Raw genomic sequence first — 84,346 nt, 5'->3', positions numbered from 1 at the left:
GGCAGCTGGTGGTTCAACCTCCGCCCATCCAACACGGAGCCTTTCCTGCGCCTGAACGCAGAAGCCAAGGATCGCCCCACGATGGAAAAGATCCGCGATCGCGTCCTGGCGCTGGTCCGGGCCTAGGTGTCGATATGAGCGAAACGCCCACCAACGACGCCTCAGTCGAATCAAGCCAGGACCGGGAACTCCGCGAGACACTGGGCACAGCCCTCGGAACCGCTCAAGAGCATCTCCAGCAGAACGGCGGGTTCCTTCCGTTCGCCGTCACGCTCTCTGACGACGGCGAGCTCCGGATTGTGCTGGTCACTCCAGGGGAACCTGACGAACATGGTGACATCGATGCCGGCGGGATGCTGGCCGACATCCACGAACTACTGCGTCAAGGCCGTGATGATTTCAAGGCTGTGGCCGTTGTGAGTGACGTCAGCCTGCCGGATCATGGATCTGACGGCATCCATGGCGCAGCCGAACACCGGGACGGGGAAGTCCGCGCAGCGATTATTCCCTACACCCCCACCGTGGACGGTTTCGCCTTCAGCGGCATGGAGCCCGATACCCACGAACCATCCATTTGGGTGGACTAGACGCTACCCGTGAGCTGATCCCATGAAAATCAACGCCTTCGCAGATGTCAGCCTCCGCGCCATCATGGTGTTGGCTGCGGCTCCCGAAGGCACGCTGCTGACCACCCAGGCGGTGGCCGATGCTGTGGGAACGCCCTACAACCACGTCAGCAAGGCAATGGTCCGCTTACGCGCGTTGGGCTACATCGATGTTGAACGGGGACGGCTGGGCGGTTCCCGGCTCAATGAGTCCGGGCGCAGGGCAACGGTTGGGGAAGTCCTTCGGCACTTGGACAGCCGCCAGGATCCAGCGGAGTGCCAGTCCCCCACAAAGAACTGCCCGCTCATCAATGAGTGCGGCCTGCGGCATGCGATGAACCGGGCCCGGGAAGCGTTCTACACCGAACTCGACTCCGTGATTATCGCCGCCCTCCCCCATGCACGCCAGATGAACCCGGTGTTCCAGTCCATTGGGCTGCGGCCGGAGTTCAGGGCACCAGCAACACAGTCGTAGGCCCCCTCAAGCAAAAGCAGCAGGCCTCAGCAGCCAACTCCGTTCCGGTTTGCACAACTCTTCTACGCAGTGTAGAACTTGGGATATAAATATACGCATTCCAAATGCCTATATATTCGGTCGGCACCCCGGCCCCGACAACCAGGAGAACCATGCTCTCGGAAAAGTCCCGCCCCATCATCGAAGCCACCTTGCCGTTGGTAGGTTCACGGATCGGCACGATCACCGTCGACTTCTACAACCGGCTTTTCACCGCGCACCCTGAATTGCTCGACGGACTCTTCAGCCGTTCCAACCAGCGCTCCGGAGACCAGCAGCGGGCCCTGGCCGGGAGTATCGCCGCCTTTGCCAGCCACTTGATCGGCAACCCTGGCACCCTCCCGGAAAAAGTACTTTCCCGCATAGCCCACAAACACGCCTCCCTCGGCATCACCGAGGACATGTACGGAGTTGTCTACGAGCACCTCTTCGCAGCCATCGCCGCTGACTTGGCGGAGGTCATCACGCCGGAAATCGCCGAAGCATGGACGGAGGTTTACTGGCTCATGGCCGATGCCCTGATCAAGCTCGAGAAGGACCTCTACGCTTCACAATCGAACGGCAAGATGTGGATGCCATGGCGGGTCACAGCCAAGGATCCGGCGGGCACGGACGCCATGACCTTCACCCTGGAGCCGGCCGACGAAACCCCTGTCACAGCAGCAAAGCCAGGCCAGTATGTCAGCGTCAAGGTCCAACTCCCGGACGGGCTCCGCCAGGTTCGCCAGTATTCGCTGTCTGGTGACACGGGCACCAGCAGGGTCTTCACCACCAAGCTGAACGACGGCGGTGAGGTATCCACCGCCCTCCATGCGGGCGTCGAACCTGGCGACATCCTCGAGATCTCGAATCCTTACGGCGAAATTTCCCTCAGAGAGGGAGATGGCCCGGTCATCCTGGCATCGGCGGGCATCGGCTGCACTCCTGCGGCATCCATCCTGCGGGCGCTCGCGCAGACAGGTACCGGCCGGCAGGTGATGGTGCTTCATGCTGAGAAAACCATGGAGAACTGGGCACTCAGCGGACAGATGACGGCGGACGCCGCGAAAATCGATGCCGAGCTGCAGCTGTGGCTGGAAAGTCCCCAGCAAGGTTCCAAGGAAGGGTTCATGTCGCTGCGCGAGGTGGACCTGCCCGCCGATGCGTCGCTTTATCTTTGCGGCCCGCTCCCCTTCATGAAGAAGATCCGCGACGAAGCCATTGACGCCGGAATTCCGGCCACCCGCATTCATTACGAGGTGTTCGGCCCTGACGTTTGGCTCGCCAACTAAGTCACGCGATCCAGGAGACAGCACGACGGCGGCCCGCCACCTTTCATGCGAAAGGTGACGGGCCGCCGTCGTTCACTTAAGAACGCCGTTGTTCCTAAGAGGTCTAGCCCAGACGGGTCTTGAGACCGTCCAGCTCCGACTGGAGTGCCGCCGGGAGCGATTCGCCGAAGTTGGCGAACCATTCCTCGATGGATGCCAGCTCGGTTGCCCATTCCTCAGGGTCGACGCGAACAGCGGACTCAACCTCGGCTGGAGTCATGTCCAGGCCTTCGAGGTCGATGGATTCACCGGTCGGAACAAAACCGATCGGAGTCTCCACAGCCTCAGCCTTGCCTTCGAGCCGCTCGATGGCCCACTTGAGCACACGGGCGTTGTCCCCGAAGCCAGGCCAGGCGAAGCCGCCTTCAGCCGTGCGACGGAACCAGTTGACCAGGAAGATCTTGGGCAGACGCTCCGGGTTCGCTTTGGCGGACAGGTTCACCCAGTGGTTCAGGTAATCGCCGGCGTCGTAGCCGATGAACGGAAGCATGGCCATGGGATCGCGGCGGACAACGCCAACGGCGCCAGCGGCAGCAGCCGTGGTTTCCGAGGACAGCGTGGAGCCCATGAAGATGCCGTTGGACCAATTGCGCGCCTCGGTGACCAGCGGGATGGTGGTCTTGCGGCGGCCACCGAACAGGATCGCGGACAGTTCCACGCCTTCGGGGCTGAAGTACTCCTCGGCCAGCATGTCGATCTGGTCGATCGGGGTGCAGAAGCGGGAGTTCGGGTGCGCAGCAGGGGCGTCGGAGTCCGGAGTCCAGGACTCACCGCGCCAGTCGGTCAGGTGCGACGGAGTTTCCTCGGTCATACCTTCCCACCAGACGCCACCGTCATCGGTCAATGCGACGTTGGTGAAGATGCTGTTGCCCTTGGCGATGGCACGCATGGCGTTGGGGTTGGTTCCCCAGCCGGTTCCCGGTGCGACGCCGAAGAGGCCCGCCTCGGGGTTGACGGCGCGGAGTTCGCCTTCCTTACCGAAGCGCATCCACGTAATGTCGTCACCCAGGGTCTCAACCTTCCAGCCCTTGATGGTGGGGTCGAGCAACGCGAGGTTGGTCTTACCGCAGGCGGACGGGAAGGCAGCGGAGACGTAGTAGGTCTTCTGCTCGGGGGAGGTCAGCTTGAGAATGAGCATGTGCTCGGCAAGCCAGCCCTCGTCGCGTGCCATCACCGAAGCGATGCGCAGCGCGTAGCACTTCTTTCCCAGAAGTGCGTTTCCGCCGTAGCCGGAGCCGAAGGACCAGATGGAGCGCTCTTCGGGGAAGTGAACAATCCACTTGTCGGTGTTGCACGGCCACGCGACGTCGGCCTGGCCGGCTTCGAGCGGTGCACCCAGCGAGTGCAATGCCGGAACGAAGAAAGCATCGGTCTGGGTGATGCGGTCCAGGACGTCTGTGCCGATGCGGGCCATGATGCGCATGGAGGCAACAACGTAGGCGGAGTCGGTGATCTCGACGCCAAACTTGGGATCTTCAGCATCCAGGTGGCCCATGACGAACGGGATGACGTACATGGTGCGGCCTCGCATGGAGCCGGCGAACAGTCCGCGAAGCTTCTGCTTCATCTCGGCCGGGGCCATCCAGTTGTTGGTGAAGCCTGCGTCGCGCTCGTTCTCGGAGCAGATGAAGGTTTGCTCTTCCACACGGGCAACGTCAGCGGGGTCCGAGAACGCCGCGAAGGAATTCGGGAACGTTTCCGGGTTCAGCCGCTTCAGCGTGCCGGCCCCAACCAGTTCGTCCGTGAGCTTCTTGTTTTCTGCTTCACTGCCATCAACCCAGTGGATGCGGTCCGGCTGAGTCAGCTCGGCAACTTCCTCAACCCAGGCCAGCAGGCGTGCATGCGTAGTAGGTGCCTTCTCAAGCAGCGGCAGTCGCGCCAGATCGCCCATTGCGGTTCCCTTCCTCGGGTTCAGTGGTGTGTCCTAAACGATAGGGGCCGCGGACCAGACCAATCCGCTGTCAGACATCGGACATCTTTGGGGGCGAGAGAGGAAAACCGCTAGAAATAAGGGTTTGCTGATCACAGAAGCGGATTTTAAGTGACGAAGGTCACGTAGACCGGTCTAGTTGCCTAGATTACAGCTTTTCGATTTGGAACTTCACATGAACTTCTGTAAAGTTTATTGAGGTTCGAGGGGGTCAGAGAAACAGACCGCCGAGAATCACGCGAAATGCGCCCATAGCTCAGCTGGATAGAGCGTCTGTCTACGGAACAGAAGGTCAGGGGTTCGAATCCCTTTGGGCGCACAGATGAAGACCCGCACCGGTTCGCCGGTGCGGGTCTTTTTTATGCTCAGCTGCAGGTGACCCGCACGCAGAACTGAAAGGGCCGCCGTCGTACTTTCGGAAAGTACGACGGCGGCCCTTGTGTTAGGCGCGGAGGCTCAGTCCTCCACGGCCTCAGTGATGCGTCGACGAATACCGTCGAAGTGGCGGTTCAGCAATTCGGACGCTGAAACTTTATCCCCGGCCGCAACCGCAGCGTAGATGCTGCGGTGCATGGCTGCCGTCTTGACCAGATCCTCGTTGCCGGGACCGATCTCCACATGGATTTTCCGGTAGACCTTCCAGAAGACGCCCATGAGATTGATCAAGAGCTCGTTATTAAGGGGCTCGAAAAGACGGCGGTGGAACTCGGCGTCCGCGGCAACGAAGTTCTCCCCCGCTGAGGCCAAGTCCTCCATCTGCTTCACGGCCTCTTCAATCGAAGCCAACTGCTCTTTGGACATGACGTCCATGGAGGAACCGATCAGGCCCGACTCCAATGCCTGGCGGACATCAACCAACTGCAGGGCCTCCAACCCCTGATGGCGCAGGGACAGCCGGCCCCGGAAAGTCAGGCCGTCCGCAAGGGCATCAAAGTTGCTCGGCGCCACGAACATGCCGAAGCCGTGCCGGATCTCAATCACGCCCAGGGCCTGGAGAACTTTGAGGGATTCGCGGAGCGTATTGCGCCCCACTCCGAGTGCGCCGGAAAGCTCGCTCTCCGTGGGCAATGGATCGCCGGCCTCGAGTTCGCGTTCGAGGATCAATTCCATAATGTCCGACTGCAAAGCACGCAGCCGGGCCTGTGCACTGAACCGCGCCTGCGGAACCACACCGGAAGTTGTCATGGCGCTCTCCTAGCCAATGCGCCACCCTGCAAGAAGGCGGTGCGGTGTTAATATTGAGGCGAGCTTAGTGCCCACCGCAGAATGAGTTACTCGCAGCATACAATATCGGATGTCCCACCTCCCTGATAGCTGTGCCGCCGAATTCCTTTGAGAATTCCCTTCCGCACCGGCCGCAGCCGGCAATCACTCACTTGACGTTCTCTTGTGACCGCCCTTACAGTTTCCATACGAGCATCGGACGTCCTACATCCGATAACCCACGAAACGCGAATGGTGAGGCACCCTATGAGCAAGACGATCCACAGCCTGCCGCTGGTCAACGACGCCAGCCGCCGGAACTTCCTGAAGCTAAGCGGCGCAGTTGGTGCAGCAGCCGCCTTCACGGCAACCCTTTCTGCGTGCGGCGGCGCTGCCAGCACCACCACGGGCACCACCACCAACACGGCTGCGGTCAACAAGGACCTCATCATTGAGGCCGGCATCTCCTATGCGCTGTCCACCGGTTTTGACCCGCTGAGCTCTTCCGGCGCTACCCCGATGGCAGCCAACCTGCACATCTTCGAAGGCCTCATCGAACTGCACCCCGCCACGCGTCAGCCGTACAACGCCTTGGCAGCCACGGACCCCAAGAAGGTCAACGACACCACCTACCAGGTGACCATCCGCGAAGGCGCCAAGTTCCACGACGGTTCCCCCGTCACCACCGAAGACGTCGCCTTCTCCTTCACCCGTGTGATGGACCCGGCCAACAAGTCCCTGTTCTCCCAGTTCATCCCCTTCATCCAGGACGTCAAGCCGCTGGATGCGAAGACGGTGGAGTTCACCCTGAAGTACGCCTTCCCCGGCTTCGGTCCACGCATCTCGGTGGTCAAGATCGTCCCCAAGGCACTCGCCACGGACCTGAAGGCCTTCGACGCGAAGCCCGTGGGCTCCGGTCCGTACAAGCTCATCTCGGCAGTCAAGGACGACAAGATCGTCTTCGAAGCTTTCGCCGATTACAACGGCCCCAAGCCGGCACTGGCCAAGGGCATGACCTGGCTGCTGCTTTCCGACGCCGCTGCCCGCGTCACCGCGGTCCAGTCCGGCCGCGTTCAGGCGATCGAAGACGTTCCTTACCTGGACGTCGACGGCCTGAAGTCCAAGGTCAAGGTTGAATCCGTCCAGTCCTTCGGCCTGTTGTTCCTTATGTTCAACTGCGCCAAGGCACCGTTCGACAACAAACTGGTCCGTCAGGCCCTGCACTACGGCATGGACAAAGAATCCATCATCAAGAAGGCCCTGTTCGGCAACGCCAAGGCCGCCACGTCCTACTTCCAGGAAGGCCACCCGGACTACGTCAAGGCCAAGAACGTCTATGGCTTTGACACCTCCAAGGCCGAGGAGCTCCTGAAGCAGGCTGGCGTGACCAACCTCGAGTTCGAACTCCTCACCACGGACACCGCCTGGGTCAAGGACGTTGCTCCACTGATCCTCGAATCCTGGAACAAGATCCCCGGCGTCAAGGTCACTGTGAAGAGCCTGCAGTCCGGCGCCCTGTACAGCGACCGCGTGGGCAAGGGCGACTTCTCCGTAGTTGCAGCCCCGGGCGATCCGTCCGTCTTCGGCAACGATGCAGACCTGCTGCTGAGCTGGTTCTACTCGGGCGCAACGTGGATGGACAAGCGTGCCTTCTGGACCACCCCGGAACGTACCAAACTGCAGGAACTCATGAACAAGGGCTCCCAGGCATCCGGTGACGACGCCAAGAAGATCGTGGGCGAAATCGTGGACATGGTTTCGGACGAAGTTCCCTTGTACCCGGTCTTCCACCGCCAACTGCCCAGCGCATGGGATGAGAAGAAGCTCAACGGCTTCCAGCCCCTGCCCACCACCGGCTTGTCCTTCATCGACGTCGGACGAACCGCCTAAAGCACCCCTCGAGTTGTGGGGCCCGCTCTGCGGCCTTAACCCCCCAAATAACCCGCAGAGCGGGCCCGCAACCAGCAGCATCCAACCAACCGGAGAACACATTGGTCACCATATTGCGTTTGCTAGGCCGCAGACTTGCAGCATTGCCATTGATGATCCTGGGCATTACGTTGCTCGTCTTCCTCGTCCTGCAGGCCGCTCCCGGCGATCAGGCAAGCTCCGCCCTCGGCGATGGCGCCAGTGAAGAAGCCAAGCAGCAGTACCGCCAGGACAATGGCCTGAATGACCCCCTGGTCCTGCAGTACTTCCGATTCCTCGGCAAGCTCCTGCAATTCGACCTCGGCACCACCACACCACCGGCCAAGTCGGTGGCATCCATGATCGGCTCGGCGTTCCCCCTGACGCTCCAGCTCACCTTCCTTGGCGTCCTCATCGCGATCGTCCTCTCCCTGGCGTTCGGCATCATGGGCGCCCTGTACCGCGACAAATGGCAGGACCAGCTGGTCCGCGTCTTCTCCATCGCCGCGATCGCCACGCCGTCGTTCTGGCTCGGCATCCTGCTCATCCAGTGGTTCGCCCTCGGTGAGAACCCGATGTTCCCCTCGGGCGGAATTGCGACGCCGGAATCCGGCTTTGGCGGTTGGCTCAACTCGATGGCCCTCCCGGCACTCGCCCTCGGCATCCCCGTGTCAGCGTCGCTGATCCGCGTGGTCCGCACCTCGATGGTGGAGGAACTGGACCGCGACTACGTCCGCACCGCCATCGGCAACGGTGTCCCCTACCGCGAGGTGGTCTCCAAGAACGTCCTCCGCAACGCGCTCGTCACCCCGGTGACCGTGCTGGGACTTCGCGTCGGCTACCTGCTGGGCGGCGCCGTCGTGATTGAAATGATTTTTGCCCTGCCCGGCATGGGCCAACTGATCCTCAACGGCATCACCAACCTGGACGTCAACCTGGTCCAGGGCGTGGTGCTCACCATCTCGGTCACCTTTGTTCTGGTGAACATCGTGGTGGACCTCCTCTACCTGCTCATCAACCCCCGAATCAGGACGGTATAGCTCATGCGCAGCAAGCTCGCAGAACGGCTAAGTGCCCCGGGCATTCGTTTCAAGGCCCTGCCCTGGGGCTCCCGTATCGCCCTGCTCTTCCTCATCGTGATTGTGCTGGCAGCGATCTCCGCGCCGGTCATCGCTCCACACGATCCCCTGGAGACGTTCATTCCCGCCACGCCGCCCGGCGCCGAGCACTTCTTCGGCACCGACCGCCTGGGCCGCGACATTTTCTCCCGGCTCCTGTTTGGTGCACAGTCCTCGCTGATGATCGGCCTCGGCGCGGTTGCCCTGGCCATTCTTGCCGGCGCGCTTCTCGGTTCCTTCGCGGCCACCTCCAGCAAGTCCGTGAACGAGATCATCATGCGGCTCATGGACATCCTCATGGCATTCCCCGGCATCGCCCTGGCCGCCGTGCTGTTGGCGGCATTCGGCAACTCGGTGCCCACCATCATCATCGCGATCGCCATTATTTACACCCCGCAGCTGGCCCGTGTGGTCCGCGCCAACGTGCTGGCCCAGTACGGCGAAGACTACGTCCGTGCCGAGCGTGTGATCGGTGCAGGCCGTTTCTACATCCTGGTCAAGCACATCGTCCGGAACACCGCCGCTCCCGTGCTGGTGTTCGCCACGGTCATGGTGGCCGACGCCATCATCCTCGAAGCCTCGCTGTCCTTCCTGGGCGCCGGCGTACAGGACCCCGCTCCTTCCTGGGGCAACGTGATCTCCTACGGCCGCAACCTGGTCCTGTCCGGCGGCTGGTGGGCCACTACCTTCGCCGGCCTCACCATCCTGCTGACCGTGCTGTCACTGAACATCCTGGCCGAGGGCCTCACAGACGCCATGGTGAACCCGAAGCTGCGCCGCGCACCTGTAGTAAAGGACGACGACGGATCCTCCGCAGCCGTTGCTGTCGATGCCGAGGTTGCCACCTCCGTTGCCCAGCCTTCCGTGGTTGAGGCACACGAGCTCGACGGCGTCATCCCGGCTTCCGCTGACGGCGTCGCTTCAGAGGCGGGAACCTCAGCCGTGCTCACCGACGTGAAGCTCGCCGCAGCCAACCCGCACCTCCTGCTGGATCGCGAACTGGAACTCTTGGCAGCCATCGAAGCGAAGCGCACCGACCGCCTCCCGCAGGTTTCTCCCGAGGCCCGCAACGTGCTGGAAGTGAAGAACCTGTCCATCCGCTTCCCGGGCCGCTTTGGCGACATCGCGATCGTGGATAACGTCTCCTTCACCGTCCGCGAAGGCGAAACCATGGGCCTGGTGGGCGAATCCGGTTGTGGCAAGTCCATCACTTCCCTGGCCGTGATGGGGCTGCTGCCCAAGACTGCCCAGGTCACCGGCTCCATCACGTTCGACGGCAAGGAACTCCTGGACGCCGCCACCAAGCACAGCAACGTCAAGGCCTATGAGGGCCTCCGCGGCGAGCAGATCGCCATGGTGTACCAGGATGCGTTGAGCTCCCTGAATCCGTCCATGAAGATCAAGGACCAGCTGGAACAACTCACCAAACGCGGTGGGCGCAAAACTCCTGCCGAGCTCCTGGAAATGGTGAAACTGGATCCCGTCCGGACCCTCGCCAGCTACCCGCATGAGCTCTCCGGCGGCCAGCGCCAACGCGTGCTGATCGCCATGGCCCTCTCCCGTTCACCGAAGATCGTTGTTGCCGACGAGCCCACCACCGCCCTGGACGTCACGGTCCAGAAGCAGGTTGTTGACCTGCTCAACGAACTGCGTGAACAACTCGGCTTCGCCATGGTGTTCGTCAGCCACGACCTCGCGTTGGTCGCCTCGCTGGCCCACCGCATCACGGTGATGTACGCCGGCCAAGTGGTGGAATCCGCACAGGCTTCCGAGCTTCTGCAGAATCCCAAGCACGAGTACACCCGTGGACTCCTCGGCGCGGTGCTGTCCATCGAAGCCGACGCTGTCCGCCTCCACCAGATCCCCGGCACGGTTCCGTCCCCGCGGGACTTCGCCACGGGCGACCGCTTCGCGGCCCGCTCACTGCGACCCGACGCCGATCCCCACCAGAAACTGGTCCTCACCGCTGTTTCTTCCGTTGGCTCCGTCAACGGCGGCGATGCCGACCACTACTGGGCGAGCCACCTGAAGGAGGATGCGAAATGAGTGAATCCACCGGGAAGCCGGTCATCGAGCTCAAGGACGTCAAGGTCTACCACCACGCACGGACCGGCGGCCTGTTCCGTCCAAATATCGTCAAAGCTGTTGACGGCGTGGACTTCACCATCAGCCGCGGCGAAACCGTCGGCATCGTGGGCGAGTCCGGCTGCGGCAAGTCCACCCTCGCTTCGGTGCTCGTGGGACTTCAGCCGCCGACGTCGGGCAAGGTTTTGTTCCACGGAAAGCCGGCCATCAAGCGGAACGCGGCCATGCGCAAACAGTTTGGGCGCTCCGTCTCCGTGGTCTTCCAGGACCCGGCGACCGCCTTGAACCCGCGCATGACCATCCAGGACATCCTCACTGATCCCCTTCAGATCCATGGGATCGGCAACGCTGCTTCCCGTGCCGCCAAGGTCAAGGAACTCTTGGCGCTGGTGGGCTTGCCACACTCGGCAGCCGAAGTGACGCCGTCGCAGGTTTCCGGCGGCCAGCGCCAGCGCGTGGCGATCGCCCGCGCGTTGGCTTTGGACCCGGACATCATCGTGGCGGACGAGCCGACGTCGGCGCTGGACGTTTCCGTCCGTGCGCAGGTCCTGAACCTGCTCTCCGACCTGAAAACGCAGCTGAACCTCGGCATGGTGTTCATCTCGCACGATATCCAGACCGTCCGCTACGTCTCGGACCGTATCTGCGTCATGTACTTCGGCAAGATCGTCGAACAAGGCTCAGCCGCGCAGGTCTTCGACAACCCGAGCAACGACTACACCAAGAAGCTGCTGGGCGCCGCGCCCAGCCTGCTCCACATCTAGTTTCCCCTTCACAAGCTACAAACAACGGAGAATTCTGTGTCCACTCAGTTCCAGGGCGTCATCCCCCCGGTCATCACCCCCCGCCACGCAGACGGCAGCATCGACACCGCGTCGCTGAAAAACGTCACCAAGCACCTGATCGACGGCGGTGTGTCCGGCCTGTTCGTCCTGGGCTCCTCCGGCGAAGTCCCCTACCTGACCAACGATGAGCGTGAGTTGGTGGTCTCCACCATCGCCGACGCCAACGCTGGAGCAGTTCCGCTGATCGTGGGCGCCAACGAGCAGACCACCACCCGCGTCATCGAAGAAGCGCGCAAGGTGGTAGACCTCGGCGCCGACGCGATCGTGGTTACCTCCATGTACTACGCCATTGGCAACGCCGCGGAGACCGAAACCCACTTCCGCAGCATCCACGCCGCCATCGAGAAGCCGATCTTCGCCTACGACGTCCCGGTCCGCACACACTTCAAGCTGCCCACGGACCTCTTGGTCCGCCTCGGCCGCGACGGCGTCATTGCCGGCGTCAAGGACTCCTCCGGCGACGACGTCTCCTTCCGCCAACTGCTCCTCGCGGCCAAGGACATCCCCAACTTCGACATCTTCACCGGTCACGAAGTTGTGGTGGACGGCGCCCTCCTGGGCGGCGCGCAGGGCGTTGTTCCAGGCCTCGGCAACGTCGACCCGGCCGGCTACCGCCGCCTGTTCGACGCCGCGCAGGCCGGCGACTGGGCTCTCGCGGCCCGCGAGCAGGATCGCCTGGCCGACGTCTTCGAGATCGTCTACACCCCCAACGGCCGCGTCTCCGGAGGCGCTGCTGGCCTGGGTGCGTTCAAGACCGCGCTGCAGGTGATGGGCGTGATCGAGTCCAACACCATGAGCTCGCCGATGCTGTCCTTGAACGACTCCGAGACTGCCGCGATCCGCGAAATTCTGGAGCGGAACGGGCTGGTCTAGGTTTTTATGACTTCCATGACCCACGTGATCGGCGTTGACCTCGGCGGCACCAAAACCGCCGCCGGGGTTGTTGCCCGCTCTGGTGAAGTGCTCATGTCGGAGACCATTCCGACGTTGAACCGGGCCGGTGGCGAAGCGATCCTCGACGCCACCGCTGCGCTGATCACGGGCTTGGTGGAGCGCGCTGCCGACGCCGGAATGTCAGTTTCCGGCGTCGGCATCGGCTCCGCCGGGGTCATTGATGCTGTTGCCGGGACCGTCGTCTCTGCGACCGACGCGATCCGTGGCTGGGCCGGGACTTCGCTTGTTGCTGGGCTGTCTGCCCGACTTTCACTCGCTGCCCCGTCCGTACAGACCGTGCGCGCCGTCAATGATGTCCACGCCCATGCCCTCGGCGAGGCCTGGCTGGGTGCGGCCGCTGGATCCTCAAGTTCGCTCATGGTGGCGTTCGGAACCGGCGTGGGCGGGAGCTTCGTGCTGGACGGATCGCCTGTACTGGGGCACCGCTTCGTGGGCGGGCACGTTGGGCACTTCGCATCGCCATTGGCGGTTTCCGACGGTGTTCCGCTGCCGTGTGTGTGCGGTTCGGTCGGGCACGTCGAGGCGATCGCTTCCGGGCCGGCCCTCTACGAGGCGTTCCTGCGGTTCGGCGGTTCTGCCTTGGAGGCTTCGGACACGCGTGGCGTGTTTGCGCTGGCCTCTGCTGCTGAAACGCCCGACGGCGGTGCTGCCGCAGGATCGGCGGACGGCCGCGCCGCTGCTTTGTGTGCCATAGACGTCGGCGCAGCCGCCGCCGGGCAAGCCGTAGGCGGACTCATCAACATTCTTGACCCCGAAACCGTGGTGATTTCCGGTGGTTTGGCCGACGCCGGCGAGCTCTGGTGGAAGCCCATGGAGTTCGCCTTGCGTCAGGAACTGCTGGCTCCCTTGGCCTCCGTGCCCGTTGTGAGGGCACGCCTCGGCAACACCGCTGCCATTGTTGGCGCGGCAAAACTCGCTCTTAAGTAGTCCGTAAGTAAGGGAGACATCATGATCCTCACCCCCACAGGCCTCGAGGCCCTCCGTTCCCAACTGATCGTCTCCTGTCAGGCATACCCCGGAGAGCCCATGCGCGATCCCCGGACCACGGGGCAAGTGGCGGCATCGGCGGTCATCGGGGGCGCCGCGGCGATCCGTGTCCAAGGGTTGGCCGACGTGCAGTTCACGCGCACCGCCGTCGAGGTTCCTGTCATTGGCCTCTGGAAGGACGGGCACCACGGCGTCTTCATTACACCCACACTCCGGCACGCCCTGGCCGTGGCGAATGCGGGCGCGCATGTTGTGGCGATTGATGGAACGCGCCGTTCACGGCCCGATGGGCTTTGCCTTGCTGACACTGTTGCCGGTATCCACTCGGAGTCCCATGCACTGGTCATGGCAGATTGCGGCTCGTTTGAGGATGCCGTTGCTGCTGTGGAAGCGGGGGCAGACCTGATCGGCACCACGTTGTCCGGTTACACTGGCGAGCGCCCTAAGACCGACGGTCCGGACCTGGAGCTGTTGGAGCAGATCGCCTCCGCTGACCTGGGCAAACCACTCATCGCAGAGGGCCGCATCCACACCCCCGCCCACGCCCGTCAGGCCCTGGACGCCGGCGCCTTTGCCGTGGTTGTTGGCACCGCGATCACCCATCCGGCGTCGATTACGGGCTGGTTCAAGGGCGCGATGCACGCGTAGGCCCTGCGTTGCGGGGCCCGCTCTGCGCCCCAAAACCCCCATGAACCCCGCAGAGCAGGCCTCACAAGACACCACTCTCGCGTTGCGGGGCCCACTCTGCGCCCCAAAACCCCCACGAACCCCGAAGAGTGGGCCTCACAACGCGGGGGCAGCGGTTGTAGGCTTTCCCCATGACTGCCGAGAGCTCCCGTGAATTTGACGTCATTGTGATCGGCGCAGGTGCCGTAGGTGAAAACGTGGCGGACCGGGTGGTTCGCGGCGGCCTGACGGCGGTGATTATCGAGAGCGAATTGGTGGGCGGCGAGTGCTCGTACTGGGCCTGCATTCCTTCCAAAGCACTCCTCCGTCCGGGGAGCGCGCTCCACGCCGCCCAAGTGGTGCCGGGAGCCATGGAAGCGATCACGGGAACCATAGACGCCGAGGCTGCGCTAAAACACCGGGACTGGTTCACCAATAATTGGCAGGACGGCAGCCAGGTTGAATGGCTGGACAGTGCCGGCATTGAGTTGATCCGTGGCCGGGGTCGCATCACCGGACCCCGGGAAGTCCACGTGGACGGGGTCGATGGCAACAGTTACGCGCTCAAAGCCCACCATGCCGTGGTGGTTGCGACAGGCTCCACTCCCACCATTCCGGACATTGACGGCCTCAGCGACGTCCCTTTCTGGACAACCCGCGGCGCCACGGCCGCCAAGGAAATCCCGAAGCGTTTTGTGGTGCTCGGCGGTGGCGTAGCCGGTGTGGAAATGGCGCAGGCTTTCGCCCGCCTCGGCTCGGATGTCACGCTCATTGCCCGCGGCCGTTTGCTGAGCAGCTACCCGGAGGAAGCCGCCAACCTGGTGCTGGCCGGGCTTCGCGCCGATGGCGTTGCCGTCCACCTCCACACTGATGTCCAGAGGGTGGGGAAGAACGACGACGGTTCGGTCACGGTGATGCTCGACGGCACCACACTGGATGCCGACCAGCTCTTGGTGAGCTCCGGAAGGCACCCCGCTTTGGCCAATCTAGGCCTGGAAAATGTGGGCGTGGAAGCGCAGGAGGGCAAACCCCTGCGACTCACTACCGAAGCCAGCGGCCTGGTGGAAGGCCCCGCTAGTGATGGCACCAGCGGATTCTGGCTTTACGCCGCCGGGGATGCGGCCGGCAAGGTACTCCTGACCCATCAGGGTAAATACGAGGCCCGGGCTACCGGCGACGCCATTGTGGCAAGGGCCAACGGCAAGCTCAGTGGCCCCCCGCAACCGTGGAGCCCTTATGCCCACACGGCCAATGATCACGCCGTCCCCAGCGTGGTATTCACGGATCCGGAGGTGGCCTCGGTTGGCCCAAGCCTGGAGCAGGCACTGCTGCAGGGCAAGAACGTCACCGGCGTGGAACTCCCCATCAACGTCTCCGGCTCCCAACTGCACTCCCCTGATTACAAGGGCTGGGCGCAGATGGTGGTTGATGAGGATCGGAAAGTCATTCTGGGCGCCACGTTCGTGGGCCCTGGAGTGGCAGAACTCCTCCATTCCGCAACGATCGCGATAGTGGGCGAGGTGCCCCTGGACCGCCTTTGGCATGCGGTTCCGTCGTACCCCACCATCAGCGAAGTGTGGCTGCGGCTTCTAGAAAAGTACGGACTCTAAACTCCTATTTGAACTGACTGGTCAGTTTAGTTAGACTTTCAGCAGACACCATTTCTGCGAAAGGCTTCATCGTGCTGTCCGTACAGCAACTTCAGATCAACGGCCGCCGGGGCGATCTCCTTCCGGCAACGTCACTTCACGTCCGCCGCGGCGAACTCCTGCTCATCACTGGAGAGGGCCAAGACCAACGGACAGCTTTGGCGTTGGCTTTGAGCGGCCGCATGAAGCCCAGCAACGGCGTCCTCAGCTGGGACACCACCACCAAAACCAAGAGGATCCGCCTCGCCAGCGCCTTGGTGGACTCTCCCGGCGTCAACGAACCCGAGCAGCACCTCAGCGTCCGCGACCTCGTCACCGAGGACCTCTCCCTCATCCCCCGCCGTTACCGCGGCGCGCTGCTGAGCAAACCGTGGCTGAAGGTCAACAGCTTTGAAGACATCGCCGGACTCTGGATAGAACAAATTCCCGCCGCTCGCCGACTGGAACTCCTCACCGCGCTCGCCTTGGCAGATCCGGCCACGGACCTCCTCGTGGTGGACTCCCCGGACCGCCACAGCGCCGATCCCTCGGCCTGGTTGCCCCGGCTTCAGGCATTGGCGTCCGACGCCGGGCGGCCGCTTGCCGTCGTCGCCGTCGTCGGTGCCCTCCCGGACAACTGGACCGGAGCCGCTGCGGTGATCGGAAACTCAGTGACGCATCCTCCTGAACCGGAGACGGAAGGCGCGCCGACCCAGCCCAAGCCAGCGGCCGTCGTCGAACCCAAAACCGAGCCCGAAACTGAGCCCAAAGCCAAGCATGCCGCCCAACCGGCGCCTGAAACCACATCGGCTGCCCACGCTGAATCCGAAAACCTTCAAAGGACTGCAAAGTGACTGTTCTGCGGCTGGCCCGCTCCGAACTCAAGCGCATGACCGGCGGGCTCCTGCCCAAGCTGACCATCCTCGCCCTCACCATGGTTCCGCTGCTATACGGCGCGGTGTACCTTTACGCGAACTGGGATCCGTACGGCAACCTGAACCAGATCGACGCCGCCTTGGTGGTTGAAGACACGGGCGCCACCTCAAAAGACGGCACGGAACTGCAGGCCGGCAAGAAGGTGGCAGACAGCCTGGTGGACGGTCACGTCTTCAACTGGAAACAGGTCTCCAGCGCTGAGGATGCGGATGCCGGTGTCCGCACGGGTGAGTACGCCTTCGCCCTGCGCATTCCCAAGGATTTCTCGGCCAACCTGGTCTCCCCCGGCAGTTTCGACGCCGCCAACCAGGCCATGCTGCACGTCACCACCAACGACGCCAACAACTATCTCCTGAGCACCATCGTGGACAAGCTCACCACGGCAGTGCACTCCACTGTCGCCAAGGAAGTGGGAGAGGAAACCGCCAACCAGCTCCTCACCGGTTTTGGCACCATCCATGCGTCCATCGTGAAAGCCGCCGATGGTGCCTCGGAGTTGGCCACGGGTGTGGGGAAACTCAGTGATGGCGCCGCCACACTGCACACCGGCACCACCCAGCTGGTCACCGGCGCGGACCAACTCGTGGCCGGGCAAACCCAATTGCGCGATGGTGCTGTGCAGTTGAACACCGGCGCGGGCCAGTTGAGCTCCGGCCTGAACGAACTGAAGAACAAGACGGCCACCCTGCCTGCGGACTCCCAAAAGCTCGCTGATGGCGCCGCCCAAGTAGCCGCCGGAAACGCCGAGCTGAACACGAAAGTCCAGGACGTCGTCGGGCAGCTGGAAGCGGCAGACAAGGGCCTCCGTACCCGCGTGCTCGAATCTAATGCGCGACTGGTCGCTGCCGGTGTGCTGACACAGGAGCAGGCCGACAAGGTCCTGGCAGACTTTGATGCTGCCGCAGCGTCGAGCCCCGTCACCGATGCGAAGGCAAAAATTGCCGGTGACGCTGCCAAAATCCAGCAGCTCTCCGACGGTTCAGCCGCTGTGAGCGCCGGAGCCTCCAAGCTGGCCGCCGCCACGCCAGCGCTGACCGACGCGATCTCCAAGGCAGCCTCCGGAGCGGGCCAGCTCAACGCGGGCGCATCAACGCTGGCCGCCGGGCAGCAGACCGCCTTGGACGGCGCAGCCAAACTCGACGACGGCGCCCACCAGTTGGACGACGGTGCAGGCCAGCTCGCCAGCGGCGCAGTGACCGCGTCCGATGGCTCACACACGCTGGCCACCGAGCTCGCCAAGGGCGCGGGAGACATCCCCAACCCGAACGATGAGCAGAAAAACAGTGTGTCCAAGGTGATCGCGGATCCGGTGGCCGTGGACAATGTGTCCCAGGCCAAGGCTGGATCCTATGGCGCCGGGCTGGCACCGTTCTTCCTCACACTGGCCCTCTGGATCGGCGTATTCATGCTGGTCCAGGCCATGCGACCCATCACCCAGCGGGCCTTGGCGTCGAACGCCCCCGCTTGGAAAATCGCCGTCGGAGGCTGGCTGCCGTTCTTCGTGGTCTCGGTCCTGCAGGCCACCATCCTCACCCTGGTAGTGAACCTTGGCCTCGGCTTGAACCCCGCACACCCCATCGGAATGTGGCTGTTCATGTTGGCCGCGGTGATGGCCTTCAGCGCGATCATCCAAGGCATCGTGGCACTCATGGGGACGCCCGGAAAGTTTGTGGTGCTGATCCTGTTGGTCCTGCAACTCGTTTCCTCGGGCGGTACGTTCCCGTGGCAGACCACGCCCATGCCGCTCCATGTGGTGCACGAAGTCCTGCCCATGGGATACGTGGTGACCGGCATGCGTCACCTGATCTACGGCGGTGAGCTCAGCATGATCTGGCCCACGGTCCTTGGCCTGCTTGGATACACTTTGCTGGGAATGGCGCTGTCCACGCTCGCCGTCCGCAAACACAAAGTGTGGACCCTCAAGACCCTGAAGCCGGAGATCGCAGTATGAGCACCACCGAGCCGCTCCCTTCCGCAACCGACGCCGGCCTGTCGGAGAAGAAACTCCGCCCGGGCCGCACCAACGCCACCAAGCAGCGCCTGTTTGAAGCTTCCATGGAGTTGATCGGCGAACGCGGTGCTGCTGGGGTGACCGTGGATGAGATTGCGGCCGCCGCCGGGGTGTCCAAGGGGACTGTCTACTACAACTTCGGCAGCAAATCCGATCTGATCGCGCAGTTGCTGCGGCATGGTGTGGACATCATGCTGGCCAGGCTGCAAGACGTCCGCGGACAGAGCACCGACCCCCTGGAGTCCATGAACAACATGGTGGGACAGGCCATGGAGTTCATGGACGATTACCCCTCCTTCGCCCGCCTCTGGGTGAGCGAAAACTGGCGGACACCCGGTGAGTGGAGCGCCGTATTTGCCGAGCTTCGGGCTGAACTCCTGGCCGTGATCGGCTCGGCCGTCGAGAGCGTCGCGGCGGGTTACAAGGTTGATGAATCGATTGCCCGCGGTTCTTTGGAGGCAGCGATCTTCGGAGCCATCTTCGTGGTGGGCCTGGACCGGCAAACGTACAACCCCGAGCGCACCCGCGAGCAAAGCGTCGCAGCCGTGATGACCATCATGCACGGGTATGTGATCAGGTAAGCCTTCCCGTTGCAGCGCCCGATCTGCGCGCTATGTTTGGCTATTGAGGCGCAAAGCAGGCCTCACAAACAAACGGACGCCCGTTGCGTGGCCCGATCTGCGCCCTATCTTTGGCTATTGAGGCGCAAAGCAGGCCTCACAAACAAACGGACGCCCGTTGCGTGGCCCGATCTGCGCCCTATCTTTGGCTATTGAGGCGCAAAGCAGGCCCCGCAACGGTATCCAACTGCAATGTACGACGGCGTGGCGTAGCCACTTGGTCGGCGATGATTAACCTCATGCGTCACATGGGGAACAGTGGGAAGCTTGCGGTGGTGGCCGCCTTCGTATCGCTGGGGCTGTTGGTGCTGGCCGCCGTGGTGCTCGAGGAACTGGTCCTGTACTTGTTCCTTGGCGCTGTTCTGGTCTGCTATTTGGCCTCCCTCGTGCAGATCTTCAACCGGCGGCGTTACCTCGTGGTACTTCTGGGTGCAGCCGGAACCAGCCTGTTCATAGGCTGCAGCATCGCGTTCCTGCGGATGTGGGGCATCGCGTTCAACCAGGATGCCAACGCCCTGGGCGGTGCTCCGCTGGGCAGTGCTGCCAGCACCCGCGATTCGGACATCTACTTTTACTTGGCCGTCATGGCGGGTGCGGGCACCCTGGCAGTGATGTTCCTCGGCGCGGTGGTGCCGTCGTTCGGTTCACGGGCTGTGTCCCCTGTTCGAAAGCCTGCGAGCCCGGCCAAACGTCGATCGGCTGCACGCAAACCTGTTTCCCGCACACCTGTACCGGGCAAACGTCCCGCAGCATCGCCGCGTGCCTCGACCGCAGCCAAGGCAAGCGAAGCAGCGAAGACCACCCTCGTGAAGCGTCCCGCACCCCGCACGCCAGCAGCGCCAGCCAAGCGTCCGACGTCGAGCGCTTCCCCTCAACGCAAGCCGGCCCCGAAGCGCTAACACCACCTTTCGTTGCGAGGCCCACTCTGCGCCCCAACACGGGACCCAAACACGCACAACAGGCCCCACAACAACACCACCTTTCGTTGCGAGGCCCACTCTGCGCCCCAACACGGGACCCAAAGGCGCAAAGCAGGCCCCACAACGAGACCACAACAGGGGTAGGGGGCGGGGTCAGGAGTCGAAGCCCAGTCCCACGGCGTCGAGGGCTTTGAGGATGAGGTTCCGCTTCCCTTGGTTGTGATCTGCCCGGTCCATGGACCACCGCGTCAGGTTGATGCCCAGGGACGCCAGCGGCTCAGGCGGGAAGGGCAGCGGCCGTTTCCGGACCATGTCCAGCCGGGTGCGCTCGGTGTCCAGACCATCCAAGAGGTCCAGGAGGACGTCGGCGGCGAAGGCGGTGGCTCCCACTCCGAGTCCCGTGAAACCTGCCGCGTACGCTACCCGTCCCTTCCGCGCCGTTCCGAAGAAGGCACAGAATTGCGTGCTCGAATCAATGGGTCCGGCCCACTTATGGGTGAACTTCAGCCCTTCGAGCTGCGGGAAGGTGGTGAAGAAGTGCGAGGCGATCTTCTCCCATGTCGCCGGCTGGTGCTCGTGCTTTTGGTCCACACGGCGCCCCCAGAAGTAGAGGGCATCGTAGCCTCCGAACAGGATCCGATGGTCCTTGGTGATCCGGTAATAGTGGAACTGGTTGGCGACGTCCCCAATGCCCTGCCGTTTGCCCCAGCCGATGGAGTCCAACTGCTCTGCGGTGAGGGGCTCGGTCATGAGCGCGTAGTCGTACACCGGCACTGTCATGAGCTGGTTCCGCTTCAGAAGTGACGGAAACACGTTGGTGCCGAGGACCACGTGCGCCGCTTCCACATTCCCGCGCTCCGTGACCACGGTGACGCCGTGCTCGTGGTCCTTCAGCTCCCGCACACGGGTTCCCTCATGGATGACCACGCCGAGCTCATGAGCCACCCGCGCCAACTCAAGTCCCAATTTGTACGGGTGGACCATGGCCACAGAGTCCTTATGCCAGCGGCCCGCCAGATAGGTGGGGGAATTAACCTCCGCCCGAACCGCCTCCTGGTCCAGGAAAACGCTGCCGGGGGTGTCGTCCTGCTGGAGCCAGGCCACCTGGTGCGGTTCCACTGCGACGTTGAGCTCACCTGTGCGTTCCCACTCGCAGTCCATGCCGTACTTCTCCACGGCTTCCTGCATGCGGTCCAGGTTGTCCATGCCCAGCCGGTCCAGCACTTCCAACTCGGAGGGCCAACGGTTTTTGCCGTTCTCGTGGCCGTGGGTGAGGCTCGCCTCGCAGAAGCCGCCGTTGCGGCCCGACGCTGCCCATGCCACCCGTTCCCCTTCCAGCAGGATCACGGTCCGGCCAGGCTCGCGTTCCTTGGCGCGCAGCGCTGTCCACAAGCCGGTGTAGCCGCCGCCGACGATCACCAGATCGGCGGCAGCATCGCCGTCGAGCTGTGGGTAGCGGGTTGCTGAGTCCTTGAGGTGGTCGATCCAGAAGGGCCGGTGGGCCGCACCTTCCAAGGCACGGGCCACGACGGTGGCTTGGGGGACATTCCGTTCGAAAACGGTGGTATTCACGGGAAATTCTCCTGCTTCTAGGCGCACTGATGGGGCGCCGGGACTGTTGTTGGTGGCCAGGGCCGTTGCTTCTTAGGCGGTGACCGGTTCGGCGTCCCACAAGGGCCGGGGACGCGAGGCGATGAGGTTCCTCGTGTAGTGGTCTCCGGGGTCCTCAAGGATTCGGGCAGTGGGCCCTTGCTCCACGATCCGTCCTTGATGCATCACCACTACTTCCGAGCACAAGCGCGAGACCACAGCCAGGTCATGGGTGACGAACAGGATGGTCAGTCCCAGCTGGTCCCGCAGTTCCTCCACCAGCTCCAGCACCTGGGCCTGAACAGAGACGTCCAAGGCGCTGGTGGCTTCGTCCAGAACCAGGAGTCGTGGGCGGGCAGCGAGTGCTTTTGCCAACGCGACACGTTGCCGCTGTCCACCCGAGAGTGCTCGGGGCAGGGCATCGAAGCGTTCAGGCCCGATTCCCACCCGGCCCAGCAGGCTGCGGGAACTTTCCTTGGCTTCCTTGCGCCCCTGTTTCTGATGCAGGCGGAAGACGTCGGCCACGGCGTTACCTACCGGGATGCGCGGGTCCAAGGACAGGTAGGGATCCTGGAACACTATCTGGACCTCCTTAGCCAAGGCTTTCCGTTCGGAGGCTCTCAGTGGGCGCTGCGGACGGGGGATGTCCCGCAGGGTGAGTTCACCGGACGTGGGGGTTTCCAGTGCCACCACCAGCCGGGCGAGGGTGGACTTTCCGGAACCGGACTCACCCACGATGCCCAGGGATCCGCCCTCAGGCAGGCTGAAATCGGCCCCCTCCAGGGCGGTGACAGTCCCGCCGCGGGGAAGTTGGTACGTCTTGGACAGCCCTGAGACTTTCAGCAGAGGGGTTGGGTCCAGCCCGGGAACCGCCGCCACAGAAGAGCCAGCGCCGGTCTCAATGACGGGTGTCGCCTCCACCAACTGCCGTGTGTAGTCCTGCTCAGGGGTCAGGAACACAGTCCGGGTTGGTCCGTGTTCCACCACTTCGCCGCGGCGAAGGACGTAGACGCGTTCGCACAAGCTGGCGGCAAGGTTGAGGTCGTGGGTGATGAAGAGCATGCCCATCCCCCGCGACTGCTGTTCTTCACGCAGGAGCTTCACAATCCCCGCCTGTGTGGTGACGTCCTGGGCGGTGGTGGGCTCGTCACACAGCAACAGATCCGGTGAGTTCAGGAGTGCCGCGGCGATCATGACGCGTTGGAGCATCCCGCCGGAGAGCTGGTGCGGGTGCTGATCCATGAGCCCACCCGCCCGCCGAAGACCCACCTGCTCCAGTTGCGCCACGGCCCGTTCAGTGGCCTCGGCCCGGGACAACCCATCAAGCCTCACCAAGGTTTCTGTGAGGAAATCCCCTACGGTCCGGACGGGATTGATCCCGGCTCTGGGGTCCTGGAAGATCATGGACGCGTGTCTCCGGCGCAGTTCCATGAGGCGTTGTTTGCTGGCCGTCAGAGTATCCAGGCCCTGAACCGATACCAGGCCGGAGGACTCCGAACCGCCGGGAAGCAACCCCAGCGCGGCACGGGTGGTCAGCGACTTACCTGAGCCGGACTCCCCCACCAAGGCGACAGCTTCGCCGTCGTTCACGTGCAGGGAGACACTGTCCAGCAGCGGCGGCCTGCCCGGAAAGCCGAGCGTAAAGTTTTCGATCTGCAAGAGCTGGCTCATGAAAGTTTTCCTCCGATGCGGTCTGAGAGTTCCTCGCCGATGACGTTGACGGCAACCACCACCAGGACCACCACCAACGCGGGCCAGAAGGCGGGGAGGATGTGGCCGCCCAGCAGGGCGCCCCGGGATTCCTCGATCATGGCGCCCCAGTCGCTGGTGGGCGGTTGCACGCCGAGCCCAATGAAGGAGAGCGCCGCAAGGTCGGCCAGCACATAGCCGAAGTTCAGTGTTGACTGTGCGCCAACAGTGGGGATCAGGTTGGGGAGAACCCGTCCCAGCACCACCCAGGGCGTCCGGAATCCGAGCACCCGGTACGCCTGAACGTACGGCCTGCTGCGCTCAGCCACCACCAAGGACTGCGCCAGCCTGGCAACGTAAGGAACGTACGCGATGGTCATGGCCAGGATGGGTGCAAAGAGCCCTTTACCGAACAAGGCGATGGCAAGCATGGCCATGAGCAGCGCGGGAAAAGCAAAGAGAAGATCGAAAAGACGGCCCAAAACCTTGCCCAGCCAGCCCTCGGACCAGCCGGCCACCAGTCCTAGCAGCAGGCCCAGAACGGTGGATCCGATCACCACGATGGTGGGCCCCAACAGCGAGGTCCGCCCGCCGTGCATCAGCCGGCTGAGGAGATCACGGCCCAGAGCGTCGGTCCCCAGCAGGTGCTGTCCACCGGGACCGGCGAGAACGTTGTTGAGGTCCACGTAGTCGGGGTCGTACGGCGCCAGGACCGGGGCGAAAAGTGAAAGAAGTACGACGACGGCGGCAACGGCGAGCGCGCCCCACGCCATGGGTGACAAGAGGCTGCCGTAACGGCGAAGCCCCGCCTGTGGCAGGTGGATGGCTAACGTCATCGGGACTCCGTTCCGGCCGCGATCCGCGGATCAATGAGGGGTTGGACAAGGTCCACCACGGTGTTGACCAGGACGAAGGCTGCAACCACCACCATGACGATCGCTTGGACAACACCGAAGTCCAGCCTGTCGATGGACTGCACCAGGAGTTGCCCGATGCCGGAGAGGCCAAAGGTCCGCTCGATGATGGCGCTGGAGACCAGAAGTCCGGCCACCAGGACGCCGCTCACGGTCAGGATGGGTCCCATGGCATTGCGCAGGACGTGGCGTGCCACCACGGATCCACGGGTGAGGCCGCGGCTGGTGGCTACCTCAACGTGTTCGCGGAGCAGTTGCTCGTTCATGGAGGAACGGGTCACTCTGGCCACCATGGCGATGTAGGTGATGCCCAAGGCGAGTGCCGGGAGGGTGAGATGCCAGATCCGGTCCCATCCGCCGTCGCCGCTTCCAAAAGAGGGGAACCAGCCCAAGCCCACGGAGAAGAGCGCTACCAAGGCGATGGCTGCCACAAACGGCGGAACGGCACCGGCGGCGGTGAGGGTGATGAGGATGAAGCGGTCACCGAAGCCTTTGTTCAGGCTGGCCACGATGCCGGCAAACAGGCCCAGGACAGTGATGAAAACTGCGGCGAGCGCCACGAGCTGCAGTGTGGTGGGCAGCCGTCCGAGCAGGACGTCCGAGACGTCCTGGCGGTAGGTCAGCGAGCGGCCCCAATCCCCGTGGAGAATGCCCCCGAGCCAGTTCAGGTACTGTTCCCAGGCCGGTTTATCCAGGCCGAACTGCCGGGTGATCTCTTCGAGCGCCTCAGGCTTGGGGCTGCGTCCCCTCAGCAGGAACCGTGCGGGATCGCCGGGAACCAGGAAGCGTGAGAAGAACACGGCCAATGAGGCAACGAAGAGGGTGGCCACTAAGGACAGAACCTTCTTGGCGATGAAGAGAACGGGACGAACCCTGTCTCTGGCACGTTTGCGGGTGGGGGCAGCCGGGGCCGGCGCTTGTACGTGATCGGTGGCGGTCATGTCAGCGACCTCCTATCTGGGCTGCCCACGGGAAGTACATGTAGTTGATGGACGGGTCCGCCCCGGTGATGCGCTTACCCAGCCACATGGACGTGACGGTCTCATAGAGGGGGCCCCACACCACGTCATCGGCGGCCAGCTTGGCGGCCTGGCCCGTGAGCTTGCCCCGCGCGTCCGGGTCCTGCACGGTGTACGCGGTGTTGACCAGGTCATCGAATTCCGGGTTGCTCCAGCCGCCGTAGTTGCTGAAATCGCCGGTGCGCAGCACGCTGTACATTTCCAGGGGCTCGGTGCTGGAGAGGTACCAGGACGTCACCAGAAGGTCCACGTTCCTGCGGGCCTCGGGGTCGGAGAAGAGGGTGGTGTATTTGTCGTTGGACATGGTCTGGATTTCAGGGTCCAGGCCGATCTCCTTGGCCGCGGAGGCAATGGCCCGGGCCGTGATGTCGAATGCTGCGTTCAGTGAGGCGGTGGCGAACACGAACTTGCTGCCCTCGGCCCCTGCTTCCTTGATGAGTTTCTTCGCTTCTTCCAGGTCATAGGGCGTTGAGAGGAGTCCGCCGAAAGCCTCGTCCGCAGTCTGGGACGGTACGTCCTTCCACACGCTTCGAGTGGTCAACGCGTCCGTTTTCTTCGCATAGCCCTGCTCGGCCGCCTTGATCAAGGCTTCACGATTGATGGCCAGCATCAACGCCTTGCGGACCCGGACGTCCTTGAACGTGCCGGCGAGGTTGGTGAAGACCATGCTTTGCACCGACGTATCCTCGCCGAAGTACAGCGACCCGGCGTCTTTGTTGGCCTTCAGGATGTCCATGGCATTGGACGGGATCGCGAAGCCACCGTCTATTTCGCCGGTCTGGAACGCGTTGATCCGGGACGTGGCATCGGGCAGCATCTTGAACGTGACCTGGGCTGATCTGGCTTTGAGTTCCGGGTCCCAGTAGTCCTCGAACCGTTTGAGGGTGATGCTTTCCCCGGCTTCCCATTGCCCGAACGCGAAGGGGCCGGTGCAGTTCACCCCGGTGCTTGAGTTGCCGTAATCCTTGCCCGCCGCTGCCAGCGTTTTGGCGGACTCCACCACGCCAGTGGCACCCACCAAGGACGCGTTGAACACGTAATCCGGCTTGGTGGTGGTCACCGTGACCTGGTAGTCGCCGGTCTTCTCGATGGACTCCACGTTCTGGTAGGCAGAGGCCCAGAAGGAGCCCACTTCGGGGTCCACGTGGCGGCTCAGGGAGGCCACAACATCGTCCGCCGTCATCTCGCTGCCGTCGTGAAACTTCACGCCCTGCCGGATGGTGTAAACCCACGTCAACGGATCCGGATTCTCCACGCGGGTGGCCAGGCCCGGCGACGTGGAGAGGTCCGCGTTCCAACGGAACAGCGACTCACACACATTGGACAGGACAGTGTTGTCCGGGTAGTCGAAGGCGTACGCGTAATCCAGGGAGAACGGCTCCGCGTACATGGCCCAGTTGAAGTTATCGATCTCTTTGCTTGGGGCCGGAGTGGAGTCGGACATGGTGAACTTGGCTCCGTCCGCGGCGTCCGTCACGCTGGCGGGCCGGACGCCACAGCCGCCCAGGACCAAGCCGGCCACGACGGCGGCGACACCCACCGCGGTGATGCGCGACGGCGTCGTCCGCTGTTTGGAGCGCACGGCACCTTTCGCAGGCAGGGGCGCTGTTGGCGGTTTCATGGCATCACCGGCGCGGGCTGGACGTGCTGGTCCCGGGCTGTTGCGCGGTCGTAAACGCATTCGCCCCCAATCCACGTCTGCGTCACCACCGCACGGTGTAGTTCCTCGGCCGGGAGGTCAAAGACGTTCAGGTCCAGCACGGCAAGGTCTGCGAGTTTTCCCGGCTCCAACGTGCCCGTTTCAGCGTCCAGATGGTTGATCCAGGCGGAGCCATGAGTGTAGGCATCCAGGATCTGCTTGAGGCTGAGCTTTTGTGATTCAGGACCGAGCGGGGGCAGGTCCTCCTCCGGTGCTGCGCGGTTGACTGCGACGTGGATGGCCGCGATGGGGTCTGCCGTGGAGACCGGCCAGTCGCTTCCTGCCACCAAGCGGGCGCCGGCCGCCGCCAGTTCGCCGAAGGGGTAGTGCCTTTCCTCGACGCCGGGCTCAAGGAACGGCAGGGTCAGGGTATCCATCTGTTCTTCGTGGCAGGCCCAGAGAGCCTGCATGTTGGCCGCAGCATTCAATCCGGCAAAACGGGGAACGTCCTCGCTGCGGACCATCTGCAGGTGGGCCAGGTGGTGTCGGTGATCGTTGGGCCCGTTGCTGTTCCGCGCTGCCTCGAGCGCGTCCAAGGCGTCAGTCACGGCGCGGTCTCCCAGTGCGTGAAAGTGAACCTGCATGCCGGATGCGTCAATGGCAGTGACGAATTCCTTCAGCTCATCCGGTTCGAAGAACTCGATGCCCCGGTTGTCCGTGTGGTGTCCATGGTGATCGAGGTAGACGTGGTGCATGGCGGCTGTGTAGTTCTCGGCCACACCATCCACCATGACTTTGACGGTGTTGGCGTTGAGCTGAAGGTGATCGAAAGTGCTGGCGGTCCTATCCCGGCGTTCCACGATCGCGTCCAGCTGGCCCATCCCGGCCGTGCGGTCCCACCACTGACATGCGGTGACCCGGGCTTTGAGGTCTCCTGCTTTGGCCGCGTTCATGTAGACGTCCAAGTGATCGGCATGTTCGCCCTCCGGGATGGGAACCCAGGCGTCCTGCCAGGCAGTAATGCCCTGCGCCAGGAGCAGTTTCTGGGACGCGAGCAGGCCCTGGTACGCCAACTCGTAAGGCACTGCCGGTTTGGCCGCAGTGAAGAGGTCCATGGCACCCTCATGAACTGTGCCCGCCGGTGTCCCGTCCTCTTCGCGTTCCAGCCGTCCACCCTCCGGGTCAGGCGTTTCCGCACTGATCCCCGCGGCCGCAAAAGCTGCGGTGTTGGCCCATGCCCCGTGGTGGTCCCGGTTGATGAGGTAAACGGGCCGGTCCGGCACCACGGCGTCCAGCAGGTCACGCGTGGGAGTGCCTCCGGTGAAGAAGTCCATGGACCATCCGGCGCCCAGGATCCAGGGTTCGTCAGGGTTTTCCGCCGCGTAGCGGGCAACACGTGCCACCGCTTCCTCTGCGCTGGTGGTCTCCGTCAGGTCACACTGCAGCAACTCGATCCCGGCGAAGATGGGGTGGATGTGGGCGTCCTGGAAGCCGGGTACCACCAGTTGACCCTGCAGATCCACTCTGCGGGTCTCCGGGGTGACAGTTCCGTTGACGTTCTCGGGTGTTCCGACGGCGATAATCCGGCCTTCGGCTAGTGCCAGGTTTGCGCGGAGGGGTCCGGCGTCGTTGCCGGTGTATACCCACCCGTTCTCAAACAAAATCTCTGCGTGCACGGTGGAGTCCTTTCGAGGGAAATTCAACTCTGCGAGACACACTATGAGCCGGATCACATTAAAGTCAACAGTGTTGACATCAATGCTGACAAAGACTTTGACTGGACCTGGAAAGTTGACGTGAACGTGAAAGGAGGAGGCCATGAATCATGTAGGTTGATATTCAACCGGGGATCGCATGGAAGGCGGACAACTGATGGTGCAGCCAGCACAGTCGACGGACCGCCGTACGCGCCTGGACCCTGTCACCATCATTGACGCCGTCCTGCGGATTTCGAGCCTGGAACTCGGGGAACGGCTAACAGTCCGCCGGCTGGGACAGGAACTCGAGGTGGACGCCACCGCCGTCTACCGTCACTTCCGGAACCGGGACGCGATTGTCAGGGCAGCACTGGACCAACTGTTCATGATGTCCGTGGAGCGCACACTGGCCACCGCACGGGATCACCACTGGCGTGCCCGGCTGGAGGCGTACCTCGACCAACTCCTCAAAGCCTTCATGCAGCATCCATCGTTGGGGAGCGAATCGTTCGCCACGGACACCTACGGCCCCGGCGAGTTGAAGGCGATCGAGTTCGTTCTGCAATGCCTCACCGACGCCGGGCTGGCAGAGGATCGCGTGGTGCACTACTACGCGGCCTTGGAAAGCTACACCCTTGCACTCGGCGCCGGAATAGCAGTGGAAATCCAGCGGCTCCCGGATTCCGAGGGCCACGACCCCTGGCTCAACCCCAGGGTTTTCACACGCATCACCGGGCACCCGCTGCTTGAAAAGCACCACGCAGCACTGCAAAACCTCGACTCCCTCAAAGCATTCCAGGCCGGTCTTGCTGCCATCCTGGACAGCGCCGAACGGGAAAGCAGCAAGCAGGCCTGACCGGCCGCTTGACCAGCAACGCCCCCCACCCCCGCACGAACGCCACCACCCGGCGTCGTTCATTCAGCACTGCCCGGACAGCGACGCCCGGCAGGGAAAGCACGGTACCCTCATGCACCAGTTCATTAACGGAAAACTGCTCTCCGGCACCTCCGGAAACAGCCTCAACGTCATCAACCCGGCCACCTCGGAGGTGGTGGAAACAGTGGGACTCGCTTCACTGGAGGACCTGGAGTCGGCGGTGGCAGCCGCTCGCAGCGCCTACCCTGGCTGGTCCCGGACAGCCCCGGGAGAACGCGCCGGCATCCTGCAAAAATTCGCCCGCATCATGGAAGACCGCGCCGACGAATTCGCCCGGGTTGAGAGTTCGCAGACGGGCAAACCCCTTCGCCTGGCCAGGGAGTTCGACGTCCCCGGGACCATCGACAACATCGACTTCTTCGCAGGAGCTTCACGACACCTCGAAGGCAAGGCCACCGCGGAGTATTCGCCTCAGCACACCTCCTCCATCCGCCGGGAATCCATAGGTGTGGTGGGGTCCATCGCCCCCTGGAACTACCCGCTGCAAATGGCGGCGTGGAAGGTCCTTCCAGCCATCGCGGCCGGCAACACCATAGTTCTCAAGCCCGCCGAGATCACCCCGCTCACGTCCTTGATGTTCGCGCAGGCGCTCAGTGATGCGGGACTGCCCGACGGCGTGGTGAACGTGGTGGTGGGCGACGGCGCCACCGTGGGGGCAGCACTTATGCGGCACCCGGACGTGGACATGGTCTCCTTCACGGGCTCCACTGCCGTTGGACGCACCGTGCTGGAAGCTGCTGCCGTCAACGCCAAGCGGGTGCACCTTGAGTTGGGCGGCAAGGCACCCTTCGTGGTGTTCGACGACGCCAATCTGGACGCTGCCGTGCATGGCGCGGTGGCCGGCTCACTGATCAACACCGGCCAGGATTGCACCGCTGCCACACGGGCCATTGTGCACCGCAGCGTGTACGAGGAATTCGTCGCGAAAGTGGCCTCCCGCTTTGAGGGAATTGTCCTTGGCGCCCCCGCGGACACCCACGCGGACCTCGGCCCCTTGGTTTCCTTCAAGCAGCGGGACCATGTGGCGGCAATGGTGGAGCGCGCCCGCGGATACAGCAAGATCGTGGCGGGCGGTTACGCTCCAACGGAAGGTGGTTTGGAAAACGGCGCCTTCTACCGGCCCACACTGGTGATTAATGCGGCTCCGGACTCGGAAATCGTCAAGGACGAAGTCTTTGGCCCCGTTCTAGTAGTCCTTCCCTTCGACACCGACGACGAAGCCATCCATCTGGCCAACGACACCGTCTACGGGCTGGCCGCCTCCGCCTGGACCACCAACCTCCAGCGGGCTCTGCGGGCTACCCGCGAGATCAAGGCCGGCTGCGTCTGGGTCAACGACCACATTCCGATCATTTCCGAGATGCCCCACGGAGGCTTCAAGCAATCCGGCTTCGGTAAGGACATGTCTGCCTACTCGTTTGAGGAGTACACGCAGGTCAAGCACGTGATGTTCGAGGTGGAGGACGTCACCGAAAAGGACTGGCACAGGACCATCTTCTCGCTGCGCTGACTCTCTTGGCCTTGCCGGATCCGCGTTGTGGGGCCTGCTCTGCGTGCTTTTGGGGGATTTAGAGGCGCAGAGCGGGCCTCACAACGGGAGTTTGGGGACGGACTGTGCGTCCGGCCCCGAGCACTGCGGTGGCAACTCCCAAGAGCAGGATCAGTCCGCCAAGAATTTCAGTCAGCGTGGGAATCTCGTTAAGGACCAGCCAGGCCGCCGTCATCCCCACCACCGGGACCAGGAGCGTGAAGGGCACGACGTCGGAACTCGGGTACAGCGACAACAGCCGGTTCCAGATGCCGTAGCCAATCAGGGACGCGAACACGGCCGTGTAGATGGCGCTCAGGATGGTGGCCGGCTGCAGGTCGCTGAGGGTGGCCCACACGGTGTCCGGCCCGTCCACCATCAGCGACAAACCTGCCAACGGGACCGGAACCACCGCACCGGACCACACCACCAGGCCCAGGCCGGAGGCGGCTTTGGAGTGCCGGGCCACCACATTGCCTACCGCCCAGGACAACGCTGCGGCCAGGACGATCATGAGCGGAAGAACAGGGGCCACGGCACTGCGACCCAACGCCACCACTGCCAGGCCGGCAACGCCCAGCACCACCCCGGCCATTTGGCGGCGGCTCGGCCGTTCACCGAGGACTCTCGCTGCAATCACAATGGTGAACAGAACCTGCGCCTGCAGGACCAACGATGCCAATCCCGCAGGCATCCCGAGGGCCATGCCCAAATACAGGAGACCGAATTGGCCGGCACTCATGAAGAGCCCGACGCCGATAATCGCCTTCCAGCCCACCTCGGGTTTGCGGATGAACAGGATGAAGGGAAACACCACCAGCAGGAAGCGCATGGCGACGAAGAGCAGCGGCGGGACTTCCCTGCCGTTGGTGTGCAGGCCGAGGTCAATGGCGACGAAGTTGATGCCCCACAGGACAGCGACTGCAAGAGCAAGGGCGGAGTGGCGAAGGTTCACAAGTACACTCTGGCCCGGATTTGGTTGAAGCACCAGCGTTGAATTCAACATGGAACAGCGTAGATTTGCTTCATGATCGATATCTCGGCATTACGGGCCCTCGTGGCCGTTGAGCAGCACGGCTCGGTCGTTGCGGCCTCGGACGTCATGGGTTTCAGCCCATCCGCGGTGTCGCAGCAGATCAAGAAACTCGAGAAGCAAACCGGCGTGACCGTCCTGGAACGCAACGGCCGGGGCGTGCTCCTCACGGAGCGCGGCCTGGCGTTGGCGGGCTACGGCAGGCGGATCATGGGCGAGCTCGAAGAACTCCAGGCCACGTTGCTGGCCGATCCCGCGAAACCTTCCGGACTGCTGAGGCTCGTTGCTTTTTCCACAGCCTGCCGAGGTCTGGTGGGGCCGATGCTGGGGCGCATGGCGGCCGCTCACTCCACTCTGGATATCACCGTACTGGCCGAGGATCCCCGCGAGGCAGTGCAAAGAGTTGCCTCCGGCGAAGCGGAGCTCGCGGTAGTCCATAACTGGAACTCGGTACCCCTGGTGATCCCGGAGAACCTGGTCCTTGAGGACCTTTGCATCGACCAAGCCGATGTCCTCGTCAACAGCACCCACGCGCTGTCCGGAAGCGCCGCCGTCGAGCGTGAAGATTTACTCCACGAGACCTGGATCAGCACCCCGGCGGGTGCCATCTGCAACGAGGCTTTGCTGCAGATCTTTGCAGGGCTTGGCAAAGTCCCCGACATCCGCATTTACGATCCCGACTTCTCCACCCATGTGGCCATGGTGGAGCAAGGCGTGGCGGTGGCACTGGTTCCACGACTCGGCAGGCCCCCACTTCCCGATGGAGTGGTTGCCATTCCGGTGATCAACCCCGCCCAGCAACGCTCCGTAGGCGTGGTGTATCGGAAGACCATGACCGCCAGCCCCAATATCCGGATCGCCGTTCGAATGCTGCGCGAGGTGGCAGGAGAGTTGCCCCTGCCCCAGGGATAACCAAGGGCGATCAACGTCACACGGTGGAACATTCGACGGCCGGCCATCTGTTAGCTTAGGCTAACCTTACCTAGCCGCCGCGCCAGCCCGGAGCGCGGCCGTCGACTCCTCGAAGGGGCCCGCACTGTGGAAGCAATCCTCTTTCCCACGGACATGAACCACCATCACACCTATGGTCTGGTGAGCTACGTCATGATCGACGACGGACTCTATCCGAGCGCCCATAACCGGCGGGACCCCTACGCACTTCCGGCGTTCGACATCCGTGGCCAGTGGGTTTATCCCAGCCGCTACAACGAATACCTGGCACCACAATTGCCGGTGTACATGTTCGACGGCGAATACCTCATCGCCACCGGGCACGGCGAAGAAGCCGCAGGCCTGCCGGTGTTCGAGATCCGCTGCATGTGCATGCCGCAGCTGGCCTACGGAGACCCTGAAACCTCGCACTAGCGAGCTGCCTTCGCGGGAGCTGCGTTCGCGGCCGGGCGCAGAACCTAGGTGCGGGGAACCGTGAAGTGCGTCAGCCGGGCGTCCTGCCCGTCCAGCTCAGCCCACGACTTTTCCGTTTCCAGGACCGTCAACGCACTCGTTGGGTACCTGGTTGCGGCATCCATGTAGGCATCGTGGTCAGAGTCGCGGGAGGCCAGGTGCATGGCAAGATCCTGGACGCCCGGCATATGCGAAATAACCATCAGCGTGGTCACGGTGTCCGGAACATGGTTGATGACGGTCAACATGCGGTTGGCAGAAGCAGAGTACAGGCCGCCCTCAAGTTTGGGGGTGGGGGCTTTGTCGCCCAACTCGTCGCACACCCACGTGCAGGTCTGGCGGGTTCTCAATGCTGACGAGCACAGAATGAAGTCAGGCACCACACCATTCTGGAGCAACCATTTACCGGCCAGGGGAGCCTCCCGGTGCCCGCGCTCCTCCAAGGGACGCTCATGATCAGGCACACCCGTGGGCCAATCAGCCTTGGCATGCCGCATGATCACCAGGCGCTTAATGTGATGGTCACTCATAACCCAACCCTATCCGCCGCGGGCTGCCGGGGCTTCCCCACGCCCCGCCGGGCCGCCACCACCAACTTTGAACGCCCACCACCCGTGGACACGCCGTGCAGCGGGCGCGTTGAGGGCATTTCGCGGCCAAAGTGGGTGGCGGGGGCACGCAAACCCCTGGCGCGCAGACGCAAAGGAGTCGTCCCGCGAGAGTTACAGCAACACTGGATCACCCCCGCGACAGCGAAAGCGCCCGCCCTTACCGGACAGGCGCTTTCAGCTGCGTGATGCTTAGATCGAGTATTCCGGAGCGGCCCAAACGATAACTTCGGGGTGCTCGTAGAAACGGTAGCCTTGGCCGCGGACCGTGCGGACGGTGTTGGCGAGGCGGCCGAGCTTGGAGCGGAGGCGGCGGATGTGGACGTCAATGGTGCGCTCGTTGGGTACCTCTTCGGCGTTGCGCCACAGGCCTTCAAGCAGTTCATCGCGGCCCACGGTGCGGGTGCCGTTTTCCACGAGGTAGTTGAGGAGTTCGAATTCCTTGAACGTCAGGTTCAGGGATTCGCCGTCCAGGTGCACTTCGCGGCGTGCGAGGTCAATCAGCACACCGGAGGGGCGGGATTCCTGCTGGGGCGCGGGGCGGGCAGCTTCGGTGCGCTGGCGTGCGGCGACGGTGGGGTCGCCGAAGGTGGAACGCACGACGTCGAGTGCTGAGCCGGGTGCCCCGGCGGGGGCAACTGCGACGGCGGCGTAGCTCTCCGCGCCGGTCACGAGGGACTGAGCGTAGGCCCGGATTTCCTGGGCGAGCTTGGCGATGGACGTTCCTGCGGCGGCTGCGGTGTCTTCGTCAATACCCATGTAGAGGACGAATCCGCGGGCCACGTTGTCGTTGGCAACGGGGCGGAGTTTATCCGACTGCGCAATCACGGGAGTGGGCGCGGTCATGGGTGCCGGCTCTGCCGTGGGGACAGCGCGCAACTGGCCATAGGAGTTGGGGTTGTAGCCCTGCGGTACGTAACCGGGAGCCTGCTGACCGGCCCCTTGCGGCGCCGGAGAGTATCCGGGGCGGTTACCGAAGCCGGGGCGAAGCCCTGCGTTCGATGCGGCCTTATTGGCGTTACGGACGGAGATGTGGACGTATCCAGATGCAACTGACATGGAGTGCTTACCTCAAAAGTGAATAGCCGTCATCGCGGCTTCGAATGCTGGTTGTCCCCGCAATGAGTTTGGGGAGGGGCGCCCAACGCTGGGCTAGGGGGCGAATGCCTGAAACTTCTTGGGGTGGAAAGTTAGGCTTGCATTCGACAACAGCGGTCATCATGGCCAGCGGGTGTGCTGGGCCAGGTTGCTGCGGCTGCAGGTGCTGTTGAGTTCTTGTTCACATTGGAAGTGTGCAACGTAACAATGGCAACACGCAAGTAACAAAGCGCCGAACCGTCCACATTTTGAGACACAGAGGTCTATTGTGCCGCAAATCACAATTCAGCCGTGGGTATAAATGAATGGCATTTCATTCGGTCGCAACGAGAAATATTCGCCTTCAAGTGAATATTATTCGGCAGATCGGGCATGATGTGCACCGTCCTTCCCGGGAAGCGCCGCGCAGCGGAATCTCACGATCTGAAACATTTGCTGTCCAATCGCGGAAAGCCTCCGCCAACAAATTTTCCTGAAAAATCTGCTACAAGCTGTAGAAACTGACGCCGAGGCGCCTCAGGTTCAGCCCCGGAAGGGGTGTCCTGTTTCTCCCTCCTCGCTAGTGTTGACTTCACAGCGTCCTCACAGGACCGGCAAAGCGCTGGCTAACCAGCAGAACGGAGAGTTGTCCCATGGCCTCCTCGCACTCCATGACCAACAACCTCCCCCAGCTGTCCCACCCGGACGGCTCCCCGATCCGCGCCCTGGTGGTGGACGACGAACCAAGCCTCGCCGAGCTCATGAGCATGGGCCTGCGGATGGCGGGGTGGTCCGTGGCCGTGGCTGGCGACGGACCCGAGGCGGTGAAGCTTGCAAAGGACTTCCGCCCTGACGTGCTGGTCCTGGACGTCATGCTCCCGGGCTTCGACGGCGTGGAGGTCCTCAACCGCATCCGCACCTTCGCCCCGGAAGTTCCGGCACTGTTCCTCACGGCCAAGGATGCCGTGCAGGACCGGATCGTTGGACTCGCCGCCGGTGGTGACGATTACGTCACCAAACCGTTCAGCATGGAAGAAGTCCTCCTTCGCCTCCATCGCCTGGTCCAGCGTTCCGGGGTGGCCGCCATGGACACTGCCGAGCTGGTGGTGGGTGATCTCACCTTGAACGTGGACACCCGCGAAGTCACCCGGGCCGGCGAGGACATCCCGCTCACTGCCACGCAGTTTGAGCTTTTGCGCTACCTCATGGAGAACCCCAAACGGGTGGTCAGCAAAGCCCAGATCCTTGACCGCGTGTGGGACTACGACTTCGGTGGCCAGGCCAACATTGTGGAGCTCTACATCTCCTACCTGCGCAAGAAGATCGAAGCCAACCATCCGCCCATGATCCACACCATTCGTGGCGCCGGATACGTCATCAAGCCAGCGGACTAGGCGTTGAGCACGCTTTCAGGAGTGGCCAGAAGCTCAGGAATCCCGCAGCGCAGCTGGCTCAACCCGTCCACCTGGCATTTGCGCACCCGGCTGGTCCTGGTGGCAATGGCCCTGTTGGTAGCTATTTGTGGAGCTGTCGGCATAGTCAGCTACGCATCCATGGACATGGTTTTTAACAAGCAGCTCGACAGGCAATTGGAGCAGGCGTCCAGCCGCGCGAATGACTTCGGCAGGCCGCCGTCGAACTTTCCTACGAACCCCTCCGGAAGGCCTGACCCGCTGGAGGCGCGCGGCCAGGCGGCGGGAACGCTCAATGCGAGGATCGATGGATCCACCGTGAGAAGTTCTGGGCTGATCGACGCCCAAGGCAACCGCGTTTCACTCTCCGCAGCGGACGAGCAAGTCCTGTTGTCGCTCCCCAAGGACAGCCTTCCCGTGGATCGGTCCCTGTCCAACGGCGATTACAGGCTGGTGGCAGTGGACACCAACGGCGACGTGATCGTGACAGGTTTGCCTCTGGCGGACAAGCAAAGCGCCGAGGCTTCGCTGGTGTGGACCATGGTGCTGGTTTCGTTGGGCGGATTGGTGCTGATCGGACTCGCGGGCACAGTGATTATCCGGCGGACCATGCGCCCGCTGGAGCAGCTCTCCGAAGTAGCCACCAAGGTTTCACGCTTACCCCTCGACGCCGGTGAGGTGGCACTTGCGGTGCGCGTACCGGCGTCGGCCGCTCATCCCGGAACGGAAGTGGGCAGCGTTGGCCATGCTTTGAACCTGATGCTGAACAACGTCTCCAACGCACTGGAGGCACGGCAGGAAAGCGAAACCAAGGTGCGCCAGTTCGTCGCTGATGCATCGCACGAGCTCCGCACACCGCTCACCGCAATCCGTGGCTATACCGAGTTGCTGAGGATGACCGAGACTTTCACCGATGACGGCCGTAAATCACTGGCAAGGGTCCAAAGCCAATCCGAACGCATGACCACCTTGGTGGAGGATCTTCTGTTGTTGGCCAGGCTGGACGAGGGCCAGCCCGTGAAGGTCGAGGACGTGGACCTTACCCAGCTGGTGATCGAAACCGTCAGTGACGAAAAAGTCATGGCACCGGACCACATCTGGCAACTCCAGCTCCCCGATGAACCTGTGACGGTCCGCGGCGATGCAACACAACTGCACCAGGTGCTGGCCAATCTCCTGTCCAATGCGCGCAAACACACCGACCGCGGCACCACGGTGGTCACGGGCGTCATGCTCTCCGCCGACGGCAGCGCCGTGGTCACCGTGACGGACAACGGACCGGGCATTCCGGACGATTTTCAGGGCCGGATTTTCTCCCGGTTTGCCCGCGCTGACGCTGCAAGATCGGGCTCCGAAGGCACCTCCGGGCTGGGCCTTTCGATTGTGGATTCGATTGTTGCCGCCCATGGTGGCACCGTGGAAGTGACCTCCCGGCCGGGGCGTACCGAGTTCGCCCTGAGACTTCCCACGGTGAGCACAGGAGAAGTTCAGTCAAGCCTGCAAGGCGACTCACCGACGTCGTGATCTCTGTTACCTAAATGTGACTTCTCGGGAAACCTCCTGTACCGTCGAAAGGGTGGGTCGCCCCAAGCAGGCCCACATCCGGGATGCGCCGAGCTCTGCCACTTCCCGGAGTCCGTTCTTTCTCCGAGGCAGAGACGGGGGACCCAGAGTCTCCGGACCCAGGCATTTTGCCGGTCCTTGGGGTGAAGCCGCAGCGTGATGCGCGGCCGGATGACCTCATCCGAACCCGACAGCTAACTCCGCAGGCGCTGAGAGGTAATCACATGTCTGAATTTAACGATCAGACGCGCCCTTCCGCGCGTCACCGCGACGAACACAACGCCCCGTTGACCAAGTCGCAGGCTGTCCTCAAGAACGCTGCCCGCCAGGGCAAGTCCGGCCACCGCATGTCAGTTGTAGCCGGTGTTGTAGCGGCCGCACTGGGCGTTGCATCGCTCGGAACCGCCGCAAACGCCGCACTGACCCTCCCTGAGGCGAGCCGCGTCGCCGGCACCCAGGCCGCCGCGCAGGTCAGCACCAACAAGTCAGCCGAAATCTCCGCTTCCCTCGATGCTGCCGCCGCCAAGGGCGCAGCCGACCGGGCTGCCGCGGACAAGGCAGCTGCTGAGAAGGCCGCCGCCGAGAAGGCTGCCGCTGACCAGGCAGCAGCCGCGCAGGCCGCCGCCGAGAAGGCCGCCGCGGACCAAGCCGCAGCTGAAAAGGCCGCCGCTGACGCTGCTGCCAAGCAAGCCGCCGACGCCGCTGCTGCCGCCGCCGCCGCGGAAGCTGCCGCTGCTGCTGCCGCCCCGAAAGCTGTTGACGACCCCGCTGCTGCCAAGGCCTACGCCGCGAGCATCCTGGGCAACTACGGCTGGAGCGCTGCCGAGATGACCGCCCTGAACACCCTGTGGGAGAAGGAATCCAATTGGAGGACCACTGCCACGAACGCTTCGAGTGGCGCCTACGGAATCGTCCAGTCCCTGCCGGCCGGAAAGATGGCCTCAGCTGGTGCTGACTGGCAGACCAACTACCAGACCCAGATCAAGTGGGGCCTGAACTACATCAAGGAGCGCTACGGATCCCCGTCCGCCGCTCTGGGCTTCCACTTGGCCAACAACTGGTACTAAGCCAGACTGCTTCATTGCCGCGCCCGTTGCCGCCGTTCGCACCAGTACCCACTGGAGCGGATGGCGGGAACGGGCGCGGCTTTTGCCGTTTCACAGGCGCGGCCCATGGTTCACAGGTGCTCCCCCGTTTCACAGGCGCGGCCCATGGTTCACAGTGGGGTCACAGCTTCCGCCTAAAGCCCGCATATTCGGCGGCGCCATTCTGGAAGCATGACGCTTACAGATCCCCGGCCGGCACTCCACCAGCAGCTGCAGCGCTCCCCCGTGGACACACGCTCGCTGGCTCCCGTCCTGGACATCGCCATCCCCGTGTCCAATCAGGAAACCCGACTGGAAGGGCAGCTGCGCGGGCTCCACGGGCACCTCATGGACACGTTTCCGCACACTTTCCGGATCACCGTGGCGGACAACGCCAGCACGGACAGCACCCTGAGGATCGCCGAACGCCTGGCGAGGGAGCTCCCGGAGATCAAGGTGGTCCATCTTGATCACAAGGGCCGCGGAAACTCGCTCCGCCGGGTGTGGCTTTCCTCTCCTTCTCCCCTGCTTGCTTACGTGGACCTGGACTTGCCCCTGGACCTTTCGGCCGTGGCACCTCTTGTGGCCCCGCTGATCTCCGGCCACTCGGACCTCGCCGTGGGCACACGGCTGGCAAGAGGTGCGCAGGGCAGGTTCAGCCACCGCCGCGGCCTCGTTGCGCGCGCCTACAATGTTCTGCTGCGCGTGCTCACCGGGGCACGCTTCTCCGATGCGGAATGCGGCTTCAAAGCCATACGTGCCGATGTCGCCCATAAGTTGCTCCCCCACACCGGCGATGACGCATGGTTCTTTGATACCGAACTGCTGATCATCGCCGAACGCTGTGCTCTGCGCATTCATGAGGTCCCCCTCGACTGGACCGACGATCCCGACTCGGGCGTCGACGTCGTACGCACCTTCCTGACCGACCTCAAAAGGCTGGCGAAACTGACCAGGAAGCTGCACCGCGGGACAATCCCCATCGACGGGCTACGCGCCGAGCTGGGCCGCGGAGCTCAGCGGCGCTGACCTCCGCCTGACCTCCCGCTGGTCTCTGCCTGGAACGCTACGCCTCCGGTTCGGCCTTCACCGCACCACGGACCGCTGCAATGGACGCGGCGACATCGCCGGCATCAGTGGTCCAGTTGCTCACCGAGATCCGCAGGATTTCCCGGCCGCGCCACGACGAACCGGACATCCACACAGCCCCCTCCGCCATGAGGCGCTGGGTGACACGGTGCGTGCGATCGTCGCTGCCGAAGCTCACCGAAACCTGCGTGAACACGACGTCGTTGAGCACCTCCACGCCAGGGATCGCGGACAGCCCTTCAGCCAAGGCCCGGGCGTTTGCCGCCAGGCGGTCCACCATGGAGATCACGCCGTCCCGGCCCAGTTGCCTGAGTGCGGCCCACACTGGAATGCCACGGGCACGGCGCGACATTTCCGGGACCTTCTCGAAAGGATCCCCCGGTCCGGCATCCGTGGCAATGAGATAACTCGTGTGCACGCTGAAGGCGCGCCGCAAGGCTTCCGGGCGCGCGACGATCGCCAGGCCACAGTCGTAGGGGACGTTGAGGGTTTTATGCGCGTCCGTTGCCCACGAATCGGCATCCTCCACACCGGCCAACCGGGCACGCAGCGTCGGGCTCACAGCAGCCCACAAACCAAAGGCGCCGTCCACATGGACCCACGCTCCACGATCATGGGCCACAGCTATGGCTTCCGCCATGGGGTCAAAGGCCCCCGAGTGGAGGTTGCCCGCTTGCAGGCAAACCAACGATGGGCCGGGTTGCTCATCCATCGCCTGGGCCAGGGCATCGGGGAAGATCCGGCCTTCGTCGTCGGCATCTACCGGAACGCATGCGCCCAAGCCGAGGTATCGCAACGCCAGATCCACTGCGGCGTGCCGTTCCCGGCCCGCGAAGGTTGTGATGCGCGGCGCGCCACTGAGGCCGAGGGCCTGGAGGTCCCAGCCTGCCTCGTCCATCAGGTACTGGCGCCCCGCCGCGAGCCCCACGAAATTAGCTGTGGTGGCGCCCGTGGTAAATCCGACGTCGGCTGTTGAGGGCAGGTGGAGAAGGTCCAGGAGCCAGGCAGCGGCAGATTCCTCGATGGCTGCCGCCGCAGGAGTGGCAAACCTGAGCCCCGTGTTCTGGTCCCACGCGGAGACCAGCCAATCGGCGGCCATGGCAGCGGGCAGAGTTCCGCCCATGACCCACCCAAAGAATCGCCCGGACTGGATCGCCATGAGTCCGGGTTCAGCAAGTGCGGCGAGCTCATCAACTACTTCTGCCGCATCAGTGGCCCCGTCGGGGAGACGCGCCAGGATGCTCCCGGCTACCTGGTCGGCGTCAGTGGAAGGGCGGACGGAACGTGTGGGAACAGACGCCAGCCAATCACCGGCGTGGACCATGGCCCGCTCCAATGCAGCACCGTACGCCTCCGGCATCGCAGACATGCGCACAGCCTACGCCCGGTTCAGCGCTTGGAACAGCCTGAAATGGGTTGGGAAGAAAGTGGGCGACGCGTTGCCTCAGCAGCCCAGCGCAACTAGAGGGTGAGCGTCAGGAGGTGCCCGCCGTCGTCGTCCTTCACTGCGGTGACCGTCACTGCCGAGTAATCCGGGATCTGCCACATCCCCGGCTCCAGTTCCGCATTGTGCGTGGCAGCGGCCTTGCCCACCACAACGGTCCGCATCCCCGCGGCACGGGCTGCAGCAATGCCTGCGGGTGCGTCTTCGAAAACCACGACGTCGGCAGGGTCGGCTCCCAGGAGCGCCGCCGCCTTCAGATAGCCCTCCGGGTGCGGCTTTCCCCGGGTGACCGACTCGGCGGTGACCGCGGTGGATGGCATGGCGAGCCCCGCCGCCTGCATGCGGATCTCGGCAAGAATCCGGTCCGCGGAGGTGACCAAGGCGATGGCCTCATCAGGAAGTGCCGCCAGCAGGGCCTCTGCCCCGGGGAGGGCGATCACCCCATCGGTCCGGGAACGCTCCATCTGGCCGAGCTCAGCGGTGAGGGCTTCAAAGTCTGAACCGGCAGGGGCGTACCGGCGAACAGTATCCCCCGCCTGGACGCCGTGGGACGTACGCAGGATCTCGTCGAAATCCAGGCCGTACCGCTGGCTGAACTCGAGCCACACTTGCTCAACGATCGCCGTCGAATCCACCAGAGTGCCGTCCATGTCGAAGAGAACGGCACGGACGGTCAGCACTGTGGATTGGGAGGCGGGTTCAGTGTGGGCGGCAGGATCGGCAGGATGGCTCATGGTTCCATCCTGCCGCACGCTCCTGGGGTGGCGCCGAAGTGTGACTTAGCCGTTGGGCCGCTGCGGCAGGTACTGCACCGCCCATTTATTGCCGTCAGGGTCCGCGAAATAGACGAAGTGACCCCAATCCTGGACGTCGATCTCGCTGACGTCCACGCCGTTGAACTTGAGGTGCTCGTGCGCCTTGTTGATGTCCGCCACCACCACTTGGAGGTTGGGAGCCGACCCCGGAGGGGCGTCAGTGAGACCCTCACCTATAGCGATGGAACACGCCGAGCCCGGAGGTGTCAGCTGCACGAAGCGGATGCCGTCCATGGGACGCTCATCGAAATCGGCGTTGAAACCAACCTTGTTGACGTAGAAATCCTTCGCACGGTCGACGTCGGAGACAGGGACAAACACCAGTTCAAGTTTCCAGTCCATGCGCCACAGGCTAACGAAGCCCGATGAAAACCGGTAGGGGGCTTTCTTAACCCGCTACGCCGTAGAGGCGGTCTCCGGCGTCGCCCAGGCCAGGCACGATGTACGACTTCTCGTTGAGCTTCTCGTCAATCGAGGCCAGGACGATCTTCACGTTGGCGTCGGAAAGCTCTTCCTCCAGCTTGGACAATCCCTCCGGAGCGGCCAGCAGGCAGATGCACGTCACGTCCGAGGCGCCACGCTTGAAGAGGAACTTGATGGCCTCGCGCAGGGTGCCACCAGTAGCGAGCATGGGGTCAAGGACGAAGATCTGGCGGCCGGTGAGGTCCTCGGGGAGGCGCTCGGCGTAGGTGATGATGTCCAGCGTTTCTTCGTCGCGGGCCATGCCCAGGAAGCCGACCTCGGCAGTGGGGACCAGCTTGGTCATGCCCTCCAGCATGCCAAGGCCCGCGCGCAGGATGGGGACCACCAGCGGAGTGGGCTTGGTGAAGGCCGTGCCAATGGTGGTGGTGACGGGGGTTTCGATCTCTACTGGCTGCGTCTTGACCTCGCGGGTGGCTTCATAGGCCAGGAGGGTGACGAGTTCTTCAGTGAGTTGCCGGAAGACCGGTGAAGGGGTGTTCTTATCCCGCAGAACGGTGAGCTTGTGAGCGACCAGCGGGTGGTCCACGACGAGTGTGCGCATCCCCCAAAACTATCATTGAGACATGAGCGCCACCGAGCCGTATCACGCAGACCACATGGCCTGGATGGGCCTTGCCCTGAACGAAGCCCGGTTGGCGTTGAAAACTGACGACGTCCCCATTGGTGCCGTGGTGTTGGGGCCCGACGGCGGCGTGCTGGGTTCCGGACGCAACGAACGGGAAGCGCACGGGGACCCGACCGCCCACGCCGAGGTTGTGGCGATTCGCCAGGCCGCTGCTTCGTTGCGTCAGCGCGCTCAGGATTCCGGTGCCTGCAATGACGGCTGGCGGCTTCAGGACTGCACCCTGGTGGTCACCCTTGAGCCCTGCGCCATGTGCGCCGGGGCCATTGTCCTGGCCCGGATTCCCCGCGTTGTTTTTGGTGCGTGGGATGAGAAGGCAGGTGCGGTGGGCTCAGTGTTCGATATCCTCCGCGAGCGCCGCCTCAACCACTGGGTGGAGGTGTACGCCGGGGTTCGCGAGGAAGAATGCGCAGCCTTGCTGAAGGACTTTTTCGCAACGCACCGGGTGCCTGGAGGAGAGCAGCGCCCGGCCTGACCCATTCTTACAGGGAGCAATCCATGTCAGTCTCGTTCAACCACACCATCGTTACCCCACGGACAAACACGTTCCGCCGAATTCCTGGCCCGCATCTTGGGGTTTCCGAAGCCGCAAGCCATGTGGGCGTTCGTCACCGTGCCGTTGGACAACGGGGGCACCCTGGACTTCCTGGAGTCGGCAGGGGCGATCGCGCCACAGCATTACACCTGCCCGTTCCCGCGCGCGGCAGTTCAAGCACAATGACGGCGGCCGTGGAATGTACTTCTGTGATCCTGACGGGCATTTTCTCGAGGCCATCACGCGGCCGGACGGTTCGGGCTGGTTCCGACCGTTTTGCCCACGCGGCCGGCGGCTGAGCTTAGACTGGCCCATGCTCGAAAAATCGTGGGGGGCACTTTGTCTTGCTGGCGTGGTGGTCGCCGGCACGTTGACGGGATGCGGACAGCAAGCTTGTGACTCGATGCTTCGCCGCACTGACGTGAGTATGGATTTTTCCCGGCTCGGCACGTCGTGGGAAAACCTGGAGTACACCGTCAACTGTCCGGGTCAGGAATCGTGCGTGTACACCCCGGACACTGACACCAAGCGCCACGCCGCGGTGGCCGACAACCCCCTATGGATTGCCCACGGCACAAAAACCATGGAAGTAACGGTCTACCTCACGGGCTCCTCCACGCCCCTGGCTAAGACAACGGACGAGCTGGAGTGGGATCCTCCGTTCGATCCTTCTGCCTGCTCGACTACTGCTACAGCAAACTTTGTGGTTTAGCCTGCGTCCGGTGTGGCCAGGGCCTTCAGGACAGTGGCGGCCGTGGTGTCCCAGCCGCTGAGGTGTTCGCGGGCTCGGAGGGCGTTGCTGCGCCAGGCGTCCTGGAGGGCTGGATCGGTGAGCCAGGTCCTTAGCGTGGTGGTCAGGGTGCCTTCCTGCGTGAGGTCCAGCGCGGCGCCGGCCTCTGTGTGGCCGAGGGCTTCCACAGCACCGGTCCCCTGCCGCACGAGCACCGGGACGCAATGAGCCAACGACTCCGTGACCACCATGCCGAAACTCTCGGAGCGCGAGAGAAGGACGCTGAGGTCCGCTTTATGCCATTCCCCGTGGAGCGCCTCGCCGGTCAGTTCTCCCGTTACCTTGATGCGGTTCTCCAGTCCGTAATGCTCGACGGCGGCCCTCACCTCGGCTGCATACCTCGCGTCAGCGTTCTCCGAACCGATGAGTGCTGCGGACCATTCCACGTCCTGCAGGGTGGCCAGGCACTCCACGAGTTCGAGTTGGCTCTTGTTGGGAAGCAACGCCGCGACGGCGACTATATGCGGTGGTTGCGATCCCTCGGCGACGTCTGCCTTGTCGGCCCCGGGCGCGGCGATGACCATCCTCTGCGTCCCATGCCTCGTCTCGAGCTCAGCCGCTGCATGGGCGCTGGGGCAGATGATTCCCGTGGCGGCAGCCAACGCCTTGGCCTCAAGATCGGGGTGGTCCGCCAACGCCATGTGGGACAGTATCCACACCTGGGTTCCGGCGTTGATCGCACCGGAGATCTCGTCCGGAGCCCCACTCGCTACCAGCCCATCGGCAATCACTGGTGTGCCGCCGTCGAGCATGTCAGCGAAGCGCTGCCGGTCCGCGAGGCTGCCAACCGGCCAGTCGCCGTCGACCGTTACTGTTTCAACGTCGACGCCCAAAGCGGACAGGTGCCCGGCGAGCTTGGCGTTGTACTTGTTGCCGCCGGAGCCGTGCCGGACGTTCCCCGGGACCAGGAAGCGGATGCGCACTTACTTACCGGGTTACTTGACCGGGAGCTCCAGCGAATAGCCTGCCCAAGCGTCAGGGTTTTCGCGGAGGACCACGTCAATGCCGGTGAGGGCCGGACCATCCGCGGTGTCCTGGATGTGGGCAGCCATGGCGTCGGCAATGTGCTTCGCGAGCGCCTCCGTGGTGGAGAGTTTGCCCTTGAAGGCGGGGTGCTCGTCCAGGTTCTTGTAGTTCAGGTCGGCGAGCACCTCCTCAAGAATGCCGCCGGCGGCGCCGATGTCCAGGACGATCGCGTCGTCGTTAACATTGGGCCGGCGGAAGGTGACCTCGGCCACGAACGTGGCGCCGTGCAGGCCCTGTGCCGGGCCGAAAGCTTCGCGGGGAAGGCTGTGGGCGATCATGAAGTGGCGTCGGACGGTCAGGCTGAACATGTATTAATCCTCCGGCTGGGGGTAGGCGACCACGTGGCAGAAACCGCCAGGCCGCTCGAACAATTTTGTCAGTGTTGTGGGCAGGTTCCGGAACAAGCATTCACTGGTGAGGAAGGTGTCGAAGAGCGGATCCTTCAGCTCGATGGCCGCCTGCTCAAGGCGCTGGGCGTTCGTTCGCCGGTGCCTGCGTGGGAGGGCGACAGCGCCCACTTGGCTAGAGCGGATGTTGAGCCGTCTGGCGTGGAAATCCTCCCCGAGCGGCAGGGTGACTTCCTTGTCCGCGAACCAGGAAAGTTCGATCACGTCGGAATCGTCGCCGGCCAGTTGCAGGCTCAGCTTGAGACCCTCGTTGGAGGCAGAGCAATGGAAGACGATGTCGTTGTCGCTTTTTGCATTCTCTGGTTCGACGAAGTCGACGTTGATGGTTTCTGCCAGCTTCCGCTTCTCCGGATCCGCATCCACCAACTGCAGGCGGCCCAACGGATACTTCCGCAGGAGCGTCGCCAAGACGCCACCCACCAAACCACCACCGACGACGGCGACACGATCTCCCAGCCTCGGTCCGGCTTCCCACAGCGCATTAATGGCCACCTCAACGATGCCCGTGAGAACGGCACGTTTCGCAGGGACTTCATCGGGGATGGCTGTCAGTTGGTCTGTAGGGATGACGTAGAGGTCCTGGTGTGGGTGCAAGGTGAAGACCGTTTTCCCCCGCCATTCCTCCGGTCCTTCTTCCACAATCCCGACGTTCAGGTAGCCGTACTTCACCGGGCCCGGGAAGTCGCCTTCCTGGTGCGGGGCCTGCATCAGGTCAGCTACCCGCTCCGGGACGCGGCCTTCGTGGACCACGCGCTCCGTGCCCCGGCTGACGCCTGAGTACAGGGTCCTGACGAGGGCTTCGCCTTCTTGGGGTTTGGCGATGGTCTCGGAGCGCAGTTCACCGTCGCCCGTCTCGGTTACCCAGTAGGCGTGGGCTTCGTGTTCTTGTTCGTGTTCCTGCGAAATCGTCATGATGCTTACGAATCTATCGGTGCGGACCTGTGGACGGAAGTTGGCGTAGATTGATGGGTCCGCCGCCCGCTTTTTGGGTTGGTGCAGAGGGGCTCGTTTTTGGGAACCGGGCCAATCTCGGGTAGCCTATTTCAGTTGGTGACGTGTCCGAGCGGCCGAAGGTGCAACACTCGAAATGTTGTTTGGTGTAAAAGCCAACGTGGGTTCAAATCCCACCGTCACCGCGTAGAGTAACCCCGTAGATCGCAGTATCTACGGGGTTTTTCTCTATCCAGAATCGGGCGTGTTGGCCCAAACCCCGAATTTGTTAGCCGAGACGTTAGGGGCAGAAGTGGCCAGCATCAGAACGAAACAGCTTGCGAAGGGCCGAGTTTCGTACACGGTCACTTGGAGGGACCCCGAAACGGGTATCGAGTCAAGGGTTTTTTACGACTTCGACAAGGCCAAAGACCTAAAGGCGTTTCTTGATGCGAACAGCAACAGCTTCAGCCTGGCGAACCAAGCCAAGGGGAAAACCAAATCTGAGGCGCCGACAGTCGCCCAGGCCATCGCCTCCCACATCGACCAGCTCGGCGGAGACGTTGAACCAGGCACCAAGGGCACATATCGGGGCATGATCCCCATCTACTTCCCGGCGTCTGGGATCGGCTCTCTACCCATTGACCAGCTGACAGTTAGCCATGTCCGAAACTGGTTTGACGGCATCGACCGAGCCCCCAAGACGAAGAAGAACGTTCATGCTCTGCTGTCCGCCACGTTGCGCACGGAACTAAAAGCAGCGGCACCATTCGTAACATCCAACGTCGCAGAGGGCATCCGGACCCCCAAGTCCACGAAGCGGACAAAGGATCCTGTATTCATGACCAGGGCTGAGATCGAGGCTCTCATAGAAGCGATGCCCTCGGAGTCCTACAAACGCATGGTTGACCTCGTTGCCTATACCGGACTGCGTTTCGGTGAAGTGACAGCGCTCCACGGCCGTCACGTTCGGCGTTACAGGGGTCGCGTGCAAATCAATGTCCGCGAAGCCTGGAAGAGGCATGCCGGCCGCGGCGCCGGCCAGCCCCTCGGGGCGCCGAAGACCCAAAAGGGCACCCGGACCATTACGTTGGGCGCGAAGGCCGCAGAACGCTTCGAGCCGTGGCTCCAAAATATCGCAGACGACGAACTCATTTTCACCGTGCCCTCAACCGGGACGCACATCACAAGCTCGTACTTTGGACGCAAGGTGTGGAACCCTGCCGTTGAAATGCTGATGGATGAGTCCAGTGGCCAGAAACGGCGTCTGCACGCCCGACCAACCCCGCACGACCTCCGGCACACTCATGCATCAATGCTGATCGAGCAAGGCGTTGATCTGGTCGTCATACAGGAGAGGTTAGGCCACGAGTCCATCACGACTACCGTGGGCACCTATGGGCACCTCAGGATTGATGCCGACGCCAACGCGGCCGACTCGCTGGACTGATGTCAATGGACACTTGAGTGCCCAATGGAGCGCACAATAGGCCCCCTCCCACCTGTGCATGCCCAAATCAACCCACGCATGCGTAGAAATACCCACAATTCGGACATTTCGCGCACGTATACATATACTTAACCCACAGCCTGTGGATAACCCAGCGAGTCCACACTATGGGAGGGGCTGCACAAATGATTGATGTCTTTGACGTATCCGGTTCTCTGCTTAGCCATGCCCGGAACGAGTCCATGAGTCCGCTAAAGCTACAGAAGCTGGCTTTCTACTCATTCGGCTGGTACGCGCATCTCACAGGCGAGAAGCTGTTCCACGACCGGTTCTACGCTATGCAGTACGGGCCCGTAGTTTCCCCGCTGCTTACCGCGCACAGCTCCACGAACAGCGTCAGCAAGGCTGAACTCGAGTCCTACCAAGGATGCTCCTTGGACATCGCTGACGACTACGCTGCTGCCGTCGTGGACGCAGTGTGGGCAGCATACGGGGAATTTAACCACAGCCAATTGATTGAGATGACGCACTGCGAAACGCCATGGGATCTGGCGTGGAACAAGCGGCGCCCTGCGGGTGCGCGCAGAAGTGACTTGAGCTCCGACGAAATCGTGGACTACTTCCAAGCTAAGACAGAAGCTTCTTACGCCTTTTCAGGCCGAGTGTTCGATGTTCCAGTGCTGGCACTGCTTCCCAGTCGGCGTGAAACGAGCGTCTCTGAAATATGGCTCCACGCCATGGATACATCAGAGTCCGCAATCCCGGTTGAGCATGCGCAACGGGCGGCAGAACTCCGCCGCAAGTTCCTGATCAGCGCATAGTACCCCCGGTGGCACTAGAGGAAATAGGGCCCATGCGCCTTGTCCCGCTGGACGAAGCGCACGATCTCGACGCATTCGATTGTCGTCACGATGAGGGCATGAACGCCTGGCTCAAGACTCAGGCTATGGGTAACCAGAAACGAGACTTGTCACGGGTCTTCGTTCTGGTCTGCGCTAATGGCGTCGTCAGAGCGTTCTTCGCGATTTCTAGCCACTTCATCCAAAAGCACCAGGTCACAGCGAAGGATCGACGGTCCTTCAACGAGGATCTTCGGCCTGCCCAGCTATTGGGTCGTTTTGCGACCGACAACAGCGTCAAAGGTGGAGACGTGGGCGTCATGCTGATGGACTTGGTGTTCGAGAAGTACCTGGAGATCATCGAGCGTACGACCTGCGGATACCTGTGTCTCGACGCAAAAAACCCTTGGCTTGTGCAGTACTACGCTGAGAACTTTGGATTCAAAGCACCAGGAGGCGTTCCATCCGAGAGCGGCTCAACGTTCATGTATCTCAAGACGAGCGCCATACAGCAACGTTTTCTGCAGCCTGCGGAAGAACGAGAAGAGTCCGCTTAGTCAGTGGCCCCACTCCGAAAGGAGTGGGGCCACTTTGCTTTAAGCCACCCGCGCTGCAGCTACTCTCCGCAGTTCGTCCAGCTGCGTTCTGGTCATCATCTTCATGTACACCTCAAGGACGCTCGGGAGAACGCTGAGCGCTGCAGCTACCTCGCCGGTGCGTCGCTGCGTGCCGGCCGCTGAAAGTAGGTCCTCGTAGCGCAGCAGGCGATGAGCGGCCCAGCGATTGGCCAGGAGCTCTTGTTTTCCCGTCACGCCGACGTGCCCATAGTGGGCGTGACCAAGTTCATGCATCAAGGTGCAGCAGTATTGGATGTGCCCCAAACCCGGCCTGAGCGTCACTAGCCTGTGCTTGTGGTCGTAAACGCCCCACCATCCAGCCGGCACCGGTGCCGTCCGGATCCTTACCCCCATTTGCGCCGCAAGAACCCTAGGGTTCATGCGGTAGTTCGTCATGTCCAATATTGTCCTCACCCTTACTCGCAGCCAGATCATAGGCATCACGCTCTGACATTGTTGAATAGTCAGGATCAGACTGCGGCAGGAGGGCTGGTTCAATGAACAGGCTCATCTGCCCCTCAACCGGATCGTGCTGGTGGAGCTTCTCTGAAAGCTTGCCGAGCTGCACCTGTATTCGCTCGATGATGTCATCCGGAGTCGACTGCCTCAGGTGTTCTGATTCAGAGAGTTCCTCGGCGTAATCGATGACATCATCAGCTGTCACATAGCCTGCCTCAACGAGACCCTCAACCGGATTCAATCCATAGGCCAGGCATACTGCCACCACAGTCTCAGCAGTAGCGATGTTTCGGTTGAACGTACTTGGCGACTGATTCAAAGTCAGGGCCATCTGCCTCTTGGTCTCACCCGTAGCGTGTTCCAGCCATCGTGCTATTGATTCGCTCATGTTGTACATCATGTTTCATTTCTGACACACAAGCAAGCCGCATCACCAACATACTCGGATCATCGTGTTCCAAAACTGGAACAACTGCGTTTCAAAAACGAATCACAGTGTTGTAGTTATGAATCATGCGTGCCATCATTGAAACATCGCATTTCAGATACGAGTCATCAGGGGGTGACATGAAACAGAAGCTCAAAGTGCGCGATGGACTGATCCCGAGGCTGCGGGAGATGCACCGCCTCCCGTCCGAAGAGTCCCAAGCCCGACTCATGGGCGTAAGCCGCTCGACACTCCGGCGCATGGAATCGGGTGAACAGCCATCCGCCGATTTCATAGTCGCGATGTGCACCACTTACGACCTGGGTATCGGCGAAGCGTTCCAGATCGTCAGCACAGCAACTCACGAGAAGACCCTCAGCTACGCCAATAGCTGAGGGCCGGAGAATCCAATCGCCAGATAAGGAATCTAATGAACACCCTACAGAAGTTCAACTTCAACAGCCAGCAAGTTCGCACGTTGGTCATCGAGAGCGAACCCTGGTTCGTCCTTGCAGATCTTTGCGCCGTGCTTGAAATCCGCAATGTCGGCAACGTGGCTGCGCGCATCGACGAAGCTGCTGTCCGCCAGACGGATATCAGCTCTGGCGGCCAGCGCCGCAACGTCACAATCGTGAACGAATCCGGTATGTACGAAGTCGTCATCCGCTCAGACAAGGCCGAAGCCGTGAACTTCAGGCGCTGGATCACCGGTGAAGTTCTGCCAGCAATTCGCAAGACTGGCGCATACGGAACGGCACTTCCCCAAACCTACGCCGAAGCTCTCCGCGAGCTTGCAAGCTCAGTGGAGGCTACGGCAGCACTCGAAGCCAAGGTTGCCGCTGACGCCCCAAAGGTCTTGTTTGCGGACTCGGTTGCTACTTCGGAAACAACCATCCTCGTAGGTGACCTTGCCAAGATACTCCGCGGCAACGGTGTTGAGGTTGGAGCGAACCGGCTGTTTGCGCTGCTCCGAGAGGATGGCTACTTGATCCGCCGTCAAGGTACTGACTGGAACATGCCGACGCAGCGCTCCATGGAACTCGGACTATTCAAGGTCAAGGAAACTGCTGTCACCCACTCGGACGGTCATGTGACTGTATCCAAGACGCCCAAGGTCAGCGGAAAAGGTCAGACGTACTTCATCAACCGCTACTCGACTAGCAAGGATCTGGTGACGCAGTAATGACCGATACATCCGCGCCTGTTTTCCGAACACCAGAGGATGTCGCCCCAACACTTGGGATGACGAAGACAGAATTACGGCGCTACTGCCGAGAGTCTGGACATTGCACCAGGCTCAGCAAGAACCGCATAGTTCTCGACCAAGACAACATCGCTGCACTAGTGGCCTGGGTCAAAGCCCGTAAAGCTGCGCCTGTAACAACCGCCACTGGCGAAATCGACCATTTCGCCTAACGGCCCGCCATTTCTGGCACCCTTCGCCCGACCATCTGGGCACCCCTCACGCACTTCCCATCTTTGACCTCACCCGGTGTTTTTTTGCCGGAGAAAGGGCGATGACGCATGCCCAAATTACTCCCCATCGTCATGAAGAAAAACAACAACGACCACCTCGGACTCACGTTCTCGCAGATGAAAAAAGCCGCACGCCGCTTCGAAAAGCGATGCGAGGACTGGTTGCAAGAGGACGCCGAAGCATACGTCCTCCAACACCAAGACCCGACCGGTGAGGAAGCAGTGAAGAACGTACTGCACGAACAGAACCAGGCAGCAGCGGCACGGAGGTTGGCGGCATGAACGACGGACTAGTGAAGCGCGCTGTCAGGCAGGGCGCCAAGTCAAGACCGGTCGAGCACGGACACGGAGGCCAGCGCACACGTAAGAACGCATTCCAGTTCACGCCCGCACTCATGGATGACGCACTGGAACGGGCCCGACAGAAGCGCATCAAGGACGACATCAAAGCGTACGCGGCAAGGAAGAGGTCCTCATGAGGGCGATGGCGTTTGAGCAGGACAAAGACGAATGGCACGAGGACGCCGTCGCCACGATCGTCGGCCTCGCAAACGCTCACGAAGTGTTCAGCGCTGACGACCTCCGCCGCGAAATGCGGGAACCGGACGAACCCAGCTGGCCCGGTCGCGCGATCATCGCTGCCAAAAAGGCTGGCCATATCGAGCCTGTCGGCTACCAAACATCACACGCCGCAGCACGTAAGTACGGCGCCACCCGCGTATGGAGGAAGAAAACATCATGATCACCGGAATCTATTTCCTACTGTTCGCGGCCACGATCTTCGCCGCGCCGCTGACCATCGCCCGGGCACGCCAGCATGACCGTCGCCTGCAGCCTGCCGAGGACATCGACCTTGACGCGCTGTCCGAAGAAGCAGACACGCGCTTCGAGGATGACGCCGACAGCTACAGGAAAGGTGAGCGATGAGCGCCGAGCACGACAAACTGACCACGATTATCCACGATGCTCAGTGGACCGATGGCAAGAAGTTCCACCGCACGGACTGGCAGCTTGCTGACGCGATACTGGCCGATGGTTATAGGAAGCCCAGAACGATCACGACTGCCGAGGAACTGGACGCACTTGCTGTTGGCAGTAGCGTCCTGTGCATTGACAGCAAGGGAGACGGCCATCCAGCCCAAAAGGGTGAGCATGGTTGGCGCCTGGCGTTTGTGGATGCACTTTGGGGCGCCGAGAAACTTCTGAGCGGTTCCTGCACCATCCAGGTCATCAATGAGTGGCCCGCATGATCCGGAATCCTCGCCGCGCCCCTCATGTGCAGCAGCGTCCGTCTGCGGGTATGCCGGTTGGTGGCTGGGCGCCGGGTGATTTGGACTTGCCTGTTGGTTGGTACGAGGTCTTATCGAGAACCGCGACCGGCTGCGAATATCCCATTAGCGGCGACCGACAAGCAAACAAGGACGTGACGAAATGAGCAAGCCGCTGGAACTTCACGTGTACAAGATCTGGGAGAACAGCCTAAACGGCGCAGCTTACTGTTCAGCCTTCACATCGGATCAGGACCCGGGCTATCCAGTCAACGTTGACCTCGCAGTGCTTCAGAAGCGACTCTCTGAGCACGAGCTGGCTGCTGAGGTATGGCACTCAATCGTAAAGTTCTACTCCAAGGAACCCAGCACGGACGCTGTTGAAGAAGCATGCCGAAACGCCGTCATCGAACGTTTCGCCACCTTCCCGCATTACGACGAGACCACGCCATGACCGAGGAGGAGCTAGCCGCACTCGCAGTGACGTGCCCGCACCTCGCCGCCAAAGCCCGCAACCCCTTGCAAGTTGAACTTGCAACAATCCTCACCAACGCAGAGAAGGAAGAACCTAAATGAGCGAGCAGCCAAAGCGTGACCCGAACCTTCCCGAGTTCTTCAAGATCGAGGACATCAAACGCGACATTGAAGAGATGGAGAACGGCAACGCAGCCTGGACTCCCGAATGGATGAACGCAGCGCTGATGTCCGCATGGCGTGAAGGAAACCTCGAAGGCGACGCCAGTGCCTACCACGGCGGCCTGTACAAGGAACGCAACCCATTCATGACCGACCGCGAGCAGAAGGCCTACTACGGATGAGCCTCAAAGCAACCGTTCGGCCAGTAGGCCGGAAGTTCCTGGCATGGTGCGATTTCCATCAGGAAGGCGAACGGCACCGCTCGAGCATCAAGGCGCTCAAGTGGGTTGATGCTCACAACAACGAGCACCATCGGATCTGCGACGTCTGCGAAGTCGACCATTCCACCACCATGGCCGATCTATCCCACGGCATCATCCGGCTAATGCAGCACGCGCAAGAGCGCATGACCTGGATGGAGTACCCAGTCAACGGAGACATGATCGCCCGGCAACGCGCTGGCATTGTTGGCAAGTCGCTCCTGTACTCCACCACGGACCCGGAAGACATCGACTGGCAGGCTGTAGCGCTGCTCTACCCGACGAGTGGCTAGGCCTGCGCCGGCTGGCATGGACCATGACCGGGCCAAAGAGAACTGGTCCCGCGGCCACAACAAACAACCCGGCTGCGACTGCCCACCATGGCGGTACTCGCCAAGCAACCCTCGACCCATAAACCCTGACTGCAAAATTCACGGCCCCGCACAGGGGCCTTTTTCATGCCCAAACCAAGGAGAAGAATGACGTACTCCCCCGGCATCTACGCCAACCTAACCAGCGAGGAATACCACGCCGATCCAGCGCTCGGCTCAACGTCGTTGAAGACTCTCGCCAGCCGTACTCCCGCGCACTGGCAGTACGAGAAGGCCAACCCGGTCCACAAAGACATCTACGACCTCGGCACCGTGACCCACAGCCTTATCCTCGAAGGCGACGAATCCGGCGTAGAAGTCATCGACGTGCCAGACAAGCGCGGCGCCAAGTGGACGGTACCGGCCGCCGCAGCTGTGAAAGCTGGAAAGATCCCGCTCAAGCAAGCCGAATGGGACCTAGTCCGGGCAATGCGGGACAGCGTCATGGAACACCCCGTCGCGAAGACCGCCTTCACCGGCCACCGCGCCGAAGAGTCCGTCTTCTGGGAAGAGGACGGACTCATGCTGAAGTGCCGGCCGGACGCGTGGTTGCGTGACCGGCTTGTCGATCTGAAAACAACCGTGAACGCGGACCCTCGCGAGTTCCCCAAGTCCGGGTTCAAGCTCGGCTACTACCAGTCAGCCGCCCACTACCAAGACGGCGTCCTGGCAATGACCGGTGAGCGGCTCCCGTTCTGGTTCATCAACGTAGAGAAGTCCGCTCCGTACCTCGTGTCCATCGTGGAGTACGACGACTACTCAATGGAACTCGGCCGAATGATGAATGCGCGAGCCAAGGACATCTACCGTCGCTGCCTCGAAACGGGTGAATACCCCGGCTACCCGACAGTGGAGCCGATCGGGCTACCGATCTGGGCGATCTACCAAGCCGAAGACATCCTCGGCCTCAACATCGAAACGGAGATCGTGGTCAAGTAATGGACATTTCGAAGGCTCTAGTTGCCAAGTCGGACTGCCTCAACGCCTCCGACCTGACCGGAGCGCCCATCGTCGCCACCATCCAGAACGTCCGCAAAGGTGATGCGACCAAGCCAATTGTCATCGACCTTGTCGGTATGGACGGCCGTCCGTGGAAGCCATCAAAAGGGATGCTCCGGATCATCGCCCACGGATGGGGCACGGAGTCAGACGTATGGCTTGGACGATCCGTGAAGCTCGTCAACAACCCGGAAGTGATCTACGCCGGCGAGAAGGTCGGCGGCGTCGAGGTCATCGCCATGTCGCACATCCCCGCTGACTTCACCATCCCCGTCCGCATCAGCCAAAAGAAGGTCAAGCAACACTCCGTATCCGTCCTAGCCGAACCTGCCACTGAACCATGGCGGGCGCAATGGCAAGCAATCACAAACGCACTCACCGAAGCCGGATACGAAGGCGACGGGAAGACCATGCTAGCCACGGCCGGGCAGGTCATAGGCGCCACATGGGATCACCCCAACAAGATCAGCGCCGAGGACGCACAGAAAGTCCTTGCCGCTGTCCGAGAAGACAACCACCAGGAGTCAGCAGAATGAGCCGAATCATCAGCCTTCAAACCACCAACTACAAGCGCCTCAAAGCCGTCCGAATCCAACCAGACCAGAACGGCAACCTCGTCGTCATCGGCGGCAACAACGGACAGGGCAAGTCCTCCATCCTGGACAGCATCACCGCGGCCCTCGGAGGTGTAAATGCCAAGACCACACCGAAGCCGATCCGGGATGGCGAAGAACGGGCAGAGATCATCCTCGAAACAGAGGACCTTGTTGTTGTCCGCCGATTCACCGCCGGCGGCTCAACGCTGACGGTCAAGTCCCCTGACGGCGCCGTGTACCCGAAAGGCCAGGCCAAGCTCGATGACCTTCTGGGCAAACTCTCCCTCGACCCGCTGGCCTTCACGCAGCTGACGGACAAGGAACAGTTGCGAACGCTCCTCGAATTGGTTGAATTGCCATTCGATCCAGAGGCCTTGGACGCTGAACGCAAATCAGTCTTTGACCAGCGCACCGAAGTAAACCGACAGGCCAAAGTGCTTCAGGCAAACGCCGCGTCCATCGAGGTCCAACCTGAATGGGCGGACCTGAAGCCGGTCAACGTGAATGATCTCTTCACCAAGATCGAAACGGCCCAAGCTTTCCGACGTGAATACGAAGCTGATGTACGCGAGCATGCCGAGAATGCCGCCGAGGTTGAACGCTTGCGTGCGGAACTCGCGGCCGCCGAAGCCGAACTGGCCACGACTCAGGAAGCTGTTGAGTCGTGGCAGAACGTGACTATTCCCGACGTCGATGCCCTACGCCAGCAGATCCAGAATGCCGAGCAGATCAATGCCAGCGTTCGAGCATGGGAAGCATGGACAGAGGCCGGCGACGCCTGGGGGCTGGCCGAACGCAAAGCGGAAGACTTGACGGCCAAGCTCGAAGCGATCGACCAGAAGAAGCGCGAAGGACTCGCGTCTGCGGTCTTCCCAGTCGATGAGCTCGGCTTCGATGAGTCTGGCGTGACATTCAAGGGCGTCCCGTTCAAGCAGGCATCCAGTGCCGAACAGCTGCGAGTCTCACTCGCCATGGCCATCGCGCTCAACCCGAAGCTGCGAGTCATCCGCATTGCTGATGGGTCCTTGCTCGACAAAGACAACCTGGCCCTCGTTGAATCCATCGCCCGCGAACACGACTTCCAAGTTTGGATCGAGGTTGTCGGAGACGGTGACGGGCGCGGGATTGTTATCGAGGACGGAGAGGTCAAGGCCTAATGGCAGACGTTACCTTCACCGGCAACCTTGGCGGCGAGCCAGTCCTAGACTTCAAGCCCAGCGGAAACGCCTGCCTTGCCTTCAGGGTTGCTGACACCAAAGGCAAGAAGGACGCACAGGGCAACTGGGACAAGGACAAAGAACAGACTCAGTGGTTCCGCTGCACCCTGTGGGGCCCGGACGCTGAATACTACGTCGAACGGCTCCGCAAGGGCGCCCGCGTGACTGTATTCGGCGAACTCATGTCCCGCGAGTACGTGGACAACCAAGGCGTCAACCGCACCTCACTCGACGTCACTGTCAAGGGCATCTCCATCGTCAACAAGCGCAACACCCAGACCACCGAACCGCTGGCCGCGCAGTCGGACCCATGGGCAACACCACCAGCCCAGAACACCGGCGGCTGGCCTTCCTCCGAACCGTCCTTCTAAACCACGTCAGGAAACCCTCATGCTCTTCTGGATCGTCATCATTCTCATAGTCGCTGCGGTCGCCTACTCCATCCTGTGCGAAAACGACTGGCTCATGGGCATACCAATACTGCTACTCGGCACCGTGTTCGGCGGACTCGCCCTCCTCCTGTGCGCCACATTCATCCCATCCAACATGGATCTCGTCAGTAAGCAGACAATCAGCCTGAAGGCGCTCGGCACATCCTCCTCGCAGCATGGGCGCTTCTTCCTCGGAAGTGGCTACATCGACGGCAAGCGCGTCTTGAACTTCATCCAGCAAGGCGATGACGGTTCTATCCGAGTTGGCCAGGCAAACGCTAAAGACTCAGTCATTTTCGAGGATGCGGCCAAAGCCACTGTCACCACCGAGCACTTCGATTACAACAACGGCTGGATCCTTCCTTGGCCTATCGGAAGCACGGACAAGTACGAGTTCCACATTCCTGAGGGCTCCGTTACCGAGTCGTACACCATTGACAACGAATAGCCCTCAGCTAGCCGAACATCCCAAGCCGCCAGTGAGCGGCTTTTTTCATGCCCGCGGCGCCCGGTCACCCGGCCGGGCGCCGCGCCGCGAAAGGACCCCATGACCACCGAAGTAATTGACCTGACCCAGCAGATCCAGGCCCGCGATGGCGTGGCCGTGGTGATCTATACCAAGAACGACTGCCGCCAATGCGACTGGAGCAAGAAGTTGCTCGACAAGGCCAGCATCCACTACACCGCCGTCAACGTCGAAGAAGACGCCACGGCCTACCACTACGTCACCGAAGTGCTAGGACTCAGGCAGATGCCAGTCCTCATCGCATCCACGCCCAAGGGTGATGAGACGTGGTCCGGATTCCAACCAGCCAAGATCAAGGAACTCATCACCGAGCGGACCGATGCCGCATGAAGCCTCTGACCGTCCACAGCGACTACCACCCCGAAGCGTTGCGCCGCTTCAACAGCGACACCGCCGACCACGAGATGGAGATACTCCTTGACCAAGGCCTTTACCGGCACATCAGGTTCAAGAAGCCCGGAACGGGTTTCTACTACTTCGACCTGATCACATGGCCTGGCAACCTGACCATCCGGGCAGACATGGGCACCTATACCTTCGCCCGCACTGAGGACATGTTCGAGTTCTTCACGAACGGTCACGGATACATCAATGCCGGGTACTGGGGCGAAAAACTCCAAGCTGCCGGAACCCACGCTGGCTACCGCGACCACAACGAAGACCTCTTCAAAAAGTACGTTATCGAGCACTTCTGGAAGCGCCGCGAAGGCTACAGCGCCGAGGATGCGAAAGAAATCTGGGAGACGATCCGCAGCGAAGTCCTCAACGACTACGAATACATGGGAAGCCGTGAGGCTTGCATGGGCCTAGTGCAGAACTTCCGTATCAACGGCTACGAGTTCATCGACCCGTGGGACTGCAGCTGGGAGGACTACACCTTCCACTACCTCTGGTGCTGCCACGCGATCCTCTCCGGGATCAGGCACTACTACGAAGCGAAGGCGGCCGCCGATGGCGAAGCTGCTGGATGACCCCTGCTGCTTCCTCTGCAAAGGCGCGCACGGCATATGCGCCACTCGAGGATCCTGCGAGCACCACGTAGACGCCCGGCGCAGACAAGACGCCAACGACAGGGCAGGGCAAACCCACCGCGACCCCACCGGAAATCAAGCCGTCAACAACGTAATGCGCGCCATGCGCAGCAAAGCCTAGGCCCCCACGAAAGGGGCCTTTTTCGTACCCGAACCAAAGGAGAAAGCCATGAGTGACACCCAAACAATCACCGCACCCGCCAAGGAATGGATCGCCGCGCTCACCCGGTTGACGCCAGCGATGGCTGGCCGGAAGCCCACGCCGATCCTTTCTAGCATCATTGTCAACCCGTCAGAACAGACCATCTTTGGCTTTGACTACGCAACATCGGCCTCCACAGCCATCCAGGATGCTTCCGGAATCGGCGATCCATTCCTGGTTCACTGGCGTTGGCTGCTGGATGCCATCCGGTCCACCACCGGCCGTGCACGCAACATGCCCGTCACCGTGAAGATGGTGGGCAACAAGGTCACGGTGTCCGCAGCCGGCTACGAACTGCACACAGAATCAGCCGACATCGGCGAGTACCCCTCAGCGCCGGAATCCCTGAACGAGGTAGAAGCAACCTTCCCGGCTGCCGAGTTCCGCACCGCGCTTCGGCGTGTAAAGGTTGCCGCCTGCACGGATGACACGCTACCGATCCTGTCTGCAGTTCAATTCAACATTCGAGGCGGCAACGTCGAGATGTTCGCGACCGACCGCTATCGGCTCACGACCGATCATGTGGCCGGGGCGGGCGAGGGTGAAACGTCCTTCGTCCTGAACGCCCGCACGCTCAAGTCCATCGATCGGTTCCTTGTGGGGGAACGCGTTGTACTGGGATTCAATTCGGACACCCGCTGGATCGAGGTCGTGACGGATAACGTCACCTACCGGACAATCGCCACAGATGGGGACTACCCGAAGATCCGCAGCCTCTTCCCTGAGCAAGTGACCGCATCCTTCGAAGTCGACCAGGCTGTCCTGAAGGAAAGCGTGAAGGTCGCACAGTTCATGAGCGAGCGTTTCGCGCCTTGCTACATCAGCCTTCGCGAGTCCGGCGCTGATGTGGAGTTCGCTGACGGGATCTTTGGCCCTTCCAAGAGCCCGGTTGCAGCCGCGTCGCTGATTGCCGGAGACAGCGAACCGATCAAGTTCGCAATGAACCCTCAGTACGTGCTGGACGCGCTGCAGCAGATCGGCGGCGAACGAGTTCGGATCTCCTACACGGAGGTCAACAAGCCGTTCATGTTCACTGCTGCTGGCGTGGATTCGGCTGAGGTAAACGTGCACAAGCACCTGATCATGTCCGTTCGGATGCCCTCGTGAGTCACACGGAGACTGCACCGGCCGAACCCACTCACACCTTCCGCGCCGTATGGCCGGTCATTGAGGGCGAGGGAACAGCCACGACAGTGGCTCAACTGATTCGCCAAGCGATCGACGACTTACCCAACGTCGCCAACCGTCACGGCGCCAAGATCATCGGCACAGCACGCGGTGGGGTCCGTGACGGCCGCCGCGTTCCCGGCTCGGGAGGCGCCCGGCATGTCGTCGTCGTTGAAGCCCCCGCTGTTACCGCGCCCCTACGCAACTACCACCACACGCCCGGAAGGAATCTCACATGAGCACCGCTCTACTCGAACGCCGCACCATCCTGGACGACCTCGTCCAACTCATGCAGCAAGCCAACAACGAGCTGACCGCCACGGACATGTTTTGTGGCGCTGGCGGATCGTCCACGGGCGCGCTGGAGGTCCCCGGAGTAACGATCAAGACGGCCATGAACCACTGGGCCCGCGCCATCGAAACGCACAACGCCAACCACCCGGAGACCGAGCATGTGTGCGCGGACATCCAGATCACGGATCCGCGCTACATCGCGACGTCGGACATTCTCTGGGCTTCGCCAGAGTGCACCAACCACTCCGTGGCGAAGGGCAAGAAGCGCATCACCAACCAGGCGGATCTCTTCGGGGATTCCCTCGCCGACGAGGCCGCCGACCGGTCCCGCGCCACTATGTGGGATGTGCCTCGGTTCGCGGAATGGCACAAGTACAAGCTCATCATTACCGAGAACGTCGTGGACGCGGCCAAGTGGGTCATGTTCGACGCCTGGCTGATGGCCATGGATGCACTCGGCTACAACCACCACACCGTCTACATGAACAGCATGCACGCGCAGCTCGGCGGACTGCCGGCCCCGCAGTCTCGGGACCGGATGTACGTGATGTTCTGGCTCAAGGGCAACCCGAAACCGAACTTCGATCTCCTAATGCCACTGGCGCACTGCAAAACCTGCGACGAGACGATCCGGTGCATCCAGTCGTGGAAGAACCCGAACTACCGCTGGGGCAGGTACAAAGCCCAGTACGTCTACCGGTGCCCCAACACGCGCTGCAAGAACTCCATCGTTGAACCCGGCTGGCTGCCCGCAGCCTCCGCGATCGATTGGGGCCTCCGTGGCCAGCGCATCGGCGACCGCGCCAAGCCCCTCGTGCCGAAGACCATGGCCAGGATCGCCGCAGGGCTCAAGCGTTACCACGGCAAGGCGGTCAGCATTGACGCTGTTCGTGGCGCCGAGATCATCAGCCCGGTCCACGCTGAACCGTTCCAGACCCAGACGACCAGCTACACGCGTTCACTACTGGTCCCGGTGGAAGGTCGCGAAGGTAAGCAGGCCGCTCCAGTGGGAGCCGTTATGCGCACGCAGACCACCCGCAACGAAACAGGAGTACTTGTGCCACCGATGCTCATGCGCAACAACTCAGCTCCGGCTGGACAAGAATCGTACCTCTCGAAGCCAGTCACGGAGGTCATGGGCACTCTGACCACTGCGGGCCACCAGTCTCTGATCACCGCGCCTGGCAGCCACATGCTGATGGAGTACTACGGCAACGGCCAGATGCACCCAGTAGCCAAGGCGATCCCGACGATCAGCACCACGGACCGGTTCGCCATGGTCACCACCATGCGCGGCACCTCGCCCGAGCATCTGGCCGCATCGAACGCACCCACAACGGACCCGTTCGGAACCTTCAGCGCCGGCGGCCAGCACCACGCCATCACCGAATGGACTGTGCCCGAGATTGAGGACTGCGAGTTCCGGATGCTCGAGCCCTACGAGATCAGTGCTGGTATGGCCTTCCCCAAGTCGTACATCATGACCGGGAACAAGAGGGAGCAGGTCAAACAAGCCGGGAACGCGGTCACTCCCCCGGCCGCCCGTGACCTGTTCATCGTCGCAGCACTCTCACTTTCCGGCGCAGGTGCGGAGCTCGCAGCATGACCCCGGACGAGGCGCCACCGAAAGTAGCGGCGCCTCACCGATGCCAAGGGGCCGAATGTGACTTCTGTGAATGGTCAAACCCAATGCTCGACCTGCCCGAAATACCACCAAGAAAGGAGTAAACCGTGGCGAAGGACAGACGCCCCTACTTCACGATGACGAATGAGTACCCAAGGCATCGGAAGATTCGTGGGTTGTCAGATGCCGCGTTCAGACTCCATGTCACCTTGATTGCTCTCGCGAATGAGGAGACGCGTGATGGGCTGGTTAGTGACAGCGACCTGCTGGCCAAGGGTTCGAAGGCAAAAAAGGAGCTCATCACAGCCGGGCTGGTCGTTGGGCTGCCTGATGGAACATTCGCCCTGCATGACTACCTGAAGCATCAGAACTCCGCTGAGGAAATAGCACGCTATAAAGCCGAACAGAAGGAACGCGGCCAGCGTGGCGGTCTCAAGTCCGCGCACACAAGGCATCACGTGAACAAGGGCCGGATTGACCCGAATTGTGCTCTCTGCCCTGGCGCCGAACCGCCTGAGTATGAACCCAAGGAGCTAAGCGAAATCTAAGCGGCGGCTTAAGCGGGCGCTTACGTTTTGCTTACCAAAAATCTAAGCGGAATCTAAGCACCATTTAACCATTAGTAACTCACCTTCTTTTTTGGGTTGGCTCTTAAAGAAGGGGGTGAAAGTTCTCAATCAATCGTCCAGTAAGTTACGCGAGCCACCGGGACATTTGATTGAAGGAAGGAAGCAGCCTTGATCACCCATAGCCAGGCCACGGCGCTGGCAAACATACTCCATGAGCTCAGGCCTAAGTGGAGCGTCCCATCCATGATGAAAGTCCTTGAACGCAACGCTCAACACCCGGGCACATTCCGGGACCTCGCGTTGGCCGCAGTAAACGCAGCACGCGACCCCAAAGTCGATACTCCCGGGGGCATCTTCACTGACCACAGGTTCTGGCCCGAAACAGTCCGAGCCTCCTTGCCGAAACCACCGCCCTGCGAAGACCACATCGGCAAAGACGCACACAACTGCGCATCCTGCTGGGCCGACGTCAAGGCAGGCATCCGGCCACGGGACCTTATCGGCAGACACTACGAACCAGAAAGCGAGGAAGACCATGACGCTGCGGCTAGTCCATAGCCGACACGACCTACCGCCGTTCTGGGACGGGGAACCAGTCACATGGGACGCATGGCAAGACATCCGCTCCAGCCTCGCCCTCCACGTACCAGCCCACGAACTAGCCTGCGACAAATGCGGGGCAGTGGACGAAAACCTCATCGCATGGGGAATCCGGCCACCAAACGAACCGACCTACACCACAACGGAAACGAGGACCACCCCCACAGGCCGAAAATACGAAGCCCAGGTTGAGGTCAAGGCATACCCAGTCCGGGACATCTACGCATCCAGATGCCGGCACTGCGGACACGACGTCGTAACCGACACCAGAACCGACGAACGCTGGGACCTCGACGAAACCGATTACGGCCCCGAAGGATCCACCAGCGACACCCTGTTCTAACCCAAGGAGAAGAACCATGACCGAAGCAGAACTGCGCGCCGAAAACGAGCGCCTGAAAGCGTCAAATAACAAACTCGCCCAGATGCTCAAACGCATGACGGACAAGCTCGATGAAGGCCGCCGTGAACTCATGGCCACCGGATGGGACACCGCTGTCAACGAAGCCGACAGCCGATGGAGCATCGGCGCTGCATCAGCATCCAAGCTCAAAGCCGACAACCCCTACCGCAAACCGGTCATTGACCTTTCAGGCGCCATGATCTGCAAGGTGGACGAAGGATGACCGGGCCAGCGGGGGAAATGATCGACCGTGTCGCAGGGGCCATGCAGATCGTCGTCCCGTCGCCGGAGCTCATCGATGCGGATCTTGCCCGAAGGTTCCAAGCACGAGCCGCCATCGCGGAACTCCTGGCACCCGTCGCTGACCTCATCGCCCACGCCGAAAGCCGACCCGGCAGGCTCTACTGCCACGTCACCACTTTCGAACTCAGACAGGCCCTCGGGTTATCCGTAGACCCATGGCCACCAGCGCCAACCAGCACCCATGAAGCCGCCCCGCACGAGGCGGCTTCTGACGTTTCAGGAGAAAAACCATGAGCACAAGCAAAACGGCGATCTATCACATGACCGAGGGCGAAGTCCTTGTCCGCGGAACCACGGACCCTACCGAAGCGATCCGGATCATCGTGGAATCCAACTACGAGGACAACTGGCGCTGGGAAGAGATCATCGATGGCGCATCTCGGGACGGCGTGAAGGACTCAACGCTCACCGACGAAGACCGCGCCGCCATGGTTACGGAAGCCGCCGAGTTCTTCGCACGCCGCCTAGAGCCTCAAAACCACTCCACTGGATGGTTCCGCAAGAACGTACAAGCCCCAGGCGGCGACTACACATGGATGCTCGGACATATGGACGGCCCGGGCCGCGGCAACTTCCGCGGCGTCCTCTTCGACTAACAAAACCGCGAACCCGCGAAACCTCGAAGCCGTCCCAACCGGGGCGGCTTCAGTCATTCAAGGAGAACAATCATGACCGCATACAGCTCACATCGCATCACCTCAACTGCCTCCATGAACGTGCCTGGCAGCCTTACCGCCGGCGCACTCCGTGACTTCGCCGGATCCGTCCCGCCCGAAGCCAGCATCAGCATCAAGGAACACCAAGGCGACCAGCGCGACCCCGGATACGTCACCCTCACCGCAACATGGGATGGCAGCCCAAGCAGGCCAGCAACGCACCGAAGCTCAAACCTCACCTCCCAGCGTGACGGGCAGTAACGCAATGAAATTCCGCACCGGTGACACGGTCCGCGTCACCAACCAGACCTCCAAATACTTCGACCAGGTAGCGACCATCCAAGAAGTCATGGCAGGCCAGCAACTCCCATTTGGACTATCCGGCCTCGAAATCGTTCCCGTATGGTTCGCGCCCTACGAACTCATCCTCGCCGAGAAGGAACCGTTCCCCAAGCGCGAGCCAGTACGCGTGCTTTCCGACCCCAATGCGAGACGGCCGGTATGCCGGACGCGTGGGCAAGATCGCCTCCAACGTCCTCGGCGGGACCGTATGGGTCCACCTCGGCCCCAATTACGCCAACTTCCACACATCCGACCTCGAACCAACGGAGAAGCCATGATCCGCAAAGAAGGCAAAGCGCGCTGGGTATACGAATGCAGGCCCTGCGACGTACAAGCGCAAGCGCATGACCAATTTCGAGCATTGGAGTACGGGCAGCATCACGAGGGAACCATGGAGCATGCTACGAAGCCAATGGCTGACGCTCTCGGAATCTTCGCGGAGTCGCTCACCGAAATGGCCAACACCTTCGTGAACACGGTCGCATCCGCCTTCAAACCACTCGCTGATGTACTGGCCACCCCGCCCAACATCCCGCACGATCCCAGCCTTCGACGCGACCGCCGGAAATGGGGCGGGCGATGATACACACGTTCGTCCCGGGCAAAGCAATCCCGCAAGGATCCGTGGACGTCTACCGCGGCCGCATCGTCGGGGTGAAGGCGCCACTCAAGAAGTGGCGCACAGACATCCGGGCAGCAACCCTCGCCCGCCACAGTGGGGAGCCGATCGACGGGCCCATAGCCATCAACCTCGTCTTCCAAATCGCCCCACCGCAGCGCCCGCGGTGGTGGGCGCCCGCTGTCAAACCGGACTTGGACAAGCTCATCCGCGCAGTCCTCGACTCGCTCTCCACCACCAAGAACCGCAAGACAAAAGCCACCGTCAAGGGTGTCATCACCGACGACGCCCGAATCATCTCAATCACCGCCACCAAGACCTACCACGGCGCCCCTGGCGTCATGATCACCATCACGCCCGCCCATAACCCAAAGGAGACGCCATGAGCAGCCCAAGGCCTAGCACCTACGACGCCATGCAGATCATCACCAAAGCTGTCGAGAGCGGATCCCTGCAAAGTGGCACGGACGTGAGGTGGAGCGGTGCGCACATCACTGTGAGCATCGAAACCCTGAATTACTACCACCCCGAGTTCAGGGACATTCGACTGATGGCAGAGCTCTTCGCAGTCAGTTTCCCGGATGGCCAGACCCGGCGTCTCTACTGCGTTGGCAAGCCGAACAAGCGCTACAAGGTTCCCGCGAAAGACCGGATCGAGTACAGGGCGAGGCTGGCAAACGGAACGATCATCCTGAACTACGTGGCCGAGCATGAATGCCGGGAGTACCGGGGCGTCGCAAGTAACTCGGAGCAGCCGATCTGGGAGTGCAGTGGATGCCGCCGACAACTGACAATCACCGAATGCCGAAAGCTCGGCTTCCTCCCTCCCCTCGTGAAAGGCCGCCGACCATGAAGTACTTCTACGACACCGAGTTCCACGAGAACGGCCACACGATCGACCTGATCAGCATCGGCATCATCGCGGAGGACGGCCGCGAGTACTACGCCATCAACGCCAACGCCCAATGGCGAATCATCAACCAACACCCATGGCTGTCGGAGAACGTCGTCCCCCACCTGCCCGAGCCGTCATCCCCTGAATGGAAGATGAAATGGCAGATCCGGGATGAGGTCGCGGCTTTCTTCGCGGGTGATGACAGCGCCCAGCTATGGGCTTGGTATGGAGCCTATGACCACGTCGCGCTGGCCCAACTGTTCGGAACCATGATGGACCTCCCAAAGGGCATCCCCATGTACACGAACGACGTCCGCTCACTCGTGGACTTCACCGGCATCGACAAACTGCCCAAACAGAGCGGCACCGAGCACCATGCGCTGGCCGACGCCCGGCACGTCAAGCGAATGCACGACCACATCGTCCTCGAGCTAGTCGCCCGTGAACACATCGGCGTCGTGCCGATCCGCGCCATCCAAGGAGTTGAGCTGCGAAATGGCTGAGAAACAGTTCAGCGCAGGCGGTTACATTGCGCCAGGCATCGCCAAAGTCGTCAACAACACCGGCCGCCCAGAGATCATCGTCGGCAAGCAGATCATCGCAATGTTCGACAACGGAACCATCCTCGGCCCGAACATCATCGAATCAGTGTCCTTCACAACCACAGACACCGAGTGGGGCGCTGAAATCATCACCATCCCAGCCGCCCGCAGCCTCACCATGCCCGTGAAATTCATCCCGCCCAAAACGCGCCGCGAAAAACGCCAACGAAAAGCGTTCGACCGTTTGTTCTTCGGGCCCCGGCCACCGAAGCCACTCAAAAGGCGCCAACTCATCCACAAAGGAGGCAAACCATGAACCAGTACACAAGGGACGAACTGCTGGCCATCTGCGAGGCATCCTTCGTCCCGCAACAGCATTGGTCAAACCGCGACTCGGCATCCGCCCAACGCCAACTAGGCGAGGCATACGCGCTTCTGAAAGCAGGGTGCGAGTTCTGGGTCGGCCGCGACACTGACAGCAGAACCATATGGCTGACCATCGAGTTCGAAGGGTTCGCCCACAAGGACTACGACGGCGGCCTCGACACCGAACACTTCTACCTCCCGACACGGGAGCGGTTAGCCGGCGCGCAAGGAACGGACTGGTACTGATGCGCAAACCCGGCGGCCACCCCGCCAAACAAGACCCCGACATTGCTGAGACCTTCCGGGCTATGCGATCCGCCGTCGAACTCGTCCGTGACCTCGAAACCAAACTCACACCAGAAGCCCACCTGCACCTCAAAGCCGCAGCACTCGGCCTCATGCACGTCTACGCCGAACAAACCGGCATGCCCGCACCCACCGAAGTCATAGGAGGCAACACGTGAGCAGAAACCTTCGGGAGCTTGCAGCGAAGCTGGGGATCGAGCTCACCCCATGGCAGGAAGAAGCACTCGAACGGATATACGCCGGCGACACCATTCTCTGGCCGAGGCGCGGAGGGAGGTCAAGCATTCATGCTCATCCTGTCCCTCCGCCTCAACCCATCAGGCAAGCCACTCATCCACAAAGGAGGCAAACCATGACCTTCCACGGAAAGGACCCAGAACCCGATCAACCCGAAAAGGTTCGGACCTTCCACTTCAAAGAAAGCAAACACGCAGACGAACGAACCATCCAAGCCAACGACGTGTACTTCTACCACGGCCGCAGAGTCGGCTTCTGGAACAACGACGGCGACGACCGAACCCTCGTACTCGCCACCGAAGCATACGAAGTCCGCGAAGAACCGGAGGCCACATGAGCAACGAATGCACCACAGAGGACTGCCCGAACCACAGCGAAAAGTACCTCTGCAAGCAGTGCATCCGAGACCTGCAAGCATGGCTGGACAAAGTCCCAGTGCTCATCCAGGCGCTCGGCATCACCATCGCCAAACGTGACCAAGTCAGGCCCGCCAACGCAGGATGGAACGCTGGCGGGAAACCCGGAAGCGCAGCGCCCATCAACCTTGATGCCCTCCAGCTGCAAGAGAACCTCAAAGGCGTCGGACGAAGTGCCGAGGCTTACGCGCATGACCCGCACGCGGCCGGAGTCGCATGGCTCATCCAAGACTGGGTAACCAAGGCTGAGTTGCTCGTCAGCGGCCCAGAGGAACCGCCCGTCAACCATGCAGCGAACCGGGAACGCATCAAAGACATCGCGCCACCAATGCCGACCCGCAAACTCGTGCCATGGCTACGCCTCAACGCTCAAATCACCCTCACCGGAAAGGACATTCGAAACTGGGTATCCCGAGGCAAGATCAAGGCCGCCGAATCCAAACCCACGCCCACCTACCACCCACACGAAGTCTTGGACGCTTGGTACGAAACACGCCGCGAAGAAAGCCGCGCATGACACCGCAAGGTTGTGTTAAAGTGACTCACTGAGGGGTACTCGTCGTACCCAACCAGCGTTCAACACCAAGTGTTGGGCGCATTTTTTATGCCCAAAAGCGCCTGCCGAAACCCCCATGCTCGGCAGGCGCTTTTGCATACCCAAATCAAAAGCTCCCGCGATGCGTCAACATCCGGGAGCGTGACCGACTTTCAAGGAGTCGATGTGGAACAAACTACACGCACCTCGCCATACGGCGCAAAGACCATCCAGCGGTTCTGGGACAAAGTAGATCGCTCCAGCGACTGCTGGACGTGGACCGGAACGCAGGGCACGCACGGCCATGGATCGATGAAGATCAACGGCAAGAACGTCGGTGCCCACAGGGTTTCCTACGAGCTCCACGTCGGATCAATCCCGCCGGGCCTCGTGATCGACCACATCTGCCACAACCCCTCATGCGTGAAGCCCCTTCACCTACGAGCGGTCAAGCAAAAGCAGAACATGGAACACCGGGTGGCTGCCCATGCCAACAGCAAGTCCGGCGTTCGAGGCGTCTCATGGCACACCGCCCGCCAAAAGTGGTACGTGACCGTCAAGCACAACGGAAAATCAGTGCACGGCGGAAGCTTTCACACCATGGATGAAGCCGAAGCCGCAGCCATAGAGCTGCGCAACCGACTCTTCACCCACAACGACGCCGACAGGCTCGCAAAGACCAGATAGGTAAACCAACCCCCAGGAGGCCCTATCTCCCGCGCAGGGTCAAGCGCAACGCCGCATGTCGAGAGACGCCGGCACCCCACATCATCACCAATCATCAGGAGCCAACATGACACTCACAGTCCAGCACGGCAAAGACGAAGTCACCATCCACGAAGACGCCACCAAATGGGTCATCGACGAAGCCGAACGACTTCACATCGTAGGAACCGACGGCAACATCGCCTCCTACAACCGCGGATACTGGGCAAACGTCCAGCAAACCGCCACCAAGACTTCATAACTAAATAGCGTCCCGAAGTGTACATGAGCACCAAGGGAGCAAGGGGAATTAGCTCAATTGGAAGAGCAACGGTCCTGCAAACCGTCTGTTGCGAGTTCGAGTCTCGCATTCTCCACTCTCCTGCATGGAGACCGTAGGCCGGTACTGGGCAAGTCACCCAAATGTGCGGCCAAGGATCAACCCGGGCGCCTCCAAGGCATCGTGGTGGGATCACTGATCTACGGCCTAAGAACGAGGCGACGCTACGCGCCTACTCCATGCAGGAACCAACTTCCCGCCCCTGATCAACAAACATGCGCGAGCAGGGCGAGCGGGAAATACCATTCCGGTGTCGCAGTCAAAGCCACCAACCACGCCAAAGGCTGTCACAGCGTGCAAGGAACCAAGGAAGCGCAGGACGCAACGACGTCCAAGGATGTCCTTTCTTCCATCCCAAGCGCCCCTGCTACGACACCGGATAACACTTAGGGAGGCCCGAAATATGGCTTCCCACAACCCACGCAGAGCAAACAGCGCAATGCGCAACAAGCTCAGGGCAAGGGTCCTCAGGGAAGAAACCCACTGCTGGCTCTGCGGCCTCTTGGTGGACAAGACGCTCCCTCACGGCCTGCCAGGCTCACCCGAGATAGACGAGATCATCCCGGTGTCCAAAGGCGGCTCACCCTTCGAACGTTCCAACTGCCGCCTTGCCCACCGACTCTGCAATGCCAAGCGTGGCAATAAACCACCAGGTCATGCGAAGGTCCTCGCACTCCAACCACCAAAGCCACTCAAGACCAGCCGAAGGTGGTGAAGCTCCTTGCCCGCGAACACATGCTCAGTAGATCAATGCTCGCGTGCAGGGAAGATCCGCTTGACCTACTGCGAGAACCACTACCGCAAGTTCAAGCGCTATGGAACACCAACACCGCCGCCCAAGGTCACACATGGCACGGCAAGCAAGTACCGGTACGGATGCCGATGCGCACCATGTACCGCTGCCCATGCTGAACGCTATGCCAAGTGGGCACGCTCGTACTTCGAGAAGACAGGCGAATGGAACAGAGGACGATGGATATCAGATCGCGATCGACACTCCATCTATGAACGTGATGCATGGACATGCAAGATATGTCAGCATCCGATAGATCGAGATGCGCATACGAACAGTCCGCTTGCTCCATCGCTCGATCACATCAAGCCCAAGTCATCGACATCAAAGCCCGACCACACGCCAAACAACCTGCGAACCGCCCACCGATGGTGCAACGCAGTCCGAGGCGATGAACGACTCACGGACGACGCAATAAAAGCCCAAATGGACCTTGTCCTAGGCGACTGAAACCCCAAACCGGGGGTGGCGGGTATCCCCTCCCACCCCCGGGCCGCGCCCTCCCTCTGGCATAGGGCAAAAATATCCCCCCGAGCTCCCCGCTGGGAGCCGCAGCATGTTTTTCGTCTGCTTCACCAGCATTTCGACTGCCGCGCTGTTCGCTTGTAGAGCCTCATGCTCTCGTGGGCGGCGCGGCTCAAACTTTGAAGGAGTTCCCCGTGATCATGTCGAAGTCTTTGGCTGCTGATGCGTTGCTGACTGCTGTTGACGGCGGCCACGTGGCGGTCTTCGGGGAGTCCATGGATGAAGCGAAGAAGGTTTTTGCGCAACTCCTTTGGGATTATCCCGAGATGAGCGTCGTCGCCGAGCGCATCGATGCGATTGGTCGTATCAGCCTTACGTTCCCGGGCGGCGGAACACTGACGTTCCTTTCTTTGAAGTCGAACCCGGACCGCCTGCGTGGTTGGTCGCTTGACCGCTGCTACGTGCCGATCGGCACATCCCCGGAATTCGTTTCTATGCACCTCCGCCCCTGCCTTGCAACGAGCAAGGACGGAACGATGGCGGGCTACTGAGGGGGAAGTGCATGCCAGCACATCTTGATGTCCGCGGCGGGCTCTGTGGAGCCTCCGATGGAGAGATTGCATGCCTGGCGCCTATTGCGTTCGGTCAGTGCCCTCGACACGGCCGACGACATGGTCTTGGGCAGAGGATCGCAGTTGAGCCGAAGCGTCCCATGAGCACCGTCACCCATCCTCCGGGATGGATCGATGGGAGAACGAAGGCGGGCCGCGCCGCGAAAGCCGCCAGATTGGTGGATGTCCGTGACTGAACCTGCCGGACTTGGTGAGCGCGGCTTGGCCCTTTGGGAAGAGATGTCCAGCAAGGATGTCGCCCGGAATGCGCTGGTGCTTGAAGCTGCGCGCATCGCTGATCGCTTGGATGAGTTGGACAACATCATTCAGGGCAAAGGTGTTCTGAACCTGATGCAGTTCCGGTTGCACCTGAACGAAATTGACGAAGATGGCGACCGGAATATCAACGTCGAGGTCAAGTTCGCAGCGCCTCTTGCAGAGGCAAGGCAACAGGCTACGGCTTTCGCGGCGATCCTTTCCAAACTTGTCCCGCCTTCCGTCGCAACTGCCGCGAAGCCCGCGGACAAGCCCGTGCCTGCTGGCGTCACCCCGCTTGACCGGATAAGGGCGCGCAATTTGAAAAAGGCTTGATCGGTGGTGGTGTCTGGTGAAGGGTTCACAGGACGCCCGCTTCTACATCGCTCCTAAGCCGCGTGGTTATTCGTGCGAGCACGCCGAAGCTGCGATCGACTTGGCCGCTGGTTATGGGCTGGTCCTTGATGAGTGGCAGGAGAAGGTAGTCCGCGCCTGGCTGCGGACAACCACGACCGGCAAATGGTGCGCCGGCACTTGGGGCGTCTCGGTGCCGCGGCAGAACGGTAAGAACGGCGGCCTTGAAGCTGTCGAGCTTTACATGCTTGTGGAGTTGGGCCTGAAAATCCTCCACACCTCGCATTTGCTGACGTCGGCGCGGAAAGCGTTCAAGCGTCTGCTGCAGTTCTTCGGTCAGAAGGTCAACGATCCGAACGCGCCATTCCCGGAACTGAACGCCATGGTCGTTGAGATCCGTAAAACCAATGGCCAGGAAGCGATCGTGCTGAGTAACGGCGGCATGATTGAGCTTGGCGCCCGTACCGGTGGCGCCGGCCGTGGTAGCTCCTTTGACGTCCTTGTCATTGATGAGGCGCAGGAGTACGAAGAGGACGAGCAGGAAGCTCTCAAGCCTACGATCTCAGCTGCTCCTGGCGGCGATCCTGTGACGATCTTTATGGGCACCCCGCCGAAGGATCTGTCCGAACGCGGCGAACCGTTTGTGCGCGTGCGGAATAACGCTGTGACTGGCAAGAACAAGCGTGCAGCTTGGGTGGAGCACTCTGCCCGCGGTGACGTCGACAAAATGGACGAAGCCGAGCTCGCCGCCTTTGTTCGAGACCTCCATAACGCTGCTGATGCGAACCCTGCCCTCGGCATCCGCATTTCGATGGAGACGATCGAGGACGAGCTCAACGAGTTCTCTCCGCGATCCTATGCGCGTGAACGCCTGAACATGTGGCCTACCCCGACAGAGGCTGGCAAAAAGGCATTCACAAAGTGGGATGACCTGGCGATTGACGATCCGGATCCTGACTGGCAGATAGCTTCGTATGGCGTGGATATGAATCCGGAGCGTACGAAGGTTTCCATCGGTGTTTCGCAGTTCACGGATGACGAGGATATTTACCTCGAGCTGGCCGCTGACGCGCCTTTTGATGAGCGCGGGACAACAGCTTTGGTGGAGTGGTTGTGGGAGCGAGCCAAGCGCCGTATTCCAATTGTCATCGATGCTCTATCACCGTGCCGGGATCTGCTGGAGCCGTTGCTGAAGGCCAAGAAGATGAAGGTCTTCATTCTGAGCTCCAGCGAGTACACGCAAGCGTGCGCGGGAGTGTACGAAGCCGTTGAGAAGCATCCAGCCATAAGGCACTTCGGGCAGGAACACCTCGACAATTCTGCCAAGCACGTCGTCAAGGACCCGATCAAGAACCGTCCTGGCTCGTTCAAGTGGAACAAGGACACCCTGGACGCTGACCTCGCTCCCACAGTTGCAGTTACGTGCGCCCATTTCGGCGCTAAAAAGTTTGCCCGCCGTATCGTCAAGTCTTCTCCGAAGAAGCGCGGCGCGATCGTTTTCTAGGAGGTGGCCTGCTTGGCTGAACTCGACGTGGTCCGCCACCTCACCGAACCCGAAGCTGCGGCGTTCAATCGCATGCTGTCCGTTATCCGTCGGAAGACTCAGCGGAACAAGCTGCGTACCTCATACTTCGACTCCAAAAAGCGGCTAGACAAGATCGGATTCTCGATCCCTCCGCACATGAAGGACTTCGAGGTCGCAATCGGCTGGGCATCCAAGGCTGTGAAGGTGCCGGCGCGGCGTATCCGCCCTGATGGTTTCACGCTGGGCCGGAAATCTTCCATGTTGGCCGAAGTTGAAGAGGTCTTTGAGGACAACTACTTCGCAGCTATCGAACGCATGGCCATCGAAGCGTCCCTGCAGCACTCCGTGGCGTTTGTCTTCGTCACTCCGGGTGACGTTGACCGAGGCGAGCCCGAGATTGTGGTGGCGGCCCGCACCGCGCTTGAGGCTACGGCCGAGGTTGATTCCCGCACTAACCGCGTGACGATGGCCCTTGAGGTTGTCGGCCGCTGGGAAGTCCTGTTGTACCTGCCGGGCGAGACGTTCCGGGTCGAGTACCTCAAGGACGGGTGGATGGTCACCAAGCGCTATGTTGGCATCGACAAGCGCGTGACCTGCACGCCCTACGTGTGGGGCCGGTCGCTGGAGCGCCCGTTCGGATACTCCCGCATCACGAGGCCCTTGATGGGATACATCGACAACGGCTGCCGGACGATGCTGCGCCAGGAGACCAACGCAGAGTTTTACGGAGCTCCACAGCGGGCCCTGCTTGGCGCTGAGGAAGAACACTTTACTGACGCCGATGGGAAGCGAATTTCCCCACTTGACGCCCTTATTGGCGGCGTGTGGGCCCTGCCCAACACTCGTGACGAGGAAACGGGCGATCTGGTCAAGCCCACGCTGCAGCAGCTCCAACAGGCTACTTTCCAGCCGCACGGCGAGATGCTCAAGGGCATTGGCCTGATGGTTTCGAGCGAAACGTCGATTCCCGTTGGATATCTCGGCATCGTTCAGGACAACCCGTCTTCTGCTGATGCGATCCGTGCCAATGAAGCCGACCTGATTTCAGTAGTCGAAGCTGAGCTTCCGAGTATCGGCATGTCTCGAGTGGACCTCGTCCGCAATGTTCTCGCGGTCAAGTACGGACTATGGACGCCGTCGATGGAAGCGGAGCTTCGCGGGTTGACTGCCCATTTCCGGGATCCTGGCACGACGTCCAAAGCGGCTCAGGCTGATGCAGGGCTCAAGTTCACGCAGACGTTCCCTGACGCCGACCCTGAGGTGGCTATGGAGGTCTACGGCTTGGAGAAGCGGCAGATCGAACGCATGAACGCATACCGGGCGAAAAAGGAAGCTGGTAATAAGCTGAGCGCCCTTGTGGCCGCGGCTAAGTCTTCTCCTGCTCCCGTGTTCAGCCAGCCTGGCGTAACGCAGGAAGTCTAGTCGTGGTTGCGCGCGAGTCCATCGAAGAGTTCCGTGCGGCCAGTTCCGGGCTGTCGAATCTGGCAACCAATGAGTTGTCCGCATTCTTCGCGACGCTGAACATGTCCAACCCGGAAGCTGCTCGTGACGCTCTGTTGGAGTTCCTCCCGATCCTTGTAGCTGAGTACGGGCAGATCGCCGCAGCGCTCGCTATGGAGTGGTACGACGATCTACTGGCAGAGGCCGGTGAGGCTGGCAAGTTCGCAGCTGCCATGCCTCCTACGCCAGCGGTTGTTGCTGAGCAGGTTGAGGAAACGGTCCGGTTTTTCGCCGGGAAGCTGTGGACCCCGAACCCCGAATTGGTTCTCTCCAACCTGTCTTTGGCCAGCGACAAGTACGTCAAGCAGTTTGGGCGAAACACAGTCGCTTGGAATGCCGACCGGGAGGGTGTCGCGTGGGCGCGGGTGCCAACTGGTGACACCACATGCTCATGGTGTCTGATCCTCGCCTCGCGGGACGCCGTCTACTTCTCAGAGTCATCGGCGACCATCCGCGAAGATGGCGAGGAATACCACGGCGACTGCGACTGCCAGGCTGTTCCTCTGCGCGCCGGTGACGACTACCCGCCGGGCTACCTGCCGGATGACTTCTACGACATGTATCAAGTAGCGCGCGACTCGGCTGGCTCACCGGATATGAAGGCCATCGCCGCTGCTATGCGCCGCGAGTTCCCGGATTTCGTCACTGACGGAGTCCACTCCCACTAAGTTCCCTTCCGCGCGACGCGGGCAGGGTTATTCGCCGTGCGATGCGGCATTCACGAAGGAGCATTTCCCTTGAACAAACCATTCCCTCACGGCATTGACATCACCGCGCCTGGCGGACTCACTGCGCTCATGGCCTTCCACCGGAAGACCTTCGGCGACGCTGTGATGGAAATTGACCCGTCCGCCCCGCCGGCGCCCGCACCGGCTGCGCCTCCTGCTCCCGCTCCTGCATCCGCTGACGCGGACAAGGACGGGAAACTTGGCGAACCTGGACTGAAAGCATTGCAGGCTGAGCGCGATGCTCGGGCAAAGGCTGAGAAAGATGCCGCCGAAGCGAAAGCCGAGCTCCAGAAGATCAAGGACAGCGAACTGTCCGACATCCAGCGGGCCCAGAAAGAACGCGACGACCAGGCTGCCGAGAACGCGACGCTCAAGGCAACCAACGCTCGCCTCGCCGCACTGGCCGAACACCCCGTACCCAAGGAATACCAAGACTTGGTGACCGGCACTGATGAGGCCAGTTACCTCGCGTCGGCCAAGAAGATCTCAGATCTTTACGCACGGGCTGAGGGAAAAGCTCCAAAGAATGACCCGGTTCCCGGATCTGGCAAGCGTGGCAGCGGCGACGCCGCCGCAAAAGGATCAATCCGCGAACTCCGACAGCAGATAGCTGACCGCAAGAACAAATAGGAAGGGGCACGCACATGCCCATGCTTCGCCGTAAAAACTATGGAGGCGGTAACCACAAGTGGCTCGCCTCCACCCATGGCACAAACAACGCACCGACCGGCACCCTGAACGTTGCCGGTTTCACCGCGGGCACCCACTACCCTGACGGCTACATTCCGTCCGGCACCCCGGTGAATGCCGCTGATCTGACTGCGATCGTCCCGTACGTCGCTCCCGCAGCCGGCCAGCCCGCCCTCAACCTCGGATTCCTCTTGGATGACGTTGAGGTGGAAGGCGGCGAGGCAATGCCCGCCGCCGTCCTCCGCCACGGCTCCATCGTGGCTGAAGAGGTCCCTGGCAACTTCACCGCCCCCGCGTTCGCGCCGGGCTTCACCTTCGAATAAAGAGAGGGGACTAAGACATGGCTTTTTGGGATGATCTGATTGACCCTGTAGAGCTGACCGCTGAAGCGCGGGAAGCTGCCGATGATGCCGAGGCCCGCAAGGGTTCCCTCGCCCGCTACCTTCCCAGCGTGGAAGTGGACGACATTGTCATTGAAGTTTTCGAGAGCGAAAACGGCTTGATCGAGGAAGCGCAGTACCGCGCATTCAACGCCGAGCCTGAACTCGCCGGCGCTGAGGGTGGCTCCAGCTTCACCATCAAGCTGCCCGCTCTCGGACAGAAGCGGTTCATCACGGAGTACATGCAGCTCCGTAACCGCAACGCCGGGGACGACTCCATGCGTGCCTCCATCGTGAAGCACGCACGAGCGGTCGCCGTAGCGATTGTCTCGCGCATGGAACGCCAGCGGGCCGTTGCCCTTGTCACCGGCAAGTCCACGATCACCGGCCGTCGTTTCAACTCTGACGACGACTTCGGTCGCGATCCGAGCCACAACGTAACCGCGGCCGCATTGTGGAGCACGTCCACAGTCTCGCGCCTGGCTGATCTTGAGGCATGGGTTGATTCCTACGTCGCCACCAACGGCGTCGAGCCGGGTTCCTTGCTGATGTCCAAGCGTGTTCTGCGCGCTCTGGCATCCGGCGAAGAGTTCGCAACGACGCTGGCGAACGGTTCTAGCCGTCGAGCCACTGAGGATGAGGTCCGCAGCGTTGTCGCGGGTGCTGGCCTCCCTGAGATCGACGTCTACGACCGGCGCACTGCAGCTGGCCTGCTGATCCCTGATGACCGAGTGATTCTCCTTCCGGAGCCGGGCGAGACCCGCGCCGAAGAGGCGAACGAGCTTGGCGCATCTTTCTGGGGCCGAACGCTGACGTCGATGGCACCCGAGTATGGGATTGCTGAGGTCGAACAGCCCGGCATCGTTGTTGGCGCCCACCGCAACGACAGCGTCCCGCACAACGCCTACGTGGATTCGGACGCCATCGGCCTCCCCGTGCTGGCAAACGCAAACCTCTCGTTCGTCGCGAAGGTTCTCTAGCCTCGGACTCGCGCATGGGGCGCGTCTTATGGGACGCGCCCCATGGCACTCTTGAAAGGAATTCGCAATGGCGAAGTTTGCTGTATACACGGTGGTCCACGAGGGATTCACCGCTCATAATTTCAAGCCCGGCGATGACGTTCCCGAATGGGCCATCGATCTGGTTGGAGACCATGTCCTCGAACCTGAGGCGCACGATTCGTCTGCTTCCGAGACCGACTTCACTGGCGCGCCTGAGGCGCCTGCCGATGATGAGGGAAAGTCCGATGGTGACTCGGCGGACGCCGACGCTGACGCCAGCGGCGACGACTCGGACGCGGCTGATGAAGCGCAAGATGCGCCCGATGAAGCACCCGACTTCACTGCACCGGCCCCCGCACGTCGCGGCCGTCCCCGGAAGCAGTAATCGTGGCCGCCGACTACTCGTCCCTCGCGGACCTGAAAGAGCACTGGTCGGCGCTCCCTGTTGAGGACGAAGCGGAAGCCCAGCAGAAGCTGCACGAGGCTTCCGTTGAGGTTCGCGGCCTCTACCCGGATTTGGATGCGCGAATCGCTGGAGGCTCGCTCGACAGCGATGTTCCGAAGCTCGTTGTGTGCCGCATGGTCAAGCGTGCTTTGGAACCTCGCGACGAGAACGCGCCGCCGGCTGGTACGGAGTCGTTCCAAGTAGGGGCCGGCCCGTTCACCATGGGCGGCAAGATAGCGAACCCTGACGACGCCTTGTACCTGACGGCTGCTGATAAGCGGCTGCTGGGCAGGTCCCGGCCAAAGGCCAAGGCTTGGACGATTCACCCGGGAGGCTGACATGGGCATCGTGAAGAGGTTCCCGAAGTCCTGGCGGGTGGACGTCGTTGTTCTTCGCAATGGCGGCCGTGACCCTAAAGGGAACCCGCGGCCGGATGAAGAGATCCCGCTCAAGGATTGCTTGATCGGTCCGCGGCTGATGAATGACCCCGTTGACCATTCGGATGTCTCTGCTTCCGAGGTGTACCTCTATCGGGATCCTGATCCTGACTTCCGTTTCCGAACGACTGACCGCATCCGGGTTCCGGATGGCGCTCGCATGGCGGGTGATTGGTCCGTGGACGGCCGACCAAAGGAATGGCCGATTGGTGTCGAGGTTGGGTTGGAGGCTGGATGAGCGTCAAGTACAAAGCTGACGACTTCGGTCTCCGCAAGCTCGCGCAGTCTCCGGAGATGGGCGCGGCCACCTTGGAGGTTGCGAAGCGCATGGCCGGCAACGCTAACGCCGTCGGTGATTCCACCTATGAGGCGGAGAGTACGACGGTGACGGCGGGTTGGGCCAACGAGAAGCGCGCAGGTGCTGTGGTTCGTGAGTCCGAGGCTCACTGGCGTGACTGGCGCGACGGCGTTCTTCTACGCGTCGCGGCGGCCATGAAGGTGAGGCACAAATGAGCGATGCCCTCGTTTTCCCTGATTCAAAGGCCGGCCTCTTCGACCTGATTGATGGGACTGTCCACGACGGCGCAACCGTCTTGGCTTTCTACCACCTGCAGGCGGATGAGCGTGGATCTCTGCAGGGCCCGTTCCCTATCGCTCACATCTACGGAAGTGGCGGCACTCAGGGATACATCGACAGGGTCGAGCGTCGAACGGTTGAGGTCTACGCGCCTGGCGAGCAAGCCGTGAACGTCCTCGAGTCGATCGTGGCCTTTATCTGTGGCGAGGACATCGAAACGCCCTCCGGATACTTCGACAGCATCACCTGCGATGGCACCCCCGATGATGTGCCGTACCAGTCGGACACCCTGAATCGGGCCTTGGCGACCCTGCTGATTACCTCAAGGCCCATCAACTAGACCCCCGATGGGGATTCACCAAAAACCTGAGCCCTTGAAAGGGGTTATTTGCCATGCCAACTTTTGACACCATCCGTCAGGATGCTGACGAGCGCGCTCTTATCCGGAAGATTCAGAAGGCTGTTGCTTTCCTGGCTCCGACGACCGTGGATCTTCCCGAGTCCCTGTTTACCGGCGCGGGCACCCTCATGGACCTGAAGGTGGCCGGCTGGCTGCCCGTCGGAATGGTCACGCCTGACGGCTACCAATTCGGCCGTGACGTGTCCAAGGAGGACGTGAGCGCGTTCGGCTACGCCGGACCTGCCCGCTCGGACACTACCGAGGTCGCCCGTTCCATCACGTTCACTCCGTTGGAGACGGGGCGCCGGCACATGCTGGAACTCACTTACGGCACGGACCTGACCGCGACCACGCAGGACGCTACGACGGGCGAGGTTGTCTTTGACGAGCCTGAGCTTCCCGTTGGCCAGGACTACCGTCTGCTGATCATCGGCTCTGACGGTCCGGCCGCTGAGAACTGGATCCTTGGCCGCGGCTACGGGCTGGTGAAGCTCGCTTCCACTGATTCGCAGACATGGGGTTCCAGTGACCCGGTTACGGCTCCGGTCACCCTCGATGTCTTCACTGATACCGAGATCGGCACTCCGGTCCGGCACTACATGGGCGGTACGGGTGCTGTGAAGCACAAGACCGTCACGGGTTTCACTCCGGAAACCCCGTAATGACCGCGGGCCGCGCCATCTTTCCGGGTGGTGATGGTGCGGCCCGCTTCAAACCTTCCTCACCCGTGACCTTTTAGGAGCGAGACATGCCCCGATTTACCAACAAAGAGGGTCTGGCCGTCGAGACGTCCGTGCCAGGCGAAGCCGCCCGGTTGCGCGCCGAGGGCTTCACCGAGCAGAAGGCGCGCACTGCCGCCGTCCGCGAAACGGATGCCGCCCGCGCCACTGAAGCGCCGACGCAGGTCGAAGCGCCCGCACCCTCCCCCAAGCCTGCCAAGTAAACCAACCACCACCACCCGGAGGTAACAAGAAATGACTGATTCACCGAACATCCAGTTTTCAATTGCCGGCGTCCGTAAGGAAATAGTCAAGGCCGAGGTCCTCAAGGTAGGACTGTCGAACTCGAAGGTCATCACCTTCCCCGACCTTTACGCGATGGAGTCCTCGGAAGCGGAGAGCATCTTCGGCCGCCTGAACCAGAACGCCACCAACTGGAAGGTCATCCGGACGTGGCTGTCCATGGAGGACGCCGATGCGCTGAAGGCTGAGAAGCTCTCGGTGATCGAGCTCTCGACCGTGATGCGCCGAGCGATCCGGTACTACGAGGACATTTACGGCACCGCGGGGGAAGGCAACGCCTCCGAGGGCTGATAGAGCGTTTCCGCCCGCAGGTCCGCGCCGACCTTATGTCGGTGTACGGCGTGGACCTTGCGGAGTGGTACGCCAACGGGCGCTGGGTGGCCTTGCTCGACTTCATCGACGGGCTGCCCAGTGCTTGCAGGCTCAACGAGGCAATAGTCAACGACAAAGAGTACGCAGCGCACATAGCCTCGCAGCCGAAGCCTAAGGGTGAGTGGGCGCCTCGCGTCTCCGAGTTTGACCTGAACGCACATCTTCTCCGGGAAATCCTTCACGCGGTCAAGAGCCTGCGCCAGACATCCATCGCGGTGGCTGGCGGCAAGCCTTCCGATGAGGCGCCGTTCCCCGGACCACGAACAGAGATTGACCGGGCCCTAGCGGACCTTGACAGGCAATGGACTGAGGACTTTATAGGCCAGTTCGGCTTTGACGCCACAGACATCTGAATAGAGATTCGAGGTATCCCATGTCCGTAATCGGTATCGCGGAAGTGCTTGTGAAGCCGATTTTCACAGGGGTGCAGCGGGAAGTCGCTAAGCGCGTGGGCCCGTTGTTCACGAAGGCTGGCCGCGCTGCTGGCAAGGACATGGGCGCCGGGATGGCTGCCGGGTTCTCGGCGGAGACTGCAGGGCTTGAAGCTGAGGTGTCCCGCCTGACCAAGGCGGCCACCCAGGCTGAAACCAATCTCTCAGCCTCAAAGGCGAAATTGGCGGCAGCCTCAGCGACAGAGTCCAAGGCGCTCGGTGACTTGCGTGTCGCTGAGCTCAAGCTTCAGGAAGTCCGCGACAACGGCAACGCCAAAGCATCCCAGATCGCAGCGGCCGAAGAGAAGCTGAGCGTCATCCGGCATCGCGCCGCTGACGCCACGGACCGCCGCGAAGTCGCTGAACATGCTCTGGCCAAAGCAACACTGAACCTCGGCGATGCACAGAGCAAGTCCTCCGCAGCGGCGGTCGAACTCGAAACACATCTCAAGCGCGTCTCGGAGGAATCCGAGCGCACAGGCCGCAGCGCCAACACGCTGGCCGCCCGGCTTACCAGCGCTTTCAGGGGAAGCCCTCTCGGCGGTCTAGTCACTGCCATGCGCCGCGACTCGGACCGGATCCGCGTGGACCTCTCCAAGATGGCCCAGGACGTCGCCCGTGAAGGCACTCGTGGCGGCCGAGCATTCACGCAGGCATTTATCGGCGTCGTTGGAGGTCTCTCTGCCATCACTCCGGCCGCGGGGGCTGTCGGTGCCGCCGTGCTGGGTGCATCCGGCAATGTCATCACCTTCGCTGCATCCTTGAGTTCCCTCGCTGGAGTGGCAGCACTCGTACCTGCCGGGCTCATGTCCATTGGTGCTGGCGCTGGAGTGCTTGTCTCGGCGTTCGCCGGCGTGGGTGATGCTCTCAAAACCGCACTCGAAGGCGCGAGCAGCATCGCAGGTTCCAACCCTCGACTGGCAGCCATGGCAGTCGAAGACGCGATGATGGCCATTACTGTCGCCGAGGAAAACGCCGCCGATGCACAGGTAGACGCGGCCCGCAGGGTTGCCGACGCCAAGCGCGGGCTGCAAGACACGATCCTCGCTGTTGCGCAGGC

General features: G+C 61.9%; 105 protein-coding genes, 3 tRNA genes and 1 riboswitch (1 of these 109 running past the window's edge). Of the genes, 88 read left to right on the top strand and 20 right to left on the bottom strand.

Annotation, left to right across the window (positions count from 1 at the left end; all coding sequences use genetic code 11):
• The 4 genes from AR689_RS23655 to AR689_RS11770 all read left to right on the top strand — a co-directional run.
• Positions 1-126: hypothetical protein (locus tag AR689_RS23655; RefSeq protein WP_156424675.1), on the top strand; the 126-nt coding region annotated here is incomplete at its 5' end.
• Positions 127-134: 8 nt separating this feature from the next.
• Positions 135-587 (top strand): hypothetical protein, encoded by a 453-nt coding sequence (locus tag AR689_RS11780; protein ID WP_062070364.1) that lies wholly within the window; start codon positions 135-137, stop codon positions 585-587.
• Positions 588-609: 22 nt separating this feature from the next.
• Positions 610-1,080, top strand: a complete 471-nt coding sequence (locus AR689_RS11775; RefSeq protein WP_062070362.1) for an RrF2 family transcriptional regulator — start codon at positions 610-612, stop codon at positions 1,078-1,080.
• Between the two features lie 152 nt (positions 1,081-1,232).
• Complete coding sequence (locus AR689_RS11770) at positions 1,233-2,390, top strand: globin domain-containing protein (protein WP_062070360.1); 1,158 nt, start codon at positions 1,233-1,235, stop codon at positions 2,388-2,390.
• 103 nt (positions 2,391-2,493) lie between these two features.
• Here AR689_RS11770 and AR689_RS11765 read toward each other — a convergent pair whose 3' ends face one another.
• Positions 2,494-4,320: a phosphoenolpyruvate carboxykinase (GTP) gene (locus AR689_RS11765; protein ID WP_062070358.1), complete on the bottom strand. Its 1,827-nt coding sequence runs from the start codon at positions 4,318-4,320 to the stop codon at positions 2,494-2,496.
• A gap of 284 nt (positions 4,321-4,604) precedes the next feature.
• Here AR689_RS11765 and AR689_RS11760 point away from each other — a divergent pair.
• Positions 4,605-4,678, top strand: a tRNA-Arg gene (locus AR689_RS11760).
• A gap of 137 nt (positions 4,679-4,815) precedes the next feature.
• Here the strand turns inward: AR689_RS11760 and AR689_RS11755 are convergent.
• Positions 4,816-5,544 (bottom strand): FadR/GntR family transcriptional regulator, encoded by a 729-nt coding sequence (locus AR689_RS11755; protein ID WP_062070356.1) that lies wholly within the window; start codon positions 5,542-5,544, stop codon positions 4,816-4,818.
• A gap of 270 nt (positions 5,545-5,814) precedes the next feature.
• Here AR689_RS11755 and AR689_RS11750 point away from each other — a divergent pair, with 270 nt between their 5' ends.
• The 12 genes from AR689_RS11750 to AR689_RS11695 all read left to right on the top strand — a co-directional run bounded on the left by AR689_RS11750 (position 5,815) and on the right by AR689_RS11695 (position 20,219).
• Positions 5,815-7,452 (top strand): ABC transporter substrate-binding protein, encoded by a 1,638-nt coding sequence (locus tag AR689_RS11750; RefSeq protein WP_062070354.1) that lies wholly within the window; start codon positions 5,815-5,817, stop codon positions 7,450-7,452.
• A gap of 101 nt (positions 7,453-7,553) precedes the next feature.
• Positions 7,554-8,510, top strand: a complete 957-nt coding sequence (locus tag AR689_RS11745) for an ABC transporter permease (RefSeq protein ID WP_286158880.1) — start codon at positions 7,554-7,556, stop codon at positions 8,508-8,510.
• Positions 8,511-8,513: 3 nt separating this feature from the next.
• Positions 8,514-10,634 (top strand): dipeptide/oligopeptide/nickel ABC transporter permease/ATP-binding protein, encoded by a 2,121-nt coding sequence (locus AR689_RS11740; protein ID WP_062070351.1) that lies wholly within the window; start codon positions 8,514-8,516, stop codon positions 10,632-10,634.
• Positions 10,631-11,437, top strand: coding sequence for an ABC transporter ATP-binding protein (locus AR689_RS11735; protein ID WP_062070349.1), 807 nt, complete (start codon positions 10,631-10,633; stop codon positions 11,435-11,437). Before AR689_RS11740 ends, AR689_RS11735 begins: the two co-directional genes overlap by 4 nt.
• A 36-nt stretch (positions 11,438-11,473) precedes the next feature.
• The gene (locus AR689_RS11730) at positions 11,474-12,391 is read left to right on the top strand and encodes a dihydrodipicolinate synthase family protein (RefSeq protein ID WP_062070347.1); all 918 of its coding nucleotides are present in this window, start codon (positions 11,474-11,476) and stop codon (positions 12,389-12,391) included.
• A gap of 15 nt (positions 12,392-12,406) precedes the next feature.
• Positions 12,407-13,399 (top strand): ROK family protein, encoded by a 993-nt coding sequence (locus AR689_RS11725; RefSeq protein WP_062073759.1) that lies wholly within the window; start codon positions 12,407-12,409, stop codon positions 13,397-13,399.
• Positions 13,400-13,420: 21 nt separating this feature from the next.
• On the top strand, positions 13,421-14,107 hold the full coding sequence (locus AR689_RS11720; protein WP_062070345.1) for an N-acetylmannosamine-6-phosphate 2-epimerase: 687 nt from the start codon (positions 13,421-13,423) through the stop codon (positions 14,105-14,107).
• A gap of 170 nt (positions 14,108-14,277) precedes the next feature.
• Positions 14,278-15,735 (top strand): dihydrolipoyl dehydrogenase family protein, encoded by a 1,458-nt coding sequence (locus AR689_RS11715; protein WP_062070343.1) that lies wholly within the window; start codon positions 14,278-14,280, stop codon positions 15,733-15,735.
• 71 nt (positions 15,736-15,806) lie between these two features.
• The gene (locus AR689_RS11710) at positions 15,807-16,607 is read left to right on the top strand and encodes a hypothetical protein (protein ID WP_062070341.1); all 801 of its coding nucleotides are present in this window, start codon (positions 15,807-15,809) and stop codon (positions 16,605-16,607) included.
• Entirely contained in the window at positions 16,604-18,640 is a 2,037-nt protein-coding gene (locus AR689_RS11705; RefSeq protein WP_062070339.1) for a YhgE/Pip domain-containing protein, read from the top strand. Before AR689_RS11710 ends, AR689_RS11705 begins: the two co-directional genes overlap by 4 nt.
• Positions 18,637-19,281 (top strand): TetR/AcrR family transcriptional regulator, encoded by a 645-nt coding sequence (locus AR689_RS11700; RefSeq protein WP_062070337.1) that lies wholly within the window; start codon positions 18,637-18,639, stop codon positions 19,279-19,281. The genes AR689_RS11705 and AR689_RS11700 overlap by 4 nt, the downstream gene beginning before the upstream one ends.
• Before the next feature lie 278 nt (positions 19,282-19,559).
• Positions 19,560-20,219 (top strand): hypothetical protein, encoded by a 660-nt coding sequence (locus AR689_RS11695; protein ID WP_231745501.1) that lies wholly within the window; start codon positions 19,560-19,562, stop codon positions 20,217-20,219.
• Between the two features lie 174 nt (positions 20,220-20,393).
• On the opposite strand, the gene AR689_RS11690 is transcribed toward AR689_RS11695, so the two are convergent.
• The 6 genes from AR689_RS11690 to AR689_RS11665 all read right to left on the bottom strand — a co-directional run bounded on the left by AR689_RS11690 (position 20,394) and on the right by AR689_RS11665 (position 28,767).
• Entirely contained in the window at positions 20,394-21,812 is a 1,419-nt protein-coding gene (locus AR689_RS11690; protein ID WP_062070333.1) for an NAD(P)/FAD-dependent oxidoreductase, read from the bottom strand.
• 72 nt (positions 21,813-21,884) lie between these two features.
• Positions 21,885-23,501, bottom strand: a complete 1,617-nt coding sequence (locus AR689_RS11685; protein ID WP_062070331.1) for an ABC transporter ATP-binding protein — start codon at positions 23,499-23,501, stop codon at positions 21,885-21,887.
• Positions 23,498-24,355, bottom strand: a complete 858-nt coding sequence (locus tag AR689_RS11680) for an ABC transporter permease (protein WP_062070329.1) — start codon at positions 24,353-24,355, stop codon at positions 23,498-23,500. Before AR689_RS11680 ends, AR689_RS11685 begins: the two co-directional genes overlap by 4 nt.
• Positions 24,352-25,374 carry an ABC transporter permease gene (locus AR689_RS11675; protein WP_062070326.1) on the bottom strand — a complete coding sequence of 341 codons (1,023 nt, stop codon included), beginning with the start codon at positions 25,372-25,374 and terminating at the stop codon, positions 24,352-24,354. Before AR689_RS11675 ends, AR689_RS11680 begins: the two co-directional genes overlap by 4 nt.
• A 1-nt stretch (position 25,375) precedes the next feature.
• Complete coding sequence (locus AR689_RS11670) at positions 25,376-27,073, bottom strand: ABC transporter substrate-binding protein (RefSeq protein WP_062070325.1); 1,698 nt, start codon at positions 27,071-27,073, stop codon at positions 25,376-25,378.
• On the bottom strand, positions 27,070-28,767 hold the full coding sequence (locus AR689_RS11665; protein WP_062073758.1) for an amidohydrolase: 1,698 nt from the start codon (positions 28,765-28,767) through the stop codon (positions 27,070-27,072). Before AR689_RS11665 ends, AR689_RS11670 begins: the two co-directional genes overlap by 4 nt.
• 196 nt (positions 28,768-28,963) lie before the next feature.
• Between AR689_RS11665 and AR689_RS11660 the strand changes: the two genes are divergently transcribed.
• A complete protein-coding gene (locus AR689_RS11660) occupies positions 28,964-29,644 on the top strand; it encodes a TetR/AcrR family transcriptional regulator (protein WP_231745499.1) in 681 nt (226 codons plus the stop codon).
• A 112-nt stretch (positions 29,645-29,756) separates the two neighbouring features.
• Positions 29,757-31,235: a gamma-aminobutyraldehyde dehydrogenase gene (locus tag AR689_RS11655; RefSeq protein ID WP_062070321.1), complete on the top strand. Its 1,479-nt coding sequence runs from the start codon at positions 29,757-29,759 to the stop codon at positions 31,233-31,235.
• 58 nt (positions 31,236-31,293) lie between these two features.
• Here AR689_RS11655 and AR689_RS11650 read toward each other — a convergent pair whose 3' ends face one another.
• Positions 31,294-32,208, bottom strand: a complete 915-nt coding sequence (locus AR689_RS11650; protein WP_502686017.1) for an EamA family transporter — start codon at positions 32,206-32,208, stop codon at positions 31,294-31,296.
• Between the two features lie 72 nt (positions 32,209-32,280).
• Here AR689_RS11650 and AR689_RS11645 point away from each other — a divergent pair, with 72 nt between their 5' ends.
• Together AR689_RS11645 and AR689_RS11640 are read left to right on the top strand one after the other, a co-directional pair.
• Positions 32,281-33,198, top strand: coding sequence for a LysR family transcriptional regulator (locus AR689_RS11645; protein WP_062070317.1), 918 nt, complete (start codon positions 32,281-32,283; stop codon positions 33,196-33,198).
• A gap of 126 nt (positions 33,199-33,324) precedes the next feature.
• Positions 33,325-33,651: a hypothetical protein gene (locus AR689_RS11640; RefSeq protein ID WP_231745498.1), complete on the top strand. Its 327-nt coding sequence runs from the start codon at positions 33,325-33,327 to the stop codon at positions 33,649-33,651.
• Between the two features lie 44 nt (positions 33,652-33,695).
• Here AR689_RS11640 and AR689_RS11635 read toward each other — a convergent pair whose 3' ends face one another.
• Together AR689_RS11635 and AR689_RS11630 are read right to left on the bottom strand one after the other, a co-directional pair.
• Positions 33,696-34,220, bottom strand: coding sequence for a SixA phosphatase family protein (locus AR689_RS11635; protein ID WP_062070315.1), 525 nt, complete (start codon positions 34,218-34,220; stop codon positions 33,696-33,698).
• A gap of 270 nt (positions 34,221-34,490) precedes the next feature.
• Complete coding sequence (locus AR689_RS11630; protein WP_024819583.1) at positions 34,491-35,357, bottom strand: winged helix-turn-helix domain-containing protein; 867 nt, start codon at positions 35,355-35,357, stop codon at positions 34,491-34,493.
• A gap of 671 nt (positions 35,358-36,028) precedes the next feature.
• On the opposite strand from AR689_RS11630, the gene AR689_RS11625 reads away from it, so the two are divergent.
• The 4 genes from AR689_RS11625 to AR689_RS11610 all read left to right on the top strand — a co-directional run bounded on the left by AR689_RS11625 (position 36,029) and on the right by AR689_RS11610 (position 40,464).
• Positions 36,029-36,769 (top strand): response regulator transcription factor, encoded by a 741-nt coding sequence (locus AR689_RS11625; RefSeq protein WP_024819582.1) that lies wholly within the window; start codon positions 36,029-36,031, stop codon positions 36,767-36,769.
• Between the two features lie 3 nt (positions 36,770-36,772).
• Positions 36,773-38,311, top strand: coding sequence for a sensor histidine kinase (locus AR689_RS11620; protein WP_197412862.1), 1,539 nt, complete (start codon positions 36,773-36,775; stop codon positions 38,309-38,311).
• Positions 38,312-38,411: 100 nt separating this feature from the next.
• Positions 38,412-38,571: riboswitch (cyclic di-AMP (ydaO/yuaA leader) on the top strand.
• 3 nt (positions 38,572-38,574) lie between these two features.
• Positions 38,575-39,417, top strand: coding sequence for an aggregation-promoting factor C-terminal-like domain-containing protein (locus tag AR689_RS11615; RefSeq protein WP_062070310.1), 843 nt, complete (start codon positions 38,575-38,577; stop codon positions 39,415-39,417).
• A gap of 210 nt (positions 39,418-39,627) precedes the next feature.
• On the top strand, positions 39,628-40,464 hold the full coding sequence (locus AR689_RS11610; RefSeq protein WP_062070308.1) for a glycosyltransferase: 837 nt from the start codon (positions 39,628-39,630) through the stop codon (positions 40,462-40,464).
• Between the two features lie 37 nt (positions 40,465-40,501).
• On the opposite strand, the gene AR689_RS11605 is transcribed toward AR689_RS11610, so the two are convergent.
• The 4 genes from AR689_RS11605 to upp all read right to left on the bottom strand — a co-directional run bounded on the left by AR689_RS11605 (position 40,502) and on the right by upp (position 43,807).
• On the bottom strand, positions 40,502-41,893 hold the full coding sequence (locus tag AR689_RS11605; protein ID WP_062070306.1) for a pyridoxal phosphate-dependent decarboxylase family protein: 1,392 nt from the start codon (positions 41,891-41,893) through the stop codon (positions 40,502-40,504).
• Between the two features lie 92 nt (positions 41,894-41,985).
• Complete coding sequence (locus AR689_RS11600) at positions 41,986-42,702, bottom strand: HAD-IA family hydrolase (protein ID WP_062070304.1); 717 nt, start codon at positions 42,700-42,702, stop codon at positions 41,986-41,988.
• Positions 42,703-42,747: 45 nt separating this feature from the next.
• Positions 42,748-43,125 (bottom strand): VOC family protein, encoded by a 378-nt coding sequence (locus tag AR689_RS11595; protein ID WP_062070302.1) that lies wholly within the window; start codon positions 43,123-43,125, stop codon positions 42,748-42,750.
• 46 nt (positions 43,126-43,171) lie between these two features.
• On the bottom strand, positions 43,172-43,807 hold the full coding sequence (upp, locus tag AR689_RS11590) for a uracil phosphoribosyltransferase (RefSeq protein ID WP_017198151.1): 636 nt from the start codon (positions 43,805-43,807) through the stop codon (positions 43,172-43,174).
• A gap of 22 nt (positions 43,808-43,829) precedes the next feature.
• On the opposite strand from upp, the gene AR689_RS11585 reads away from it, so the two are divergent.
• Together AR689_RS11585 and AR689_RS23065 are read left to right on the top strand one after the other, a co-directional pair.
• Positions 43,830-44,363: a nucleoside deaminase gene (locus AR689_RS11585; RefSeq protein WP_062070301.1), complete on the top strand. Its 534-nt coding sequence runs from the start codon at positions 43,830-43,832 to the stop codon at positions 44,361-44,363.
• A 562-nt stretch (positions 44,364-44,925) separates the two neighbouring features.
• Complete coding sequence (locus AR689_RS23065) at positions 44,926-45,135, top strand: hypothetical protein (protein ID WP_231745497.1); 210 nt, start codon at positions 44,926-44,928, stop codon at positions 45,133-45,135.
• Here AR689_RS23065 and AR689_RS11575 read toward each other — a convergent pair.
• The 3 genes from AR689_RS11575 to AR689_RS11565 are packed head-to-tail and all read right to left on the bottom strand — an operon-like array spanning position 45,132 to position 47,558.
• Positions 45,132-46,136, bottom strand: a complete 1,005-nt coding sequence (locus tag AR689_RS11575) for a glycosyltransferase family 4 protein (protein WP_231745496.1) — start codon at positions 46,134-46,136, stop codon at positions 45,132-45,134. The two genes, AR689_RS23065 and AR689_RS11575, sit on opposite strands and share 4 nt — an antisense overlap.
• Before the next feature lie 12 nt (positions 46,137-46,148).
• Positions 46,149-46,547: a 6-pyruvoyl trahydropterin synthase family protein gene (locus AR689_RS11570; RefSeq protein WP_062070297.1), complete on the bottom strand. Its 399-nt coding sequence runs from the start codon at positions 46,545-46,547 to the stop codon at positions 46,149-46,151.
• 3 nt (positions 46,548-46,550) lie between these two features.
• Complete coding sequence (locus tag AR689_RS11565) at positions 46,551-47,558, bottom strand: zinc-dependent alcohol dehydrogenase (protein ID WP_062070295.1); 1,008 nt, start codon at positions 47,556-47,558, stop codon at positions 46,551-46,553.
• A gap of 137 nt (positions 47,559-47,695) precedes the next feature.
• On the opposite strand from AR689_RS11565, the gene AR689_RS11560 reads away from it, so the two are divergent.
• From AR689_RS11560 to AR689_RS11545, 4 genes are all read left to right on the top strand, one after another.
• Positions 47,696-47,782, top strand: a tRNA-Ser gene (locus AR689_RS11560).
• A 107-nt stretch (positions 47,783-47,889) separates the two neighbouring features.
• Positions 47,890-49,026: a tyrosine-type recombinase/integrase gene (locus tag AR689_RS11555; protein ID WP_156424588.1), complete on the top strand. Its 1,137-nt coding sequence runs from the start codon at positions 47,890-47,892 to the stop codon at positions 49,024-49,026.
• Between the two features lie 185 nt (positions 49,027-49,211).
• On the top strand, positions 49,212-49,847 hold the full coding sequence (locus tag AR689_RS11550; RefSeq protein WP_062070292.1) for a Panacea domain-containing protein: 636 nt from the start codon (positions 49,212-49,214) through the stop codon (positions 49,845-49,847).
• A gap of 32 nt (positions 49,848-49,879) precedes the next feature.
• A complete protein-coding gene (locus AR689_RS11545; protein ID WP_062070290.1) occupies positions 49,880-50,422 on the top strand; it encodes a hypothetical protein in 543 nt (180 codons plus the stop codon).
• 39 nt (positions 50,423-50,461) lie between these two features.
• On the opposite strand, the gene AR689_RS11540 is transcribed toward AR689_RS11545, so the two are convergent.
• Both AR689_RS11540 and AR689_RS11535 read right to left on the bottom strand, forming a co-directional pair.
• Complete coding sequence (locus AR689_RS11540) at positions 50,462-50,836, bottom strand: ImmA/IrrE family metallo-endopeptidase (protein ID WP_062070288.1); 375 nt, start codon at positions 50,834-50,836, stop codon at positions 50,462-50,464.
• A gap of 16 nt (positions 50,837-50,852) precedes the next feature.
• Positions 50,853-51,341: a hypothetical protein gene (locus AR689_RS11535; RefSeq protein WP_156424586.1), complete on the bottom strand. Its 489-nt coding sequence runs from the start codon at positions 51,339-51,341 to the stop codon at positions 50,853-50,855.
• 167 nt (positions 51,342-51,508) lie between these two features.
• On the opposite strand from AR689_RS11535, the gene AR689_RS11530 reads away from it, so the two are divergent.
• From AR689_RS11530 to AR689_RS11260, 57 genes are all read left to right on the top strand, one after another.
• Entirely contained in the window at positions 51,509-51,763 is a 255-nt protein-coding gene (locus AR689_RS11530) for a helix-turn-helix transcriptional regulator (protein WP_197412860.1), read from the top strand.
• Between the two features lie 35 nt (positions 51,764-51,798).
• Positions 51,799-52,551, top strand: a complete 753-nt coding sequence (locus AR689_RS11525) for a phage antirepressor (RefSeq protein ID WP_062070282.1) — start codon at positions 51,799-51,801, stop codon at positions 52,549-52,551.
• Between the two features lie 341 nt (positions 52,552-52,892).
• Complete coding sequence (locus AR689_RS11520; protein WP_062070280.1) at positions 52,893-53,126, top strand: hypothetical protein; 234 nt, start codon at positions 52,893-52,895, stop codon at positions 53,124-53,126.
• A complete protein-coding gene (locus tag AR689_RS11515) occupies positions 53,123-53,323 on the top strand; it encodes a hypothetical protein (protein ID WP_062070278.1) in 201 nt (66 codons plus the stop codon). The genes AR689_RS11520 and AR689_RS11515 overlap by 4 nt, the downstream gene beginning before the upstream one ends.
• Entirely contained in the window at positions 53,320-53,586 is a 267-nt protein-coding gene (locus tag AR689_RS11510; protein ID WP_062070276.1) for a hypothetical protein, read from the top strand. Before AR689_RS11515 ends, AR689_RS11510 begins: the two co-directional genes overlap by 4 nt.
• Positions 53,583-53,771, top strand: coding sequence for a hypothetical protein (locus AR689_RS11505; protein WP_062070274.1), 189 nt, complete (start codon positions 53,583-53,585; stop codon positions 53,769-53,771). The genes AR689_RS11510 and AR689_RS11505 overlap by 4 nt, the downstream gene beginning before the upstream one ends.
• A complete protein-coding gene (locus tag AR689_RS11500; RefSeq protein WP_062070272.1) occupies positions 53,768-54,094 on the top strand; it encodes a hypothetical protein in 327 nt (108 codons plus the stop codon). The genes AR689_RS11505 and AR689_RS11500 overlap by 4 nt, the downstream gene beginning before the upstream one ends.
• Before the next feature lie 181 nt (positions 54,095-54,275).
• A complete protein-coding gene (locus AR689_RS11495; RefSeq protein ID WP_062070271.1) occupies positions 54,276-54,566 on the top strand; it encodes a hypothetical protein in 291 nt (96 codons plus the stop codon).
• A 118-nt stretch (positions 54,567-54,684) separates the two neighbouring features.
• On the top strand, positions 54,685-54,930 hold the full coding sequence (locus AR689_RS11490) for a hypothetical protein (RefSeq protein WP_062070269.1): 246 nt from the start codon (positions 54,685-54,687) through the stop codon (positions 54,928-54,930).
• Complete coding sequence (locus AR689_RS11485; RefSeq protein WP_062070267.1) at positions 54,927-55,301, top strand: hypothetical protein; 375 nt, start codon at positions 54,927-54,929, stop codon at positions 55,299-55,301. The genes AR689_RS11490 and AR689_RS11485 overlap by 4 nt, the downstream gene beginning before the upstream one ends.
• Before the next feature lie 186 nt (positions 55,302-55,487).
• Positions 55,488-56,318, top strand: coding sequence for a PD-(D/E)XK nuclease-like domain-containing protein (locus AR689_RS11480; RefSeq protein ID WP_062070265.1), 831 nt, complete (start codon positions 55,488-55,490; stop codon positions 56,316-56,318).
• The gene (locus tag AR689_RS23320; protein ID WP_062070263.1) at positions 56,318-56,914 is read left to right on the top strand and encodes a hypothetical protein; all 597 of its coding nucleotides are present in this window, start codon (positions 56,318-56,320) and stop codon (positions 56,912-56,914) included. The genes AR689_RS11480 and AR689_RS23320 overlap by 1 nt, the downstream gene beginning before the upstream one ends.
• Complete coding sequence (locus AR689_RS11470) at positions 56,911-58,131, top strand: ATP-binding protein (RefSeq protein WP_062070261.1); 1,221 nt, start codon at positions 56,911-56,913, stop codon at positions 58,129-58,131. The genes AR689_RS23320 and AR689_RS11470 overlap by 4 nt, the downstream gene beginning before the upstream one ends.
• A complete protein-coding gene (locus AR689_RS11465) occupies positions 58,131-58,562 on the top strand; it encodes a single-stranded DNA-binding protein (RefSeq protein WP_062070258.1) in 432 nt (143 codons plus the stop codon). Before AR689_RS11470 ends, AR689_RS11465 begins: the two co-directional genes overlap by 1 nt.
• Before the next feature lie 19 nt (positions 58,563-58,581).
• Positions 58,582-59,070: a hypothetical protein gene (locus AR689_RS11460; RefSeq protein ID WP_062070256.1), complete on the top strand. Its 489-nt coding sequence runs from the start codon at positions 58,582-58,584 to the stop codon at positions 59,068-59,070.
• Positions 59,071-59,169: 99 nt separating this feature from the next.
• Entirely contained in the window at positions 59,170-59,478 is a 309-nt protein-coding gene (locus AR689_RS11455; RefSeq protein WP_062070254.1) for a glutaredoxin domain-containing protein, read from the top strand.
• On the top strand, positions 59,475-60,119 hold the full coding sequence (locus tag AR689_RS11450) for a hypothetical protein (RefSeq protein ID WP_062070252.1): 645 nt from the start codon (positions 59,475-59,477) through the stop codon (positions 60,117-60,119). Before AR689_RS11455 ends, AR689_RS11450 begins: the two co-directional genes overlap by 4 nt.
• Positions 60,120-60,348: 229 nt before the next feature.
• Entirely contained in the window at positions 60,349-61,488 is a 1,140-nt protein-coding gene (locus tag AR689_RS11445; RefSeq protein WP_062070250.1) for a DNA polymerase III subunit beta, read from the top strand.
• Positions 61,485-61,787, top strand: coding sequence for a hypothetical protein (locus AR689_RS11440; RefSeq protein WP_062070248.1), 303 nt, complete (start codon positions 61,485-61,487; stop codon positions 61,785-61,787). The genes AR689_RS11445 and AR689_RS11440 overlap by 4 nt, the downstream gene beginning before the upstream one ends.
• Positions 61,784-63,448, top strand: coding sequence for a DNA cytosine methyltransferase (locus AR689_RS11435; protein ID WP_231745495.1), 1,665 nt, complete (start codon positions 61,784-61,786; stop codon positions 63,446-63,448). Before AR689_RS11440 ends, AR689_RS11435 begins: the two co-directional genes overlap by 4 nt.
• Positions 63,449-63,573: 125 nt before the next feature.
• On the top strand, positions 63,574-64,014 hold the full coding sequence (locus tag AR689_RS11430) for a hypothetical protein (RefSeq protein ID WP_062070246.1): 441 nt from the start codon (positions 63,574-63,576) through the stop codon (positions 64,012-64,014).
• Between the two features lie 189 nt (positions 64,015-64,203).
• Positions 64,204-64,593, top strand: coding sequence for a hypothetical protein (locus tag AR689_RS11425; protein ID WP_062070245.1), 390 nt, complete (start codon positions 64,204-64,206; stop codon positions 64,591-64,593).
• The gene (locus tag AR689_RS23055) at positions 64,571-64,978 is read left to right on the top strand and encodes a hypothetical protein (RefSeq protein WP_156424584.1); all 408 of its coding nucleotides are present in this window, start codon (positions 64,571-64,573) and stop codon (positions 64,976-64,978) included. Before AR689_RS11425 ends, AR689_RS23055 begins: the two co-directional genes overlap by 23 nt.
• Before the next feature lie 16 nt (positions 64,979-64,994).
• Positions 64,995-65,261, top strand: a complete 267-nt coding sequence (locus AR689_RS11415; protein ID WP_062070241.1) for a hypothetical protein — start codon at positions 64,995-64,997, stop codon at positions 65,259-65,261.
• Positions 65,258-65,575 (top strand): hypothetical protein, encoded by a 318-nt coding sequence (locus AR689_RS11410; RefSeq protein WP_156424583.1) that lies wholly within the window; start codon positions 65,258-65,260, stop codon positions 65,573-65,575. Before AR689_RS11415 ends, AR689_RS11410 begins: the two co-directional genes overlap by 4 nt.
• Positions 65,572-65,937 (top strand): hypothetical protein, encoded by a 366-nt coding sequence (locus AR689_RS11405; RefSeq protein ID WP_062070237.1) that lies wholly within the window; start codon positions 65,572-65,574, stop codon positions 65,935-65,937. The genes AR689_RS11410 and AR689_RS11405 overlap by 4 nt, the downstream gene beginning before the upstream one ends.
• A 72-nt stretch (positions 65,938-66,009) precedes the next feature.
• Positions 66,010-66,258: a hypothetical protein gene (locus AR689_RS11400; protein ID WP_062070234.1), complete on the top strand. Its 249-nt coding sequence runs from the start codon at positions 66,010-66,012 to the stop codon at positions 66,256-66,258.
• A 493-nt stretch (positions 66,259-66,751) separates the two neighbouring features.
• Positions 66,752-66,922 (top strand): hypothetical protein, encoded by a 171-nt coding sequence (locus AR689_RS23050; protein ID WP_156424582.1) that lies wholly within the window; start codon positions 66,752-66,754, stop codon positions 66,920-66,922.
• Positions 66,919-67,344, top strand: coding sequence for a RusA family crossover junction endodeoxyribonuclease (locus tag AR689_RS11395; RefSeq protein ID WP_062070232.1), 426 nt, complete (start codon positions 66,919-66,921; stop codon positions 67,342-67,344). The genes AR689_RS23050 and AR689_RS11395 overlap by 4 nt, the downstream gene beginning before the upstream one ends.
• Positions 67,341-67,811 carry a hypothetical protein gene (locus tag AR689_RS11390; protein ID WP_062070230.1) on the top strand — a complete coding sequence of 157 codons (471 nt, stop codon included), beginning with the start codon at positions 67,341-67,343 and terminating at the stop codon, positions 67,809-67,811. The genes AR689_RS11395 and AR689_RS11390 overlap by 4 nt, the downstream gene beginning before the upstream one ends.
• The gene (locus AR689_RS11385; RefSeq protein WP_082697922.1) at positions 67,808-68,356 is read left to right on the top strand and encodes a 3'-5' exoribonuclease domain-containing protein; all 549 of its coding nucleotides are present in this window, start codon (positions 67,808-67,810) and stop codon (positions 68,354-68,356) included. Before AR689_RS11390 ends, AR689_RS11385 begins: the two co-directional genes overlap by 4 nt.
• Positions 68,349-68,711, top strand: a complete 363-nt coding sequence (locus tag AR689_RS11380; protein ID WP_062070228.1) for a hypothetical protein — start codon at positions 68,349-68,351, stop codon at positions 68,709-68,711. The genes AR689_RS11385 and AR689_RS11380 overlap by 8 nt, the downstream gene beginning before the upstream one ends.
• Positions 68,708-69,007, top strand: a complete 300-nt coding sequence (locus AR689_RS11375) for a hypothetical protein (RefSeq protein WP_062070226.1) — start codon at positions 68,708-68,710, stop codon at positions 69,005-69,007. Before AR689_RS11380 ends, AR689_RS11375 begins: the two co-directional genes overlap by 4 nt.
• Positions 69,007-69,225, top strand: a complete 219-nt coding sequence (locus tag AR689_RS11370; protein ID WP_062070224.1) for a hypothetical protein — start codon at positions 69,007-69,009, stop codon at positions 69,223-69,225. Before AR689_RS11375 ends, AR689_RS11370 begins: the two co-directional genes overlap by 1 nt.
• Before the next feature lie 194 nt (positions 69,226-69,419).
• On the top strand, positions 69,420-69,641 hold the full coding sequence (locus AR689_RS11365; RefSeq protein ID WP_062070222.1) for a hypothetical protein: 222 nt from the start codon (positions 69,420-69,422) through the stop codon (positions 69,639-69,641).
• Positions 69,638-70,237 (top strand): hypothetical protein, encoded by a 600-nt coding sequence (locus AR689_RS11360; protein ID WP_062070221.1) that lies wholly within the window; start codon positions 69,638-69,640, stop codon positions 70,235-70,237. The genes AR689_RS11365 and AR689_RS11360 overlap by 4 nt, the downstream gene beginning before the upstream one ends.
• 204 nt (positions 70,238-70,441) lie before the next feature.
• A complete protein-coding gene (locus AR689_RS11355) occupies positions 70,442-70,942 on the top strand; it encodes an HNH endonuclease (protein WP_062070219.1) in 501 nt (166 codons plus the stop codon).
• A 106-nt stretch (positions 70,943-71,048) separates the two neighbouring features.
• Positions 71,049-71,222, top strand: coding sequence for a hypothetical protein (locus AR689_RS23045; RefSeq protein WP_156424581.1), 174 nt, complete (start codon positions 71,049-71,051; stop codon positions 71,220-71,222).
• Positions 71,223-71,264: 42 nt separating this feature from the next.
• Positions 71,265-71,337 (top strand) — tRNA-Ala (locus AR689_RS11350).
• 1,415 nt (positions 71,338-72,752) lie between these two features.
• Entirely contained in the window at positions 72,753-73,109 is a 357-nt protein-coding gene (locus tag AR689_RS11345) for a hypothetical protein (RefSeq protein WP_062070217.1), read from the top strand.
• A 249-nt stretch (positions 73,110-73,358) separates the two neighbouring features.
• Positions 73,359-73,760, top strand: coding sequence for a hypothetical protein (locus tag AR689_RS11340; protein WP_156424580.1), 402 nt, complete (start codon positions 73,359-73,361; stop codon positions 73,758-73,760).
• A gap of 16 nt (positions 73,761-73,776) precedes the next feature.
• On the top strand, positions 73,777-75,282 hold the full coding sequence (locus AR689_RS11335; RefSeq protein WP_062070214.1) for a hypothetical protein: 1,506 nt from the start codon (positions 73,777-73,779) through the stop codon (positions 75,280-75,282).
• A gap of 12 nt (positions 75,283-75,294) precedes the next feature.
• The gene (locus AR689_RS11330) at positions 75,295-76,725 is read left to right on the top strand and encodes a phage portal protein (RefSeq protein ID WP_062070212.1); all 1,431 of its coding nucleotides are present in this window, start codon (positions 75,295-75,297) and stop codon (positions 76,723-76,725) included.
• 2 nt (positions 76,726-76,727) lie between these two features.
• On the top strand, positions 76,728-77,471 hold the full coding sequence (locus AR689_RS11325; RefSeq protein ID WP_062070210.1) for a VG15 protein: 744 nt from the start codon (positions 76,728-76,730) through the stop codon (positions 77,469-77,471).
• A gap of 69 nt (positions 77,472-77,540) precedes the next feature.
• Complete coding sequence (locus tag AR689_RS11320) at positions 77,541-78,161, top strand: FtsB/FtsL family cell division protein (RefSeq protein WP_062070207.1); 621 nt, start codon at positions 77,541-77,543, stop codon at positions 78,159-78,161.
• A gap of 14 nt (positions 78,162-78,175) precedes the next feature.
• Positions 78,176-78,544 (top strand): hypothetical protein, encoded by a 369-nt coding sequence (locus AR689_RS11315; protein WP_062070205.1) that lies wholly within the window; start codon positions 78,176-78,178, stop codon positions 78,542-78,544.
• A 17-nt stretch (positions 78,545-78,561) separates the two neighbouring features.
• A complete protein-coding gene (locus tag AR689_RS11310; protein ID WP_062070203.1) occupies positions 78,562-79,581 on the top strand; it encodes a major capsid protein in 1,020 nt (339 codons plus the stop codon).
• A 67-nt stretch (positions 79,582-79,648) separates the two neighbouring features.
• Positions 79,649-79,987, top strand: a complete 339-nt coding sequence (locus tag AR689_RS11305; RefSeq protein WP_062070201.1) for a hypothetical protein — start codon at positions 79,649-79,651, stop codon at positions 79,985-79,987.
• 2 nt (positions 79,988-79,989) lie between these two features.
• Positions 79,990-80,385, top strand: a complete 396-nt coding sequence (locus AR689_RS11300; RefSeq protein WP_062070199.1) for a hypothetical protein — start codon at positions 79,990-79,992, stop codon at positions 80,383-80,385.
• A gap of 1 nt (position 80,386) precedes the next feature.
• Entirely contained in the window at positions 80,387-80,722 is a 336-nt protein-coding gene (locus tag AR689_RS11295) for a hypothetical protein (protein WP_062070197.1), read from the top strand.
• Positions 80,719-80,997, top strand: a complete 279-nt coding sequence (locus AR689_RS11290; RefSeq protein ID WP_062070195.1) for a hypothetical protein — start codon at positions 80,719-80,721, stop codon at positions 80,995-80,997. Before AR689_RS11295 ends, AR689_RS11290 begins: the two co-directional genes overlap by 4 nt.
• Positions 80,994-81,401 (top strand): hypothetical protein, encoded by a 408-nt coding sequence (locus AR689_RS11285; protein ID WP_062070193.1) that lies wholly within the window; start codon positions 80,994-80,996, stop codon positions 81,399-81,401. The genes AR689_RS11290 and AR689_RS11285 overlap by 4 nt, the downstream gene beginning before the upstream one ends.
• Positions 81,402-81,454: 53 nt before the next feature.
• Positions 81,455-82,123: a hypothetical protein gene (locus tag AR689_RS11280; protein ID WP_062070191.1), complete on the top strand. Its 669-nt coding sequence runs from the start codon at positions 81,455-81,457 to the stop codon at positions 82,121-82,123.
• An 86-nt stretch (positions 82,124-82,209) separates the two neighbouring features.
• Positions 82,210-82,404 (top strand): hypothetical protein, encoded by a 195-nt coding sequence (locus tag AR689_RS11275; RefSeq protein ID WP_062070189.1) that lies wholly within the window; start codon positions 82,210-82,212, stop codon positions 82,402-82,404.
• A gap of 31 nt (positions 82,405-82,435) precedes the next feature.
• On the top strand, positions 82,436-82,774 hold the full coding sequence (locus tag AR689_RS11270) for a hypothetical protein (RefSeq protein WP_062070187.1): 339 nt from the start codon (positions 82,436-82,438) through the stop codon (positions 82,772-82,774).
• A gap of 50 nt (positions 82,775-82,824) precedes the next feature.
• Positions 82,825-83,208, top strand: a complete 384-nt coding sequence (locus tag AR689_RS11265; protein ID WP_156424579.1) for a hypothetical protein — start codon at positions 82,825-82,827, stop codon at positions 83,206-83,208.
• 20 nt (positions 83,209-83,228) lie between these two features.
• A protein-coding gene (locus tag AR689_RS11260) for a peptidoglycan DD-metalloendopeptidase family protein (RefSeq protein WP_062070183.1) crosses the window boundary here: on the top strand, positions 83,229-84,346 show its start. It continues 3,418 nt past the right edge of the window; the window shows 1,118 of its 4,536 coding nt (coding positions 1-1,118); its start codon is at positions 83,229-83,231; its stop codon lies off the right edge, out of view.

The sequence above is a fragment of the Arthrobacter sp. EpRS71 genome, from assembly GCF_001512285.1.
GTDB lineage: Bacteria > Actinomycetota > Actinomycetes > Actinomycetales > Micrococcaceae > Arthrobacter.
The sequence above is the reverse complement of the archived record's forward strand: the minus strand, read 5'-3'. Positions and strand labels throughout refer to the sequence as shown.

Bases quoted from the DNA above. Each gene is read 5' to 3' on its own strand.
- AR689_RS11570 (WP_062070297.1), bottom strand. From the start codon at position 46,547: ATGTTCAGCCTGACCGTCCGACGCCACTTCATGATCGCCCACAGCCTT.
- AR689_RS11625 (WP_024819582.1), top strand. From the start codon at position 36,029: ATGGCCTCCTCGCACTCCATGACCAACAACCTCCCCCAGCTGTCCCAC.
- AR689_RS11635 (WP_062070315.1), bottom strand. From the start codon at position 34,220: ATGAGTGACCATCACATTAAGCGCCTGGTGATCATGCGGCATGCCAAG.
- AR689_RS11285 (WP_062070193.1), top strand. From the start codon at position 80,994: ATGAGCGATGCCCTCGTTTTCCCTGATTCAAAGGCCGGCCTCTTCGAC.
- AR689_RS11565 (WP_062070295.1), bottom strand. From the start codon at position 47,558: ATGACGATTTCGCAGGAACACGAACAAGAACACGAAGCCCACGCCTAC.
- AR689_RS11725 (WP_062073759.1), top strand. From the start codon at position 12,407: ATGACCCACGTGATCGGCGTTGACCTCGGCGGCACCAAAACCGCCGCC.
- AR689_RS11375 (WP_062070226.1), top strand. From the start codon at position 68,708: ATGAACCAGTACACAAGGGACGAACTGCTGGCCATCTGCGAGGCATCC.
- AR689_RS11540 (WP_062070288.1), bottom strand. From the start codon at position 50,836: ATGGGGGTAAGGATCCGGACGGCACCGGTGCCGGCTGGATGGTGGGGC.
- AR689_RS23320 (WP_062070263.1), top strand. From the start codon at position 56,318: ATGGACATTTCGAAGGCTCTAGTTGCCAAGTCGGACTGCCTCAACGCC.
- AR689_RS11370 (WP_062070224.1), top strand. From the start codon at position 69,007: ATGCGCAAACCCGGCGGCCACCCCGCCAAACAAGACCCCGACATTGCT.
- AR689_RS11670 (WP_062070325.1), bottom strand. From the start codon at position 27,073: ATGAAACCGCCAACAGCGCCCCTGCCTGCGAAAGGTGCCGTGCGCTCC.
- AR689_RS11655 (WP_062070321.1), top strand. From the start codon at position 29,757: ATGCACCAGTTCATTAACGGAAAACTGCTCTCCGGCACCTCCGGAAAC.
- AR689_RS11280 (WP_062070191.1), top strand. From the start codon at position 81,455: ATGCCAACTTTTGACACCATCCGTCAGGATGCTGACGAGCGCGCTCTT.
- AR689_RS11310 (WP_062070203.1), top strand. From the start codon at position 78,562: ATGGCTTTTTGGGATGATCTGATTGACCCTGTAGAGCTGACCGCTGAA.
- AR689_RS11525 (WP_062070282.1), top strand. From the start codon at position 51,799: ATGAACACCCTACAGAAGTTCAACTTCAACAGCCAGCAAGTTCGCACG.
- AR689_RS11295 (WP_062070197.1), top strand. From the start codon at position 80,387: ATGGGCATCGTGAAGAGGTTCCCGAAGTCCTGGCGGGTGGACGTCGTT.
- AR689_RS11485 (WP_062070267.1), top strand. From the start codon at position 54,927: ATGAGCCTCAAAGCAACCGTTCGGCCAGTAGGCCGGAAGTTCCTGGCA.
- AR689_RS11550 (WP_062070292.1), top strand. From the start codon at position 49,212: ATGATTGATGTCTTTGACGTATCCGGTTCTCTGCTTAGCCATGCCCGG.
- AR689_RS11680 (WP_062070329.1), bottom strand. From the start codon at position 24,355: ATGACGTTAGCCATCCACCTGCCACAGGCGGGGCTTCGCCGTTACGGC.
- AR689_RS11605 (WP_062070306.1), bottom strand. From the start codon at position 41,893: ATGTCTGCGATGCCGGAGGCGTACGGTGCTGCATTGGAGCGGGCCATG.
- AR689_RS11270 (WP_062070187.1), top strand. From the start codon at position 82,436: ATGACTGATTCACCGAACATCCAGTTTTCAATTGCCGGCGTCCGTAAG.
- AR689_RS11545 (WP_062070290.1), top strand. From the start codon at position 49,880: ATGCGCCTTGTCCCGCTGGACGAAGCGCACGATCTCGACGCATTCGAT.
- AR689_RS11675 (WP_062070326.1), bottom strand. From the start codon at position 25,374: ATGACCGCCACCGATCACGTACAAGCGCCGGCCCCGGCTGCCCCCACC.
- AR689_RS11660 (WP_231745499.1), top strand. From the start codon at position 28,964: ATGGTGCAGCCAGCACAGTCGACGGACCGCCGTACGCGCCTGGACCCT.
- AR689_RS11720 (WP_062070345.1), top strand. From the start codon at position 13,421: ATGATCCTCACCCCCACAGGCCTCGAGGCCCTCCGTTCCCAACTGATC.
- AR689_RS11275 (WP_062070189.1), top strand. From the start codon at position 82,210: ATGCCCCGATTTACCAACAAAGAGGGTCTGGCCGTCGAGACGTCCGTG.
- AR689_RS11715 (WP_062070343.1), top strand. From the start codon at position 14,278: ATGACTGCCGAGAGCTCCCGTGAATTTGACGTCATTGTGATCGGCGCA.
- AR689_RS11450 (WP_062070252.1), top strand. From the start codon at position 59,475: ATGAAGCCTCTGACCGTCCACAGCGACTACCACCCCGAAGCGTTGCGC.
- AR689_RS23055 (WP_156424584.1), top strand. From the start codon at position 64,571: ATGACGCTGCGGCTAGTCCATAGCCGACACGACCTACCGCCGTTCTGG.
- AR689_RS11460 (WP_062070256.1), top strand. From the start codon at position 58,582: ATGCTCTTCTGGATCGTCATCATTCTCATAGTCGCTGCGGTCGCCTAC.
- AR689_RS11610 (WP_062070308.1), top strand. From the start codon at position 39,628: ATGACGCTTACAGATCCCCGGCCGGCACTCCACCAGCAGCTGCAGCGC.
- AR689_RS11470 (WP_062070261.1), top strand. From the start codon at position 56,911: ATGAGCCGAATCATCAGCCTTCAAACCACCAACTACAAGCGCCTCAAA.
- AR689_RS11700 (WP_062070337.1), top strand. From the start codon at position 18,637: ATGAGCACCACCGAGCCGCTCCCTTCCGCAACCGACGCCGGCCTGTCG.
- AR689_RS11495 (WP_062070271.1), top strand. From the start codon at position 54,276: ATGAGCAAGCCGCTGGAACTTCACGTGTACAAGATCTGGGAGAACAGC.
- AR689_RS11415 (WP_062070241.1), top strand. From the start codon at position 64,995: ATGACCGAAGCAGAACTGCGCGCCGAAAACGAGCGCCTGAAAGCGTCA.
- AR689_RS11405 (WP_062070237.1), top strand. From the start codon at position 65,572: ATGAGCACAAGCAAAACGGCGATCTATCACATGACCGAGGGCGAAGTC.
- AR689_RS11695 (WP_231745501.1), top strand. From the start codon at position 19,560: ATGCGTCACATGGGGAACAGTGGGAAGCTTGCGGTGGTGGCCGCCTTC.
- AR689_RS11410 (WP_156424583.1), top strand. From the start codon at position 65,258: ATGACCGGGCCAGCGGGGGAAATGATCGACCGTGTCGCAGGGGCCATG.
- AR689_RS11315 (WP_062070205.1), top strand. From the start codon at position 78,176: ATGCCCATGCTTCGCCGTAAAAACTATGGAGGCGGTAACCACAAGTGG.
- AR689_RS11630 (WP_024819583.1), bottom strand. From the start codon at position 35,357: ATGTCAGTTGCATCTGGATACGTCCACATCTCCGTCCGTAACGCCAAT.
- AR689_RS23050 (WP_156424582.1), top strand. From the start codon at position 66,752: ATGGCTGACGCTCTCGGAATCTTCGCGGAGTCGCTCACCGAAATGGCC.
- AR689_RS11365 (WP_062070222.1), top strand. From the start codon at position 69,420: ATGACCTTCCACGGAAAGGACCCAGAACCCGATCAACCCGAAAAGGTT.
- AR689_RS11445 (WP_062070250.1), top strand. From the start codon at position 60,349: ATGAGTGACACCCAAACAATCACCGCACCCGCCAAGGAATGGATCGCC.
- AR689_RS11290 (WP_062070195.1), top strand. From the start codon at position 80,719: ATGAGCGTCAAGTACAAAGCTGACGACTTCGGTCTCCGCAAGCTCGCG.
- AR689_RS11600 (WP_062070304.1), bottom strand. From the start codon at position 42,702: ATGAGCCATCCTGCCGATCCTGCCGCCCACACTGAACCCGCCTCCCAA.
- AR689_RS11770 (WP_062070360.1), top strand. From the start codon at position 1,233: ATGCTCTCGGAAAAGTCCCGCCCCATCATCGAAGCCACCTTGCCGTTG.
- AR689_RS11765 (WP_062070358.1), bottom strand. From the start codon at position 4,320: ATGGGCGATCTGGCGCGACTGCCGCTGCTTGAGAAGGCACCTACTACG.
- AR689_RS11510 (WP_062070276.1), top strand. From the start codon at position 53,320: ATGAGGGCGATGGCGTTTGAGCAGGACAAAGACGAATGGCACGAGGAC.
- AR689_RS11750 (WP_062070354.1), top strand. From the start codon at position 5,815: ATGGTGAGGCACCCTATGAGCAAGACGATCCACAGCCTGCCGCTGGTC.
- AR689_RS11740 (WP_062070351.1), top strand. From the start codon at position 8,514: ATGCGCAGCAAGCTCGCAGAACGGCTAAGTGCCCCGGGCATTCGTTTC.
- AR689_RS11395 (WP_062070232.1), top strand. From the start codon at position 66,919: ATGATACACACGTTCGTCCCGGGCAAAGCAATCCCGCAAGGATCCGTG.
- AR689_RS11530 (WP_197412860.1), top strand. From the start codon at position 51,509: ATGAAACAGAAGCTCAAAGTGCGCGATGGACTGATCCCGAGGCTGCGG.
- AR689_RS11735 (WP_062070349.1), top strand. From the start codon at position 10,631: ATGAGTGAATCCACCGGGAAGCCGGTCATCGAGCTCAAGGACGTCAAG.
- AR689_RS11595 (WP_062070302.1), bottom strand. From the start codon at position 43,125: ATGGACTGGAAACTTGAACTGGTGTTTGTCCCTGTCTCCGACGTCGAC.
- AR689_RS11500 (WP_062070272.1), top strand. From the start codon at position 53,768: ATGAGCGCCGAGCACGACAAACTGACCACGATTATCCACGATGCTCAG.
- AR689_RS11645 (WP_062070317.1), top strand. From the start codon at position 32,281: ATGATCGATATCTCGGCATTACGGGCCCTCGTGGCCGTTGAGCAGCAC.
- AR689_RS11400 (WP_062070234.1), top strand. From the start codon at position 66,010: ATGACCGCATACAGCTCACATCGCATCACCTCAACTGCCTCCATGAAC.
- upp (WP_017198151.1), bottom strand. From the start codon at position 43,807: ATGCGCACACTCGTCGTGGACCACCCGCTGGTCGCTCACAAGCTCACC.
- AR689_RS11505 (WP_062070274.1), top strand. From the start codon at position 53,583: ATGATCACCGGAATCTATTTCCTACTGTTCGCGGCCACGATCTTCGCC.
- AR689_RS11360 (WP_062070221.1), top strand. From the start codon at position 69,638: ATGAGCAACGAATGCACCACAGAGGACTGCCCGAACCACAGCGAAAAG.
- AR689_RS11685 (WP_062070331.1), bottom strand. From the start codon at position 23,501: ATGAGCCAGCTCTTGCAGATCGAAAACTTTACGCTCGGCTTTCCGGGC.
- AR689_RS11455 (WP_062070254.1), top strand. From the start codon at position 59,170: ATGACCACCGAAGTAATTGACCTGACCCAGCAGATCCAGGCCCGCGAT.
- AR689_RS11520 (WP_062070280.1), top strand. From the start codon at position 52,893: ATGCCCAAATTACTCCCCATCGTCATGAAGAAAAACAACAACGACCAC.
- AR689_RS11385 (WP_082697922.1), top strand. From the start codon at position 67,808: ATGAAGTACTTCTACGACACCGAGTTCCACGAGAACGGCCACACGATC.
- AR689_RS11305 (WP_062070201.1), top strand. From the start codon at position 79,649: ATGGCGAAGTTTGCTGTATACACGGTGGTCCACGAGGGATTCACCGCT.
- AR689_RS11515 (WP_062070278.1), top strand. From the start codon at position 53,123: ATGAACGACGGACTAGTGAAGCGCGCTGTCAGGCAGGGCGCCAAGTCA.
- AR689_RS11390 (WP_062070230.1), top strand. From the start codon at position 67,341: ATGAGCAGCCCAAGGCCTAGCACCTACGACGCCATGCAGATCATCACC.
- AR689_RS11480 (WP_062070265.1), top strand. From the start codon at position 55,488: ATGACGTACTCCCCCGGCATCTACGCCAACCTAACCAGCGAGGAATAC.
- AR689_RS11585 (WP_062070301.1), top strand. From the start codon at position 43,830: ATGAGCGCCACCGAGCCGTATCACGCAGACCACATGGCCTGGATGGGC.
- AR689_RS11755 (WP_062070356.1), bottom strand. From the start codon at position 5,544: ATGACAACTTCCGGTGTGGTTCCGCAGGCGCGGTTCAGTGCACAGGCC.
- AR689_RS23045 (WP_156424581.1), top strand. From the start codon at position 71,049: ATGACACTCACAGTCCAGCACGGCAAAGACGAAGTCACCATCCACGAA.
- AR689_RS11615 (WP_062070310.1), top strand. From the start codon at position 38,575: ATGTCTGAATTTAACGATCAGACGCGCCCTTCCGCGCGTCACCGCGAC.
- AR689_RS11435 (WP_231745495.1), top strand. From the start codon at position 61,784: ATGAGCACCGCTCTACTCGAACGCCGCACCATCCTGGACGACCTCGTC.
- AR689_RS11380 (WP_062070228.1), top strand. From the start codon at position 68,349: ATGGCTGAGAAACAGTTCAGCGCAGGCGGTTACATTGCGCCAGGCATC.
- AR689_RS11775 (WP_062070362.1), top strand. From the start codon at position 610: ATGAAAATCAACGCCTTCGCAGATGTCAGCCTCCGCGCCATCATGGTG.
- AR689_RS11490 (WP_062070269.1), top strand. From the start codon at position 54,685: ATGAGCGAGCAGCCAAAGCGTGACCCGAACCTTCCCGAGTTCTTCAAG.
- AR689_RS11535 (WP_156424586.1), bottom strand. From the start codon at position 51,341: ATGATGTACAACATGAGCGAATCAATAGCACGATGGCTGGAACACGCT.
- AR689_RS11465 (WP_062070258.1), top strand. From the start codon at position 58,131: ATGGCAGACGTTACCTTCACCGGCAACCTTGGCGGCGAGCCAGTCCTA.
- AR689_RS11780 (WP_062070364.1), top strand. From the start codon at position 135: ATGAGCGAAACGCCCACCAACGACGCCTCAGTCGAATCAAGCCAGGAC.